General features: G+C 34.1%; 99 protein-coding genes, 1 tRNA gene and 1 riboswitch (1 of these 101 running past the window's edge). Of the genes, 46 read left to right on the top strand and 54 right to left on the bottom strand.

Annotated features, from left to right (window positions below; genetic code table 11):
- The 3 genes from JOD96_RS14130 to pbpC all read left to right on the top strand — a co-directional run.
- Positions 1–5,128 carry the 3' portion of an alpha-2-macroglobulin family protein gene (locus JOD96_RS14130; protein WP_209564887.1) on the top strand. 560 nt of this gene lie to the left of the window's left edge, so 5,128 of the gene's 5,688 nt are visible here — the last part of the coding sequence; the start codon falls outside the window, past its left edge; it ends in the stop codon at positions 5,126–5,128.
- 116 nt (positions 5,129–5,244) lie between these two features.
- Positions 5,245–5,835 (top strand): transposase, encoded by a 591-nt coding sequence (locus tag JOD96_RS14125; RefSeq protein WP_209564886.1) that lies wholly within the window; start codon positions 5,245–5,247, stop codon positions 5,833–5,835.
- Positions 5,836–5,981: 146 nt separating this feature from the next.
- Positions 5,982–8,357: a penicillin-binding protein 1C gene (gene pbpC, locus JOD96_RS14120; protein ID WP_209564885.1), complete on the top strand. Its 2,376-nt coding sequence runs from the start codon at positions 5,982–5,984 to the stop codon at positions 8,355–8,357.
- A gap of 113 nt (positions 8,358–8,470) precedes the next feature.
- Here the strand turns inward: pbpC and JOD96_RS14115 are convergent, their stop codons facing one another.
- Together JOD96_RS14115 and JOD96_RS14110 are read right to left on the bottom strand one after the other, a co-directional pair.
- Positions 8,471–10,015, bottom strand: coding sequence for an Rne/Rng family ribonuclease (locus JOD96_RS14115; protein ID WP_209564884.1), 1,545 nt, complete (start codon positions 10,013–10,015; stop codon positions 8,471–8,473).
- A 432-nt stretch (positions 10,016–10,447) separates the two neighbouring features.
- Positions 10,448–10,738 (bottom strand): HU family DNA-binding protein, encoded by a 291-nt coding sequence (locus JOD96_RS14110; protein WP_193846671.1) that lies wholly within the window; start codon positions 10,736–10,738, stop codon positions 10,448–10,450.
- Positions 10,739–10,878: 140 nt separating this feature from the next.
- On the opposite strand from JOD96_RS14110, the gene mutY reads away from it, so the two are divergent.
- Positions 10,879–11,943 carry an A/G-specific adenine glycosylase gene (gene mutY, locus JOD96_RS14105; RefSeq protein ID WP_209564883.1) on the top strand — a complete coding sequence of 355 codons (1,065 nt, stop codon included), beginning with the start codon at positions 10,879–10,881 and terminating at the stop codon, positions 11,941–11,943.
- 32 nt (positions 11,944–11,975) lie between these two features.
- On the opposite strand, the gene JOD96_RS14100 is transcribed toward mutY, so the two are convergent.
- Entirely contained in the window at positions 11,976–12,215 is a 240-nt protein-coding gene (locus JOD96_RS14100) for a hypothetical protein (RefSeq protein ID WP_209564882.1), read from the bottom strand.
- Positions 12,216–12,237: 22 nt separating this feature from the next.
- The gene (locus JOD96_RS14095; RefSeq protein ID WP_209564881.1) at positions 12,238–12,576 is read right to left on the bottom strand and encodes a DUF2085 domain-containing protein; all 339 of its coding nucleotides are present in this window, start codon (positions 12,574–12,576) and stop codon (positions 12,238–12,240) included.
- A 225-nt stretch (positions 12,577–12,801) separates the two neighbouring features.
- Between JOD96_RS14095 and JOD96_RS14090 the strand changes: the two genes are divergently transcribed.
- Genes JOD96_RS14090 through gldD form a run of 3 tightly spaced genes read left to right on the top strand, consistent with a single transcriptional unit; the run spans position 12,802 to position 15,123 of the window.
- Positions 12,802–13,242 (top strand): single-stranded DNA-binding protein, encoded by a 441-nt coding sequence (locus JOD96_RS14090; RefSeq protein ID WP_209564986.1) that lies wholly within the window; start codon positions 12,802–12,804, stop codon positions 13,240–13,242.
- Positions 13,243–13,265: 23 nt separating this feature from the next.
- A complete protein-coding gene (locus JOD96_RS14085) occupies positions 13,266–14,561 on the top strand; it encodes a gliding motility-associated protein GldE (RefSeq protein ID WP_209564880.1) in 1,296 nt (431 codons plus the stop codon).
- Between the two features lies 1 nt (position 14,562).
- Entirely contained in the window at positions 14,563–15,123 is a 561-nt protein-coding gene (gldD, locus tag JOD96_RS14080; protein WP_209564879.1) for a gliding motility lipoprotein GldD, read from the top strand.
- A 62-nt stretch (positions 15,124–15,185) separates the two neighbouring features.
- Here the strand turns inward: gldD and JOD96_RS14075 are convergent, their stop codons facing one another.
- Positions 15,186–15,563 (bottom strand): heavy-metal-associated domain-containing protein, encoded by a 378-nt coding sequence (locus tag JOD96_RS14075; RefSeq protein WP_209564878.1) that lies wholly within the window; start codon positions 15,561–15,563, stop codon positions 15,186–15,188.
- A 101-nt stretch (positions 15,564–15,664) separates the two neighbouring features.
- On the opposite strand from JOD96_RS14075, the gene JOD96_RS14070 reads away from it, so the two are divergent.
- On the top strand, positions 15,665–16,552 hold the full coding sequence (locus tag JOD96_RS14070; RefSeq protein ID WP_209564877.1) for a DMT family transporter: 888 nt from the start codon (positions 15,665–15,667) through the stop codon (positions 16,550–16,552).
- Positions 16,553–16,606: 54 nt separating this feature from the next.
- On the opposite strand, the gene JOD96_RS14065 is transcribed toward JOD96_RS14070, so the two are convergent.
- A complete protein-coding gene (locus JOD96_RS14065) occupies positions 16,607–18,655 on the bottom strand; it encodes a M16 family metallopeptidase (protein ID WP_209564876.1) in 2,049 nt (682 codons plus the stop codon).
- Positions 18,656–18,665: 10 nt separating this feature from the next.
- Entirely contained in the window at positions 18,666–19,988 is a 1,323-nt protein-coding gene (locus JOD96_RS14060; RefSeq protein ID WP_209564875.1) for a M16 family metallopeptidase, read from the bottom strand.
- A gap of 275 nt (positions 19,989–20,263) precedes the next feature.
- On the opposite strand from JOD96_RS14060, the gene rplU reads away from it, so the two are divergent.
- Positions 20,264–20,707, top strand: coding sequence for a 50S ribosomal protein L21 (gene rplU, locus JOD96_RS14055; RefSeq protein WP_026983809.1), 444 nt, complete (start codon positions 20,264–20,266; stop codon positions 20,705–20,707).
- Positions 20,708–20,731: 24 nt separating this feature from the next.
- Complete coding sequence (rpmA, locus tag JOD96_RS14050; RefSeq protein ID WP_017497241.1) at positions 20,732–20,992, top strand: 50S ribosomal protein L27; 261 nt, start codon at positions 20,732–20,734, stop codon at positions 20,990–20,992.
- A 387-nt stretch (positions 20,993–21,379) separates the two neighbouring features.
- Here rpmA and JOD96_RS14045 read toward each other — a convergent pair whose 3' ends face one another.
- Together JOD96_RS14045 and JOD96_RS14040 are read right to left on the bottom strand one after the other, a co-directional pair.
- Positions 21,380–24,136 (bottom strand): AsmA-like C-terminal region-containing protein, encoded by a 2,757-nt coding sequence (locus JOD96_RS14045; RefSeq protein ID WP_209564874.1) that lies wholly within the window; start codon positions 24,134–24,136, stop codon positions 21,380–21,382.
- Between the two features lie 57 nt (positions 24,137–24,193).
- A complete protein-coding gene (locus JOD96_RS14040) occupies positions 24,194–24,775 on the bottom strand; it encodes a tRNA-(ms[2]io[6]A)-hydroxylase (RefSeq protein ID WP_209564873.1) in 582 nt (193 codons plus the stop codon).
- A gap of 110 nt (positions 24,776–24,885) precedes the next feature.
- On the opposite strand from JOD96_RS14040, the gene JOD96_RS14035 reads away from it, so the two are divergent.
- The gene (locus tag JOD96_RS14035) at positions 24,886–26,130 is read left to right on the top strand and encodes a glycosyltransferase (protein WP_209564872.1); all 1,245 of its coding nucleotides are present in this window, start codon (positions 24,886–24,888) and stop codon (positions 26,128–26,130) included.
- Here JOD96_RS14035 and JOD96_RS14030 read toward each other — a convergent pair.
- From JOD96_RS14030 to porU, 8 genes are all read right to left on the bottom strand, one after another.
- Positions 26,127–27,002 (bottom strand): helix-turn-helix domain-containing protein, encoded by an 876-nt coding sequence (locus tag JOD96_RS14030; protein WP_209564871.1) that lies wholly within the window; start codon positions 27,000–27,002, stop codon positions 26,127–26,129. The genes JOD96_RS14035 and JOD96_RS14030 overlap by 4 nt on opposite strands.
- A gap of 83 nt (positions 27,003–27,085) precedes the next feature.
- Complete coding sequence (locus tag JOD96_RS14025; RefSeq protein WP_209564870.1) at positions 27,086–27,625, bottom strand: carboxymuconolactone decarboxylase family protein; 540 nt, start codon at positions 27,623–27,625, stop codon at positions 27,086–27,088.
- A 380-nt stretch (positions 27,626–28,005) separates the two neighbouring features.
- Complete coding sequence (locus JOD96_RS14020; RefSeq protein ID WP_209564869.1) at positions 28,006–29,853, bottom strand: hydrolase/aminopeptidase; 1,848 nt, start codon at positions 29,851–29,853, stop codon at positions 28,006–28,008.
- 113 nt (positions 29,854–29,966) lie between these two features.
- On the bottom strand, positions 29,967–31,640 hold the full coding sequence (locus tag JOD96_RS14015; protein ID WP_209564868.1) for a pyruvate dehydrogenase complex dihydrolipoamide acetyltransferase: 1,674 nt from the start codon (positions 31,638–31,640) through the stop codon (positions 29,967–29,969).
- Between the two features lie 4 nt (positions 31,641–31,644).
- A complete protein-coding gene (gene pdhA, locus JOD96_RS14010) occupies positions 31,645–32,643 on the bottom strand; it encodes a pyruvate dehydrogenase (acetyl-transferring) E1 component subunit alpha (RefSeq protein ID WP_209564867.1) in 999 nt (332 codons plus the stop codon).
- Between the two features lie 160 nt (positions 32,644–32,803).
- Positions 32,804–33,286: a cytidine deaminase gene (gene cdd / locus JOD96_RS14005; protein WP_209564866.1), complete on the bottom strand. Its 483-nt coding sequence runs from the start codon at positions 33,284–33,286 to the stop codon at positions 32,804–32,806.
- A gap of 74 nt (positions 33,287–33,360) precedes the next feature.
- Complete coding sequence (gene porV / locus JOD96_RS14000) at positions 33,361–34,560, bottom strand: type IX secretion system outer membrane channel protein PorV (RefSeq protein WP_209564865.1); 1,200 nt, start codon at positions 34,558–34,560, stop codon at positions 33,361–33,363.
- A gap of 41 nt (positions 34,561–34,601) precedes the next feature.
- Entirely contained in the window at positions 34,602–38,438 is a 3,837-nt protein-coding gene (gene porU, locus JOD96_RS13995; RefSeq protein ID WP_209564864.1) for a type IX secretion system sortase PorU, read from the bottom strand.
- Between the two features lie 213 nt (positions 38,439–38,651).
- Here porU and gldJ point away from each other — a divergent pair, with 213 nt between their 5' ends.
- Both gldJ and JOD96_RS13985 read left to right on the top strand, forming a co-directional pair.
- Positions 38,652–40,337: a gliding motility lipoprotein GldJ gene (gene gldJ / locus JOD96_RS13990; protein WP_209564863.1), complete on the top strand. Its 1,686-nt coding sequence runs from the start codon at positions 38,652–38,654 to the stop codon at positions 40,335–40,337.
- Between the two features lie 63 nt (positions 40,338–40,400).
- A complete protein-coding gene (locus JOD96_RS13985; protein ID WP_209564862.1) occupies positions 40,401–41,684 on the top strand; it encodes a UDP-N-acetylmuramoyl-tripeptide--D-alanyl-D-alanine ligase in 1,284 nt (427 codons plus the stop codon).
- A gap of 49 nt (positions 41,685–41,733) precedes the next feature.
- On the opposite strand, the gene JOD96_RS13980 is transcribed toward JOD96_RS13985, so the two are convergent.
- Entirely contained in the window at positions 41,734–44,613 is a 2,880-nt protein-coding gene (locus JOD96_RS13980; protein WP_209564861.1) for a triple tyrosine motif-containing protein, read from the bottom strand.
- A gap of 345 nt (positions 44,614–44,958) precedes the next feature.
- On the opposite strand from JOD96_RS13980, the gene JOD96_RS13975 reads away from it, so the two are divergent.
- The 10 genes from JOD96_RS13975 to JOD96_RS13930 all read left to right on the top strand — a co-directional run bounded on the left by JOD96_RS13975 (position 44,959) and on the right by JOD96_RS13930 (position 61,523).
- Positions 44,959–48,066, top strand: coding sequence for a SusC/RagA family TonB-linked outer membrane protein (locus JOD96_RS13975; protein WP_209564860.1), 3,108 nt, complete (start codon positions 44,959–44,961; stop codon positions 48,064–48,066).
- Between the two features lie 14 nt (positions 48,067–48,080).
- Complete coding sequence (locus JOD96_RS13970) at positions 48,081–49,586, top strand: RagB/SusD family nutrient uptake outer membrane protein (RefSeq protein WP_209564859.1); 1,506 nt, start codon at positions 48,081–48,083, stop codon at positions 49,584–49,586.
- Between the two features lie 27 nt (positions 49,587–49,613).
- Complete coding sequence (locus tag JOD96_RS13965; protein ID WP_209564858.1) at positions 49,614–50,483, top strand: hypothetical protein; 870 nt, start codon at positions 49,614–49,616, stop codon at positions 50,481–50,483.
- A 141-nt stretch (positions 50,484–50,624) separates the two neighbouring features.
- Positions 50,625–52,079, top strand: a complete 1,455-nt coding sequence (locus JOD96_RS13960; RefSeq protein ID WP_209564857.1) for a glycoside hydrolase family 30 protein — start codon at positions 50,625–50,627, stop codon at positions 52,077–52,079.
- 90 nt (positions 52,080–52,169) lie between these two features.
- Positions 52,170–53,630: a glycoside hydrolase family 30 protein gene (locus tag JOD96_RS13955; RefSeq protein WP_209564856.1), complete on the top strand. Its 1,461-nt coding sequence runs from the start codon at positions 52,170–52,172 to the stop codon at positions 53,628–53,630.
- 26 nt (positions 53,631–53,656) lie between these two features.
- On the top strand, positions 53,657–55,114 hold the full coding sequence (locus JOD96_RS13950; RefSeq protein ID WP_209564855.1) for a glycoside hydrolase family 30 protein: 1,458 nt from the start codon (positions 53,657–53,659) through the stop codon (positions 55,112–55,114).
- A gap of 31 nt (positions 55,115–55,145) precedes the next feature.
- Positions 55,146–56,891, top strand: a complete 1,746-nt coding sequence (locus JOD96_RS13945) for a cellulase family glycosylhydrolase (protein ID WP_209564854.1) — start codon at positions 55,146–55,148, stop codon at positions 56,889–56,891.
- A gap of 121 nt (positions 56,892–57,012) precedes the next feature.
- Entirely contained in the window at positions 57,013–57,852 is an 840-nt protein-coding gene (locus JOD96_RS13940) for an endonuclease/exonuclease/phosphatase family protein (protein WP_209564853.1), read from the top strand.
- A gap of 1 nt (position 57,853) precedes the next feature.
- The gene (locus JOD96_RS13935) at positions 57,854–59,281 is read left to right on the top strand and encodes a glycoside hydrolase family 30 protein (protein WP_209564852.1); all 1,428 of its coding nucleotides are present in this window, start codon (positions 57,854–57,856) and stop codon (positions 59,279–59,281) included.
- Positions 59,282–59,294: 13 nt separating this feature from the next.
- Complete coding sequence (locus JOD96_RS13930; protein ID WP_209564851.1) at positions 59,295–61,523, top strand: glycoside hydrolase family 3 N-terminal domain-containing protein; 2,229 nt, start codon at positions 59,295–59,297, stop codon at positions 61,521–61,523.
- A 65-nt stretch (positions 61,524–61,588) separates the two neighbouring features.
- On the opposite strand, the gene JOD96_RS13925 is transcribed toward JOD96_RS13930, so the two are convergent.
- The gene (locus JOD96_RS13925) at positions 61,589–61,846 is read right to left on the bottom strand and encodes a hypothetical protein (protein WP_209564850.1); all 258 of its coding nucleotides are present in this window, start codon (positions 61,844–61,846) and stop codon (positions 61,589–61,591) included.
- Positions 61,847–62,161: 315 nt separating this feature from the next.
- On the opposite strand from JOD96_RS13925, the gene JOD96_RS13920 reads away from it, so the two are divergent.
- Both JOD96_RS13920 and JOD96_RS13915 read left to right on the top strand, forming a co-directional pair.
- Positions 62,162–62,917 (top strand): NUDIX hydrolase, encoded by a 756-nt coding sequence (locus JOD96_RS13920; RefSeq protein ID WP_209564849.1) that lies wholly within the window; start codon positions 62,162–62,164, stop codon positions 62,915–62,917.
- Between the two features lie 23 nt (positions 62,918–62,940).
- Positions 62,941–63,261, top strand: coding sequence for an MmcQ/YjbR family DNA-binding protein (locus JOD96_RS13915; protein ID WP_209564848.1), 321 nt, complete (start codon positions 62,941–62,943; stop codon positions 63,259–63,261).
- Between the two features lie 43 nt (positions 63,262–63,304).
- Here JOD96_RS13915 and JOD96_RS13910 read toward each other — a convergent pair whose 3' ends face one another.
- The 8 genes from JOD96_RS13910 to ahcY all read right to left on the bottom strand — a co-directional run bounded on the left by JOD96_RS13910 (position 63,305) and on the right by ahcY (position 69,818).
- Positions 63,305–63,913, bottom strand: a complete 609-nt coding sequence (locus tag JOD96_RS13910; protein WP_209564847.1) for an alpha-ketoglutarate-dependent dioxygenase AlkB family protein — start codon at positions 63,911–63,913, stop codon at positions 63,305–63,307.
- Entirely contained in the window at positions 63,900–64,145 is a 246-nt protein-coding gene (locus tag JOD96_RS13905; protein ID WP_209564846.1) for an Ada metal-binding domain-containing protein, read from the bottom strand. The genes JOD96_RS13910 and JOD96_RS13905 overlap by 14 nt, the downstream gene beginning before the upstream one ends.
- 244 nt (positions 64,146–64,389) lie before the next feature.
- Complete coding sequence (locus JOD96_RS13900; RefSeq protein ID WP_209564845.1) at positions 64,390–65,103, bottom strand: 2OG-Fe(II) oxygenase; 714 nt, start codon at positions 65,101–65,103, stop codon at positions 64,390–64,392.
- A gap of 1 nt (position 65,104) precedes the next feature.
- Positions 65,105–65,827, bottom strand: a complete 723-nt coding sequence (locus JOD96_RS13895) for an alpha/beta fold hydrolase (protein WP_209564844.1) — start codon at positions 65,825–65,827, stop codon at positions 65,105–65,107.
- Positions 65,828–65,898: 71 nt separating this feature from the next.
- Positions 65,899–66,741 (bottom strand): bifunctional helix-turn-helix domain-containing protein/methylated-DNA--[protein]-cysteine S-methyltransferase, encoded by an 843-nt coding sequence (locus JOD96_RS13890; RefSeq protein ID WP_209564843.1) that lies wholly within the window; start codon positions 66,739–66,741, stop codon positions 65,899–65,901.
- A 94-nt stretch (positions 66,742–66,835) separates the two neighbouring features.
- Positions 66,836–67,918, bottom strand: coding sequence for a hypothetical protein (locus JOD96_RS13885; protein WP_209564842.1), 1,083 nt, complete (start codon positions 67,916–67,918; stop codon positions 66,836–66,838).
- Positions 67,919–67,926: 8 nt separating this feature from the next.
- Positions 67,927–68,211 (bottom strand): hypothetical protein, encoded by a 285-nt coding sequence (locus tag JOD96_RS13880; protein WP_209564841.1) that lies wholly within the window; start codon positions 68,209–68,211, stop codon positions 67,927–67,929.
- Between the two features lie 290 nt (positions 68,212–68,501).
- Entirely contained in the window at positions 68,502–69,818 is a 1,317-nt protein-coding gene (gene ahcY / locus JOD96_RS13875) for an adenosylhomocysteinase (protein WP_209564840.1), read from the bottom strand.
- Positions 69,819–70,004: 186 nt separating this feature from the next.
- Between ahcY and JOD96_RS13870 the strand changes: the two genes are divergently transcribed.
- The gene (locus tag JOD96_RS13870; RefSeq protein ID WP_209564839.1) at positions 70,005–70,655 is read left to right on the top strand and encodes a 4'-phosphopantetheinyl transferase family protein; all 651 of its coding nucleotides are present in this window, start codon (positions 70,005–70,007) and stop codon (positions 70,653–70,655) included.
- 39 nt (positions 70,656–70,694) lie between these two features.
- On the opposite strand, the gene JOD96_RS13865 is transcribed toward JOD96_RS13870, so the two are convergent.
- From JOD96_RS13865 to JOD96_RS13855, 3 genes are all read right to left on the bottom strand, one after another.
- Positions 70,695–71,084: a group III truncated hemoglobin gene (locus JOD96_RS13865; protein WP_209564838.1), complete on the bottom strand. Its 390-nt coding sequence runs from the start codon at positions 71,082–71,084 to the stop codon at positions 70,695–70,697.
- Complete coding sequence (locus JOD96_RS13860; protein ID WP_209564837.1) at positions 71,081–71,368, bottom strand: hypothetical protein; 288 nt, start codon at positions 71,366–71,368, stop codon at positions 71,081–71,083. The genes JOD96_RS13865 and JOD96_RS13860 overlap by 4 nt, the downstream gene beginning before the upstream one ends.
- Before the next feature lie 81 nt (positions 71,369–71,449).
- The gene (locus JOD96_RS13855) at positions 71,450–72,046 is read right to left on the bottom strand and encodes a Crp/Fnr family transcriptional regulator (protein ID WP_209564836.1); all 597 of its coding nucleotides are present in this window, start codon (positions 72,044–72,046) and stop codon (positions 71,450–71,452) included.
- 96 nt (positions 72,047–72,142) lie between these two features.
- Between JOD96_RS13855 and JOD96_RS13850 the strand changes: the two genes are divergently transcribed.
- The 5 genes from JOD96_RS13850 to JOD96_RS13830 all read left to right on the top strand — a co-directional run bounded on the left by JOD96_RS13850 (position 72,143) and on the right by JOD96_RS13830 (position 78,430).
- The gene (locus JOD96_RS13850; protein ID WP_209564835.1) at positions 72,143–72,871 is read left to right on the top strand and encodes a geranylgeranylglyceryl/heptaprenylglyceryl phosphate synthase; all 729 of its coding nucleotides are present in this window, start codon (positions 72,143–72,145) and stop codon (positions 72,869–72,871) included.
- Positions 72,872–72,889: 18 nt separating this feature from the next.
- Positions 72,890–73,510, top strand: a complete 621-nt coding sequence (gene pnuC / locus JOD96_RS13845) for a nicotinamide riboside transporter PnuC (RefSeq protein WP_209564834.1) — start codon at positions 72,890–72,892, stop codon at positions 73,508–73,510.
- Positions 73,474–75,588, top strand: coding sequence for a DUF4301 family protein (locus JOD96_RS13840; RefSeq protein WP_209564833.1), 2,115 nt, complete (start codon positions 73,474–73,476; stop codon positions 75,586–75,588). Before pnuC ends, JOD96_RS13840 begins: the two co-directional genes overlap by 37 nt.
- 2 nt (positions 75,589–75,590) lie before the next feature.
- Positions 75,591–75,995: an alternative ribosome rescue aminoacyl-tRNA hydrolase ArfB gene (gene arfB / locus JOD96_RS13835; RefSeq protein WP_209564832.1), complete on the top strand. Its 405-nt coding sequence runs from the start codon at positions 75,591–75,593 to the stop codon at positions 75,993–75,995.
- 272 nt (positions 75,996–76,267) lie between these two features.
- Positions 76,268–78,430, top strand: a complete 2,163-nt coding sequence (locus tag JOD96_RS13830) for a TonB-dependent receptor (protein ID WP_209564831.1) — start codon at positions 76,268–76,270, stop codon at positions 78,428–78,430.
- 56 nt (positions 78,431–78,486) lie between these two features.
- On the opposite strand, the gene JOD96_RS13825 is transcribed toward JOD96_RS13830, so the two are convergent.
- Positions 78,487–78,903 carry a hypothetical protein gene (locus JOD96_RS13825; protein WP_209564830.1) on the bottom strand — a complete coding sequence of 139 codons (417 nt, stop codon included), beginning with the start codon at positions 78,901–78,903 and terminating at the stop codon, positions 78,487–78,489.
- Positions 78,904–79,059: 156 nt separating this feature from the next.
- Here JOD96_RS13825 and greA point away from each other — a divergent pair, with 156 nt between their 5' ends.
- Both greA and JOD96_RS13815 read left to right on the top strand, forming a co-directional pair.
- Positions 79,060–79,536 carry a transcription elongation factor GreA gene (gene greA / locus JOD96_RS13820; protein ID WP_209564829.1) on the top strand — a complete coding sequence of 159 codons (477 nt, stop codon included), beginning with the start codon at positions 79,060–79,062 and terminating at the stop codon, positions 79,534–79,536.
- Positions 79,537–79,585: 49 nt separating this feature from the next.
- Complete coding sequence (locus JOD96_RS13815; RefSeq protein ID WP_209564828.1) at positions 79,586–79,972, top strand: HIT family protein; 387 nt, start codon at positions 79,586–79,588, stop codon at positions 79,970–79,972.
- A 69-nt stretch (positions 79,973–80,041) separates the two neighbouring features.
- Here the strand turns inward: JOD96_RS13815 and JOD96_RS13810 are convergent, their stop codons facing one another.
- Positions 80,042–81,193, bottom strand: coding sequence for a sensor histidine kinase (locus JOD96_RS13810; protein WP_209564827.1), 1,152 nt, complete (start codon positions 81,191–81,193; stop codon positions 80,042–80,044).
- A gap of 160 nt (positions 81,194–81,353) precedes the next feature.
- Between JOD96_RS13810 and JOD96_RS13805 the strand changes: the two genes are divergently transcribed.
- From JOD96_RS13805 to JOD96_RS13790, 4 genes are all read left to right on the top strand, one after another.
- On the top strand, positions 81,354–82,229 hold the full coding sequence (locus tag JOD96_RS13805) for a flavin reductase family protein (RefSeq protein WP_209564826.1): 876 nt from the start codon (positions 81,354–81,356) through the stop codon (positions 82,227–82,229).
- Between the two features lie 31 nt (positions 82,230–82,260).
- Positions 82,261–82,632: a DUF3127 domain-containing protein gene (locus JOD96_RS13800; RefSeq protein WP_116752848.1), complete on the top strand. Its 372-nt coding sequence runs from the start codon at positions 82,261–82,263 to the stop codon at positions 82,630–82,632.
- Between the two features lie 163 nt (positions 82,633–82,795).
- Entirely contained in the window at positions 82,796–83,434 is a 639-nt protein-coding gene (gene aat, locus JOD96_RS13795; protein WP_209564825.1) for a leucyl/phenylalanyl-tRNA--protein transferase, read from the top strand.
- A gap of 1 nt (position 83,435) precedes the next feature.
- Complete coding sequence (locus JOD96_RS13790) at positions 83,436–84,230, top strand: MOSC domain-containing protein (RefSeq protein WP_209564824.1); 795 nt, start codon at positions 83,436–83,438, stop codon at positions 84,228–84,230.
- Here JOD96_RS13790 and JOD96_RS13785 read toward each other — a convergent pair.
- From JOD96_RS13785 to JOD96_RS13730, 12 genes are all read right to left on the bottom strand, one after another.
- Positions 84,227–84,937: a HesA/MoeB/ThiF family protein gene (locus JOD96_RS13785; protein WP_209564823.1), complete on the bottom strand. Its 711-nt coding sequence runs from the start codon at positions 84,935–84,937 to the stop codon at positions 84,227–84,229. The genes JOD96_RS13790 and JOD96_RS13785 overlap by 4 nt on opposite strands.
- Before the next feature lie 74 nt (positions 84,938–85,011).
- Positions 85,012–86,133 (bottom strand): 2-iminoacetate synthase ThiH, encoded by a 1,122-nt coding sequence (gene thiH, locus JOD96_RS13780; protein WP_209564822.1) that lies wholly within the window; start codon positions 86,131–86,133, stop codon positions 85,012–85,014.
- A 40-nt stretch (positions 86,134–86,173) separates the two neighbouring features.
- Positions 86,174–86,551 carry a GxxExxY protein gene (locus JOD96_RS13775; RefSeq protein WP_209564821.1) on the bottom strand — a complete coding sequence of 126 codons (378 nt, stop codon included), beginning with the start codon at positions 86,549–86,551 and terminating at the stop codon, positions 86,174–86,176.
- Between the two features lie 140 nt (positions 86,552–86,691).
- The gene (locus JOD96_RS13770; protein WP_209564820.1) at positions 86,692–87,468 is read right to left on the bottom strand and encodes a thiazole synthase; all 777 of its coding nucleotides are present in this window, start codon (positions 87,466–87,468) and stop codon (positions 86,692–86,694) included.
- Positions 87,449–88,087: a thiamine phosphate synthase gene (locus JOD96_RS13765; RefSeq protein ID WP_209564819.1), complete on the bottom strand. Its 639-nt coding sequence runs from the start codon at positions 88,085–88,087 to the stop codon at positions 87,449–87,451. Before JOD96_RS13765 ends, JOD96_RS13770 begins: the two co-directional genes overlap by 20 nt.
- Positions 88,080–88,832, bottom strand: a complete 753-nt coding sequence (locus tag JOD96_RS13760; RefSeq protein WP_209564818.1) for a hydroxymethylpyrimidine/phosphomethylpyrimidine kinase — start codon at positions 88,830–88,832, stop codon at positions 88,080–88,082. Before JOD96_RS13760 ends, JOD96_RS13765 begins: the two co-directional genes overlap by 8 nt.
- On the bottom strand, positions 88,799–89,401 hold the full coding sequence (locus tag JOD96_RS13755) for a thiamine phosphate synthase (protein WP_209564817.1): 603 nt from the start codon (positions 89,399–89,401) through the stop codon (positions 88,799–88,801). The genes JOD96_RS13760 and JOD96_RS13755 overlap by 34 nt, the downstream gene beginning before the upstream one ends.
- Positions 89,402–89,423: 22 nt before the next feature.
- Positions 89,424–91,250: a phosphomethylpyrimidine synthase ThiC gene (gene thiC, locus JOD96_RS13750; protein ID WP_209564816.1), complete on the bottom strand. Its 1,827-nt coding sequence runs from the start codon at positions 91,248–91,250 to the stop codon at positions 89,424–89,426.
- A 128-nt stretch (positions 91,251–91,378) separates the two neighbouring features.
- Positions 91,379–91,585: a sulfur carrier protein ThiS gene (gene thiS, locus JOD96_RS13745; RefSeq protein WP_209564815.1), complete on the bottom strand. Its 207-nt coding sequence runs from the start codon at positions 91,583–91,585 to the stop codon at positions 91,379–91,381.
- Between the two features lie 67 nt (positions 91,586–91,652).
- Positions 91,653–91,749: riboswitch (TPP riboswitch) on the bottom strand.
- An 88-nt stretch (positions 91,750–91,837) separates the two neighbouring features.
- Positions 91,838–92,401: a DNA-3-methyladenine glycosylase I gene (locus JOD96_RS13740; protein WP_209564814.1), complete on the bottom strand. Its 564-nt coding sequence runs from the start codon at positions 92,399–92,401 to the stop codon at positions 91,838–91,840.
- The gene (locus tag JOD96_RS13735; RefSeq protein ID WP_209564813.1) at positions 92,401–93,027 is read right to left on the bottom strand and encodes a hypothetical protein; all 627 of its coding nucleotides are present in this window, start codon (positions 93,025–93,027) and stop codon (positions 92,401–92,403) included. The genes JOD96_RS13740 and JOD96_RS13735 overlap by 1 nt, the downstream gene beginning before the upstream one ends.
- A 3-nt stretch (positions 93,028–93,030) precedes the next feature.
- A complete protein-coding gene (locus JOD96_RS13730) occupies positions 93,031–93,702 on the bottom strand; it encodes a queuosine precursor transporter (RefSeq protein WP_209564812.1) in 672 nt (223 codons plus the stop codon).
- Positions 93,703–93,851: 149 nt separating this feature from the next.
- On the opposite strand from JOD96_RS13730, the gene JOD96_RS13725 reads away from it, so the two are divergent.
- Positions 93,852–95,948 (top strand): M3 family metallopeptidase, encoded by a 2,097-nt coding sequence (locus JOD96_RS13725; RefSeq protein WP_209564811.1) that lies wholly within the window; start codon positions 93,852–93,854, stop codon positions 95,946–95,948.
- 68 nt (positions 95,949–96,016) lie between these two features.
- Here the strand turns inward: JOD96_RS13725 and tsf are convergent, their stop codons facing one another.
- The 6 genes from tsf to JOD96_RS13695 all read right to left on the bottom strand — a co-directional run bounded on the left by tsf (position 96,017) and on the right by JOD96_RS13695 (position 100,717).
- The gene (tsf, locus tag JOD96_RS13720; protein ID WP_209564810.1) at positions 96,017–96,979 is read right to left on the bottom strand and encodes a translation elongation factor Ts; all 963 of its coding nucleotides are present in this window, start codon (positions 96,977–96,979) and stop codon (positions 96,017–96,019) included.
- Between the two features lie 137 nt (positions 96,980–97,116).
- Positions 97,117–97,914 carry a 30S ribosomal protein S2 gene (gene rpsB / locus JOD96_RS13715; RefSeq protein WP_209564809.1) on the bottom strand — a complete coding sequence of 266 codons (798 nt, stop codon included), beginning with the start codon at positions 97,912–97,914 and terminating at the stop codon, positions 97,117–97,119.
- Between the two features lie 176 nt (positions 97,915–98,090).
- Positions 98,091–98,477 carry a 30S ribosomal protein S9 gene (gene rpsI / locus JOD96_RS13710; RefSeq protein ID WP_209564808.1) on the bottom strand — a complete coding sequence of 129 codons (387 nt, stop codon included), beginning with the start codon at positions 98,475–98,477 and terminating at the stop codon, positions 98,091–98,093.
- Entirely contained in the window at positions 98,477–98,932 is a 456-nt protein-coding gene (rplM, locus tag JOD96_RS13705; RefSeq protein WP_035645324.1) for a 50S ribosomal protein L13, read from the bottom strand. Before rplM ends, rpsI begins: the two co-directional genes overlap by 1 nt.
- A gap of 196 nt (positions 98,933–99,128) precedes the next feature.
- Positions 99,129–99,941, bottom strand: coding sequence for a ferritin-like domain-containing protein (locus tag JOD96_RS13700; RefSeq protein ID WP_209564807.1), 813 nt, complete (start codon positions 99,939–99,941; stop codon positions 99,129–99,131).
- 29 nt (positions 99,942–99,970) lie between these two features.
- Positions 99,971–100,717, bottom strand: coding sequence for a ferritin-like domain-containing protein (locus tag JOD96_RS13695; RefSeq protein WP_209564806.1), 747 nt, complete (start codon positions 100,715–100,717; stop codon positions 99,971–99,973).
- Positions 100,718–100,945: 228 nt separating this feature from the next.
- Between JOD96_RS13695 and JOD96_RS13690 the strand changes: the two genes are divergently transcribed.
- Positions 100,946–101,971: a LacI family DNA-binding transcriptional regulator gene (locus JOD96_RS13690; protein WP_209564805.1), complete on the top strand. Its 1,026-nt coding sequence runs from the start codon at positions 100,946–100,948 to the stop codon at positions 101,969–101,971.
- Between the two features lie 51 nt (positions 101,972–102,022).
- Here JOD96_RS13690 and JOD96_RS13685 read toward each other — a convergent pair whose 3' ends face one another.
- A complete protein-coding gene (locus JOD96_RS13685; protein ID WP_209564804.1) occupies positions 102,023–103,144 on the bottom strand; it encodes a hypothetical protein in 1,122 nt (373 codons plus the stop codon).
- A 7-nt stretch (positions 103,145–103,151) separates the two neighbouring features.
- Positions 103,152–105,995, bottom strand: a complete 2,844-nt coding sequence (polA, locus tag JOD96_RS13680; RefSeq protein WP_209564803.1) for a DNA polymerase I — start codon at positions 105,993–105,995, stop codon at positions 103,152–103,154.
- Between the two features lie 291 nt (positions 105,996–106,286).
- On the opposite strand from polA, the gene JOD96_RS13675 reads away from it, so the two are divergent.
- From JOD96_RS13675 to JOD96_RS13650, 6 genes are all read left to right on the top strand, one after another.
- Entirely contained in the window at positions 106,287–106,478 is a 192-nt protein-coding gene (locus JOD96_RS13675; protein ID WP_209564802.1) for a hypothetical protein, read from the top strand.
- Between the two features lie 188 nt (positions 106,479–106,666).
- Entirely contained in the window at positions 106,667–107,341 is a 675-nt protein-coding gene (locus JOD96_RS13670; RefSeq protein ID WP_209564801.1) for a response regulator transcription factor, read from the top strand.
- 10 nt (positions 107,342–107,351) lie between these two features.
- Positions 107,352–108,686, top strand: coding sequence for a HAMP domain-containing sensor histidine kinase (locus tag JOD96_RS13665; protein ID WP_317195296.1), 1,335 nt, complete (start codon positions 107,352–107,354; stop codon positions 108,684–108,686).
- 111 nt (positions 108,687–108,797) lie between these two features.
- On the top strand, positions 108,798–109,007 hold the full coding sequence (locus tag JOD96_RS13660) for a hypothetical protein (protein WP_209564800.1): 210 nt from the start codon (positions 108,798–108,800) through the stop codon (positions 109,005–109,007).
- 195 nt (positions 109,008–109,202) lie between these two features.
- Complete coding sequence (locus JOD96_RS13655) at positions 109,203–110,438, top strand: metallophosphoesterase (RefSeq protein WP_209564799.1); 1,236 nt, start codon at positions 109,203–109,205, stop codon at positions 110,436–110,438.
- A 72-nt stretch (positions 110,439–110,510) separates the two neighbouring features.
- The gene (locus JOD96_RS13650) at positions 110,511–110,813 is read left to right on the top strand and encodes a thioredoxin family protein (protein ID WP_115843618.1); all 303 of its coding nucleotides are present in this window, start codon (positions 110,511–110,513) and stop codon (positions 110,811–110,813) included.
- Between the two features lie 12 nt (positions 110,814–110,825).
- On the opposite strand, the gene JOD96_RS13645 is transcribed toward JOD96_RS13650, so the two are convergent.
- Both JOD96_RS13645 and JOD96_RS13640 read right to left on the bottom strand, forming a co-directional pair.
- Positions 110,826–111,464, bottom strand: a complete 639-nt coding sequence (locus tag JOD96_RS13645) for a polysaccharide deacetylase family protein (protein ID WP_209564798.1) — start codon at positions 111,462–111,464, stop codon at positions 110,826–110,828.
- Between the two features lie 96 nt (positions 111,465–111,560).
- Positions 111,561–114,842 carry a DUF2723 domain-containing protein gene (locus JOD96_RS13640; protein ID WP_209564797.1) on the bottom strand — a complete coding sequence of 1,094 codons (3,282 nt, stop codon included), beginning with the start codon at positions 114,840–114,842 and terminating at the stop codon, positions 111,561–111,563.
- 245 nt (positions 114,843–115,087) lie between these two features.
- Between JOD96_RS13640 and JOD96_RS13635 the strand changes: the two genes are divergently transcribed.
- Positions 115,088–115,158, top strand: a tRNA-Gln gene (locus JOD96_RS13635).
- Positions 115,159–115,343 lie beyond the last annotated feature (185 nt).

The following is a 115,343-nucleotide window of genomic DNA, read 5'->3' as shown; positions in this document are numbered from 1 at the left end:
TAAATTTGATAGTGGTGCAAAGTCAGGAAAAGAATTTAAGTTTATTATTGATAATATTAAGCGTTATTCTGAGCCAAGTGAGCTTGAAATTTCTTATGATGGAAGTGATTTTGATATAGACCAGAAAGGGAAAATTGATTTTCCAATTACAGCTATAAATGAATTTAAGATTATAAAAGTTGAAGTTCCGGATGAGAATAATCAGTCGGTTTCAATTAATTTTTCAGAGCCTCTGGAAAAAGGACAGGATTTTAAAGGTTTAGTAGCCATTCAAAACACGAACAATCTAAAATTTTCTACACAGGGAAACATACTCAAAGTATATTTTAGTAATGAAAAAGCAGCACCACAAGTTGTTCATGAAGTTGTTGCAGAAGAGCCTGTTGCTGTTGCCACTGTAGATTCGGCAAGTGTTTCGGTTGACAGTGCCGCGGCTGTTGTAGACAGTGCCGCTGCAGTTGTAGAAGAAGAAACAGAGGTAGTTGAGGAAACAGTGCCGGAGCAAACTATAACCGGAGAACTATTATTAGAAGTTTTTCAGGGAATAGAAAGCCAGTATGGACAGAAAATGAAAGAGAATTATACACAGAAAATCTCTTTTGACCAGATAAAACCAAATGTGCGTTTTGTAAAAAACGGAACAATTCTACCAAGTTCAAACAACCTGAAACTAAATTTTGAAACTGCAAATCTGAGTGCTGTAGATGTAAAAGTCTATAAGATTTACAAGAACAATATTCTACAGTTTCTTCAGAACAATGAATTAAACGGATCACAAAATCTAAAACGAGTTTCTCAGCCCGTTGCCAAAACGACCATAAATCTTAAAGAAAACTCCTTGGTTAATTTGAGTAAATGGAACACTTTTGCTTTGGATTTATCTAAAATAATCAAACCCGAACCGGGAGCAATTTACAGAGTCGAATTCTCATACAAAAAGAAATATTCTCTGTATAAATGTGAAACATCAGAAACAGAAACAGATCAAAATGAAGAGGAAGAAGAAGTTGATGAAAACGATGTGAATTACAGTGGCAACTCATACGATGATTATTATTATGATGATTATGAATGGAGAGAAAGCCAGGATCCGTGTACAGGATCTTATTATTATAATGCAAGAATTGCCACCAATATTCTGGCTTCCGATTTGGGTGTAATTGCCAAGAGAGGAGAGAATAAATCGTATTTATTTGCAGTAAATAATATCCTTACAACAGAACCTGTTTCAAACGCAAGGGTAGACTTATACAGCTTTCAACAGCAAAAAATTGCTACAGAAGCCACGAGCAGCGAAGGAATTGCAACATTTCAGATTGATAAGTTTGCCTATTTTGCTATTGTAACTTTGGGAGATCAGTCTACCTATGTAAAGCTTGACGACGGAAATTCATTATCGGTAAGTAATTTTGATGTTTCAGGAGAAACGCTGCAAAAAGGACTAAAGGGTTTCATTTATGGAGAACGTGGTGTTTGGCGTCCGGGAGATAATTTGTATTTATCTTTTATTTTGAATGATGCGTCTAATAAATTGCCAAAAGCACATCCGATAAAATTCAGGTTAACAGATCCAAACGGAAAAGTGACTTATCAGACGGTTCAAAAAACAAATGATTTAAATCATTATTCGTTTATTGTACCAACAGATCAGGATGCACCAACAGGAAGCTGGGAAGCAATGGTAAGTGTTGGTGGTGCAAAATTCTACAAAAACATAAAAATTGAAACGATAAAACCAAATCGTTTAAAGATTAAGAATAGTTTTAAAAATACGATATTATCTTCCTCTTACCCAAATTCAAGTAATTTGGAAGTAACCTGGCTTCATGGAGCAATTGCAAAGAACCTGAATGTTGAAATGCAGGCTAAATTCTCCGAACAGAAAACTACTTTTAAAGGTTATGAAAAATATACTTTTGATGACTTAGTTCGCCGATTTAGTACCGAAGAAGTAAATATTTTTTCAGGAAAACTAGATGCAAATGGAAGAGCTTCGGTAAATATTAATCCAAAATTGCAAGGGCAGGCGTCGGGAATGTTAAGAGCTTCTTTTATAACAAAAGTATACGAAGAAGGAGGAGATTTTAGTATGGATGCCATGGCGTCAACTTATTCACCATACAAAACATATGTCGGAATAAAATCACCTGAGCCAAACAAATACGGTATGCTTGAAACGAGAACAAACAATCGTTTTGATATTGTAACAGTAGATGAGAACGGAAGACCAAGAGCCGTGAGAGATCTTGAAGTAAAAGTATATAAAGTAGAATGGCGCTGGTGGTGGGATGCTTCCAGTGATAATCTCTCGAACTATAATTCATCTGAGGCAACAACATCTTATAAAACATTTAAAGTAAACACAGATTCAAGAGGAAAAGGAAGCGTTCAGTTTGCCTTGGCTGATGAAGAATGGGGTCGCTATTTAATCAGGGTTTCTGATGAAAATGGAGGACATGCAACAGCTTTGACCGTAAATATTGACTGGCCAATATGGTCTGGAAAAACCAGAAATACGGATGCTTCTACCGCAAACATGCTTGTTTTTTCTACTGATAAAAAAGACTATGCAGTTGGAGAGAAAGCTCAGATTTCTTTCCCTTCAAGTGAAGGCGGACGAGCTTTAATTTCAATCGAAAATGGCTCAAAAGTAATTAAGACACTTTGGGTAGAAACCAAAAAAGGAGAAACAAAAGCAGAAGTTCCTATAATAGCAGAGATGGCACCAAATGTTTATTTTAATATTACACTTTTGCAGCCTCATGCCTCGACTAAAAATGATTCTCCAATTCGTATGTACGGAATTGTTCCGATTGGAGTTGTAGATAAAAATACAAAACTCGAGCCAACAATCACAATGTCTGATGTTCTGAGACCTGAACAATCATTTCCTATTAAAGTAAGTGAAAAATCCGGTAAAGAAATGACGTATACTATCGCAATTGTTGATGAAGGGCTATTGGATTTAACACGATTTAAAACGCCAAATGCATGGGATAGTTTTTATGTTCGAGAAGCTTTGGGCGTAAAAACATGGGACGTTTATGATGATGTTATTGGCGCTTACGGCGGAAAAGTAAATCAGATTTTTAGTATAGGTGGAGATCAGGATCTTGGTGGCGGAAAAGCGAAAAAAGCCAATCGTTTTAAACCGGTTGTAATTTATCTTGGGCCATTCAAACTAGAAAAAGGACAAACCAAAACGCATCAGGTTACCTTACCAAAATATATTGGTTCAGTAAGAACTATGGTTGTAGCAGGTGATGCGGCAACCAGTGCCTACGGAAGCGTTGAAAAAGCAACTCCTGTTCGTAGTCCGTTGATGGTTCTGGCTTCATTGCCACGAAAAATTTCTCCGTCAGAAAAAGTAACAATTCCGGTTACGGTATTTGCAACAGAAAAAAACATAAAAAATGTAAAAGTTCAGATAAAAACCAGCAATGGATTGAAGGTAATTGGAAGTGCTGCCCAAAATGTAACATTTACACAGCCAGATGAAAAAATGGCATACTTTAATCTCGCAGTAGGAAATCTTACCGGAATTGCAAAAGTACAGATCGTTGCTACCTCGGGAAGCCAAAAATCTTCTTACGACGTTGAGATTGATATGACGAACCCAAATCCGGTAACAAACACCTATACAGATGTTGTTTTACCACCTAATAGTTCTAAAACTATCTCATGGAAAACTTTTGGAGTATCAGGAAGTAATAAAGCGAAACTTGAGGTTTCTTCTATGCCAACAATTAATTTGAACGGAAGATTACAATATCTGATTCAATATCCGCATGGTTGCGTAGAACAGACCACTTCATCTGTTTTTCCGCAATTGTTCCTAAGCGATGTTGCCGATATAGACGCTACACGTCAGCAGCTTATCCAGAAGAATGTTACTGCGGGAATTACAAGATTAGGAAGTTTTCAATTGCCAAACGGCGGGCTTTCATACTGGCAGGGAAATACAATTGCAGATGATTGGGGAACTTCTTATGCCGGACATTTTATAATTGAAGCAGAGAAAAAAGGATATGTTTTACCAATCAATTTCAAATCAAAATGGATTTCGTACCAGCAAAAAGAAGCCAAAAAATGGCGTTTCGAACCACGTTATGGAAATGATCTTGCACAAGCATATCGTTTGTATACACTGGCATTGGCCGGTTCTCCGGATCTTTCTTCTATGAACAGATTGAGAGAAACAAATGAAATCTCAAACGAAAGTAAACTGCGACTGGCAGCAGCTTATGTTTTGGCAGGTCAGAAAAGTGCCGGCCTAACATTGTTATTACATAGTAAAATCGATGATAATTCAGATGATTACAGTTACTACTATTATGGTTCTGATGACAGAAACAGAGCAATGGCTCTGGAAACTTTACTGCTTTTGAACCAAAAAGAAAATTCGTTTCTTATGGCGGCAAAACTTGCTAAAAATATGGCAAGTGATCAGTGGATGAGTACTCAGACTACGGCTTATTGTTTGTATGCTATGTCAAAATTCTCACTAAACAATGGTCCAAAAGGAATTGATATTCAATTTAGTAAAGATGGGAAATCGCAAAATATAAAAACTAGTAAAACTGTAGCTGACAGAAGTTTGGTCGTGAAGTCCGGAACGAATAGTATTACTTTAAAAAATAATAAAAAGAATACCATTTATGTTCGTGTACTAAACACCGGAATTCTTCCGATAGGTCAGGAAAATGCTATTGAGAATAATCTTTCTGCCGGAATTGTTTTCAGGAACAGAAAAGGCAGTGTAATTGATGTGTCAAGAATTGCACAAGGAACAGAGTTTGTTGCTGAGGTTACTATAAGAAACCAGAAAAATGAACACGTACAAAATGTTGCTTTATCTCAGATTCTGCCATCAGGATTCGAAATTGTAAACACCCGTTTTACTGATTATGGTGAGGCAACAAATAATACAGCGGATTATATCGATATACGCGACGATAGAACAAATTTCTATTTTGGATTAAAAGCCGGAGAAACCAAAACCTTCAAAATTTTACTGAACGCATCATATCTTGGAAATTATTATTTACCTGGATTACAATGTGAAGCAATGTACGATCATACATTCCTGGCCAGAACAAAAGGATTTTGGGTACAGGTTGTGAAGTAATTATCCTAACAGGTTTCCAAAACCTGTTGTATTTTATTAGAATTAAAGAATAAAAAAGCATAAAAAAGATACCTAACAGGTTTTGGAAACCTGTTAGGATAATGAAAAAAATTATAATGAAGAAGGATTTTTTTGAAGAGGGACAATATTATCATATTTACAATAGAGGAAATAATAAAGAGAATATTTTTATAGAAGAAAAAAATTATAATTATTTTCTCGAAAAGATTAAGAAGTATATTTTGCCAATAGCTGAAATTTATGCTTATTGCTTACTTAAAAACCATTTTCATATTGTTTTACGAATAAAGGACAAAAGCAATTTACCGGAAAAATTTAAAGAAAAAGTTCATCTTCCTTTTTCAAATTTATTTAATGCTTATTGTAAAAGTATTAATAAAGCATATAATAGAACAGGGAGTTTGTTTCAGGAACATTTGCAAAGAAATAGAATTGAAAATGAAATGTATTTGAAGCAGTTGATTGTATATGTTCACTTAAATCCTGTAAAGCATAAATTTACAGAACTGGCTGAAACTTATTTGCATTCATCATATCGTGCTTATCTGTCAGATAAACCTACGAATATTAATAGAGAATTTATTCTCGAACTATTTGATGATTTAGAAAACTTTAAATTTTATCATGATGAAAGAAAAATTATCTACAAAGGAGTAGTTAATGATGTAAGTTTAATAGATGACTAAAATTACATTGAAGTCTCCTAACAGGTTTGGAAAACCTGTTAGGTATAGCTTTAGAACACTATTTAACATTTTTTTATTTCACTTTAAAATAATACCTAACAGGTTTTGGAAACCTGTTAGAATACTAAAAAAAATTTCCAATTACTTTGAAAAATAAATTAAAAGCGTTTCTTGAACGCGTTATAAATTGGATAAAAATAAATAAGATAAAATCAGCAATTGCATTTCTGCTTTTGCTGATTTACTATTTTTCATTACCGGGAACTTTGTTTAAAGAGCCATATTCAACTGTTATTGAAAGCAGTGATGGCGAATTACTGGGCGCAAAAATTGCCCGGGACGGCCAATGGCGTTTTCCGGCACAGGATAGCGTTCCGGATAAATTTAAAAAATGTATTGTTTATTTTGAGGACGAGTATTTCTATAAACATCCGGGTTTTAATCCGGTTGCAATGATAAATGCCATAAAGCAGAACAGAAAAGCCGGAAAAGTTGTTCGTGGAGGAAGTACATTAACGCAGCAGGTAATCCGACTTTCCAGAAAAGGAAAAAAGAGAACTTATTTTGAAAAAATCATAGAAGTTATTCTTTCAACAAGACTTGAATTGGGATATTCTAAAAATGAAATTCTGGAATTATATGCTGCGCATGCTCCATTTGGAGGAAATGTTGTCGGACTCGAAATGGCTGCATGGCGATATTTTGGTGTCCAGTCGAACCAATTGTCATGGGCAGAAAGTGCTACCCTGGCGGTTTTGCCAAATGCTCCAAGTTTAATTTATCCCGGAAAAAATCAAATCAAATTATTAGAAAAACGTAATCGGCTTTTATTAAAATTAAATCAGGAAGGTGTAATTGATCAGCAGACTTACGAACTTTCAATAGACGAACAATTACCACAAAAACCATATAATCTGCCTCAGATTGCACCACATTTATTACAGCGTGTAGCAAAAAATGAAGAAGGAAAAAGAATAAAAACAACAATAGATTTTACGCTTCAGAATCGGGTTAATCAAATTGCTAAATATTATTACAATCAGTACAAGCAAAACGAAGTTAATAATCTGGCGATTTTGGTAATTGATGTCAAGACCAGAAACGTAATATCTTATATCGGAAATTCTCCAACAGACAGTGATCACCAAAAAGATGTTGATATTATTGATGCGCCCAGAAGTACAGGAAGTATCCTGAAACCTTTGCTGTATGCAGCCATGCTCGATGATGGCGAATTATTGCCAAATACCTTAGTCGCAGATGTTCCAACTCAAATTGCGGGATATACACCTCAGAATTTTAACCTGACTTTTGATGGAGCAGTACCGGCACATCGGGCGTTGTCACGCTCTTTGAATATTCCGGCGGTTTTGATGCTTCAGGATTTTGGCGTAAATAAATTTTATGAAGAACTGCAAAAATTCGAGCTTAAAGACATTAATAAATCACCCGATCATTATGGATTGTCGCTTATTTTGGGTGGGGCCGAAAGTAATCTGTGGGATTTGTGCAGAACATATTCAAACCTCTCATCAACCGTTAATTACTTTAACAAAAGCCACGGGAAATACAGAACAAATGAATTTGCAGAACTCAATTATAATAATGATTTTGAAGCCGATTTCGGATCAGAAACCGACCAAAAGAATATAATAGGAGCTGGTTCAATTTGGCTTATGTACAATGCAATGGAAGAGGTTAACAGGCCAGAAGGAGATGAAGCCTGGAAATTTTATGATAGTTCACTTAAAATCGCCTGGAAGACAGGAACCAGTTTCGGAAATCGTGATGCATGGGCAATAGGAACAAATTCCAGATATGTAGTGGGTATTTGGGCAGGGAACGCCACAGGTGAAGGAAGACCAACCTTAACCGGAGTTGCGAGTGCTGCGCCAATCTTGTTTGATGTATTTAATTTATTGCCAAGACAGCGATGGTTTGGGATTCCGTACGAAGATTTAAATGAAGTTGAGGTCTGTAGTTTGAGCGGGTATCTGGCAAAAGAAGGTTGCCCAAAAATTAAACAATGGGTCACTAAAAAAGGAAAATCAACTACAGTTTGCCCTTATCATAAAACAATTCATCTGGACAAAACCCAACAATTTCAAGTTAACAGCAGTTGTGAAAGTGTTGAAAATATAGTTACTAAAAACTGGTTTGTATTGCCGCCCGTTATGGCTTGGTATTATAAAGCTAAACACATCGAATATTTACCATTACCGCCATTTAAAGAAGATTGTTTAGGCACACAAACTATTGCTATGGATTTTATTTATCCAAAAACGAATAGTAAAATTTATTTGACAAAGAATTTTAATAGTGAAATACAGCCGGTAATTTTTAAAGTGGCATATTCTCAAAGAGAAAAACAATTATTTTGGTATGTAGATCATGTTTATAAAGGCGTGACTAAGGTTTTTCATGAAAAACCAATTATAATGAATGCAGGATTTCATTATATCACGGTAGTAGATGAATCAGGAAATGAGATTACGAGAAAAGTAGAAATTATAAGAGAGTAATGTTTATTTTAAAATAGTCACTGATTGCAAAATTAATTTGTGAATTCGTGGCTACTGAAATAAAAAAAAAGAACATAAAAAAACCGCCAATCTTTCGAGAGGCGGTTTTTATTTTATTCTGAAATAACATTTCCTTTTTTATCATAGAAATGGTATTCTAAGTACGTGTAAGCGTCACGAGGTATGATTTTCACCCATTTCTTATGTTCAAAAAACCATTTTGAACGTAATGATGGAAAACCTTTACTGAGGTATGCAGCCACAAACGGATGTACATTAAGTACAACTTTATTGTGGGTTTTTAAAATTCTGTCCAGATCAGATGCGATTTTATCAATGATTAAAATTGGCGCTTCAATTTCGCCATGTTCATTGTTAGGATCTTCTTCTCTGGTTTTAATATTAACTTCTGGTCTTACGCGTTGTCTGGTAATTTGGACTAAACCAAATTTACTAGGTGGTAAGATTTTATGTTTTGCTTTATCGTCGCTCATTTCTTCTCGCAAGAAGTCGAACAGGACTTTCCTGTTTTCAGGATTAGACATATCGATAAAATCAACTACGATTATCCCGCCCATATCACGCAAACGAAGTTGTCTGGCAATTTCAGCGGCTGCAATCATATTTACTTCCATGGCGGTATCTTCCTGGTTAGTCGCCTTATTCGAACGGTTTCCGCTATTTACGTCTATAACGTGAAGAGCTTCAGTGTGTTCAATAATAAGATAGGCGCCTTTACTCATGGAAACGGTACGTCCAAATGAAGTTTTGATTTGTCTCTCTATATTGTATTTCTCGAAAATTGGAGTGTCGTTTGATTGATAAAACTTTACAATCGATTGTTTTGAAGGTGCAATTTCTTGCAGATATTCCTTCGTTTGGTGGAACAACTCTTCGTCATCTATCTGAATACCGCTGAAGGTATCATTAAATACATCTCTTAATATTGAGGAAGCTCTGTTAAGTTCTCCTAATACTTTTGATGGATGATGAGCAGTTGGTAATTTTTTACACATTGCAGTCCATCTGCCAAGCAGGTTCTGCAAATCTTTTTCTAATTCGGCTACGTTTTTGCCTTCGGCTACTGTGCGAACAATAACACCAAATCCTTTAGGTTTGATCGATAGAACAAGTTTTTTTAGACGATCCTTTTCCTTTTTGTCTTCTATTTTTTGAGAAATAGAAACACGGTCAGAAAACGGAACGAGAACAATAAATCTTCCTGCCAATGAAAGCTCAGCGCTTATTCTTGGACCCTTGGTCGATATAGGTTCTTTAACAACTTGAACTAAAACAGATTGATTGGCACTTAAAATATCAGTAATGATGCCATCTTTGTCAATCTCTTTTTCAAACTGAAAGGTTTTTAGGGAGAAATCTTTTATTTTACCTGCGCTTACAAGTTTTATGAATTTCAGTTGGGAAGCTAAGTTAGGCCCTAAATCGTGATAATGTAAAAAGGCATCTTTTTCGAAGCCAACATTTACAAAAGCAGCATTAAGTCCGGCAACTGGTTTTCTGATTTTGGCAATAAAAATATCACCAACCTGAAAGTTGCTTTTCTCTTCTTCTTTGTGTAATTCAATTAGTTTTCCATCTTTTAATAAGGCAAAATCTACGGCTTCAGAACTAGATCTAATGATTAATTCTTTATTCACACTGTAAATTTTTATCTGTTTTTTCAGAAAATAGAATATAGAGAATAGAAAAATAGATTAAAAAAATCTAAAAATCTATCCCGATAGCAATCGGGTCTAAGATCTAAAATCTTATCTACAGATGGATTAAACAATATTTTTAACAGGTATTGAACCCGGGAGGGAAAGTTTAAATTTCAATTTTTAAATTCCAAATTCCAATTGAATCAAAATTGTTTCTTAATTTTTGGATTTTGGATTTTATTTTTTGGAATTTTTGAAATTTCCCAAATTTCAATGAACGTTAAAAAGAAAAAAGTAGTTTAAAACTACTTTTTCTTTTTGTGACGGTTAGCTCTCGCTCTTTTCTTTCTTTTGTGAGTAGCTACCTTATGTCTCTTTCTTTTTTTACCACTTGGCATATCGTGTCGATTTTATAATTAATTAATAGTATTATTTTGCTTCGTTGTTTGTTTTAACCCCTTCTACAAATACTTTTGCAGGTTTAAAAGCAGGAATGTTGTGTGCTGGAATTTTGATAGTAGTGTTTTTAGAAATGTTTCTACCTGTTTTTTCAGCTCTTGTTTTTACGATAAAACTACCGAAACCTCTTAGGTAAACATTGTCACCAGTTTCTAATGAAATTTTAACTTCTTCCATGAAACTTTCTACTGTTGCTTGAACGTCTCCTTTTTCAAGACCAAGTTTCTCTGAAATTTTCGCTACGATGTCTGCTTTCGTCATTTTCTTTCCTATTTTATTTTATAAATGATGTACTATTTTTTTGAGTTTGCAAATATAGGAATTAAAAAAATAATTAATCAAGCTAATTCGTTAAATTTTAATTACATAAAGATTTACTTTTGTATTCTAAGAATTTTTCTATGATTTTTCATAACCAATTGATAAAATGGTATTTACAAAACAAACGTGATTTGCCTTGGAGGAATACTACCAATCCGTACCTAATTTGGCTCTCAGAAATTATGTTACAACAGACGCGAGTAGCACAAGGAATGCCCTATTTTTTTTCGTTTACGAAGGAATTTCCTACCGTGTTTGACCTGGCAAATGCCAATGAAGAACAGGTTTTAAAACTTTGGCAGGGATTAGGGTATTATTCCCGTGCCCGAAATTTGCATAAAACAGCCCAATATGTAGCAAATGAGTTAAATGGTGTTTTTCCTCCTACATATAAGGACTTGCTAAAATTAAAAGGAGTAGGGGAATATACAGCTGCTGCTATTGCATCTTTTTCTTATAATGAAGCCGTGCCTGTTGTAGATGGAAATGTATTTCGGGTGCTTTCCCGCTACTTTGATATCGAATCCGATATAACGCTTCCGGCTACAAAAAAAGAATTTACGGAACTTGCATACGAATTAATGCCAAAAGGAACTCGAGGCGGAGCCGAACCGAGCGAGGCTAATCCAGCGATTTTTAATCAGGCTATCATGGAGTTTGGTGCTTTGCAATGCGTGCCTAAAAGTCCTGATTGTAAAATTTGCGTTTTTAATGATAGTTGTGCGGCTCTTCAAAAGAAGAAGGTAAATACTTTGCCGGTAAAATCCAAAAAGACAAAAGTCACAAATAGATTTTTTAATTATTTTGTTTTAGAAGATGTTTTGGGGAATACAGTAGTCCAAAAAAGAGAAGCAAAAGGGATCTGGCATAATCTATACGAATTTCCTCTTTTTGAAACCCAGGAAATTGTTGATTTTGATTTTGTTTCTAAAGCGGTACAAGATGATATTTTTTCTGATTATACTATTATAGGTATAGAAGAGTATAGTCATGCAACAGTAATTCATAAGTTATCCCATCAGCATTTGCATATCCAGTTCTGGAAAATCAGAGTTAAGGAAATAATTAAAGGAGGTATTGATATCAATGATTTAAAAACATTGCCTTTTCCTATTGTGATTTATAATTTTATAGAAAAACTATAAAAAAAGGCTTCTGATAAGAAGCCTTTTGTAATTTATGCACCCATTGTAGCATATTGAATAATTCGAACAACAATACCAACTGCAAAACCTATTAAGGCCATATTACAGGCAGATTTAGCGGCAACAGGCTGATCATTCTTTTTTACAAAGTAAATGATTGCTCCTGCTAATGGGATACAGAATGATAACACTTTTAACCCAGTGCTTAAATCTTCTTGAGAATTGTCATTTCTGTTTTCAAATTCATCAAATTTTGAGTTTTCTTCAGACATAGTTATTATATTTATTTAGTTGTTAATTAAAAATTAGGTATTTGAAAAAAAATACAATCCAGTATGCAATAAAATCTGAGATGCCGGCAAGTCCGTAACCTGCAAGGATACCAGAAGCAAAACGAAGGAGATTATTGCTTTCTCTGTTGCAATAAGCTTGTGTAAGCCCGTCAATTATTGTTGGCAAAACAGCCAACAAAGCCCAATAAATATCAATTTTCATAAACCACAAAAGTGGTATGAAAATAAAATATCCTACATAAATACCAGTACATCTGGCACAAAAAGGAAATTGCTTTCCTTTGTAGAAAAAAGATCTTTCGGGTAGTTTATGACAACTAACAAATTCTATTTTTATCATAAACCAAAAATACATTATTATTTAATTTAACAAAATTTTTCATCAAATTCTATTGTAAAATTTATGTTTCTTTATTTTAAAGTTATGATTAATGAAAAATAAAAAGCAAATATTGACAATGATTTAAAAAACAATCATTTTTACTATATCGATTTATAAATTTTCGAAAAGCAGGAAATAAATTGCTAAAAAAATGTATCTTTGATAGAAATATCACCAAAAACTATGAACGGAACATTAAATAAAGTGATGCTCATTGGCCATTTGGGCGATGATGTAAAAATGCATTATTTTGATGGAGGGAACTGCATCGGACGTTTTCAGTTGGCAACTAATGAAGTTTATATTAACAAAACCACTAATGAAAAAATAACTTCTACAGAATGGCATAACCTTGTTGTGCGAAACAAAGCTGCTGAAATTTGTGAAAAATATCTTTCTAAAGGAGATAAAATCTATGTCGAAGGTAGAATAAAATCCCGCCAATGGCAAGGAGAAGACGGTGTGACAAAATACACAACCGAAATTCAGGTTACGGAATTTACTTTCCTGACCACCAAAAAAGAAACTACAGGTCATAAGCCGAATTCTGAATCAGAATCAGGAAAAAACACTAACTTTGAAACCAATAATGAAGGCTTGCCTATAAACGATTTGCCTTTTTGATTGTTTAACTAATTTTTTTCAGTTTGGACCCGGAGCCCAGTTTACTTTTTAGTACAAATTTAGACATCAATTTACTAATTGGTTTTGTCGGAATATTTATTTTGCTGTTTCTTTCAGCAATTGTGTCTGGTGCAGAAGTAGCACTTTTCTCTTTATCACAAAAAAATATTGATGATACTCTTCACGAAAACAGTTCTAAAGGAAAAATCATTTCTAAACTTTTAGACAGGCCCAAAAAACTTTTAGCGACATTATTGGTAGCCAATAATTTTTTAAACATAGGAGTGGTTATTTTGTTTTCATTTATTGGGCAAAATATTTTTTCTAATGTAAATTCTCCCGCCTTAAAATTTATTCTCGAAGTAAGTGTAGTAACCTTTTTGATTTTATTATTTGGAGAAGTTTTACCAAAAGTATACGCAAGCCGTAACAACATAAAATTTGCAAAATGGGTAGCATATCCAATATCCTTTTTAGATAAATTACTTTCGCCTGTAAGTTTGCCTATGCGCAGTCTTAACCTATATTTGCAAAATAAGCTGGGGAAACAGAAAAATAATTTTTCGATAAATCAGTTGTCACAAGCATTAGAGCTTACCGATTCTGATGGAACATCTACAGACGAGCAAAAAATTCTGGAAGGAATCGTTTCTTTTGGGAACACAGATACCAAACAGGTTATGAGTCCGAGGATTGATATCTTTGCTTTGGAAATTTCAGAATCTTTTGAAGCCATTTGTGTAAAAATTATCGAAAAAGGATTTTCAAGAATTCCGGTATACAAAGACAATATTGACCAGATAGAAGGGGTTTTGTTTGTTAAGGATTTGCTTCCGCACATTGATAAAAAGGAGTTCGAATGGACATCATTAATCAGAGAAGCTTTTTTTGTTCCTGAAAATAAAAAACTTGATAATCTTTTGAAGGATTTTCAGAGCCTTAAAAGTCATTTGGCAATTGTAGTTGATGAATATGGAGGGACATCTGGTTTGGTTTCTCTGGAAGATGTTATAGAAGAGATTGTGGGAGATATAAGTGATGAATTTGATGATGAAAATCTGAATTTTTCTCAAATTGATGAAAAAAACTTTCTGTTTGAAGGCAAAATTAACCTAAAGGATTTTTACAGAATTGTCGAAGTCGATGAGGATATTTTTGAAACACAAAAAGGCGAAGCAGAGACACTGGCTGGTTTTATTTTGGAAATCCTTGGTAATTTTCCCAAAAAAGATCAAAAAATAACTTTTGAAAATTGTGTTTTTACAATTGAGGCAGTGGATAATAAACGTGTAAAACAAATAAAAGTAACATTAGAATAAAATGCTTAAAAAAATAATTTCGACAACCATCGTTTTGCTAATATTTACACTTTTAAGTTGTAAAAAAGATGTTTTGCCTAAGCCGTCAAGTTATCTGCGTTTAGATTATCCGGAAGCAACTTATGTTAACTTTGAAAACAATTGTCCTTTTACTTTTCAAATGAACGAAGGTGCTGTGATTAAAGGGGAAAAAAATTGTGGGTTTGCTATAACCTATCCTAAAATGAAAGCAACAATTTACCTTACCTATAAACCTGTAAACAATAACATTGAAAAATTATTGAAAGATGCTCAAAAACTAACGTATGAGCATGTTATCAAAGCCGATGATATTTTAGAACAGCCTTATTTAAACCCTGAAAAAAAGGTTTACGGCATGTTTTATCAGGTAGATGGAAATGCGGCTACTAACTCACAATTTTATGTGACAGACAGTACAAAGCATTTTATAACAGGATCGGTTTACTTTTATGCTAAACCCAATTTTGATTCTATTATGCCTGCAGCTAGTTACATCAAAAATGATATGCGACAGTTAATGGAAACGTTAAAGTGGAAGTAATTCTCAAATAAATAACATAAAAAAAAGCATCCCGTCGGATGCTTTTTTTTATGTCAGTTTAATTATGATTTCATATTCGAAACCTTATATGTTTTTCCGTCTCCGGTTTTCTGAACTACTTTCGTTAGATTTTCCGGGTTTTGAATCGTTTTATCAAATGTAACTGTTGCCGTTTTTTTATCAAAATCAACAGTTGCCTTATCAACTCCCTCCAGATTTGTTAATTCTTCTTCTATCGTTTTTGCACATCCAACAGCACAAGTCATTCCGTCTATGGTAAAACTTGCAGTTTGAAGATTTTCAGCAGCAATTGGTTTGTGTTCTTTCGGAGTGTTTTTTTCTGCATTTACAACCTGAAGGCTTTTATCTTCTTCTTTTTTGCAGCCAACGAATACTAAGCCAGCGATTGTTGCAGCGATTAAGATTTTTGAAATTTTCATTATATATAAGTTTTAAATTGCTATTAACTTTCTTGCAAAATTAATAAAAAACCAGCGGTCAGTTCATAAAAATAGTACAAATTTGCAGTAAAACAAAGCTCATGGATGCAAAACAGTTAAAATGGATTTATTTATTTGTGCTTTCACTGATTTGGGGAAGTTCATTTATTCTTATAAAAAGAGGATTGGTAGGTTTAACTGCAATCCAGGTTGGTTCTTTCAGGATTATTTTTGCTGCTTTGTTTCTGCTAATCGTAGGTTTTAAAAGTTTAAAAAAAATCTCGCGGCAACAATGGAAATTTGTTGCTCTTACTTCTGTTTTCGGAACCTGTATTCCGGCCTATTTTTTTGCTATCGCAGAGACAGAAGTTGATAGTTCAATTGTGGCGATTTTAAATTCGCTTACTCCTTTAAATACATTAATTTTAGGGATACTCTTTTTTGGACTTCAGTTTCAGAAGAAACAAGTTCTGGGAGTTTTTGTTGGGTTAATAGGCTGCCTGTTGTTAGTCTTAAGCGGAGCATCTGCACATCCCGGACAAAATTACTATTATGTTCTTCTCGTTGTGATTGCTACACTTTGTTATGCTATAAATGTAAATTTAATAAAGAGATATTTATCAGACTTGAATTCGGTTAGTATTACAACAGGAAATTTTACTGTATTGCTTCTTCCCGCCTTAATTATTTTAAGTACAACTGATATTAGTCAGAAAGTGCATTTGGAGACTGCCCAACATTCTGTTTTCTTTGTCATGATCCTGGGGATTCTGGGAACAGGAATTGCAAACATTGTCTTTTTTAAACTAATACAAATGTCATCTCCGGTATTTGCAACATCAGTAACATATTTAATTCCGATAGTAGCATTTTTCTGGGGATTGTTGGATAATGAAATGCTGACGAGAACTCAGTTTTTTGGTGCATTTATAATTTTGATTGGAGTCTATTTATCGGCTAAAAAAGAAAAAGCGCTGCCAAAGTCTTAAACTTTGACAGCGCTTTTAGTCTTGTCTGTTTTCTAAATCCGGGTTAATGAGGATTTAAAGAAAATCACTATCCGAAACTCCTTCGTTTATTTTGATTTCAGACATTTTGATATCGAGTTCAAAACCCGCATTCTGAACAATATTAAAAGGAACTTTTACGCCCTTTACGTCTTTATAATCGTTAAAATAAGTTGTTTGGGTAGTTGATTGCCCACTTTGTTCTTTTACTTTTAACTTAGCTACTTTTAAACCTGATTTTACATCATAATAATAAACTGTTTTACCATCCTTTATAGAATAGGCATCTTTGCCATTTATAGGTTCGATTCCGCTAATTTTCAGATCTGTTCTTTTGCTTAGACGCAATTCTTCAAAAGGAGCAGCACTTGCTTTCATTTCTGCTAAATCATCCCCTTCCAGGTTTTTACGTTGGCCTTGCTGCTCAATGTATGCACCCTTGTCATTAACAACCTGTTTCATCAAAGGCATCGTCCCCATATTAAGTGAAACCATCATTTTTCCTTTTGAATCTAATTTTGATGTAAAGCTCAGTGGAGAAGGAGCCTGAGGAATTGTTGTTGATCCTGCCATGGCCAGTGTTTTTACCGCTGCAACTGCTTTTTCGCCGCCAATTGCTTTAAGATAGTTTTCAAAAACATTTTGTGCTGTAATTCCGGCCGGAGCTTCTTTTTTTGTAACTGGTTTCTCAATTGGATTTCCATATTTATCATAATAAAAAATTGGAATCTTGAGTTTTTCTAATCCTTCAATCACTTCAGAACCTTTTCCTACAACTACGATACGCATGTTGTCCAAAGGAAAATATTTATTCGAGACACGGTAAATGTCGTCAGCCGTAACATTGTTAATTGTCTGAATGTATTTTTCGTAGAAATCAGCAGGAAGTTTCTCGGTCTCAATATTTAACGCATAACGGGCAACAGCCTGAGGTTTCTCGACCTGCATTACAAATCTTCCGATATAACCGGCTTTTACGTTTTTCAACACATCATCAGAAACTTTTTCGGTTCTGATTCTTTTTATTTCTTTTACAAATTCAGCTACAGCGCTATCAGTAACAGCATTTCTAACTGCAGATGACGCTTTAAATTTGGTAACATATTTTCCGCTTCCAATATTTGAGTTTGCTCCATAAGTCCAGGCGTGTTGTTCGCGCAGATTCATGTTTAAATAACTGTTAAAATCACCTCCCAAAATTTGATTGGCAATTACAGCAGGAAAAAAATCAGGATCACTCATTTTTAAGTTTACTGTATTTACTAATGAAATTTCAGATTGAACGGCATTCGGAACATCAACAAAATCAATCTGAAGTTTAGAAACATTTACAGGATCAGGATATGAGTTTTTTGGAGCTGCCTGTTTTTTCCAGCCTCCAAAAAGTTTTTCAACAGCTGCTTTTGTTTCTTTAAACTTGATGTCTCCGATAATAACTAAATAAGCATTTTCTGGAACAAAATAAGTTGCATAATTTGCCTGAACATCTGCAAGGGTTACATTTTTCACTGTTTCTTCAGAAATATATTCTCCCGAAGGGTGATTTTTTCCAAATGTCAAAACATCTACAACACGGTTTGCAATAGCAGGAACACTTTTTTCATCGGCTTTGAGTCCTTCTAATAATTTTGCTTTTTCCTTATCAAACTCAGTTTGTGTAAAATTTGGCTTTAGAGCACCTTCTGCGAGAAGCTCTAAGACACGGCCTGAATATTTTGAAAGTGAGCTGGCATAAGCTCCTTGCGAAGTGAAGTTGATCTGGGCTCCGTAAAAATCAATTTCTTCATTAAAGGCTTCTTTTGTTGTTTTTTTAGTGCCGTTTCCGATCAGGCTGCTGGTCAGTTCGTCAACACCTTTTTTGTTTCCTTCAATAAAAGGAGCGTTGTCCAGAGTAAGGTTGAAGCTTACTCTTGGTAATTTATGATTTTCAACTACCAAAACTTTCATACCATTTGACAAAACAAAAGTTTGTGGTTTTTTGATGTTGACTACTGGTGAGTTTCCTGGTTTTGGTTGTGGACGATCTTGTGCTTGCATAATTCCGGTAAGGAATAAAAGGATTAAAACTGTATGTATTTTTTTCATGATTCGATTCTTAGTTTTGAACTTTTGTTGAAGGAACATAATCTAAAATTAAACGCTGATTTGGGTTTAAATACTTTTTGGCAACCTCTCTGATTTCTTCTCTTGTGATAGAATGATAAAGATCGATTTCTGTATTGATAAGATTTACGTCTCCGTAAAGTAAATAATAAGAGGCTAAATTTTCTGCAATTCCTTCAACACTTGCATTTGCATTGACAAAATTATTATCGAATTTGTTTTGTAATTTTTCATAATCTTTTTCAGAAATCAGATCAGTTTGGATTTTTACAATTTCCTCATCCATTTCCTTTAAGATATCTGCTGTTGTGTAATTTCCCATTGGTAAACCATACAAAATATATGTCCCATAATCTTCCTGACTAAAACCTACTGCGCCAATCTGAAGGGCCATTTTTTTGTCATCAACAATTTTCTTGTATAATTTTGAACTTTTCCCATCACTCAGGTAAGAAGAAATCAAATCTAAAACTCTTGCATCCCTGGTTTTCATAGAAGGAGTTCTGTACGAGGCAACAATCATCGGGATCTGGATGTTTGGATCTTCGTAAGTTGCTTTTATGGTTTGTGTAATTGGTTCTTCTGTGTACGTTTGTTTTTTTACAACCTCTCCTTTAGGAATTGGTCCAAAATATTTCTGAATCCATTCTTTTGCTTTTGTTTTATCAAAATCTCCGGCAACAACCAATACGGCATTATTTGGTGTGTAGAATTTTTTATTAAAAGCCTGAAACTCTTCAAGGGTTGCCGCATCCAGATCTTTCATAGAACCGATAGTTGTCCAGCGATAAGGATGATTTTTGAACATGTTTTTCTTTACCTCTGGCAGAATGTTCCCGTAAGGCTGATTGTCATAACGCATTCTTTTTTCTTCCTTTACAACTTCATTTTGTGTGTCAACACCAATCTTATTAATAATAGGATGCATTAGTCGCTCAGACTCCATCCATAACCCAAGTTCCAGGCTGTTCGATGGAAATACTTCATAATAATATGTTCTGTCATCAGAAGTATTGGCGTTGTTCACACCGCCATTTGCAGTGACGATTTTCATCCATTCACCACGTTTTATGTTTTGGGTTCCCTCAAATAATAAATGTTCAAAAAAGTGCGCAAATCCTGTTCGGTCAGGACGTTCGTCTTTAGATCCTACATGATACATTACAGAAGTAATCACTACGGGGGCAGAAGGGTCGTTGTGCAGGATAACATGCATGCCGTTATCTAAATTGTATTCTTCAAAAACTACTTTTTGAGCATGAGCTATTCCGCCAAGCATTAGTGCTGCGCTTACTATCATTATAGAATTTTTCATAAAGATTAATAATTTATATATACCTAATAGAGTAGGTAACCAAGAATTGATTTTAGTTACATCAAAAATAACTTTTTTTTAATTATCAATTTAAGATTAGCTTTTTATTTTGAGGATACTTTAACAGCCAGTAAGGCTTTGTTGTTGATTTGAAATCGGTTAAAAGCTTTGAAAAACAGGATTTAAGGCCATATAAATATTTTTAAAATTAGACATTGCACAGTAAATTATTAATTGTATATTTGCAACCTTAAAAATCAATAAATCAATTTGGTATGTATGCAATCGTAGAGATAGCAGGGCAACAATTTAAAGTAAGCAAAGACTTAAAGGTTTATGTTAACCGTTTGGCTAACGAAGAAGGTTCAAGTATTTCATTTGACAAAGTTCTTTTATTAGACGATAACGGAAGCGTAACTTTAGGCGCCCCAGCTATAGAAGGTGCTTCAGTAGAAGCTAAAGTGTTACAACACTTAAAAGGAGATAAAGTAATCGTTTTCAAAAAGAAAAGAAGAAAAGGTTACAAAAAGAGAAATGGTCATAGACAATATCTTACTCAAATTGTAATTGAAGGTATTACTGCAGCAGGCGGAACTAAAAAAGCAGCAGCTAAAAAAGCGGTTGTAGCAGAAGATGCTCCGGCAACTGAAGTTGAAGCAGCTCCAAAAGCAAAAAAAGCAGCAGCTCCAAAAGCAAAAAAAGAAGCTACTAAAGAATAATAACAATATTTAAACTCATACGTCATGGCTCACAAGAAAGGTGTCGGTAGTTCGAAGAATGGTAGAGAATCAGAATCAAAACGTCTAGGCGTTAAGATTTTTGGTGGACAAGCTGCTATTGCTGGGAACATCATCGTTAGACAAAGAGGTTCAAAACATAATCCAGGTGAAAATGTTTACATCAGTAAAGATCACACACTACACGCAAGAGTAGCTGGAGTTGTTAAGTTCCAAAAGAAAAAAGATAACAAATCTTATGTATCTATTCTTCCATTCGAAGCATAATCATTAGACTACTTATTATAAAACCCGTTCGCCTTGGCGAACGGGTTTTTTGTTTTCTATAGAAAATTTTGAATTTGATTATCGGCGTATATAATACAATAAACGGTAAAATTCACTATTTTATTATAGCAGCAAAATATAATCCAATACAATTTTATCTGTTTGAGAATACCAGTAGGGTTTATTGTAAGCTTTTGAAGTGATAATAATTACTAAAGGAAGATCATTGAAAATTATAAATTGATTTCCTCCATTCCTGCACAATAATAAGTTTTATAAAATAAAAAACCTGCTCATTATGAACAGGTTTCTAATGTTTAATAGGAATGTTTTTTCTTATTCCAAAAAGTAGAGATTGGAATTTGGAATTTAAGATATTGAGTTTTATTACTCAGTATCTTTTGTTTCCTCAAGATCTTCAGATTTTCTTCCAACTTTTATTTTCGGATTATCCTGAGTTCCTGTCACAGTCAGCGGAATTCCGAAAATGCCTAAAGGAGGAAGCCCCAGACGCATTTTTAAATTTAATTTTCCGTCCAGACTTGTGGTTCCTTCAATTCTTGGTCTAAAGCCTGCAAATTTAAATTTGAAGCGTTCTACCGTCATAATATTATTCTTTATAGTAGTTTTTATATCTACTTTAGAAAGATCCGGATTTTTTATAGCCTCAGAACTTGTTTGTTTACTCACAGCATTGAACATTTTTAAACCTCTTACTTTTACATTCTTTACAGAGAGTGTTCCGCCACCTGTAAGAGATGGATAAACAGGTTCCATTTTTCCGTTTAATCTCCCTTTTAGTTGATAATCCAGAGAAACAATTCCTTGTGCTTTTTCTGCTGCGCTGGCCATTTTTCTAAAGACCTCAATTTCGTTATAAGCCCTTTTTATATCAAAATCAGAAGCTTTTATTGCATAATCAAAATTTGCTTTTTGAGATGTTACCGCCTGATAATTGGCATTCATTGCAACATTACAGCCAATTAAGTTAAAACCGGTATTTTGCATGCTTAGCTTTCCATTTTTCATTTTTAAGTATCCGGAAGCATTTTGCATATTCATTTTTTCAAAACTTACTTTCTGTGCATTTGCCAGCAATTGTAAATTCAGATTTGTCGGAATTATAATAACACCAGTTTGTGTTGGCTTTGTTTCAGGCATTTGAGTTTTTGCCGGTGCTTCGTTTACAGCAGTATTTTCCGGAACATTTGACATGAATTCGTCTATATTTATATAACGGGAAGTAACTTTAAAAGAACCTTTTAAAATACCGGTTTTGCTTGTAGCATAATTAAAAACATTTTGTAAATAGCCATTCATCGTAAAATCAGATTGTCCATAAGCGGCCAAAAAGTTTTTGAATGTCATTTTATCCTGATTGATCTTAAAAACACCTTCTTTAATGATAAATTTTTGAGGCAGGTATTCAGAAACAATTCCGATGTTCCTAAGTTCAAGAGTTCCTTTGTTGTTTAGTTTGCTGTAGTTTCCTTTTTCGGCATCACTTTGTTTTCCTTTCAAAGCCAGATCGGCTTTTACAAAACCATCCAAATCAAGCCCTTTTTGAGAAAAAACTTTGTAAATTTTGTTTACATCAAGTTCGCCTTTTGCCTTCACATCATAATTTAAATCATTAAAATTACTTAAATCAGCCTGTACAAAAACAGGTTTTCCTTCAAAAGTAAATTGCGCTGGCTTTAGATTAACTTTTAAGTCCTGAAAAGTTCCTTTTTGATTTTCAATTCTTGTTTTTACAATGATATTAGTAATCGGATTTGGGTAATATTTTGTTTTTAAATAACCATTTGTCAGGCTAATATTTCCATTTGTAACCGGAAAAAGTTTATTCTTTTGGTCAAATTTTCCTTTTGCAGTAACATCTCCAATTAGGCTTCCTTTTAAAGTCAAATCAGGGATTCCAAGCCCCTTGTTTAGTTTCTCAAGATTAATTTTAGCTTTAAAATCAGCATTAATATCCGGAGAAGTAAGGCCTCGCATGTAAAATTTTGATTTTAAGTAATCCTGGTTGATATTTAGAGATAAGTTTTTGGCATCAACAGTTAAAAGCTCAGGATTTAAGGAAGGCACAGTTGTTTTAATTTCGAAATTTAAATTCGAAACCGGAAAAGCACTCTTATTATAATTTACAAAACCATTTTCCAGTTTTAAGTCCAAATTCAAATCCGGTGCAATGTGTTGTGAGGCAATATAATTTCCTTTTAAAGTTAAAAAGAGATTCGTTTTTCCTTTTAATTCGGTTTTAGAAAGCCAGGTAATATATTTTGGAGGAAATGCAGTAAAAACATCGTACAAATCACTGTTGTCAGATTTTAAAACAAGATCCATATTATAACCCTCTTTCAGAAAATCAAATTTTCCTTTAAAATCGACCAAAAGCTGATTAATTTTTAAGTTGTTTTGTTGAAAAACAAAAGACAAGGAGTTAACGTTAATTTTTGTAATTAAGTCAGCATCAATCTGTTTGTTCATTAAATAGGGTTCACCATCATAAACAATATTTAATTTTTCAATTTTGGCTTTAGAGTACAAATCAAAAATTGCTTTGTCCAGGTTTCCTTTTCCCAGATAATTAAAGCTAAAAGCATCAAAATGAACTTTTGTAGATTTGTCATCATAAACAATTTTACTGTTTATAATTTCGATTCTCTCCAGTTTTAGAGCAGTATCTGTACTGTCTTTGGATTTTGGTGTTTGTGCAGATGATTTGTAAACGTTATAATTAGCTTCTCCTTTTTCATTTACTTTTACATTAATAGACGAGTCGGAAAGGTAAATCTGGTCAATTTTTACAGATTTACTAAAAATTAAACTAGCGACATTTATTCCAAAAGAAACTTCTTTTGCAGTGATAAAATGTTCGTTTGTATAAGGTGCAGAACCGTTAAGTTTTAAGTCATTTAAGGTTAAAGTCAACGACGGAAAATGATGAAAAAAAGAAACCGAAACATCAGAATAATTTAGTTCGGCGCTTAATCTTTCGTTAGCAGTTTTTTTAATCTGCTCTTTAATCTGGTCTGCAAAAACGATTGGGGTTAAAAACAATAATCCTAAAATAACGGCGAACGTTATCCCGACGTATTTGGCAATTTTAAATACAATCGATCTGGATTTATTTTTTGACATAACAAGTTTGTTAAAATTGAATTTTATAAAGTAATGACAGTAAATGGTATAAAAAAATTATCCGTGAACGGTTTCACTTTTTCCATAATTAGTAATAATCGAACCTTCGTATTCAATCCACTCTTTCCAGCGTTTATCAATGTCTATATTGTCTGTATATTTTCTGGCAAATCCTAAAAATGTAGTATAGTGCCCGGCTTCGGAAATCATTAAATCGCGATAAAATTTTGCCAGTTCTTGGTCTTTTATGTTTTCAGAAAGAACTTTAAAACGCTCACAGCTTCTTGCTTCTATCATGGCAGAAAAAAGTAAACGATCACAAAGAGCATCTTTACGGCTTCCGTCTTTTTTCATAAATTTAAAAAGCTCATTTACATAATGATCTTTTCTTTCTCGTCCCAAAGCCAAGCCTCTTTTTTTAATTATGTCGTGCACCATTTGCAGATGCTCTAATTCTTCTCGGGCAATTATAAGCATTTCAGTTACTAATTCCTCTAATTCAGAGTTATATGTAACTAAGCTGATAGCGTTCGAAGCTGCTTTTTGCTCACACCAGGCATGGTCCGTTAAAATTTCTTCGATATTTGATTCGACTATATTTACCCAACGCGGATCCGTAGCTAATTTTAATCCTAACATAATTATTGCAGATTTATATTTTGCAAAATTAGTCTTTTTATCAGCTAAAATCAGGAAATATCATGTAATTAAGCGTAAAAATGCATTATTTTGTAGTTCAAAGAATTAAAATGAATCAAACGAAAAAACTTTTAATAATTGGTTTTGTCTGGCCCGAACCAAATTCGTCTGCGGCAGGCGGAAGAATGATGCAGTTAATATCTGTTTTTAAGGAAAATGGATTTGAAATTACATTTGCAAGCCCGGCTTTGGACAGTGATTTTATGGTTGATTTAGCTGAGTTTGGAGTGGGGAAAAAATCAATTGAACTGAATAATTCAAGTTTTGATGATTTCATAATTGAATTAAATCCTGATGTTGTTTTGTTTGACCGCTTTATGATTGAAGAACAATTTGGATGGCGTGTTGCAGAAAACTGTCCAAAAGCAATCAGAATATTAGATACCGAGGATTTACATTGTTTAAGAACGGCCAGGCAAAAAGCTTTTAAGGAAAAAAGAACTTTTGAGTTATTCGATTTATTGTCGGAAGAAGTGGCAAAACGTGAAATTGCAAGTATTTTGAGGTGTGATTTGTCTTTGATTATTTCGAAATTTGAAATGAAAATCCTAAATGATATTTTTAAAATCAATACAACTCTGCTGTTTTATCTTCCTTTTTTGACAGATGAAATGAAGGAAAGCGATCTTTTAAAATTGCCTTTATTTGAAGAGCGTGAGCATTTTGTTTTTATTGGAAATTTTCTACATGAACCCAATTGGAACACTGTCCAGTATCTTAAAGAATCTGTTTGGGCTTTTGTCAGGAAAGATTTTCCGGAAGCCGTCTTGCACGTCTATGGTGCTTATCCTTCGCAAAAAGTATTACAGTTGCATCAGCCTAAAGACGGATTTTTTATTATGGGAAGAGCTGCTGATGCTAACGAAATTGTTAAAAAAGCAAAAGTTGTTTTGGCGCCAATTCGTTTTGGTGCAGGTTTAAAAGGAAAACTTTTGGAAGCCATACAATGCGGTACACCAAGCGTAACAACAGAAATAGGTGCAGAAGCAATGCATGAAGATCTGCCCTGGGGCGGTTTTATTATCGATGATCCGGAGCTTTTTGCTAAACAGGCTGTTGCCTTATATCAGGATAAAAATCTTTGGGAGCAATCTCAGAAAAATGGAGTTGCTATTGTAAATACGTGTTTTCAAAAAAATAAATTTGCTTCCGTTTTGATAAACACAGTAAATGATTTAATGAATGATTCTGAAAATCATCGCCTTCATAATTTTATGGGAAGCCTGCTTCAGCACCATACTTTAAAAAGCACCAAATACATGTCAAAATGGATTGAAGCTAAAAATAGAAATTAAACCATTTTACCAAATCCTACAGTTTCCCGGTACAATTGAGGCGAAACATCTGCATTGGTTTTAAAGAACCTGCTGAAATAATGTTCGTCTTCATAACCCAGCTCGTATGCAATTTCTTTTACCGTTTTATTGGTCATGTACAATTCTCTTTTTGCTTCAATAATAATTCTTTCGGCAATAAGACCCGTAAGCGTTTTGTTGAAATAATTCTTTGATAATTTAGCTAAAGCTTTGGGCGAAATATTAAGCAATTCGGCATAATTTCCGGCGGAATGTTTGGTTTTAAAATGATTTTCAATAGCGTCTTTTAGATTTTGTAAAATATAAGGTTCTTTAGAATCCGGAGCCGATTTTAGTTCTTCCAGCTGCTCATTTTTTAATCTTGAAGCTGTGATTAAAAATATTTTCAGATACGAAATTAATAGTTCGTATTGCGCCAGTTCTGCATTTTGTATTTCAGTTCTCATTTGGTCAATAACCATCTGAAATGTGGCTTTTGCCTGATCTGTAATTCGCGTAAATGGCGGTTGGTAAACATTATTAAACAAAACACCGTTGCAGGAAACCTCTTTTTGATGCATGTGAATACAGTAAAAATCGGGGTGAAAATGGATTGCAATTCCCTTCAGGTCTTCTTTTGTGCAAATCATAAAAGGCTGATAGGGAGAAAAGGCGAGGAGCGAACCTTCTTCAAATTGATGTTCTGCAAAATCAGCTTTCACCTTTCCGTTTCCTTTGGTAACCCAAATTAGAGAAAAATAATTATTACGCTGAATATGATCAAAATGGCTATTGTCTTCAAATGAAAGGAGCTTAAAAGCTAGATTTCCATTTTGTGGATTTATTAAGGTAAAAGCGTTTTGATTGCTCATAATCAGAAATGTTTTGATAAAGATAAAGATAGTTACAAAATGAATCATAACTATCTTTAGTCGCGTTGTGTTGTTGTTTAGAGTTATACAGTCTGAACTGCAGGAAAATCAATTTCTGTATTTGCCGTATTGTTAAAATAATTTGTAAATACATTTAAGCCTACGTGTGCAATAATTTCTGAAATTTCTGCATCTGATGCACCCGCATTTCTAACTGCCGCAACATCCTGATCATTTACCAATCCGTTTTTGCTGATTAATATTTTTGCAAATTGTAAAATTCCTGCTGTTTTTTCATCTGCAGAATTCCCTGTTCTTGCATTGTGTAATACTTCCGGATCTGCTTTTACTAATTTCTCTCCAATAAAAGTATGGGCAGCTAAACAGTAATCACAAGAATTGCTTTCAGAAACTGCAAGGGCAATTAATTCTCCTGTTTTTGCGCTCAATTTTCCGTGGCTTAGGGCACCGCTTAAATTTAAATATCCTTCAAGAACTGCAGGAGAATTTCCCATTGTTCTCATCATATTCGGAACTACCCCTAATTTTGCCTGTACAGCGTTGAATAAATCTTTAGTTTTTCCTGTTACTTCTTCTGGGTTTAATGCTGTTAATCGTGTCATTTTTATTTAATTTTTAGTGTTATTATTTGTTATTGTCTTTTGACATTACAAAGGTGCGACGATTAGAGATTTCAGAACATGGAGAATTTACGCTATGTGATGGACAATTTTCTCTTCTTTATTTTCAGCGCAATCTTTTCATTTGGATTTCTATAATTAAGGCATTTTTCAGGAGCCAATCCCGCTATCCGTTGCAATCTTTTGTGGCGAACCCCGCCACAAAAGGATTTTCACTTCTATCGGGGCTAGGAACTTGTTTTCATAAGAGTGTATTTTCGTTTGTTTTGTCATTTCGACGAAAGAGAAATGACAAATACTTCATAAAAAAAAAGAGGCTATTCCTTTAGGAACAGCCTCTTGTAAATTATATTCTTAAAATTTTATTTCAAAACACCTTCAACAGCCTGAATAGTCGTTGCGTGATAACCGGATTTAGCTTTTTCAAAAATTTGTTTTGCCCACGTTTTTCCTTCGGGAGTTTTAACCATTTCTTTATACAGCATCATTACTGACCCTGTTCTGCTAATTGAGATTAAAAATTGTTCAATCGCTGGATTTGCAGCTTTGTACTGATGTCGAATTGCCTGAACAAACCATTGACGTTTGATGATAAAATTCCCTCCTTTTGTAAAGTTGAATTCATTATCAATTGCTTCCATTTCTTTTACGGTAATGTCAGATGGAAGATGGTCAATAAAATGCTGCTTTTCTGCAGTTGTCGTGATTTTTTTGCTTAAACCGGCAACACCTGTTTCTCTCCAGCTTTTTTGAATAGCATCAATAGCATCAAAATCGGCTGAACTTACTGCGGTAATGTTTGATGGAATTCCAGGTTTGTAAATCCATTCTTCTAATTTTATTTTATCTGCTAAAGCTTTATCACCTTTAATTAGATTGTCATTTAAATATTTAACGAAATCTTCTGTTGTGATCGATTTGAAAGCATGTGAATCGAAATAATTTTTAATAAACGGATCAAACTTCTCGCGTCCAACAGCGTTTTCAATAACTCTTAAAAAAGCATATCCTTTTACATACGGAATTAAACTTATACCATCATCCGGATTTCTACCTGTAAGACTTACTTTTAATCTGGTATCTGGATTTGTATCTCCATATTCAGCAACGTTGTCAACTAACTCTTTGTTAGTGATTACATTCTGCATTTCAAACTCTTTCTTTCCAAAGATTGCTTCTCCAATACGGTGTTCTACATAAGTTGTAAAACCTTCGTTTAGCCAGATATCATCCCAGGTTGCATTTGTAACTAAGTTTCCGCTCCAGCTGTGGCCCAATTCGTGAGCTAGTAAACTTGTTAATGAGCGATCTCCAGCAATAACTCCCGGAGTTAAAAAAGTCAGGTTTGGATTTTCCATTCCGCCATAAGGAAAACTTGGAGGTAAAACCAGTACATCATAGCGCCCCCAACGGTAAGGCCCATATAATTTTTCAGCAGCAACCACCATTTTGCCAAGTTCAGCAAATTCCCATGCTGATTTTTTTAGCATTGAGGGTTCTGCATAAACTCCGGTCCTGTTATCAATTGACTGAAATTCGATATCTCCAACAGCAATAGCCATTAAGTAAGATGGAATTGCTTTGTCTTGCTTAAAGGTATAAACTCCCGTATCGTTTTTCTTTTGAGGATTTACAGCACTCATTACAGCCAATAAATCTTTGGGAACAGTAACTTTTGCATTATAAGTAAAACGTACTCCCGGTGAATCCTGACAAGGGATCCAAGTACGGGACCAGACACTTTCTCCCTGAGAAAAAACGAAAGGTTTCTTTTTATCAGCAGTTTGTGCAGGAGTAAGCCATTGTAATGCAACGGCATCTTTAGTTGTGCTGTAGTAAATGTTTACTTTAGTTGTATTGGGTTCGATTGTAATATGAAGTGGTTTTCCATGAAATTCAACATTTTTACCAAGCTCGAATTTGGTTTCTTTTTCTTCATCGCCTAAAGTTACTTTGGTGATATTAAGCGTGTTTTCATCAAAAATAATTTCATTTCCTTTACTGATATTGTCAATTAGCCAGGAAGCTTTTCCCGAAATAGTTTGTGTATCAAAATCAACTTTGATATCTAAATCAAGATGTTTGACAACGGCAAGTTCTGGTTTAGAGTAGCTGTGCTCGTCAATAATAGCTCCTTTTTTTTCGGTCTGCTCTTTTTTCTGGCAGGCAATTGCTGTCAGAAAAAAAGCTGCAAGAATTAGTTTTTTCATTTTATGAATTATTGAATTTTGGATGAAAATTAAACAAAAAATCCCGTTTTGAATAAACAAAACGGGATTTAATTATAAAAAATGACCTTCGGCCTGCTTAGGCTGACAAAAAATTATGCCAACATTGTAACTGGGCTTTCAATGTATTGTTTTAATGTTTGTAAGAACTGAGCACCAGTTGCACCGTCAATTGTTCTGTGGTCACAAGCTAATGATAACATCATTGTGTTTCCAACTACAATCTGACCGTTTTTAACTACTGGTTTCTCAACAATCGCACCTACAGACAGGATTGCAGAGTTTGGCTGGTTGATAATAGAATTAAATTCAGTAATACCAAACATTCCAAGGTTCGACACTGTAAAAGTGCTTCCTTCCATTTCTTGTGGTCCCAGTTTTTTGTTTTTAGCTCTTCCGGCAAGATCTCTTACAGAAGCACCAATTTGAGATAAACTCATGGCATCTGTAAATTTCAATACAGGAACTACTAATCCGTCTTCAACAGCTACGGCAACTCCAATATTTACGTGGTGGTTGATGATGATAGCATCTTCTTTCCACTGAGAGTTGATTTTTGGATGTTTTTTTAAAGCTAATGCACAAGCTTTGATCACCATATCGTTGAAAGATACTTTTGTGTCAGGGACTGTATTTATAGTTGTTCTTGCCTGCATCGCTTCGTCCATACTTACTTCGATCACTAAGTTGTAGTGAGGAGCTGTAAATAATGATTCAGCAAGACGTTTTGCTATAATTTTACGCATTTGAGAATTTTTGATCTCTTCTGTGTAAACTTCTCCGGCAGGAACGAATACTTTTGGAGCTTCTGCTTTAGCTTCATCAGCTTTTGCTGCAGGAGCAGCATTTGTAGCAGTTTGTGCAGAGGGAGTAAAGTTTTCGATATCGCTTTTTACGATACGTCCGTTTTCTCCTGATCCTTTAACTTGTGATAATTGAATTCCTTTGTCAGAAGCTATTTTTTTAGCTAATGGTGAAGCTAAAACTCTTCCGTTTGAATTATCAGCTACAGCTTCCGGCGCTTTTTCAGCAGCAGGAGCAGCGGCTTTTTCTTCAGTTGCAGGTCCAGAAGCTTCGGGAGCAGTTGCAGCACCTCCGGCAGTATAGTTATCAGCAATTCCTGAAATATCAGTTCCTGCAGGTCCAATAATAGCTAATAAACTATCAACAGGAGCAGTGTTTCCTTCCTGAATTCCGATATATAATAATGTTCCGGCATTGAAAGACTCAAACTCCATAGTAGCTTTGTCAGTTTCAATTTCTGCTAAAATATCTCCTTCAGCAACAGCATCGCCTTCTTTTTTCAACCAGCTTGCTACTGTTCCTTCAGTCATAGTATCACTTAAACGTGGCATAGTTACTACTACAACACCTTTTGGTAATTCTGTTGCTTGTCCCGAAGCTTTGGGAGCAGGAGCAGCAGTTTCTGTTTTAGTTTCTGCAGCAGCAGGAGCATCCGCTTTTGGTTCCGAAGCTTCGGAACTAGCAGCAGGGGCATCAGCACTGGCTAAAAGGGCAGAAATATCTTCTCCTTCTTTACCAATGATTGCTAATAAAGAATCAACAGGAGCAGTTTCTCCAGCCTGAATTCCGATATGTAAAAGAGTTCCTTCGTTAAAAGATTCAAACTCCATTGTTGCTTTGTCTGTTTCAATTTCAGCTAAGATATCTCCTTCACTGATTTTGTCGCCTACTTTTTTTAACCAAGTCGCTACCGTTCCTTCTGTCATGGTATCGCTCAAACGAGGCATTGTTACTTTAATCGCCATGATGTTATAGTTTATGAGGTGTAAATGGATAGTCTTCTTGTGCGTATACTACATCGTATAATTGTTGTAAGTCCGGATATGGAGATTCTTCTGCGAATTTCTGACATTCCTCAACTAAGTCCTTAACTCTTTGATCAATTACTTCAATTTCTTCTTCTGTAGCATACTTTTGATCCATAATTACATCAAGAACCTGAGTAATAGGGTCGATTTTTCTGTACTCTTCAACCTCTTCTTTAGAACGGTATAATTGTGCATCAGACATTGAGTGTCCTCTGTAACGGTACGTTTTCATTTCAAGGAAAGTTGGTCCGTCTCCACGACGGGCTCTTTCAATAGCTTCATGCATTGCTTCAGCAACTTTTACAGGATTCATTCCGTCCACAGGTCCGCAAGGCATTTCATAACCTAAACCTAATTTCCAGATGTCAGTGTGATTTGCAGTTCTTTCTACAGAAGTTCCCATAGCATAACCGTTGTTTTCAACAATAAATACAACTGGTAATTTCCATAACATAGCCATGTTGAAGGCTTCGTGTAAAGATCCTTGTCTTGCAGCTCCGTCACCAAAGTAAGTCATAGTAACCCCGCCAGTATTGAAATACTTATCAGCAAAAGCTAAACCAGCTCCTACAGGGATTTGTCCACCTACGATTCCGTGACCTCCGTAAAAACGGTGCTCTTTAGAAAAAATGTGCATAGAACCTCCCATACCTTTAGAAGTTCCGGTAACTTTTCCTAAAAGTTCGGCCATTACGTTTCTGGGATCAACTCCCATACCAATTGGCTGAACGTGGTTTCTGTAAGCAGTAATCATTTTATCTTTGGTCAAATCCATAGCATGCAATGCGCCTGCTAATACAGCTTCCTGACCATTATATAAGTGTAGAAAACCTCTAACTTTTTGTTGGATGTATAATGCTGCAAGTTTGTCTTCAAACTTTCTCCAAAGTAGCATGTCCTCATACCACTTTAAATATACCTCTTTTGTAACTTCTTTCATCTGAATTCTTTCTTTTGCTAAAGTTGTTTGTGTTATCGATTATTGTTGCCTGTAAACGCAAAATAGTTTCCTCCCACAAATTTGCGCCCGAAAGGTCGGGATGCAAAAATAAGACATTAGATTTAAGAACTAAAATTTAAACGCTACTTTTTGGCTTTTTTTACAAGAACTTTTTATCAAACATGAAAGGCAGTAAGTTTTTGAGGGATTCAGACTTATAAATTTCACCTATTTCACCCATGAAATAGATTTCTATGGGGGTGTCCTGTTTAATTTCATATTCTGCAATCGACTGGCGGCAAGATCCACACGGAGGAATAGGAGCTTTGGTCTGATTAATGTCGGAAGCTGCGGTAATAGCCATTTTTAAAATTTTGGCTTCCGGATAAATGCTTCCGGCATGAAAGATAGCAACACGTTCAGCGCATAATCCAGACGGATAAGCGGCGTTTTCCTGATTTGAACCTAAAACTATTTTTCCATTATCCAATAATAAAGCGGCCCCAACTCTAAATTGTGAATAAGGAGCATAGGCTTTTTTACGGACTTCGACTGCTTCATTCATTAGCGTCTGAATATCGTTTGGTAATTCTTCTAATGAGTTATAGGATAAAAATGATGATGTAAAGCTTATTTCTTTCATTCTTTATAAGGGAAAAAAAATCCAAATTCCCTAAAGTGGAAATTTGGATTGTAATTATTGTTTATTTTTTTAGTTTAGTACTCTTCATATTTATCGCCAAAGTTAAACGTTAAAGAAAAACGCAGCGTATTTTCTAACGGATTTTTAACTTTTGATGCTGAAAATAAATAAGAAACATCAACTTTTACTACATTATATTTGAAACCGGCTCCCAAAGAGAAAAACTTACGAGCTCCTTTTTCAGGGCTTTCGTGAAAATAACCTGCTCTAACTGCGAATGAATCCTGATACATGTATTCACCTGCAAGGCTATAAGTGATTTCTTTTAATTCTTCGCTAAAACCACCTGGCGCATCTCCAAAAGATTTAAACATCCCGGCAACCCATCCTGTGTCATTATACTCGTTGTAGTTTATAGCATTTGCTTCGCCCTGAGTAATATCTTCCGGATCTAAGGTGTCTCCATCTCCGTTTGTGTCAACGGGTGTTCCTGGTCCTGGAGGAGTTGGTACCATAAGTTTTGCAAATTCAACGCTAACACTTACTTTGTTGTAATCGTCCAGTATAAAATCGAATCCCCCGCCTAATCTTAAGTTGGCTGGCAAAAAGTTGGCACTAATGTCATCATTATCATAACTTATTTTTGGACCCATATTTTGCATGTTAAAACCTGCTCTCCATCTTCCGTTGAAGCTGTTGTAGGCAATTTCTTCTGATTGATAAAATCCTGCAACATCAACTGCAAAAGAACTTGCTGCAGATGCATCTACATCCTCTGATGCAATTTTTAAATTCGATCTGATATATCTTGCGCCAATTGCCATTGAGAATTTGTCGCTCAGTTTTAAAGAGTAAGAACCATCTAATGCAAATTCGTTTGGAGAAACAACATTTGGAGTGTCATTAGGATCTTTTCTTAATTCTATATCACCAAATCCAAAATAACGTAAGCTTCCTGCAAAAGCACTTCGCTCGTTGATTCTGTTATAATAGGTTGCCTGGCCAAGAGAAATATCATTGGCTAAATCTGTTAAATAAGGAGTATAACTTATAGAAAAACCTTGTTTATCAACAGCAAAAGCATATTTGGCTGGATTCCACTGTTGGGAAAAAGCATCTGCTGAAGTGGCCACACCCTGATCTGCCATACCAGCTGCTCTTGCATCTGCTGCGACTAATAAAAAGGGAACTCCGGTTGTAATTGGGACTATATCCTGTGCTTTTGTGGCTGATATTACTAAAAAACAAATTAATAGGAGTGATATTTTTTTCATTTATGGGGCTAAATATGTTTTAGGTAAAAATATATATATTATTATAAGATTACAAGTTTTTCGTATTTTTCTGCTTTTTTATTTGTTAAATTAGATTTTACTGTAAGTTTATAGATATAAACTCCCTTTCCAATTCGGTCTCCAAAATCATCTCTTCCGTCCCATGTTATTTCTCTTGACAAAAAACCCTCGGTTGTAACAATCTGATTTTTTGTCCAGACTACTTTTCCTGTAATTGTCATTACCTGAACCTGAACATCTAAAGGTTCGTAAGGTCTGTTATGCGAAAACCAAAACTGAGTGTAGGTTGAAAATGGATTCGGATAATTAAGAACGTGTGACAGAGTCAGGGATTCATCTCCTACAACTATAAATTGTATTTCGCTTGTCACGGGATTATTATAAACATCCCATGCTGTAAAGCTTATTGTATGCAATCCTGCTTCTAAATTTCTTAACGGGAAACGTAAGTTTCCATTTGTGTAATCGTCTAACTTAGTCTGGTAGTAATCGTTTAAAATGAAAGGATTACTAACATCGCCATCTAAAACGGCTACAATATCATGACCAATTCCGCTAGCTGTATTAATACCATTTTCATCTTCCAAAAAAGCCAATAAGAAAGGGGAGCTATTTGTAATGCCTCCCGAAACAAATGTTTCGTCGTTCATATATAACTTCACTTTTGGATTTATATTGTCCTGAGGTGCACTTTCGTTTATACCTCCTATTTTAATGGTAGTATTGTAACCAGATTGATTTTCAAGATTGCCTTCTTTTTTAGAATAAAAACTAATTTTTCCATTATCAACAGGAATACGTATGTCTCTGGGTACAACAAAACTAAATTCAAACTGCCCGTTTTTTACAGAAGCATTCCCCCTAAAGATTGTCTCTCCAAGAGTTTTGAATGACATTGCAGGGCTATATCCATCATTGTTTAATGTTGAAGCTGTAATTATTTTATCGAAAATTGAAGTTGATAATTCGCCATTATAATTGCTTAAAAGTGTATTATTTTCATCTGTAATTTCACCTGTAATCTTAATTTTTGCCAATGATTTAAAATCAGGAACAGGCTGTGAAATAACAACATCGTTAACTTTTGTTAAATTAATTCGTGGCTTTGGAATGGCTAACATCAATGCAGGGTCTCCGATGTAAAAAACGACATTACTGGCAGAACTCGGATTTTCATTTTTTGAAATACGTAAAGCTTCAGCAATAGTTGTATATTGATTGCTTCCGTATGCAAGTAAGTTTTTGCTTAGGCTGTCATTGAAATTTTCTGCATTAAACTGACCTATTTCACGAATAGTGGTAAGCATTGAAATGGCACCTCCTCTTGGATTCCAAAAAGTATATTCGCCGGCCGTTGGTCTCGTAGGATCATCAAAGCGCGAAAATTCGCAGGTAATAGTTATGAATAAAGGATATTTGTATTGGTTGTTTAGATTTTGCCCATCTGATTTTTCCCAAATACGCTCACTTGCCAGGCCGTCCTCTCCTCCGTGTCCTAAATAATTAAATACCAGAGCACCTTTTTCGAAAGCATTAAAAATATCTGTTCTCGCCTTTGGATATCTTGAACCGCCTGCAGATGCTTCCTGAGTATAAGAATCAAGAAATATTTTTTCAACGTTAAAAAAAGGTTTTTCTGTGGTTATAAGGTCTGCCAGCGTATTTTGTCTTGACTGCAAACTTGCATCTGAACTTTGATCGGCATCATCACTAATTAAAACAAAATTATTTCGCCAGTTTCCGTAAGATTTTGCATTATGATATTCCAAAACCTTATTGACCATTTCCTGAGCCTGAGAATTATCAGAAACCAGCATTCTTCCTACCGCAATATCAATTCCTTTGGCATATGAGGTTAGATTTCCTTCGTCAGGATCCATCAACCCAAAAAAGTCGTCAGATGCAAAAGATCCTTCTCCAAGAGTATTGCTGGTTAAGGATTGATAGGTTGGTACAATGTTATTATTGTTTTGAATGCGGTCTTTATAATCATAAGAAGCATCACCAAATAGGTTTATATATTTTAATCTTTTTTCCGGTGAAGATGCATTGTCATAAATATATCTGATGCAATTTCTGATTGCGGCAACATCTTGCTTGCCGGATGAAAACTCCTGATAGATGTTTTCCAGTGTTATAACTTTTACATTCAGATTCGAATTGCTTCGGTGAAAGCTGGCCAGATTTTCAGCCTGAGAAGCTAGATTTTTTGGTGTAATGATTATGTAGTCAATATCCTGAAACGAGTTTTGATTGTTTTTAAAAAGAGTTCCTTTCAGGTTCTGATTGGCAATTTTTGTTTGATTATCTTTTAAAGGTGTAAAATAATCAGCCGGATCAATGGCGATGTATTTTCGTACTTCTCCCAGTGCAGCTTTGAAGCTAAAACTTGCCTGATTGGTGTTTTCAATTTTAGATACATTATATAGGTCTGTAATATCCCATATTTGAGAAATCCCAGAGGCATTCCCGATGGTGTAATTTACTGTTCCGGCAGTTGAACCGGCCAAGTCATATTGAAACCTAAATTGTTTACCCGTTCCCAGTAATTTTCTTTTGGCGATCAGATTAATATAATCAAGATAGCCTTTTGATCCCGGAACTCCATTATTATTGTATGTGAGTTTGATTTTTATATTTTCTGCACCTGTGAATATGGTGTTGGGAGGGAGTTTTTTTGAATCAAACTTTACATTCGAATTAGAAATTAACGTCTGAAAGTTTAATGTTCCTATAGTTTGTCCATTAGAAGAAACTAAAAATGAAGTAGGAGTAAAGGCTGCTGAAATTGCGTTTAATTCTATTTTTACAGGAACAGAGGTGTCAATATTTTGAAAATTAAACTCAAACTCTTGCTCGGTATTGATGTCGAACGCTTCCCCAAACCATTGGCGCCCGGTGTGTGCTATATTTATTTTGTCAATTTCATGATATTGATAGTCGTCGTAAGTGTTTAACTCCAGTGTACTGTTATTTGTTGGCTGGTTTAAGACTGGAATTCGTTTTCCGTCTCCGCCTGAAATCGTAATATAATAGTAAGACTTTGTGTCAAATGCATTAATGTTGGTTTGGCTTTCTGTATTCCAGTTGTCAATGCCTTCAGCATAAAACAAGATGTAGTCATCATTGTCAAAAGTGCCGTCACTTTCGCCGAAAATCTGAATGGCATTTTCGGTTAGATCATCCGGGTAATAAATGTTATTTGCCAAAGGAAGCATTTTTCCTCCGTTTCCATATATTTTGATTCTTCTCGGGTCAGATTTCCCTGCATCCAATCCTAAGCTTTGCAAAAAAGACTTTGAAATTTTATAAACCCCTGATTTTTCGACATAAAACCTATACCAGTCACCTGATGCCAAAACGGAATTAGAAATAGCACTCGATTTTTGATAAGCAGAAGAATTGCTGCTTTTTGATGTGTTATTGTTTATGGAATATGAGAATGATTTTATACGTTTAAAACTGTTTCCTTCCTTAATAATAGGATCAAGAGAAATAAAAGCTTGTCTTTTATCCCTTGCTACAGCAATTTTTAACGTTTCATTTGGTTTGTTTGGTATGTTTTGAAGTGTTAAATCGCCCAATTCGATAATCGAAATTGTTTCATATAAAATGTCGCTTAGCAGAAGAAAACTGCCGTTCGAATAGTCAGATTCGCCTGTGTTGAGCAGTAAGCTTATGCTTTTTTTGCTGGTATCGAACCGAAAAGTGCTTCCTGAAAAATAAGGAATAACAATTTTATGGTCGCCAAAAGCCATCTCTTTTTTGCTTTTCCAATCCAGCGTCAGGCTGCCATTTATCTGGGAAAATGAAGCGAAAGGGATCAAAAACAGGTATAGAAATAAAGCTTGTTTCATAGGCTTAATATACGAAATTATTTTTAAATTATTTTAGTAAGTAAAAATATAGTATTTCATGTTATAGTAAATAATAAAAAGTATATTTTTGCGTTCGTAACTATAGGTTATTTTCTGGTAAAAAACAGCTAAATAAAATTATTAGAACAGATGTTGCTAATTAAATGTTAATTGTTATATTGCAGCACCTAAATTTATCACCTAAGAATGAGTATGAAAGTAAACAAAATTGTAGTCTTGCAATTAATGATGTCAATGGTATTGATGTTGGGCACGGCTAGTTGTAGCAAAAAATCGAGTTCCTCTCACGCTTCAAGAGCCACTGGTTGGGATGTAGATAGTCAGAATGGAACTTCTGCTAGAAATGCAGGGAAAAAACAACAGGCTGGCCCTGGTTTAGTTTTTGTTGAAGGAGGTACGTTTACTATGGGTAAAGTACAGGATGATGTTATGCATGATTGGAATAATACTCCAACTCAACAACACGTTCAATCTTTCTACATGGATGAAACTGAAGTTACTAATGGTATGTATCTGGAATACCTTGAGTGGTTAAAGAAAGTTTTTCCTCCAACAGAAGAAAACTACAAAAATATATATGAAGGAGCATCTCCTGATACTCTTGTATGGAGAAATCGTTTAGGATATAACGAAACGATGACCAATAACTATTTAAGACATCCATCTTATGCTAACTATCCTGTAGTTGGTGTTAACTGGATTCAGGCAGTTGAATTTAGTAAATGGAGAACTGACCGTGTAAACGAAGCTGTTCTTGAAAAAGAAGGATACATTAAAAAAGGTGCTAAAACACAAGATGTAAGTGCTGAAAGTTTATTTAATACAGAAGCTTATCTTGCTTCTCCATCTACTTCTTACGGAGGAAGTGAAGAAATTGTATTAAAGAAAAATCCAAACGGAAAAAGACCTAAAGCAGGTAAAGATGGTGTAGTTCCAGATGAAAAAAATGTTTACGCACAACGTTCTTCAGGTGTAATCTTACCTGAATACAGACTTCCTACTGAGGCAGAATGGGAATATGCAGCTGCTGCAGATGTTGGACAAAGAGAATACAATATATATAAAGGACAAAAGAAATATCCTTGGTCCGGAGATTATACACGTTCTTCTAAACGTAAAAACAAAGGAGATCAATTGGCTAACTTTAAACAAGGAAACGGTGATTACGGTGGAATTGCTGGTTGGTCTGATGATGGTGCGGATATTACAAACGCTGTAAAAAGCTATGCTCCAAATGATTTCGGATTGTATGATATGGCAGGTAACGTTGCAGAATGGGTAGCGGACGTTTACAGACCTATAATTGATAATGAAGCTAATGATTTTAACTACTACAGAGGAAATCAATATGCTAAAAATAAAATTGGTAAAGACGGTAAACTTGAAATTATCACTAAAGACAATATCAAATATGATACTCTAAGTAATGGTAAAGTTGTAGCAAGAAACCTTCCGGGTGAAATTGCTCAGGTTCCTGTTGATGAGCAAGAAACATATTTGAGAACAAATTTCAGTACAAGCGACAACATCAACTACAGAGATGGGGATAAACAATCATCTAAATATTTTGACTTTGGAGATTCAGAATCTGGAACAAAAGCAGATCAAAATATGTACAATGCTCCTAAACATAATATCACTACTGATAGTTTAGGCAAGATGATCAGAAAATACGACAACTCAAGCAAACGTACAACTCTAATCGATGATAACGTAAGAGTATACAAAGGTGGTTCTTGGAGAGACAGAGCTTACTGGTTAGATCCTGCTCAAAGAAGATATTTCCCTCAGGATATGGCAACAGACTACATCGGATTTAGATGTGCTATGTCTAGAGTAGGTGCGAAAACAGAAAGAAAAAAATCGCCTAGAAACTAATAAAATATTTAATTACAATAAAAGCCCTTTAGTTAGGGCTTTTATTTTTTAAAAAAGTTAATAATGAATATTCAGAACATTCATACTCAGTTTTTGAAATGTAAATCTGTTTCGATTGATACCCGTAAAATTGAAGCAGGCTCTATGTTTTTTGCTATTAAAGGAGAAAACTTTGATGCAAATACTTTTGCTCAGCAGGCACTTGATTTGGGGGCTTTATTTGTTGTTATTGACAATGAATCGTACATGGTTGATGAAAGAACCATATTAGTAGAAAATAGTCTTGAAGCATTGCAGGAATTAGCAAAATTTCATCGTACATATTTAAATCTGCCTATTATTGCCTTAACAGGCAGTAATGGTAAAACAACTACAAAAGAACTTATCAATGTAGTTTTGTCGAAAAAATTTAATACCAGGGCAACAATAGGAAATTTAAACAATCATATTGGAGTTCCTTTGACCTTGTTATCTTTTACTAAAGAGACTGAAATTGGAATTGTTGAAATGGGGGCAAATCATAAAAAAGAAATTGAATTTTTGTGCGAAATTGCCCAGCCTGATTACGGATATATTACAAATTTTGGTAAAGCACATTTAGAGGGTTTTGGCGGAGTTGAAGGTGTGATTGAAGGTAAAAGCGAAATGTATAGTTATCTTTTAAAGAATAATAAAACAGCTTTTGTAAATCTTGAAGATCCCATTCAGATTGAAAAATCCAATAATATAAAATCCTTTACTTTCGGGATTCTAAAAGACGGGGCAGATCTTACAATTTCAAATATACAGGCTAATCCTTTTGTTTCTATTGATTATAGCGGCTTTAGTGTGAAGTCAAATTTGATTGGACTTTATAATGCAAACAATATTAATGCTGCAGTAGCTATTGGTACTTATTTTCAGGTTAATAATGCTGATATAAAAGCAGCAATAGAAGGGTATGTACCTGAAAATAACAGATCACAGTTGCTCAAAAAAGGTTCAAATGATATTATATTAGACGCTTATAATGCAAATCCGAGTAGTATGGCTGTTGCAATTGCAAATTTCATGCAATTGGATAATCTGAATAAAATAATGATTTTGGGGGATATGTTCGAACTTGGAAATGAAAGTAAACATGAACATAAAATTATTGTTGATTCTGTTTTAAATCAAACCGAATCGGTTTGTTATTTAATTGGAAAAGCTTTTTATGAGCATAAAGTATCAAATGAGAATGTTTATTTTTTTGAAACTTTTGATGCATACGCAGAATATATAAAGACTATTAAATTTAATGACAACACCATCCTGATAAAGGGATCAAGAGGAATGGCATTAGAACGCACTCTGGATTATATCTAATATCAAAAACAAAGAAAGCGCCATCATTATGATGGCGCTTTTCTTTAGGCTATACACTCATTAAAAAGCCAATAAGATTTTCCTTTTTATTTAATCCCAGTTTTTTTCTTAGGCGGTATCTCGCTAATTCTACGCCACCTGTCGAAATATTCATGATTTCGGCAATTTCTTTGGTAGACATATTCATTAACAGATAGGTTGATAAATCGAGCTCTCGGGGCGAAATTGTTGGATATTTTTCTTTTAATCTTTTTAGAAACTCAAAATGTACGTTTTTGATGTGTTTTTCTAGGTCTTTCCAGCTTTTATCCGTGTTAACTTCCTTGACAATGCTTTTGTTTAATTTACTGACCTGGAATTTTGTTGAGTCATCCAAAGCTTCAACATCAATCTCTTTTAGTTTATGAATTATACCGTTTAAAATTTTATTCTTTTTTACTACCTGTAGAGAATTGTTTACCAATTCCTTGTCTTTTGCAAGGATTTTTATCTGAAGTTTATCATTTTTTAATTTCTCAATTTCTTTTTCAAGATCATATTGTTCCTGTCTTATTTTTGATTCTTTTTCGAGATAAAGTCTCCTTTGTTCAATTGTTTCGTAATATTTATTTTTTCGAATCTTCATTTTTATTCTGTCTGAAACAAAATAGATTCCGATAATAATTAAAACGAAATAAAGCATAAAAGCTAAAAAATGCCTATACCATGGTGGTGAAACAGTAAAGAAAAGTGTAGATGGCTCCGATTGAATTCCATAACTGTTTCTAACCTTAACTTTCATAGTATAATCTCCTTCACGAAGATTAGTATACTCTTTAATCGAGATAGTAGACCAATTACTCCATTTATCGTCAAAGGGTTCTAATTGATAAGAGAATTCAACATTCTCAAGATTTTCATAAGTAGGTGATGAAAATGTAAACCGAACATGATTTGATGAATAAGGAATTCGAATATTTTCAATTTTATTCTGACTATTGCCTAAAACAATTGTGTCGCCGGGGAATGAAAAACTACGAATAAATGCTTTTGGTTTAGTAACAAAATTGTTTAAAAGTTCAGAATCATAATGTGCTAATCCGTCAGTAAGTCCAATAAATATATTTTTAGGATCTATGGTATTTACAGATAAATAATTGTTCACCAAATTTCCGGTCAAATTAGAAAAGGGAGCAACAATATTTGTATACTTTTTATTTTTATTCATTAATACCCCCAGAGACTCATCAAAAGCATACCATAGATTTGATTGTGAATCTTGACTTAGACTGTTTATTACAGGAATATTTTTGAATAAATTGGATAAATTTTTGTCTTCATAAAACAAATCCTGTTCTTTAGAATATTTATAAAAATGATTATTGGTTTGAAAATATACTTTGCCGTCAATTTTCTGCAGACTGCCAATGTTCTTATATTCAGAAGATAATTGGTCTATCTTTTTAATTGATGAAAATCTTGTCAAATCATTATTAAGTGACATTCTGTAGATAGATTCATCTTTTTTAAGCCACAAATAAGCATCGTCCAGTTCAAAACTATTGGAGGATTTGTCAAAACCGATAATTTGATTTTTAAATTTAAAACCGTTTCCTGTTTTTTGAAAAATGGCAAACCCATCATAATTTGAACCTATAAGATAACCAGGTTTGTTTGGGATTTTTTTGAACCCAAAATATCCTTTAGAATCTATAATATCCACAACTTTATTGCCTTTTATAATTAGTGCACCTCTATTGTTTGCACATATAAGTTGATTGTCAATAACCTGTACATTCCATGATTGTGCAGTTGTTCCTTCTACAAGTTTAAAAACATCTTCTTTAAAACTATTTGTACTGTTGTTCCATGCGTGATAAAACACACCCTGATTTGTGGCAACATATAGATTGCCTTCGTAGATTACAGATGCGTAAACGGTACTAATATCATAGCTAAATCCAAAATAAGTAAAAGGAGAAGATTCGTTAACAAAAGCAATACCGTTATCGAGACCCAACCAAAGATTGTTTTTGTTGTCAATGAAAGAAGTCAGAACAGTATTATTTTGTAAGCCTTTTTTTCTGTTGATATGCTGAATTATATTTCCATTAAAATCACAAATAGCAATACCGTCCAGTACTGAATTTAAAACTATAAAACTGTCCTTAATCACAACAGCACCTAAGGAATTATTTTTTTTGACAAAATTGTTCGCTTCCGTATTCCATGGCTTTATAGTATTCTGGTCGTATATGAAAAGTCCTCTGTCAAGGGTTACAATTAATATTTTGTTTGTTCCTAAAGAATACATTGCCCATATTTCAGTATTATTTAACTCCTTAGTATTTGGCAAGCTATATAATTTTCCATTACGGTACTCTAAGATACCTTTTCCGATATCCTGAAAATACAATTTGTTATTTACAGTAAATGAAAATTGAAATCGCTTAGGTGCTTTTAAAATAAAAAGTTTCCCTTTTTTGAAAATATAAGCTCTTGCAAAAGATTGAAAGACGGTTAAATCGTTAACTGAATGAATCTTCCAAATAAAATCAATAATCTTAATCTTATTTTTATCAACCTTTTTAGCTAATGATGTATACTCGAGTTTTCCCTTTTCATTACTTTTAAAATACCCAAATTCATTATAGCCCCCTACATAAATTTTTCCGGTTTTATCGATTTTTATACATCGTACGGAAGTAAGATTCGGAAGAGGGTACTTTCTCCATGAAGCACCATCAAATTGTAAAAGGCCATTATTATTCGCAAAATATAAATTTCCATTGCTATCCTGATCAATATTCCAATTTTGAGTTCCTCCTTTGTATTCATTTCGCTTGTAATTTCTTACATCCGGAAGTCCTATGCTTTTAACTTGCCCAAAAAAGCTTATTGTGAATAATGTAAAAAAAATAATAATAAAATATGATTTTCTTATTTTCATGAATTTTAGTTAATTTTTTAAATATTTAATTTTAAACACCTGTTATACAGTTGTTTGTGATTGATTCAGCAAAGCTATTTCGTTGTAGTTTTTAGATTATTACATAAAAATAACCATTTCAATACAATTGTAGTGTTTATTTTGGCAATTAACATTTTGATAACATTATTAATTATGAAATTAAATCATTATAAATCAATTAATTAAAAAAAATATGATGTGTTTTTGTAATGTACAAAAATTTGCTTTGATGTGTTTTTGTAATGAATTTTAAATATCGATACTAAAAATAATGACTTATTATTGCATCAAATTACTAATTAATTAACCAAAATTTTTAGAAAAATGAAATTAACAAAATTACTTATTTTTTGTGTTTCGTCTTTGTTATTCTCGGTTATAGCTGTGGCTCAGGATGTCACAGTAAACGGTGTGATAAATGATGAAAGTGGAATGCCGGTTCCGGGTGCTACTGTTTTATTAAAAGGAACAACTAAATCGTCAGCATCCGATTTTGATGGAAAATTCCAAATACAAGTACCATCAAATGGTACACTGGTAGTTACATTTATTGGTTATGCTACAGTGAATGAAGCTGTAAATGGAAGAACAAAAATTGCAATACAATTAAAACCGGAATCACAAACCTTAAATGAAGTTGTTGTGGTTGGATACGGTACTCAAAAGAAATCGGTAGTAACAGGAGCAATTTCCAGCGTTAAAGCTGCTGATCTTGAAAAAGTACCAAACGGTCGTGTTGAACAGTCATTACAAGGTAGAGTAGCCGGTGTATCTATTGCAGCTACATCAGGGCAGCCTGGCGCTAGTTCAAAAGTACGTATTAGAGGTATAACTACATTTAGAGAAGGAGGAAATGATCCTCTTTGGGTTATTGACGGAATTGCTGTAGATGCTAATGCAATTGGATTTATCAATCAAAGTGATATTGAATCTATTGAGGTTCTTAAAGATGCCGCATCAGCAGCTATTTATGGTACCCGAGCAGCAACAGGGGTTATTTTAGTTACAACTAAAAAAGGAAAATCTGGAAAAATTTCTGTGAATTACAATGGTTTTGCAGGAATATCGGGACCAGCTAAAAAATTAAATATGTTAAATGCTACCCAGTATGCTTCAATTATGAATGAGAAGTCTTATGCAGATGGCGGCGGTATTAAATATAATAATCCTTCTGCATTAGGAAAAGGTACAGATTGGCAGGATGCAATCTTTAATGATTCTGCTTTCAGATATACGCATGAGTTAAGCATTAGCGGAGGTGGAGAAAAATCTACTTTCTATGCTTCTTTCGGGATACAAGATCAGGAAGGTATTGTTGCTACTGATATTTCAAACTATACAAAGAAAAATTTCCGTTTAAATTCAACGCATAAAATTTCTAACTATTTTACTTTTGGACAAACTTTTGGTTACACACACCAAAAATCTACGGGTATTGGAAATGTAAACAGTGAGTTTGGTGGACCATTAAGTTCTGCAATTAACTTAGACCCACTTACTCCATTAGTTGCAGATCCATCTGTAGTTGGTACTGGGTTTTATACAAGCCCTAACATTGTTAGAGATGCAAATGGAAATCCATACGGAATTTCTTCTTTAGTACAACAAGAGATGACAAATCCTTTAGGTTATATCCAGACAAGATTAGGAGGATTTAACTGGTCAGATGATTTCGTAGGAAATGCTTACTTGGAAGCTAATATTACACCTCACTTAAAATTCAGAACAACACTTGGCGGTAAATTAGCTTATTGGGGAGACCAAGGTTTCACTCCGGTTTTTTACCTAAATCCAAATATGAAAGCTGAAAGAAATAATTTTAGCCAAAATAACAATAAATCATTTGCATGGACTCTTGAAAATATTTTGACTTATTCAAATAAATTTGGAGATCATAGTTTAAATGTTTTGGCAGGGCAAGGAGCATATGTTGAAAATATCGGTGGATCAATAGGAGTTACTATGTTCGGATTACCTATTGACAGTTATAAAGACGCTTCTTTCAATTTTGAAGTTCCTCAAACTGATCGTGTAAACAGATCAAGTGATTTTACAGAACATAAATTAGCTTCATTATTTTTACGTGCTAATTATGATTATTTAGAAAAATATCTTTTTACAGGAATCGTTCGTCGTGATGGATCCACTCGTTTTGGTGAAAATAAAAAATGGGGAGTTTTTCCATCGTTCTCTTTAGGATGGGTACTTTCAAAAGAGGGGTTCTGGAAAGAAAACAATGTAGTTAATACTTTAAAACTTCGTGGAGGTTATGGAGTTGTTGGTAACGATAATATTGATGATTTTAAATACAGAGGTCTGGTTGTAGGAGGTTACAATTATTCTACTGGCAATACAGGTGATATTACAACAGGTTACGGAAACTCAACGTTACCAAATGCAGATTTAGGATGGGAAGAAACATCTCAAACTACAATAGGCCTTGATGCAAAATTATTTAATGACTTTACTCTTGTTCTTGATTATTATAAAAAAAGAACCACAGGAATTTTAAGAAATGTTGTTATTCCCGGATATGTAGGTGTTGTTGATCCGCCGTCTGCAAATATTGCAGATATGGACAATAGTGGTTTTGAGGTAGAATTAGGTTACAAGAAAAGACTTGGAGACTTTAATCTAGGGGTTAATGCAAATGTTGCTTATTTAAAAAATGAAATTACGTATGTTGGTTCAAACACAAATTTCATACAAGGTGATGCAACATTCCAATCTATGGGCCCTGTAACAAGAACGCAGGTTGGTCATTCATTCAACGAATTTTATGGGTTTAAAACAGCAGGAATTTTCCAAAATGAAGGAGAAGTAGCAGCTTATAAAAATGCTGCAGGAGGTTTGATTCAGCCAAATGCTAAGCCAGGGGATTTCCGTTGGGTAGATGCAAATGGTGATGGTTCTATTTCTGATGATGATAAGCAATACTTAGGAACCAATATACCTAAATATACTTTTGGTTTTACTGTAAATTTAGATTATAAGAACTTTGACTTTATGGCATTTACTCAAGGCTCTGCAGGAAGTAAAATCTTCCAGGGATTAAGAAGGCTTGATGTTCTTAATGCAAACTATCAGACAAAAGCTTTAGAGCGTTGGACAGGAGAGGGAACATCAAATGATTATCCTAGACTAACGAACAATGATCCTAATAAAAACTTTACCAATATGTCTGATTTTTATCTTGAAAACGGAAATTACTTACGTTTAAAAATTGTTCAGATTGGATACACTATGCCGACAAACTTATCATCTAAAATTGGAGCAGATAAAATTCGTTTTTATGTAACAGGAGAGAACCTAGTGACTTTTACAAAATATACTGGATATGATCCGGAGATTGGGGGTCAGGTATTTGGTGTAGATAAAGGAGTTTATCCACAGGCAAGATCAATTCTGTTTGGAGCAAACGTTCAATTTTAAAAAATTAAAGAATTATGAAAACTATAAAATTTAAATATATATATATTGCTGCAGCACTCGCTGTCTTCGGATCATGTTCTGAAGATTTTGTAACAATTAATCCAGAGGGTAAATTTGATACCGGCACTTACTTTTCTAATGAGCAACAATGTTTTGCTGCCTTAATTGGAGTTTATGACCCGTTGAGAAAAAATACTGGTGGTTTCGAAAATATGGTGGCGATGCTAAATGCAGGTTCAGATGATTTTTATGCTGGCGGAGGAAGTTCTACAGATGGAACCGGAATTCAAAATTTCTCTACTCACTCGCTTACTTCAATCAGTATTCCCGGAAGTTACTGGAACGATCATTATCAAGGTGTTTCACGAGCTAATCTTTTATTAGCAAAACTGCCGGCAGCATCAATGGATGATAATGTAAGAGCCAGATTTGCAGCAGAAGCTAAAACTCTTCGTGCACTTTATTATTTTAATTTGGTAAGAATGTTTAAAAACATTCCTTTAGTTTTAGATCCTTTAAATACTCAGACTATTTACGATCCGGAGCAAGTTGCACCAGAAGTAATTTATGCACAGATAGAAAAAGATTTAGTAGAGGCAATTCCTCATTTACCTGGCACTGTTGTAGCCAAAACTGAAGCTGGAAGAATCAATAAAGGTGCTGCACAGGCAATTTTAGGAAAAGTATATTTATTTGAAGGTAAAAAAAGTGAAGCTGCTGCTGTATTAGCTGAAGTAAATGGTACTCCTGGGCAGACAAATCAATATGGAAATAAATTATTGACTTCTTTCAGTGACTTATGGGTTACTACAAATAAATTTAATGCAGAGTCAATTTTAGAAGTATCACATACAAGTGCAGGTAATTCTGACTGGACATTTTGGGGATCAGGTAAAGACGAAGGAAACTCTTTAAATATTATGGTTGGACCAAGAGGATATGCTAAGAAAGATGCTTCTGCACCAGATCTTCCATCAGGATGGGCTTTTAACGTTATAACACAAAAATTATATGATGTAATGAAAAATGATCCAAGATTTGCAGCTACTATTCTTGATCTTAAAGCTTTAAAGGCAGATGGTGCTGCAGACTACATTCCGGCTTATCAGGATACAGGTTATTTCCTGAATAAATATTTGCCTAGACAATCAGATGTTAGTACAGGCGGAGGTAATTCAGAGTTAAATTATAAGCAAAATTCTTATGTTATAAGACTTGCTGACACTTATTTAATGGAAGCAGAGGCACTAGGATCCGGACCAAGAGCACAAGCTTTACTTGATGCAGTAAGAAACAGAGTTGGATTAACACCAGTTCCTGTAACACTTGCAGCTATTAAAAATGAGAGAAGAATGGAATTAGCAGGTGAAGGCCATAGATTTTTTGATTTAGTAAGATGGGGAGATGCAGCTGCTGCATTGTCTGATAGGGGCTTTGATGCTGGTACAGATGAAATTCTTCCAATACCATTTACAGAACTTAATGGCACTAAGTTGAAGCAAAATCCAAATTATCAATAATAAGTGTTAACCATAAAACAAAAAGAAATGAACTTAAATATATATTTAAAAAGAGGTGTTCTGATGTTGGCCCTGGCCTTAGGGACACTACATAGTTGTGATGATGATGTTAATGAAAATGAATTAATAGCAACAGATTTTGATCCGGCATTTACTATAACTCCTGTTGCAGGAAAAATGAACACTTATGTTTTAACATCACAATCTAATAATTATATTTCATCAAAATGGGATATTGGTTATGGACCTTACATGGGTAAAATGACTGAAGAAATATCATTACCTGATGCAGGAACCTACACAGTTACACATATAGCAGTGGGTGCTGGGGGTGCTACAAAAGAAGTTTCGCATGAGATTGTTGTTGCTCAATCAGATCCTTCTAAACCAAACCTTGTAAAAGGAGGTTTCTTTAATGACGCTGCTGATGTTGCTCAATGGACATCATTAAATCTTAGTCCAACTGGAGCTGCTTTCTGGTCTTTTGACACAGGTAGCGCAACAATTCATGCTGCAGGATGGGCACAAGAGGGAATTTATCAGGCAATTGATGTTGTAAAAGATAAAGAATATACTATTGACATGCTTGTTACCTCTGCTAGTGGTTCTGATGAAAGCTGGTTAGAAGTTTATGCCGGAAAATCTTTTCCACAACCCGGAGTTGAATATAAAGACAACAAAGTAATGGGATTGAGTACTTGGGACGGATGTGCTAAGTCTGCCTTTAAAGGAAGATTGTCGATTGTTGGTTGTGTTAAAAACGATGGTACAGCGTCAGTTTCTAATGTTGTAAAATTTGATACTACAGGGAAAATCTATTTATTGATCAGATCTGGTGGAAACAAGTTTACAAAAGACGGAATCACAATCGGAAGAGTAGAGATGAGAGCAAAATAAAATAAAGTTAAGTTTAAGTTTGGTTGTAAATAGCCCATAATCATTATGAGTATGGGCTATTTTTTAAATCCCCAGACGGGCAGATAACTTTACCGTTAAACTGAAAAAAACTTAATCCAGGATTATAATAATAAAGGAAGAATGAAAAAAAATAGTTTTAAAATTCTATGTTTATTGTTTTCGTTGACAGCTTTTGCTCAACAGCCAAAAACAAAAAATGAATTTACAACCAAAGGCAAAAAAGTAAGCGTTTATACAACTGCTGAAAATTCAGATTTAAGATTAACATCTACTGATAATCTTGTTTTTTCACAAGCAAAACAACCCCTGGAAACTGAGATTTCTGTTTTTGTAGAACCATCTAAAAAATTTCAGACTTTTATGGGAATTGGTGGTGCAGTTACAGATGCGAGTGCCGAAATATTTGCTAAACTTTCAAAAGAAAAACAGGCAGAATTTTTAAATGCCTACTATGATAAACAAAAAGGTATAGGCTATTCTTTGCTAAGAACAACGATACAGAGTTCTGATTTTAGCAGTGGAAGCTATTCTTATATCGAAGAAGGAGATAAAGATTTGAAAACTTTTTCTATTGATCACGATAGACAATATCGCATTCCATTAATTAAGCAGGCCATCCAGACTGCAGGAGGTAAGCTTCTTACTTATGCTGCTCCATGGTCGCCAAATGCTTTTATGAAAAGTAATAAAAATGTATTGAAAGGCGGAACATTATTGCCGGAGTACTACCAAACGTGGGCAAATTTCTATGTGAAATTTATAAAAGCGTATGAAAAAGAAGGAATTCCAATTTGGGGAACTTCAACGCAAAATGAACCAATGGCAGTACAAACATGGGAATCATGCATTTACACTGCTGAAGCTGAAAGAGATTTTATTAAAAATTTCCTGGGGCCGACTTTGAAAAAAGAGAAATTGAGCAATGTGAAAATTATTGCATGGGATCACAATCGTGATTTAATGAATCAAAGAGCAAACGTAATCTATTCTGATCCGGAAGCTTCAAAGTATGTTTGGGGAATGGGTTTTCATTGGTATGAAAGCTGGTCAGGCGGTGCTTCTATGTTTGAGAATGTTGCAAAAGTAAAAGAAGCTTATCCTGATAAAGGTCTTTTGTTTACAGAAGGATGTGTTGAAAAATTTGATGCCAAAAAATATCAGTTTTGGGGTAATGGAGAGCGATATGGTATTTCTATGATTAATGATTTTAATAATGGAACTGCCGGATGGACAGACTGGAATATTCTTTTGGATCAGAATGGAGGTCCCAATCATGTTGGAAATTTCTGTTTTGCACCCATTCATGCCGATACTACAACCGGAGAGTTAATATATACTCCTTCATATTACTATATCGGACATTTTTCAAAATTCATTCGCCTAAATGCAAAGAGAGTTAGTTCTGCAGTAAGCAGAAGTTCTTTGTTAAGTACTTCATTTTTGAATACTGACGGAACAATGGCAACTATTGTCATGAATCAGAGTGATAAAGAGGTTACTTATAATTTGATTATAGCAGCAGAGAAGACAGTTGTTAAGATTCCTGCTCATGCTATACAAACGCTTGTATATTAATATTTTGTGAGTTAGTAAGAGAGGGTTAATCTGATCATCCGGTTTAACCCTCAATTTACTTTAATTAAATAAAATTGTCTTGAAAGTGTAATGAAACATATAAATAGAATCTTAATAGTTCCAATATTAATTTTACAATTAAGTTGTTCTTCATCTAAAATTGTAGATACGACTGTCTCTGCATCTAAATCAAAAAAACTTACTGTATACACTACTGCAGAAAATACCAATTTACGTTTATCATTATCCAACAATTCAATTTTAAATTCAGCTTCACAAACAATTTCAACAGTTTCTATTAGTGTTGACAGTCAAAAAACAGATCAGACTTTTCTGGGAATTGGCGGGGCAATTACCGATGCAAGTGCTGAAGTATTTGCAAAATTATCACCCCAAAAAAAACAGGAATTTCTAACAGCTTATTACGATAAAAATAAAGGTATTGGCTATTCTTTGGCCAGAACAAATATTCATAGCTGTGATTTTAGCAGTGATAGTTATACTTACATCGAGGAAGGTGACAAAGACTTAAAAACATTCAATATTGATCACGATAGAAAATATAGAATCCCATTATTAAAAAGAGCAATTGAAACAGCCGGCGGCAAATTAACTTTATACGTTAGTCCGTGGAGTCCCCCAGCTTTCATGAAAGACAATAATGATATTTTGCATGGCGGCGTTTTATTGCCTGAATTTTCACAATCCTGGGCCAATTACTATGTTAAATTTATTAAGGCATACGAAAAAGAAGGCATTCCTGTATGGGGATTGACGATTCAAAACGAACCAATGGCCAGGCAAAGGTGGGAGTCTTGCATTTATACGCCTGAAGCAGAAAGAGACTTTCTTAAGAATTTTCTTGGGCCAACTTTAGAAAAAGAAGGACTTGGCACCAAAAAAGTTATCATTTGGGATCATAACCGGGGAGATATGTTAACTAAAAGAGCCAATCTCATTTTCTCGGATCCCGAAGTTTCAAAATATGCATGGGGAATTGGATTTCATTGGTATGAAACCTGGAACGGTGGAACTCCGAAATTTGAATCAGTAGGCGAGGTGCACAAAACTTTCCCCAATAAAAACTTACTTTTTACAGAAGGCTGCATTGAAAAATTTGACGCTTCAAAATTTCAGTTTTGGGGAAATGCAGAACGTTATGGTCTTAACATGATAAATGATTTCAACAACGGAACTGTAGGCTGGACAGACTGGAATATCCTTCTCGATCAAAACGGAGGACCTAACCATGTCGGCAATTTTTGTTTTGCTCCGATTCACGCAGATATCACAAAAGACGAATTGATTTATACACCAATGTATTATTATATCGGACATTTTTCAAAATTCATTCAGCCAAATGCAAAAAGAATACACGAAACTGTAAGTGATAAAATACTAATAAGCACTTCATTTAAAAACCCTGATAAAACAATTACCACCATTGTTATGAATCAGTCAGAAAAGGAAGTTGTGTATAATTTATCACTAGACGCTCAAAATACAACTATAACTATTCCCGCACATGCTATACAAACTATTGTATACTAAGGCGCAATTAACTAAAAACCATAAAAATGAAATTTAAAGATACAATAAAGCCATTATTCTTTGCAGCAATACTATTTGCTCAGACAAGCTGTTCCACATCGAATGATGCTGTTGAACAGGATCCTCCTGTAACACCTCCAGTTGTCGTAACTAATGATGTAGATTTTTGGCTCACAAAATCAGACCAAAGTGTTTTACTAAAGAAACAAGCAGGAAACTTAGGATTTACTACAACAAGCAATGGATATACTAACATCGAAGTCAATGAATCTCAGAAATATCAAACAATTGATGGGTTTGGATACACTTTGACTGGCGGAAGTGCAGAAGTAATAAATCAATTATCAGCTTCCAAAAAAAGTGCTCTTTTGCAGGAATTATTTGGTTCCGGAACCAATGGTATTAGTATAAGTTATCTAAGAATAAGTGTTGGTGCATCAGATTTAAATGCTGCACCTTTTACATATGATGACATTCCTACCGGCGATACCGATCTAAGTTTAGCAAAATTTAGTTTAGATAAAGATAAGAATGGGGTCATCGCTCTTTTAAAAGAAATTTTGGTAATCAATCCCAACATAAAAATTTTAGCAACCCCATGGTCAGCTCCGCTTTGGATGAAAGACAAAAATGATTTTATCGGAGGGCATTTGCAAACACAATATTATGATGTTTATGCAAAATATTTTGTAAAATATATTCAGCAAATGAAAGCTGAGGGAATTACTATAGATGCTATTACACCTCAAAATGAACCGTTGCACGGAGGAAATAACCCAAGTATGGAAATGTCTGCCGTCGAACAAACCAATTTTATAAAAAATAATTTAGGCCCTGCATTTGCTGCTGCAAATATTACGACAAAAATTATTGCATATGATCATAATTGTGATAATCCAAATTATCCAAAAGCTATTTTGGCAGACGCAGACGCTTTTCCTTTTGTAGATGGTTCAGCATTTCACTTATATGCAGGAGACATCAGCGCACTTTCAAATGTTTATAATTCCTACCCAACAAAAAATGTATACTTCACAGAGCAATGGACTTCTTCAGAAGGAGATTTTGGCGGAGATTTAAAATGGCATGTTCGTAATGTAGTTATTGGCTCTATGCGTAATTGGAGCAAAAATGCATTAGAATGGAACGTGGCCAACAACGCTGCTTTTGGACCTCATACTACTGGAGGCTGTACTATGTGCAAGGGAGCAATTACAATAACATCAAGTGAAAATTTTCAGCGAAATGTAGCATATTATATTATTGCTCACGCGTCAAAATTTGTTCCAATGGGTTCTATTAGAATTGGCAGTAATTCAGGCGGAGATTTACAAAATGTTGCCTTTATTACTCCAACAGGAACTAAAGTATTAATTGCTGTAAATGACGGATCGAGCACACAGAATTTTAATATTAAATACAATGGTAAGTGGGTAACAACTTCTTTAGAGGCTGGTTCTGTAGGGACTTATACCTGGAAGTAATACAAATTAATTATTTAAAAGTTTTATTAAAATGAAGAAGATCATCATAATAGTGCAGCTTTTGGTTTCGATAGCTTCTTTCGGGCAGGGGTTTTTACACAGAGATGGACAAAAAATTGTTGACGCAAATGGAAACAACATCATATTACGCGGGTTAGGACTTGGCGGATGGATGGTGCAGGAAGGATATATGATGCAGACTCAGTCATTTGCAAGTCCGCAATACCAGATTAAACAAAAAATTCAGGATGTTATTGGGGAACAGGGAACAAAAGAATTTTATGCGGAATACAAAGCAAACGGAATTACAAAAAGAGACGTTGACTCATTAGCGGCCTGGGGATTTAACTCAATTCGTTTGCCAATGCATTATAATTTATATACGCCACCAATTGAAGCAGAAAAAAATAATGAAATAACCTGGATTGAGGAAGGTTTTACCATGACAGACAACCTTTTAAAATGGTGTGAAGAAAATAAAATTTACCTTATTTTAGATTTACATGCTGCCCCGGGCGGACAGGGAAATGATGCTGCGATTTCGGACTATGACACTACAAAGCCCTCTCTTTGGGAAAGCGAAGCCAATCAGAAAAAAATGATTGCTCTATGGAAAAAACTGGCTGCACGTTACAGAGATAATCCATGGATTGGGGGATACGATATCATCAATGAGCCAAACTGGAATTTTACCGGAACAAATAAGAATGGCTGCGATGAAAACTCAAACGGACCTTTGAGAGATTTAATGGTAGCCGTTACAAAAGCAATTCGTGAAGTTGACACAAACCATTTAGTTATAATTGAAGGAAATTGCTGGGGAAATAACTACAACGGAATTTTCCCGTTATGGGACGAAAATATAGCATTAAGTTTTCATAAATATTGGAACTACAATGACAAAGAATCAATACAAAAGATGCTGGATTACAGAACACAATATAATGTTCCGATCTGGTTGGGAGAAAGCGGCGAAAACTCTAATGTTTGGTTTAAAGATGCACTGACACTTGTTGAAACTAACAACATAGGATGGGCTTTTTGGCCAATGAAAAAAATCGAAAACATTGCAGGTGTTACTTCTGTTACCAAAATTCCAGAGTATGATGTATTGCTAAAATACTGGAAGGATGGCGGGCAAAAACCATCTCAGGATTTTGCTAAAAAAGCTTTGATGAAAATGGCGGACAATTATAAAATGGAAAACGTGACCGTAAAACCAGACGTAATTGATGCCATGTTTAGACAAGTACAGACAAATGATACTAAACCATACAAAAAACATACAATTCCCGGAAAAATTTCTGCAACACATTATGATTTAGGAACAAACGGTTATGCATATTCAGATAAGGATTTTGTAAACTACAAAGTTGCAACAGGAACTTTTGACCAATGGAATAAAGGAAATACCATGAGAAATGATGGTGTTGATATTTTACCATGCAAAGATGCAGGATCAAATGGATATCAGGTTTCATTTATTGAAGATGGAGAATGGCTTCAATATACTGTACAAGTTCCTAAGAAAAATAATTACGATTTGACAATTCGATATGCTGCAGAAAATGAAGGAAAACTTCATTTAGAAACCAATGATTTAAAAACCGATAGTATTGCACTTCCGGCAACAGGAGGAACTGATTCATGGAAAACAGTTATTCTATCCGGAGTTCTATTAAATAAAGGATCGAACAAAATCAAAATTGTTTTTGATAAAGGAGGATTCAATCTGAATTATTTTCAATTTAAAGAAAGTAAAAAAAGCAAAAAATAAATTAGAGCAATTAACACAAACGTTAAAGTAAGTTTAAACTTATAATTAACATTTTTTTAAAAGATGAGCTTTCTTCAAAGGAACATTTAAATACTAGCTTTGAGGAATAAATTTTTTAAACATGAAAAAAATAAAAATTATTGTTTCGGTACTCATGCTGCTTTTTGCAAGCTACTCATTCTATGGTCAGAATTTAAAAATGATGACCTATAATATTCGTTTGGATGTAGCTTCAGACGGAGAAAATGCATGGCCAAACCGGAAGGACTTTTTTACCAGCCAAATTCAATTTTACAGCCCGGATATCTTTGGAGTTCAGGAAGCAACACCAAATCAGGTACTAGACATCGCATCGGTTTTATCAGATTACAACAGATTTGGAATAGGGAGAGAAGAAGGCGGAACCGGGGAAGCCTGTACGATTTATTACAAAAAAGATCGTTTTAAAGTTCTTGAATCAAATACATTTTGGTTATCAGAAACACCTAATCTGGTTTCCCGAGGCTGGGACGCTGCCTGCAATAGGGTGTGTACATACGGTCTTTTTAAAGATTTGAAAACAAAACAAACATTTTGGGTTTTCAACATTCATCTCGATCATGTTGGTGAGCAGGCAAGAATAAAAGGAGTGCAGCTCGTGTTATCGAAAATCAAAGAATTAAACACTAAAAAATATCCTGCTTTTTTAATGGGTGATTTCAATTCAGAACCAGACACACCACAGATTTTAGAAATAAAAAAAGTAATGGATGATACAAGAGATATATCTCAGGAAAAGCCATTCGGACCAGCAGGAACATTCAATAATTTCAACCATAATCAACCCGTTAACTTGCTTATAGACTATATTTTCATTTCAAAAGATAGCAGGCTAAGGGTTAAAAAACATGCAGTTTTAAGTGATTCTAAAGATTTAAAATATCCTTCAGATCATTTACCTGTTTTAATAGAAATAGATTAAAATGAAAAAAAACATCAACAAAAAACTCCAAATTTTACTTTTACTGCCTCTAATCGCAGTGCAGATAAAATGCGGATCTTCAAAAACGACAGCATCCGTTTCCGGAAAGGCAGAAGCATGGGTTACGACCACAGATGAGTCTTCTAAACTTCAAAAACAAACCGATTTGGTTTTTAATGCTGACCCGAATTCTAACCAGACTATTGAAGTAAACCCATCTCAAAAATTTCAAACAATTGAGGGTTTCGGTTTTTCATTAACGGGCGGAAGCGCTCAGGCAATTTTGAAACTCGAAAAATCAAAAAGAGAAGCCTTACTTCAGGAGTTGTTTTCCAGAAAAGAAAATGCAATCGGATTAAGTTATTTACGTATCAGTATTGGTGCTTCTGATTTGAATGAAAAAGTTTTTTCGTATGATGATATGCCAGAAGGTCAAACAGATTTAAAACTCGAGCACTTTAATCTTGGACCCGATTTAAATGATGTTATACCTGTTTTAAAAGAAATTTTGGCAATAAATCCAAATATAAAAATAATGGGATCGCCATGGTCACCTCCCGTTTGGATGAAAGATAACGGAAGTTCAAAAGGAGGAAGCCTACAACCAAAATACCATCAGGTGTACGCAGAATATTTTGTAAAATATATTCAGGCAATGAAATCACATGGCATTACTATTGATGCAATTACACCTCAAAATGAACCATTGCACCCGGGAAATAACCCGAGTTTATTGATGTTGGCTGAACAGCAGGCAGAATTTATCAAGATTAATTTAGGACCCGCTTTCGCGAAAGCCAATATCAAAACCAAAATTATTGTATACGATCATAATTGTAACAAACCAGAATATCCTTTGACAATTTTAAATGACCCAAAAGCATTACCTTTTGTTGCTGGTTCTGCCTTTCATTTATACGAAGGAGATATTAGCGCTTTGAGTAAAGTTCACGACGCTTACCCAAACAAAGATTTATACTTTACAGAACAATATACAGGATCAGGAAGCAGTTTTGAGTCGGATTTAAAATGGAGTGTAAAAAATGTTGTGATCGGTTCAATGCGTAACTGGAGCAAAAATGCACTTTCATGGGGATTAGCAAATGATGAATTCTACAAACCATTTACACCAGGAGGATGTTCGACTTGTAAAGGAGCTTTGATGATTGATCAAAATCAGAATATAAAAAGAGAAGTCGGTTATTATATAATTGGGCATGCTTCAAAATTTGTTCCGGAAGGATCAGTTAGAATAGGAAGTAATATTAGCGGGAATTTATATAATGTAGCATTTAAAACTCCAAAAGGAAAAATTGTTCTTATTGTAGAGAACGATGGAAATGCCACAGAAACATTCAATATAAAATACAATCAAAAACAAGTTTTAACATCATTAAATGCAGGTTCTGTAGCAACTTACGTTTGGTAATCAAAATTAAAATATGAAGAAAATAACAACAATTACCCTGTTGATGGTTTCCTTATTTTCGGTAGCGCAACAACAAACGATAGATCAAAAAGTAAATGATTTATTGAAGAAAATGACGCTTGAAGAAAAAATTGGTCAGCTTAATCAGTACACAGGAGATAATTCTGCAACGGGACCAATAACCATAAACCCAAACAAGCAAGCCGAAATAAAGTCAGGATTAATAGGTTCTATGCTTAATATTATCGGAACAAAATATACCAGACAATATCAGGAACTGGCAATGCAGTCACGACTTAAAATTCCGTTGTTATTTGGTCAGGACGTTATTCACGGATACAAAACAACCTTTCCAATTCCGTTAGCAGAAGCGGCAAGCTGGGACTTAGCTGCAATTGAATTAGCAGCAAGAGTTGCAGCAACAGAAGCTGCAGCAAGCGGTATTCACTGGACATTTGCACCTATGGTAGATATTGGCCGTGATCCGCGTTGGGGCAGAGTGATGGAAGGCGCCGGTGAAGATACTTATCTGGGATCTAAAATTGCTTATGCAAGAGTAAAAGGATTTCAGGGCAATAAATTAGGAGATTTAAATTCTGTTATGGCTTGTGTAAAACACTTTGCAGCATACGGAGCCGCTACAGGCGGAAGAGATTATAACTCTGTTGACATGAGCGAAAGAATGTTGTTTGAAACCTATTTACCTCCGTTTAAAGCAGCTCTTGATGCTGGCGCTGCAACGTTTATGAATTCATTTAATGATCTGAACGGAATACCGGCAACAGGAAATGTGCATTTGCAAAGAGATATCTTAAAAGGAAAATGGAACTTTCAGGGGTTTGTAGTTTCAGACTGGGGGTCTATTGGAGAAATGGTAGCACACGGTTACTCAAAAGACCTTAAAGCCGCTGCATATTCTGCCATAACTGCAGGGAGCGACATGGATATGGAAAGTAATGCTTACCGATATAATCTGGCCGAATTGGTCAAAGAAGGAAAAGTTTCTGTTGATTTAATTGATGATGCAGTAAAACGTATCCTGCGCAAGAAATTTGAATTAGGATTATTTGAAAATCCATATAAATATTCAGATGAAAAAAGAGCTGAAAAAGTACTTAATAATCCGGAAAACAGAAAAGCAGCACTGGAAGTAGCCGAAAAAAGTATTGTATTATTAAAGAATGATAACCAGACATTACCACTTTCTAAAAATCTAAAAACAATTGCCTTTATCGGGCCAATGGTAAAAGAATATAAAGCCAATATGGGATTCTGGTCAGTAGAATTACCAGATGTGGATTATGATAAATGGGTCGTTTCACAATGGGATGGTTTACAAAACAAAGTAGGAAAAAACACAAAATTACTTTATGCCAAAGGCTGTGAAGTTGACGGAGATAATAAAGATGGCTTTGCCGAAGCGGTTGCAACAGCAAAACAGGCAGACGTTGTTATTTTGAGTATTGGAGAGAGACGCGACATGAGCGGAGAAGCAAAAAGCAGAAGTGATTTGCATTTACCGGGCGTACAGGAAGACTTGGTAAAAGCAATTCAGGCAACAGGAAAACCAGTTGTAGTTTTGGTAAACGCAGGAAGGCCGCTTATTTTTAACTGGACAGCAGATAATGTTCCTGCAATTGTATATACATGGTGGTTAGGAACCGAAGCAGGAAATGCTATTGCTAATGTCTTATTCGGAGATTATAACCCTTCTGGGAAATTACCAATGACTTTCCCGAGAGAAGTAGGGCAGATACCAATTTATTACAATCATTTTAGCACCGGCAGACCAGCTCCCGACGATAATGCCAAAGGATATGTTTCTTCTTATATCGATTTAAAAAACTCACCAAAATTTCCTTTTGGTTACGGATTGAGTTACACAAAATTTGATTATTCAGGATTGAAATTATCTTCAGTAAAAATTAAAAGTAACGAAACTATAAAAGTATCATTTCAATTATCTAATGTTGGAAAAGTAGCCGGAGAAGAAGTAGTTCAATTGTATCTGAAAGACAAATTTGGCTCTGTAGTGAGACCAGTTTTAGAATTAAGAGACTTCCAGAAAGTAAAATTAAACGCAGGAGAATCTAAAACTATTGAGTTTACGATCGATAAAGAAAAACTTTCTTTCTATAATGATAAGTTGGAATGGAACGCTGAACCGGGAGATTTTGAGCTAATGATCGGAGCTTCATCAGCAGATATAAAATTAAAATCGGACTTTGAGCTAGTGCAATAATTTGAGTTAATGCAATAATAGAATGTCGATTAGATTGGCGTTGTGGATTTTATAAAAGTTTTGAATTATTTCAATACCGTATTTATAAAATCCATAGCGCCAATTCCTTTATATGACGCATACAAAGCCTTGTCAAAAGCTTCTCGTTTTGCTTTTTTGTTTTTAGCTTCAGTTTCAATAATCATTTGATTAAAAATCCTTTCCTGTTCTTCACTGTATTTTAAGGAAGCTTCTAAAAGATACGTTTTTGAAACAAATCCGAAGGAAGCCCAGATCTTAGTTCGGATTTTTTCATTAATATTTTTTAATGGATTGGGAATCATAATTTAAGAGATTAATTTCTATTTTTTTTCGCTCGTTGAATCAAATACAAAAAATCAATATATTTTGTAATGTTATTCTTTTTTTTTATTCATTTCTAACAATTAAATTGTTAAATGTGTTATTATGACGCAATGTACTTATTTTTTTCAAACATGCTTTTAATTTTTAGTTAAAATTGTAAACATTACACTTTTAAGGTATTAGAACTAAACGTAGTAAAGAAGTACTTCTTAGAAATTTTTCCCCATATAATAAAAATGGAGTAAATTGCGAAACATATTAGTATGAGTGTTTTGTACAAAAAATAAAAGTAAATGTTAAAAGACATTGTAGAAAATAACCATAGATTTCAACCAGGTCTCTCGATAGATTGTGTCATTTTTGGATTTCATGATAATCAGCTGAAGGTTTTATTAATTAAAGTTTCTGATAGTGGAAAATGGTCATTACCAGGAGGATTTATTCCTGTTGATCAGGATATTGACACAGCAGCTGTTACAGTGCTGAATGAAAGAACGGGGTTAGAAGGTGTCTTTTTAAGGCAATTTGCCACTTTCGGAAAGATTAAACGAAATGACAGGCATTTTAATAAAGCTATTTTGGATTATTTTGAAATTGATGAAGAAAAAGGAAAATGGCTTACACAGCGTTTTGTAACCATTGGATATTATGCATTGGTAGATTTTTCTAAGATAGTGCCAAATCCCGTGAATACTAATGAAATTGTAGAATGGGTTGATCATAAAGAAGTTCCCGAACTTATTCTGGATCATAAAGAGATTTTGGATAAGGCTCTGAATACCTTGCGAATAGAATTGAATTTAATGCCGGTTGGTTATAATTTATTACCTGAAAAATTTACGATTCCCGAGCTTCAGAAACTATATGAAACGATTTTGGACAAAAAACTTGACAGGCGTAATTTTTTAAGGAAAATTACCAATATCGGAATCCTGACCAAACTTGACGAAAAGAAAAATAACGTAGCTCATAAAGCGCCCAACTTATATTCTTTTGATAAAGAAAAATATGATGAGGTGTTAAAAAATGGGCTGAATCAGGGGTGGTAAAAATATAATTAATTATCAAAACTATGGTCTCAGTTGAAATATTTAGAAAACTAGCATTGTCATTTCCGGATGCAACAGAAGAACCTCATTTTGAGAAATCCTCTTTTCGAATTAAGAAAAAGATTTTTGCCACTTTTGATGAAAAAAATAATCATGCAGTTTTAAAGTTAAACGAAATCGATCAGTCTGTTTTTTGTGCATCAGGCGAAAAGATTTTTTACCCAATCCCGAATAAATGGGGAAAACATGGCTGGACAATTGTTGAACTTTCTAAAGTAAGACCTGAGATGTTTGAAGATGCTTTGATCCGATCTTATGAAAATGTAATTTCGAAAAAGAAATAATATGGCAAACCTAACAGGTTTTAAACCTGTTAGGTTTCGTTTTTTATCCCACTATAGTTCTAAACGTCAAATTTACTCTTGGTTTTTGAGTTGTTTTGGTTGGCGGCAAACGATGAAGCCAATGGGTCTGCGTCTCATCTTTCATAACCAATAAACTGCCATGTTCTAAAATTAAGGAAACGGTTTCTTTGGTTTCTTTATGTTTAAAAGCAAATTTTCGTTCCGCTCCAAAACTAACCGAACCAATAGCACCATTTTTCTTTAAATCTTTTTCTGCATCGCTGTGCCATGCCATTCCTTCCTCACCGGAATGATATAAATTAAGCAAACAGGAATTGAAAGTTTCGCCTGTTTTTTCTTCAATAATTTTCTTTAGTTCCAAAAGCTCCTTTGTCCACGGCAGAGCTTTTTTAGTCGTATTAGAATACGTGTATTCAAATTCCTGGTCGCCATACCAGGCAACCTTTCTTTTCGTTAAAATCAATTTTCCAAAAATAATCGCTTCATCATTTTTCCATTCAATTGTATTCAATAATACATCACGGTAAAAATCAGCTTCAGATCTCGAAAACAATTTCCCGAAATAGTTCACCGTTCCGTTTTTCGGCAGCAAATTGGTAGTTTCGTTTATTTCGGGATTAAATAAGTCCATTTTTCCAGTTTTGATATTCGGTTTTCATACAATGTCCACATGGCCTGAAGCCCTTTTTCCTGGCTTCGTTTTCAGACAAAAAGAAAACCCGGTTTTCGCGTTTCATTCTTTTTCCAGAAGCACATTTTAGTGTTCCGTAAATTTTTAGTTTTCGGTTTCCACCAAGGCAAATTTCTGCATTTTTAATTTTATTTCGTAAAGTGCAGTTCGAAATTTCATCATGATAGATCATAGTTTTGTCATTTTTTATCGTAGAGGTGCATAGTAGTTCGTCTCCCTCAACATATATTTTGCCACAGATTATTAGATTAAATGATTTAAACCTGCATGCTGATAATTAATCTCGCAAAGTCACAGAGACGCAAAGTTTTTATTTAGATCGTGCTAAGAATTAGTAAGATTATAAATTGAATTGCTTTGAAAACTTAAAACGATAAGATGCATATTATTCTTTGCGACTTTGCGAGATTAAAAAATTACGATAACGCATCATGAAAAATAATTCCTAAGGTATATCTCTCTCCCGAATGAATTTCGCTTACGCCATGTTTCATATTGACCCGATAATATCCTTTTGTGCCTTTTACAGGTTTGAAATTCGTTGTAAAAACCAAAATGTCCCCTTTTTTAGGTTTCAACACTATTGCCTTTGATTGCGCTCTGGGTATTTGTTGCGTTAAGACAAATTCGCCACCAGTGAAATCTTTGTCAGGTTCATTAAGAAAAAGTACTATTTGAATAGGAAAATAAATATCTCCATATAAATCCTGATGCAAAGTATTAAAACCACTCTTACCATATTTTAAAATTAAAACAGTTGCTTTTAGCTGATTATTAGCGTGACATTGTTTCAGTAATTTTTCGTGTGTTTCAGGAAAAACAGTATTGATGTTTAAGACTTTCATCCATGCATTTGCAATTGGTGCCAATTTTGGATAAATCGATGAGCGAATGTTTTGAATTAAATCAGGCAGCGGATAGTTGAAATATTTATATTCACCCAAACCAAAACGATAACGTTCCATTACGACTGTTTTTCGATATAAATTTGGATTATCATAATCGAATTTTAAATCTTCGCATTGTTCATTATTCAGCATATTTGAAATAATGGTATAACCATTTTCGTGCATAGACTCGGTGATGCTGTCCCAGTTAAGAGAGGCAATTTTTGATTGTATATTTTGCATTTTAAAAAGTTGCTATTTCGCATAAAATAGAAGATAACTCTTCAGGTTGACTAAAAAAGGGAGAGTGACTTGTTTTCATTTGATATACTTTCTGACAAAAAGTTTCTGTATACATTTTTCTTTGAATAAAAGGAGTTACGGCTTTATCTTCAGTACATTCTATATAAAACCTTGGAACACTTCCATATTTTTCTTCCGATAATTCTAAGGGTGTATTTGCAGATTCTACAGATTCGTGACTTAGTAGTAATTTTGCGAGTTCCGTAATTGTTTCATCACAATCATGATAAAGACCTTCCTTATAAATTTCAGGTTGCAAGGTATGTGCATTTAATTCAGGATATCTGGTTACAAATGGTTTTAAAACACCATTAAGATCCTGAGCAGAATATTCACTTTGAGTCTTACCATCCGGAATTAAATAGGCAGCTAAGTAAATTAATTTTTCAATTTTATCCGAACGATATTCTGCAGCCTGAGAAATCATAATTCCATTTTTGCTATGACCAACAAGTATAACTTTAGAATCTAAACTATCAATTAATTCGCAAATTGATGCAACCGATTTTTGAAACCTTACTTCATTAATTGGAGTTTTGTCTCTTCCCATTCCCGGTAAATCAAGTGCAATTGCTCTATGCCCTTTACGTTCTAAAATTGGAATTACTCTGTGCCAATTCCATGAACTGTGCCATGAGCCGTGAATCAAAATGAATGTTTTCATGTCTTAAATGTTTAAATTATAAGACAAAATTACTTTTGAAGTCAGCAAAATAAAATCCGTTTCTTGCTCAATTATAAATTGATTTTAGCACCTTCCCAGCCAATAATGGCTGTTTTTCGGGTATTTCCCCACATATAGCCCCCAAAAGTCCCTGAAGACTGAATTACACGGTGACACGGAATTAAAAAAGCTACCGGATTGCTCCCAATGGCAGTTCCAACGGCGCGTGAAGCATTTGGTTTTTCTATTTGCTGTGCGATAGTACCGTAAGTAGATAGTTGTCCCATTGGGATTTTAAGCAGGGTTTCCCAAACCTTCAATTGAAAATCTGTTCCTTTTAAATGCAGTTTGATTTCAGATAATTTACTCCAGTCATTTTGAAAAATAAATAAGGCATTTTGTTGTACCAGATCCAGCTTTCTTGAAAATGCAGCATTAGGAAATTTATGTTTTAAATCTTCAAATCCAATAAATTCATTTTCAGCGAAAGCCATAAAACAAACGCCTTTTTCGGTAGAAGCCACTATAATATTGCCAAACGGACTTTCGGCAAAACTATAATTTATGAAAAGATTTTTACCACCATTTTTATATTCTGCCGGAGTCATCCCTTCAATATTTACAAATAAATCATGCAAACGGCTTGTGCCCGAAAGCCCGGTTTCATATGCCGTTTCAGAAATTGTAGCCTGATTTTCCTTGAGTATTTTTTTTGCATATTGCAAACTGGTATACTGCAAAAATTTCTTTGGACTTGTTCCTGCCCACTCACTAAAAAGTCTCTGAAAGTGAAACGGACTCAAATGCACTTTCTCGGCAACCTCATCAAGATTGGGCTGCTCTTTAAAATTGGCTTTGATATAATCTATAGCTTCAGCGATACGATTATAATTGATGTTTTCCTGTGTGTTCATTTCATTCAATTTTATAATACAAATATCGTTTGGTTTATACAGGTATAAAATCCGAAACTTGCGGAGTTCTCTTTGAAAAGATCCAGCTATAACTTTATTTAAGTTCTTCTTTTCTTGATGAAACACTTATAAGTTTATAACCGTTTTCGGTTCTTAAAAACTGAATATGGTCCTGCCCAAAATCTGCTTTATTTTTTGGGTTGATGACTATATTTTTAACTGGATATATCCAATCCTTAGATTCATTACAATTGTTGAAATAAAGATCATATTCACTCGATTCAAAAATAAATTGATTTAGTCCGTCAGTCGATATGAAATAATCAGTTTTTGAATTCTTAAGATCCTGTAATTTTAATTTTAAATAAGTATAATTTTGATTGATAAACTTATTTTTGGGTGCATTTATCCAACCGTCAGGTTCTTTCCAATACGTGATTTTGTCAAAAGAATGTTTTTCTAAATTGGCTTTGGATAAATCTTTCAGCAAAATATTTTTTAGCCAATATTTAAATTCCTTATCAAAATTGATAAATGAATAATATAAGCCGTCAACTCCACGAGAACTATCTCTGGTTTCGTCTTTAGAAGGTTCCTTAGATTTTTCTAAAGAGTAGAAATTTAAATCATCATTGTAAGCAAAGTTTTCAATTAAGATTTTATTATTGAGGTCAACAAGAAATTCTTTGCCTCCGTCCCAGCCAAAATGTTCATCATCTATTTTTGTTCTTATAGCTCCTTTTAAAGCAATAAACATTCCGTTTTTCATCTTGGTTACAGCACTATATTCGGCAGGAATTATAATTTTTCCTTTCCCATTAAAGAAGCCCATTTTGTCTGTTTTTGAATCTCTAAACCGAATAAAACCTTCGTTTTCACAATCTGGACCATTATCAAAAGAATACAGACTGTCACGACCGACTATTTTTCCGCTTTTGGTTAAATAATAGCTTTCCCATTTGCTGTTTTTTTCTTCGCTAACGGCAATTATATCTTCAAACTTACGTGCGATTGTAAAGCCCGTAAATTTTGGTTCGATTTTAATTATACCGTTTTTGTCTTTAAATCCGGTATGTATAGTGTCTTTGTCATAAAATGCAAACCAGATATCATTGCTTTGGGCAAAGACAGAACAATTAATAAAGCATACTATATAAAATGTAATAAACTTTTTCATGAAACTATTTATCTGATATGGATCTCTAATTCATTATTTTTTGCTTCTTCAAAACAATCGGAACATAACATTTTAAAATCGGCCAATGCTTGAAAAGCATCCGTCCATTCTTCTCCATTATCCAAAAGATATTGCTCGCATTCTGCGCACCAGGCAATTTGTGGAAGGTCTTCTTCAGCTTCTGAATAGAAAAAGCCTGTTTTTTCTTTGGAGTCTATTGCTATTGCAATATGTATGCAGGAAAAAGACATGTCTTTGGAACCATGTGTTTCACATAAAATTTTCTCGATCATTTGATGTTTTGAAATTTAAAATGGACAATGTTTACAATATTTAAATTAACTGAAAATAAAATGTGTTATTGCCAAATTCTATATAAAGTTAACCCAGTTTCTCAATTTTTTTAAACTCAAATGTATACTTATATTTTATAAACTTTTAAAATATCGGGTTAATTTTATATTCTGACTTTAGATTAAAAACAAAAACCCGACAGGTTTTAAAAACTGTCGGGTTTTAAATATGTAGTAATTAAGAATCCGGATTTAGAATCTAAAATCTAAACTCAAAAATCTAAAATTATTTAGTATCTGTAGTATTCTGGTTTGAATGGACCTTCAACCGGAACACCAATATAAGCAGCCTGATCGTCACGTAACGTTTCTAATTCAACGCCTAATTTAGCTAAGTGCAAAGCAGCCACTTTTTCATCTAAATGTTTTGGTAACATATAAACGTCATTGTTGTAAGCAGCACTGTTTTTCCATAATTCGATTTGAGCCAAAGTTTGGTTTGTAAATGAGTTACTCATTACAAAACTTGGGTGACCTGTAGCACAACCAAGATTTACTAAACGACCTTCAGCAAGAATAATGATATCTTTTCCGTTGATTGTATATTTGTCAACCTGAGGTTTGATTTCGATTTTAGATGCACCGTGGTTTTTGTTTAACCAGGCCATGTCAATTTCGTTATCAAAGTGTCCGATGTTACAAACAACAGTTTTGTCTTTCATTTGCTCGAAGTGCTCTCCAAGAACGATATCTTTGTTTCCTGTAGTTGTAATGATGATATCAGCATTTGCAATTACAGTATTTAATTTTTTAACTTCATAACCGTCCATTGCAGCTTGTAAAGCACAAATTGGATCGATTTCAGTAACTGTTACAATAGATCCTGCACCTCTGAAAGAAGCAGCAGTTCCTTTTCCAACATCACCGTATCCGCAAACCACAACTCTTTTTCCAGCTAACATTAAGTCAGTTGCACGACGTACAGCATCTACAGCAGATTCTTTACAACCATATTTGTTATCAAATTTAGATTTAGTAACAGAGTCGTTAATGTTAATCGCAGGCATTGGTAAAGTTCCGGCTTTTACTCTTTCGTAAAGTCTGTGAACACCAGTTGTAGTTTCTTCAGACAATCCTTTAATTCCAGGAACCAATTCCGGGTAACGATCAATAACCATATTTGTTAAATCTCCACCATCATCAAGAATCATGTTCAATGGTTTTCTGTCTTCACCAAAAAATAAAGTCTGCTCAATACACCAGTCAAATGATTCTTCGTCAAGACCTTTCCACGCGTAAACCTGAATTCCGGCAGCAGCAATAGCCGCAGCAGCCTGATCCTGAGTAGAGAAAATATTACAAGAAGACCAAGTAACTTCAGCGCCAAGAGCAATTAAAGTTTCGATCAAAACAGCAGTTTGAATCGTCATGTGCAAACATCCGGCGATACGAGCACCTTTAAGAGGCTGTTCGTCTTTATATTCAGCGCGAAGTGCCATTAAACCTGGCATTTCAGCTTCAGCTAGTTCAATTTCTTTTCTTCCCCAAGCCGCTAGAGAAATGTCTTTTACTTTGAAAGCCACAAAAGGCGTAGTTGTAGTACTCATTTATAGTATATTTGTATATTGTAAAATTTTTGCAAATTTACGGAATACCTTTTGAATTTTGACTAATTTCTGTAAGATTTGTGAAATGTTTAATTTCTTAATCTTTAGAATATTAGTAGATTAATAAAATTTTTGACTTCAAAAACTCAACCCATAACTTTTAACTTATAACTCAAAACATAAGTAATGCCTTTATTTCAAACCATAGAATGTAATGAAAACACCCGAATCTTAATTTGGGAAATAACGGAATCTTTTGATGAACTAAGAAGCAAGATTGTCTTAAAAGAGAAAACACAATTGCGATTGAATGGAATGAAATCTGAAATGCATCAGCGTGCTTTTTTGAGTGTGCGTATGCTGATTCAGGAAATGGGTTTTACGGATAAGGATTTGCATTATGATGAGTTTGGAAAACCCTATTTTGATTGTGATAATTATATTTCAATAACACATTCCTATCATTTTGCTGCGATAATTATCAGCAATGAAACGGTTGGGATTGACATGGAATTGCAACGTGAAAAAATAATAAGGATTGGCGATAAATTTACGGATTATGAATGCAAATATTTAAAGCCTGATTTTTCTGAAGAATACATTAAAAAATTAACTGTGATTTGGGGTGCCAAAGAAGCAATTTTTAAAATCAGAAACGAAAAAGGGATTAGTTTTAAAGATCACATTCAGATTGAGCCTTTTTCTTTAGATGAGTCGAAAACTCAGGCAAGTCTTCATTTTGATAATCTCGTTAAAGATTTTGAAGTGCATTATAAGGAAATACAGTCAAAAAACTCAGAAGATAAATTTACGCTGGTTTTTGCTTTTGAGAGATGACAGACTAATGGCTATACTGTAAATTTGGATTAATATCCGTCAATTTTTTTTTCGATGTTCAAACACACTCAGGTACAGAAAAGTGCTCATCTTTCGGGCGCGGCGTTTAAGTGTGTCGGCGTTTTCGCCTTCAAAATGCTCATCGATGGTTTGAAACCAATGATTCAGCCAGATTCCGAATTCGTTTGAAGTAATTTTTCCTCCAAAATGGGCATCCACTTCATTGTGCACTTCCTGTGGGTTGCCTTTGTATTTTTTGACTGCAAATAAATTGGTTTCCCAAAAATCAGTCAGTTTTTCCAGATGAGTGTCCCAGTCTTTTATCATAGTATTAAAATAAGAGCCGATTTCCTTATCGGCTCTTATTTTAGTATAAAAGGCATGAACCAGAACTTCAATATCTGCTCTGTTTTCTATTTGCTTTTTCATAGTACAAAACTATTCAGAAATATAAATAAAACACTTATTAAGGTACTTAAAATAATAAGATTAAAAACCACTTTATGTTTCATTTGCGCTAAAATTGAAGTGTTGGCAAAAACACAAGCTAAAACAATAATTGCCAATTGTATCATTTGTCCAAGAGAAGTTCCGTTTGCCAAAACGTACATTGCAGCAGCTCCGCCTAAACAGCTTTGACCAATTACAGCCATTGCAGCAGAACCCATGTAATTTTTATTGAAATTTTCGAATGTTGTTTGATATAGTGTCATGATATTGAGATTTTTATGCTGCAAAGGTACATGCACTATAGTGTTGCATTTTATGACTTTAATCATAAAACAAGAATTATTTTATCTGTATACTTTCCTGTTTATAATCTTCAAAAAGCCTTTTTTTTCCAACGCTTTTATGGTTCTGATGACGGTTTCAACCCGTAAACCTGTCAGATCACCAATCTGCTGTCTGGTAAAATTGATGAGGTAACCATTTTCATCTTTTTTAAAATTGAAATAGGCAATTCCGTGATCAATCAATTTTAATACTCTATGCTCCGGTTCCTGAGTAGACATTTCTGCCGCCATGACCGATTTATAATACAAACGCTGGGCTAAATTTTCGATTATTTTAATGCTTACAGAAGAATTTTCTTCGAGCAATTTCATGAAATTTGATTTTGGAAGAGATAGAATTTGAGCATCTTCTACCGAAACCGCACTCGCAGGATATTTTTGATTTAAGAATAATGGAGGCTCGCCAAAAGACTGATCTTTATAAAAAATTCCCTGAATAAATTCCCGACCGTCATCATTATAATTATTCATTTTTACTTCGCCTGAAATAATCTGATAGTAATGCGTAGGGAGATTTCCTTCTTCGAAAATAACATCATTTTTAGGGAAATATTTTTTGACTGCACCGTATTTTTCAAGCAGATCAATTGTAATCATAATTTGTCTTTTTTGGTTATCAAAAGCCTTTACACAAATATAATTCATTCCACATAGTTCTTCTGCATTAAAAAACTTTTACTTTTACGGCCGATTATGAGACCAAAAATACCGCATATATATCAGCAGATTGTCGAAGCTAAAAGCGAAAATAAAAAGCTTCTGGCCATTCTTTTGGACCCGGATAAAATTGTTTGGGAGAATTTAGAAAATCTTTTACTCAAAATAAACCAATCGCCGGCAACTCATATTTTTGTCGGTGGAAGCATTGTTAAAACTGATATCTTAGAAGAATTACTGACCGAATTAAAACAAAAAACCAATTTACCAGTTATCATATTTCCGGGAGATCCTTCGCAGATTTCACCACAGGCAGATGCTATTTTGTTCTTAGCGCTGTTGTCCGGACGTAATCCTGATTATTTGATAGAGTATCAGGTACAGGCAGCACCAATTTTAAGAAAAACAAATCTGGAGATTATTTCGACAGGATATATTTTAATAGAAAGTGGTAATGAAACAGCAGTAGCAAGAGTCAGTAAAACAGAGCCATTAAACCGAAAAAATCTTGATTTGGCGCTGGCAACCGCACAAGCTGGAGAAATGTTGGGAAATAAATTAATTTATTTGGAAGCCGGAAGCGGGGCCAGAAAAGCAGTTCCTGTAGAAATGATTCGGCTAATTGCGCAAAATGTTGCCATTCCGGTAATTGTTGGAGGAGGAATTGTAGATTTGCAAGGTATTGAGGATGCTTATAAAGCAGGAGCTGACCTGGTGGTGATAGGAACAGCATTTGAAAATAACAGCCAATTTTTTGAATCTTAAATTTTTAAAGCCAGTTCGATGATTGATTTTTTTCTGGAAAGTTATAAAAACGCCCCTCTTTGGCATATTGCTTTGGAATTTTTAGTATTTGTATGCGGGATTTTGAGTGTCTGGTTTGCCAAAAAAGAGAATATTTGGGTATACCCAACTGGTTTAATCGCAACGGTTATTTCAGTTTATCTTTTGTATGTCGCTGGTTATATTGGAGATATGATTATTAATGGGTATTTCTCTATTATGAGTATTTATGGCTGGTATGTTTGGGCAAAAGGAGGAACAGTTGAAGACAACCTGCCAATTACAAGAACGAATTTTAATGAAAAAATAATCGGAATTCTACTTTTCTTTGTGACCATTTTTGTAGTTTTCGGGATTTATAAATATTTTGGTTATGAAATCAAAAACGACAATTATGTCGATATGATTTCGTCAGGAATATTTTTTGCAGGAATGTGGTACATGGCCAGAAAAAAAATAGAAAACTGGACACTTTGGATTATTGGTGATATTATTGTTGTGCCTCTTTATGCCTATCGCGGCTTAGGGATGTTGTCGCTTCAATATTTAATTTTTACAATTTTGGCTGTTTCAGCTTATTTAGAATGGAGAAAAATCTTAGACAACAAAAAACATCAATAATAAAAATTGCCTTATTTGGACCTGAAAGCACAGGAAAAACCACTCTGGCAAAACAGCTTGCAGACTATTATCAAACTGAATGGGTTCCTGAGTTTGCACGCGATTATCTGCAGGAAAAATGGGAAGAAAATCAGCATATTTGTATAGCTGATGACATGATGCCTATTGCCTTTGGTCAGACCGCACTTGAAAACGAAAAACTTAGTAAGGCAAAAAAATATCTGTTTTGTGATACCAACTTAATGGTTACCAAAGTTTTCTCTGAAATATATTACGGGTTTTGTGATCCGCTTTTAGATGAAGCTGCACTACAACATGAATATGACCTTGTTTTTCTGACTGATATTGATGTGCCCTGGGAAAAAGATGATATTAGGGATACTCCAGATGGACGTGAAACGGTATTTTCTACCTTTAAACAAACTTTAATAAACACTCACAAACCTTTTATAACTCTTTCGGGAAATAAAGAAAGCCGTTTGGCACAGGCTGTATCTATTATTAATAATCTGACAATTGCTAAAGATAAAGGTTTTACATCTGCTGATTTTGTTGAAATCTACAAACACGGAGTAGCTTTTGAAAATATTTTACGACAATTAAAAGCTTTTAAAAAAGGAATAGCAAAAAGTAATTTAGTGAGCCCGGCTACTATAAATAACGGAATTTTAAGCTTGTCTGAATCTGAGTTTAAGGAGAAAGCAGCCTTTTATGATCAGGAAAAATCAAAATTTAAACTGAAAAAATTCGTTCCCGCTTCTGGAGCAGCAAGCAGAATGTTTAAGTTCCTGACTACTTTTTTGAAGGATTTTAATATCAATAAAGAAACAATAAACGCTTACAGAAATAGAAAGCAAGACAGTGAACTTCCTATTTTTATAGTGGCAATGGAGAAATTCCCGTTCTTTAAAGCAGTAGATAAAAAACTAAGAGAGATTTATCCTGATTTTGAATCTTTGGACAGAGATTACAAAAATTATTATTTTATAAAACTGTTGTTGTCTGAAGAATATTTTGACTTTGCCAATAAGCCAAAAGCAGTTTTGCCATTTCATGAATATAAAACTCATATTGCTAATCCGATAGAAGAGCATTTAAATGAGTGTGTGCATTATGCAACTGCAAATCAGGTTTCGAATTTGCATTTTACGGTCTCAGAGGCTCATCAGGTTTTGTTTGAAGAGTCCGTTACAGAACTTAAAGAGAAAATCGAAAAAGCATCGAAAACGCAGATTAATACCACTTATTCTTATCAAAGTAAAAAGACAGATTCTATAACTGTTGATGCCAAAAATAAAATTGTTCGGGACAAAAACGATACAATAGTTTTTAGACCCGGAGGGCATGGAGCCTTAATTGACAATTTGAATGCACTTGATGCCGATATGATTTTTATAAAAAATATCGACAATGTAATTCAAAACCATATCGATCAGATTACGCTGTACAAAAAAGCATTGGCGGGAATTTTAATTACAATACAACAAAAAGTTTTTGGGTATTTAAAAGCTATTGAGAAAGAAGAAATTGAATCTGAAAAAATTTCGGAAATCGTTTTATTTTTAAAAGAACACTTAAATACAGAAGTTACAAACGATTTTAATAAATTTACGATAGAGAATAAAATAATTAAACTTAAAGAATTATTAGACAGACCAATTCGCGTTTGCGGAATGGTGAAAAATGAAGGAGAACCTGGTGGAGGACCATTCTGGGTAATGAATAATAAAGGAGAAGTGTCACTTCAGATAGTAGAAACATCTCAGGTTGATTTATCCAATCAGAAACAACAGCAGATTTTAGCAGAGGCAACTCATTTTAATCCTGTTGATTTGGTTTGCGGTATAAAAAATTATAAAAATGAAAAATTTGATTTACAGCAATTTGTAGATCAAAAAGCCGGATTCATTGTAGAGAAGAGTGTTGATGGAAAAACAGTCAGAAGTTACGAATTACCGGGTTTGTGGAACGGATCTATGGCAAATTGGCTAACCATTTTTGTTGCTGTTCCGTTAATAACATTTAATCCAGTTAAAACGGTTAACGATTTATTAAAACCGGCGCATCAGCCACAATAATAATGGATGTCGAAAAAATCATATCAGAATTAAATTTTAAAGCTGTGCGCAGTAGTGGCGCTGGCGGACAAAATGTAAACAAAGTATCCTCAAAGGTAGTTTTGTCTTTTGATTTGAATACTTCTCAAGCTTTATCTGAAGATGAAAAAGTACTTCTGAAAACCAATCTCGCAACACGTTTTACTTCGGATGATATTTTGATTTTAAATTGTGATGAAGACAGAAGCCAGCTTAAGAACAAGGAAATTGTTACGAAGAGATTTTGGGAACTAATCAAAAAAGGACTGCATGTTTCTAAAGTTAGAAAGGCAACTAAAATTCCAAAATCGGTTATAAAAAAGAGAATTAAAGACAAAAAGAATATTTCTGAAATAAAGCAATCCAGAAAGAAACCAAACCTAGATTAAATCCCTAAAATTAAATTCCAAATTCCAAAAATACTCACTTCTTTAAGTTTTTAATTGGAATTTGATTTTTGAAATTTTTAAGTTTATATTTGCACTGTCTCAAAGGGGTGCTCTAAATAACGAGCTGAGATCATACCCAAAGAACCTGAGCGAGTAATGTTGCTAAGGGAAAAAACGACAATAATCAGTGTGTACACTATATTTTGTCGTAAGAAACACATTTATTAATTTAACAAAGAATAATTCCCCCTTTTATTCGTAATCTTTTACGAATGAAAACATTTTTCAAAGGTGCTGAGGTACTAGTTTACAAAGGTTCTAGGTTTTTTAAAATGAGAAAAACCAAATCTATTTTCTTTACTCTATTCTCTATTTTCTTTACTTTATCTTCTTTTGCACAGGAGCAGGATTCTACCAAAGTGAATCAGCTTGATGATGTGTTGGTTTCAGCAGTTCGTGTTACGACTAAAACTCCGGTTACGTTTAGTAATATGGATAAAAAAGAAATTAAATTTAGGAACCTTGGCCAGGATATTCCCGTTTTAATGAACTACCTGCCTTCAGTTGTGACAACTTCTGACGCGGGAGGCGGAATAGGATACACCGGAATCAGAGTCCGCGGGAGTGATGCAACAAGAGTAAACGTAACCATAAACGGAATTCCGTATAATGATGCAGAAAGCCAGGGAACTTTTTGGGTAAATATGCCCGATTTTGCTTCTTCTGTAGAAAGCTTACAGTTGCAGCGTGGTGTTGGAACTTCTACAAACGGATCCGGAGCTTTTGGAGCAAGTTTGAATATGCTTACAGATAATTACGCAACTAAAGCAAATGGAGAAATTTCGAATTCTTTCGGGAGTTTTAATTCCCATAAGCATACCGTAAAATTTAGTACAGGCTTACTAAACGATCATTTTGAATTGGCAGGACGTTTGTCAGTTATAAAGTCGGATGGATATGTAGACCGCGCGAGTTCTGATTTAAATTCGTATTTTCTGCAAGGAACTTATGTTGGAAAAACGACTTTAATAAAGGCATTGGTTTTTGGCGGAACTGAAAAAACGTATCAATCATGGAACGGTATTGACGCAAAAACTTTAAATGAAAACCGAACTTTCAACTCTGCAGGAATGTATACTGATGAAGAAGGAAATACACGTTTTTATGACAATGAAACAGATAACTACCAACAAGACCACTATCAGTTGCACTGGAGTGAGTCGATTTCTGATAATTGGAGCACAAACTTAGCTTTTCATTATACGAAAGGAAAAGGGTATTACGAAAATTATAAGGAAGATGCTGAAATGAGCGATTACGGACTTCTTCCTGTTGGAGTAATAACTACGACAGATTTAGTTCGTCAGAAATGGTTAGATAATGATTTTTACGGAACAACTTTTTCTGTAAAATACAAAGACGAAAAACTGGATGTTATTTTTGGCGGAGGCTGGAACAAATATGAAGGTGATCATTTCGGAAAAGTAATCTGGGCAAAATATTCTTCCCAGTCAGAATTGGGTGATCGTTATTATGATGACTATTCAGCGAAGACTGATGGAAATATTTTCGCGAAAGCAAATTATCAGATATCAGATAAATTAAGTTTTTACGGAGACTTACAATATAGAAGAGTAACCTATAAAGCAAATAGCATCGAAACGGGGCTGGTAGACGATGACTTTAATTTCTTTAATCCAAAAGCAGGTTTAAATTTTGAAGTTAATCAAAAAAACACTTTGTATTTCTCATATGCAAGAGCCAACCGCGAGCCAAACAGAACCGACTATGAAGGCGGAAATGTAAAGCCCGAAAAACTAAATGATTTTGAATTGGGATGGAGATTTAATTCAGAGAAATTTCAATTAAATTCTAACTTCTATTATATGGGTTACAAAGACCAATTAATTTTAACCGGAAGATTAGATGATGTTGGAGCACCAATTCGTTCAAACAGTGAAAAAAGCCATCGTTTAGGATTTGAAGTTGATGCTACAATTGCGCTTTCAGAGAAGTTTATTCTACGTCCGAACTTTACATTGAGCAGCAATAAAAATGTTGATCTGGCTGTTGAAGGAGAGAATTACGGAACAAAAGATATTGCTTTTTCTCCGTCTGTTATTGCAGGAAATATTATTGTATATAGTCCGGTTCAGAATTTACATCTTTCATTATTGCAGAAATTTGTAGGAGAGCAATACATGAATAATATCGAATTGCCAGAAGCAAAATTGGCAGATTACTTTGTAAACGATTTGAATGTTTCTTATGAAATAAAACCAAAATCGGTATTTAAATCAATTATGATTACCGGTTTGGTCAATAATATTTTAGACAAAAAATATGTTTCAAATGGAGCAATGTGGGATGTTTACCCATACTATTATCCACAGGCTGGAATAAATTTCCTGGCGGGATTGACATTGAAGTTTTAAGATATAACCACAAAAATAAAAAGCCTGAAAAGTTAATTTTTCAGGCTTTCTGTTTTTTAGTTGTAGACATGAATCACACTTCCGCTTGCTTCAACACGATATTGTTTCATTGGATACTCCTTATTACCAAGTCCGGTATATAAACTATAAGTACTTTTGTCACAGGAACACACAGCATTAATATCTTCAATAGTCATCGCAGTGCAGGAATTTAAGGGTTGATTTGGGCAGGCAGCATCAAAGGCCGTATAAGTTCCTGGTCCGGTCATCATTACAATTAGGCCTTTTGCCCCATAATTTGGCACAAAAACAGGATTGCTTACATACAAAAGATTGTTATAAGCCGGCAGGTTTGTATTAAGATAAGCACTTACAGAATAATTTGGTATATTCGGATTCTTATTACTATTGTCACTATCGCTACAAGATAAAAGTGTAAAAAGAAACAGGGTTAAGAGCCAGATTTTTTTCATTATTTTGATATAAATTAGTTAAACAAAATTAAATTATTTACATTTCAATTCTATATGATTAACATATAATTATGTACTATAAAAAAATATAGTATATTTGTGGTAAGAAAATCCCGTCGCGATGGGATTTTTTGTATTTATATAAACGATGAAGTTATGAGTAAAGTATCTTATTATACAGCAGAAGGATTAAAAAAGCTAAAAGATGAATTAGATCACTTAAAAAGTGTAATGCGTCCAAAGGCATCTCAGGATATAGCAGAGGCAAGGGACAAAGGAGATCTGTCTGAAAATGCAGAGTATGATGCCGCTAAGGAAGCACAGGGATTATTAGAAATGAGAATTGCTAAATTAGAAGAAGTATATTCAAATGCGAGATTAATTGACGAATCACAACTTGATGTTTCTAAAGTTTTGGTACTTTCTAATGTGAAAATTAAGAACCAAGGCAACGGAATGGAAATGAAATATACATTGGTTGCAGAAAGTGAAGCTGATCTTAAAACCGGAAAAATTTCGGTAACCTCTCCTATTGGAAAAGGATTACTGGGAAAATCTGTTGGAGAAGTAGCAGAAATTACTGTTCCAAACGGTGTTTTGAAATTTGAAATTCTTGAAATCTCAAGAGACTAAGTCATTGAGAGAAACGAAGCAATCTCACTATTATTTTAAAAATTAAAAAATGAGCATTTTCACTAAAATAGTCAACGGAGAAATTCCGGCTTACAAAATTGCTGAAGACGATAAGTATTTGGCTTTTTTGGATGTAAATCCAAATGCAAAAGGACATACACTTTGTATTCCAAAACAAGAAATCGATAAGATTTTTGATATGGATGACGAACTGTATTTAGGATTAATGAAGTTTTCTAAGAAAATTGCAGCTGCTCTGGAAAAAACAGTTCTCTGCAAAAGAATTGGAATGGCTGTTGTAGGCCTAGAAGTTCCTCATGCACACGTACATTTAATTCCATTAAATGAAATGGATGAAATGCGTTTTCAGAATAAAGTTTCACTTTCTAAAGAAGAATTTGAGGCTTTGGCAAAAAGTATTCAGGCAAATTTGTAAATAGTAATAAAGTCATGTCAGCCTGACAAAAAAAATCAACAGATGCAATAAAAAGTGCAGTAAATAATTTTACTGCACTTTTTTATTTAACTGAATCTGAAAAGTCGTTCCTTTTCCCAATTCAGAATGCAAAACTTTTATTTTTCCGTAATGATATTCCTCGACAATTCTTTTAGTTAAAGAAAGTCCCAATCCCCATCCGCGTTTTTTGGTCGTAAAACCAGGTTCAAAAATAGTTTTGAATTGATTCTTCGGGATTCCGGTACCGGAGTCTTTTACTGTGATTTTCACGTGATTAGAATCCTGTTCAATTTTAAGTTCCAAAGTCCCTTTTCCTTTCATGGCATCAATTGCATTTTTAACCAAATTTTCTATAGTCCAACTGTATAATGTCGGATTTATATAAGCCAAAACCGGGTCTTTTGGTGCAAGATAAGAAAAGGCAACTTGTTTGGAAAACCGGGATTGCAGGTACTCATAGGTATTGTATGTCTCAGCAATAACATCATGGGCTTCCAGAACAGGAACAGATCCTATTTTTGAAAAACGATCCGTAATAGTCTGCAGGCGATCAACATCTTTTTCGATTTCTACTGTAATGGACTGATCAATTTCTTCGGTTTTTAAAATTTCAATCCAGCCTATTAATGATGACAATGGCGTACCTATCTGATGTGCAGTTTCTTTGGCCATTCCGGCCCAAAGTTTATTTTGCGTTGCCATTTTGGTGCTTTTGTAAAAATTATAAATCAAAGCGCCAAACAAGAAAATAATCAGCAATAAAGCAATAGGATAATATTTGAGTTTATTAAGCAATGCCGAATTTCCATAATACAGTTTTTGGTATTTTCCGGGAGAATATTCAAAAACAATAGGCTCATTTTCATTTTGCAGTTTTCTCAAAAAAGCCATTGACTTTTTTTCGTCCTGTAAAATTGATTCCGGCACATTTCTGGTGGTAAGAATCTTATCATACATCGTCAGGATTACCGGAATAGAAGTATTATTGCTTGAAATCTGAAGAGGCAGTTCAAGATCTGTATTTTCATCAGCATTGATTAATGCGATTTGTGCATTTGCCAAAAGTTTCATTTTTATCCGCTCCTCATTCTTAAAGATCTGGAAAAATGTATACGTGTTCCAGAGAATTAGGGAGATGATTAAAAAGGAGATGCTGATGATGATCCAACGTGTAGTATTTCTTCTTTCAGAAAAAAACATATATTTATTTTTGAGGTATAAATATAACGAAATAAACACATTTAATATTTTGTAATACTCTAAAGATTTTTTGTTTTTAAATCTAAAACTATTTCTTTCGCTTCATCGATTTCTATACTTTTGTAGTTGCCAAAATGAGATTTGGTTAAAAAGAAGAACTATGATTAGCATTAACCCTAAAGAAATACCAACAGCAAAACTACATGGCTATTTGCAAAGTGCTGTCGGGCCACGGCCTATCGCTTTTGCCAGTACAATTAGTGAAAAAGGAATTCCCAATTTGTCACCATTTAGTTTTTTTAATGTTTTTAGCGCTAATCCGCCAATTTTGGTTTTTTCACCTGCAAGGCGTGTACGCGACAACACAGTAAAGCATACATTGATTAATGCTCAGGCAACCGGTGAAGTGGTAATAAATGTTGTCAATTACGATTTGGTTCAACAAACATCATTGGCAAGTACAGAATATGGAGAAGGAGTAAACGAATTTATAAAAGCCGGTCTGACACAAATTCCTTCAGATTTGGTAAAACCATATCGTGTAAAAGAATCTCCGGTACAATTTGAGTGCAAAATCACACAAATTATTCCGTTGGGAACAGAAGGAGGAGCAGGAAACCTGATTCTTTGTGAAGTAGTAAAAATGCATATACACGAATCAGTTTTAGATGAAAACGGAGCAATCGACCAGCACAAAATAGATTTGGTCTCAAGATTAGGAAGTAACTGGTATTCAAGATCAAACGAAGGACTTTTTGAAGTGCCCAAACCGCTTACAACATTGGGTGTTGGAGTAGATGTAATTCCGAATTTTATCAGGGAAAGCCCCGTTTTTAACGGAAATGACCTCGGAAAATTAGGTAACATAGAAGCCTTGCCCACAACAGAAGAAGTTAGTATATTTGTGAAAGAAAACTTTTCTGTAAAAGGAGTTTTAAGTTCCGATGATCAGGAAAAAATACATCTTGAAGCCAAAAAATATCTTAATAACGATGATGTTGAGTCGGCCTGGAAAGTGCTTTTAGCTAAAAAATAAGAATAGAACAAATAATTAATATAGAAAGAAGATGGAAGTTATAGGAAAAGTAAAAGTGGTTAACCCTGAGCAACAAGTTAGTGCCTCATTCAAAAAAAGAGAATTAGTTGTTACTACAGATGAGCAGTACCCACAACACATTTTAATCGAATTTACACAAGATAAATGCGATTTATTGAGTAGCTATAAGCAAGGAGAGGCAGTAAAAGTTTCTATCAATTTAAGAGGAAGAGAATGGGTTAATCCACAAGGAGAAACAAGATATTTTAATAGTATTCAAGGTTGGAGAATCGAAAGAGTAGGTAACGAAGCACCTTCACAAACACCTCCAATGCCAGCAGCAGAAGCTTTTGCTCCGGCAACAAACTTAAACGAAGACGAACCGGACGATTTACCGTTCTAAGAGTTTAAATTCTAAAATATAAATTCCAAATTCCAATTCATTCTCGTGAATTTGGGATTTGGAATTTTTTGTATTGTGTAGGCCTTTGCCAAAGTTTTAAATTTTGAAAAAGGTTTTGCAGGCAGTTGGAATCTGGAATTTCTCTATTGTAATTTAAAAAAAAATGCATTATTTATCAAAAGACTTATTTTTTCCACCAGTTTCAGAAGCCGATGAAGACGGAATTCTTGCCATTGGAGGCGATTTAAGTTCTGAACGTTTACAACTGGCATACAAAAGCGGAATTTTTCCATGGTTTAATGAAGGAGAGCCCATTCTTTGGTGGTCACCGGATCCGAGAATGGTTTTGTTTTTGGATGAATTGATTATCTCAAAAAGTATGCGCGCAGTTTTGAATAAAAATATGTTTAAAGTAACTTTTAATAAAAACTTTAAAGATGTAATTTCGAATTGTCAAAAAATAAAACGGGAAGGCCAGAACGGAACATGGATTTCAAACGAAATGATTGATGCGTATTGCAATCTTCACGAACAAGGAATTGCAAAATCTGTTGAGGTTTGGCAGGATGAGGTTTTGGTAGGCGGTTTATACGGGATTGATTTAGGAGATGTTTTTTGCGGAGAAAGCATGTTTTCTAAAGTTTCGAATGCATCCAAAGTTGCTTTTATTGCTTTGGTTCAATATTTAAAAAAAGAAAATTATAAACTTTTGGATTGTCAGGTTTATAATCCTCATTTAGAGAGTTTGGGATGTTGCGAAATTGACCGCCAGGAATTTATGTCTATTTTAAAAAGTAAATAAAATGAGTACCATTCATGTTGTAAAAGAAATTTATATCTATCCGATAAAAAGTCTGGCGGGAATAAGCTGCCAAACAGCTTTAGCCGAAGAAATGGGGTTTGAAAATGATCGCCGATGGATGTTAATCGATGCCGAAAATAAACATGTTACCCAAAGGGAATATCCAATAATGAGCCAGTTCTATCCGCAGATTTCAGATGGAAAAATCAGTATAAGTTTTGAAGATCATCAATATGAATTTTCTATAAATGAAGATTTGAATATTCCGATAAAAAGTCATGTCTGGGAGGATGAAACAGAAGTTACAGAGGTGAGTAAATCAACTTCAGAATGGTTTAGCAAACATTTAGGTTTTGAATGTAAATTGGTCAGAATCAATAAAATTGGCGATCGTAAACATGAAAGTTCAAGACTAAAAGAAACATTCAATGTAAGCCTTGCCGATGGTTATCCGTATTTATTAATCGGGTCAGAAAGTTTAGATTTCCTCAACGAAAAACTCGAAGAAAAAATCACCATTAAGAGATTTCGTCCCAACATTGTGGTTAGTACTACAAATGCTCACGAAGAAGATGAGTATGATACTTTTAAAATTGGCGAAGTACAATTTAAAAATATAAAACCCTGTGGCAGATGTATTATGGTTAATAATGATCCGCAGAAAGGAATCATAAAAAAAGAACCTTTAAAAACATTAAGCAAATACAGGAATGTAAATAATTCAGTTTTATTCGGGACTAATATTGTCAGTTTAAATTCTGGTATTGTAAAAGTTGGGGATACCGTAGCTTTCTAATAATTCAATTTTGTAAAACTCCAGTTTAAAGTATCAAAAAGAATTAATTCATTTTTTAAAGTTGGCAATCCTATTATAAGTTTTAAAGTTTCATGTCCCATCATATTGCCGATAATTCCGGGTAAAGTTCCTAAAACACCGTTCAGGTTACAATTTGGTACATCCTTAGGATCAGGCATTTCCGGAAACAAGTCACGCAGGTTTTTACTTCCGTTGTGGTTAAAAACAGCAATTTGACCTTCAAATTTCAGAATACTTCCGTAAATCAGTGTTTTGTTTAAATCTACACAGCTATCATTGACCAAATAACGGGTTTTGAAATTATCTGAACCATCTACAATTATGTCAAAATCCTCAATTATCAGAGAGGCATTTTCTACAGTTAATTTTTCTTCAAAAGCAACTATGTTTATTAACGGATTTAACTTTGCAAGAGCTTTTTTAGCTGTTGAAGCTTTAGAAAATCCAACCTGATTTTCTGTATATAATATCTGGCGATGAAGATTATGGATTTCGATAGTATCAAAATCAACAATACCAATAGTCCCAACCCCGGCAGTTGACAAATATTGTAAAACCGGACAACCCAAACCTCCGGCGCCAATAACCAGTACTTTTGAATTTTTGATTTTTTCCTGACCCTCATCTCCAATCTCAGGAAGTATGGTCTGTCTGTTATAACGCAGAAATTCTTTTATAATAGTCATTTTGAAATTTAGATTTTAGATTGTTATTTTAGATTGAGGCTGGAATTTGGAATTTCTCCCAATAGCTATCAGGATTAGGATTTTAAGCTGAAACTTTTATCCCAGTCTTTCCAAACAGGTTCATAGCCTGCATGCTTTATGACTGCTGAAATTGCTGCTGCTGAACGTTCATCACTTATTTCAAATTGTTCTAAGGATTGTGGGTCAACAACATAACCGCCCGGATTTGTCTTTGAGCCAGCACTCATGCTCGTAACACCAATAGGAATAATATTGTTTCTGAATTTTTCATTTTCGCGGGTAGAAATCGAAATCTCCAAATCTTCATTCCACAAACGATAGGCACAAATGAGCTGTGTCAAATCTTTATCATCCATAATAAAATTCGGTTCGATAATGCCTTCGGCAGGACGTAATCTGGGAAAAGAAACTGAGTATTTTGTTCTCCAGTATTTCTTTTGAAGATAATCAATATGAAGTGCATTAAAGAAACTGTCTGTACGCCAGTCTTCTAAACCTAATAAAACACCTAATCCTATTTTATGAATTCCTGCAGTTCCAATTCTGTCTGGCGTTTCCAGACGATAATCAAAATTTGACTTTTTGCCTTTAGTATGATATTTTTTGTAAACTTCCTGATGATAGGTTTCCTGATAAACCAAAACCGAATAAACCCCGGCTTCATGTAAACGCTGATATTCTTCGGCAGAAAGTGGCTGCACTTCGACAGAAATAATCGAGAATTGATTTTTGAGAAGCTCAATGGCGTTTATAAAATAATTGATATTTACAGTATAATTGGCTTCGCCTGTCACCAATAAAACATGATCAAAACCAGTGTTTTTTAATGCCTCAGCTTCCTGTTTTATTTCAGCATCAGAAAGTGTTTTCCGTTTAATTTTATTGTCTAGGCTAAAGCCACAATAGGTACAGATATTTTGGCATTCATTGCTTAAATACAAGGGCGCATACATTTGAATCGTCTTGCCAAAACGTTTCATTGTGAGTTCGTGACATTGCTGCGCCATCTGCTCTAAATAGGGTTGTGCAGTAGGCGAAATCAAGGCCAAAAAATCATCAAGATTTCTTTTGGTTCTAGTCAGGGCCTGTTCAACGTCTTTTGTTGTTGTCTGGTATATTCTCGATTGAATAGCATCCCAATTATATTGCTCAAAAATAGATTTGAATGTTTTCATTTTATTTTTTGTTTCACGCAGATTTAGCTGATTGTGCAGATTAAATTTTATTAACGACCCGATTAATGTTGTCCAGAATATTTGTACAGTTGAAATTGACTAATAGACCAAGTTTTTTATTGGTTAATTTTAAATAGGTTGTTAATTGTTTGTAATGAACAGGTTTTAATTCTTCTACAGATTTTAATTCAACAATAACTTTGTCTTCAACCAATAAGTCCAGTTTAAATGTAATATCCAGATAAGTATCATTATATTTTACCGGAATCTCAAGTTGTTTTTGGACTTTAAGATTGTCCTTTTGCAATTGATAATATAAAGCGCTTTCATAAATAGATTCAAGTAAACCGGGACCTAATGTGTTATAAACTTTAAATATTGCCCCTCTTACTTTATATGAAATTTCATTTTCTAACATAATGTTTTTATTTCAAAAATAACGAAATTTCTTACTTTCGTAATGGTGTTTTTTCACGCAGATTTCAGATAATGAATATTATTTTTCTTTAAGATTATTTATGAATCTCCAAAATCTCCAAAATCTGCGTGAAAAAAAAATTAGTCATAAAGAAAAGAAGTCAAAGGACTGGAAGCTACAGCATAATTATGCTGATTGGCAATTTTCGCTTCAAAAGCTTTTCTTCCCGCAATTACAGCTTCTCTAAAAGCTTCAGCCATAAGTTCCGGATTTCCTGCAGCAGCAATGGCTGTATTTACAAGAACAGCATCGGCACCAATTTCCATAGCTTTAGCAGCATCTGAAGGAGAGCCGATTCCCGCATCTATAATTACAGGAACATTGCTTTGTTCTATAATAATTTCTAAAAAATCAATCGTTTTTAAGCCCTTATTACTTCCAATTGGCGACCCCAAAGGCATTACAGCAGCGGTTCCAGCGTCTTCCAGATGTTTACACAAAACAGGATCGGCATGAATATAAGGTAGAACGATAAATCCCAATTTTGCCAATTCCTCTGTTGCTTTTAAAGTTTCGATCGGATCTGGCATTAAATATTTAGGATCAGGATGAATTTCCAGTTTTAGCCAGTTTGTTTCTAACGCTTCACGCGAAAGCTGAGCTGCAAACACAGCTTCTTTTGCATTTCTTGCACCCGAAGTATTAGGTAATAAATTAATTCGGGGATGATTTAAATGTGACAAAATAACATCTGTTTCAGTTTCCAAGTCAATTCGTTTTAAGGCAACAGTGACCAGTTCACTTCCTGAAGCCAGGATTGCTTTTTCCATTTCCTGATTTGAACCAAATTTCCCGGTACCCAAAAACAAGCGGGATTCAAATGTTTTATCTCCGATATTAAATGGTGACGTTTGCATAGAGTTTTTCTTTAAGTTGTGTAATTAATTTTTCTTTCTCTAAACTATTGGTAATTAAACCTGAAACTGCGATTCCATGAATTCCCGTTTCCATTAACGGACTTATATCATTTAATGTAATTCCTCCAATAGCATAAACAGGAATATCGATTTTATTTTTTTTTAGTTTTTGAAGAATTTCAAAATATCCTGATAATCCTAAAATCGGACTTAATTTTTCTTTTGTAGCAGTATATCTAAATGGCCCTAAGCCAATATAATCACATCCATTTTTGACATGATAGGCAATGTTTTCATACGTATTCGCAGTTGCTCCGATGATTTTTGTATCGCCTAAAATTGCTCTTGCTTCATCAATTTTCATATCAGTAAGACCCAAATGCACACCATCTGAGCCAAGTTGCTGAGCGAGATACAGATTGTCATTAACAATAAAATTGGCTAAGTATTTTTCGCATAAAATTTTTACAGCTTCCGCTAAAGCAAATGTATCTTTATCTGTTTGGTTTTTAAATCGCATCTGAATCCAGTTGCATCCATTATCAAGTGCCCCATGAATGTTGTACAATTGTGATTCGACAGTATTTCCTTGAGAAATATATTGCAGTTTGTTATACATAATGATATCCGATTAAGTTTGAAGTTGAACTCAGGTATTTTTCGATGTAATTTTTAGCATTCATACAAGCTTCTGTCATAGATTGATTTAGGGCTAAATTGGCAGTAATTGCAGACGATAACACACAACCGGAACCATGTTTTTCAAAACAGGTTTTTTCAGAAGGAAGCAAATTGATGATTTCATTTTGTAGAAATAACTGATCCTTGCCCGGATCAGCTATGTTGTGCCCGCCTTTTAAAAGAATTGTTGTGCTGATTTCATTTTCTATCCAGAGATTTTCTGATATAAAACCCGGAAACAATTGTTCGATTTCATTGTAGTTGGGTGTAATTAAATCAATTTTTGAAATAACTTTATTTAAGTCTAATCTGTCTTCTATGGTTAAAAATTCAAAATTTGTAGTCGATTTTAAAACCGGGTCCCAAACAATTTTTGTGTTTGGAGATTCTAATTTAATCGTAGAAAGAATTCGGTTGAGATAATGCAAAGAAGGAACAATTCCGATTTTAACAGCCTTGATTTTATAGTTTTGAAATAAAGTTTCAATGGATCTGATAACAAAACTCAAATTTGTCCATTCCATTTCAAAAAACGCATTTTCAGTCTGGATAGTGTTTGCGGTTATAATGGCAAAACCATTCGTGAGATGCTGCTCAAATGTTTTTGCATCAGCGAGAACACCGGCCCCTCCAGAAGGATCTAAACCGGCTATAGAGAGTACGTATGGGCGATTTTTTGACATAATTTGAATTGTTTTACTGGGTTTTCATTATTCCATATGGCTCCTAAAAGAGCGATGTCATCGAAGCCATTTTCGAGTGTTTGTGCAATATTTTCCGAGTCAATTCCGCCCAAAGCGATAACTTTTGTATTGAAATTTGTTCTGAATTTTAAGGCTTCAAAGAGATTTGTTGCCGGATGATAATTCTCTTTGGAAATGCTTTTAAAAACAGGGCTCAAAAAGGCATATTCAAAATCAATTGGGAGTGAGTTAAACTCATTTATTGAGTGTGTTGACGTTGAATTATGTCTACAAGGTTTTAAAAACCTTGTAGACATAGGAATTACACTAATTCTTTGTTTTTCAGAAAAATGAAACCGGTTAATACCAAAATCGTCTGCCAAAATATGATGATTGTGCAGGACAAGTTTACTTCTGTATTCTAAATCTATCTGATGAATGAATGATGCCATTTCCAATTCAGAAAAATCAGGTTTCCGAATATGAAGTAAAGACAGCCCTTCTTCAAATAAAGATTCAATAATGCTGATTTCATTAGCAACCGCAGAAGGATTTGTAATTACGATCATATCTTTTCTGTTCTAAACTCTTTTAAATATAAATCTCTTTTCCTTGTTCAATAAACTCTTCTGATTTCTCCTGCATTCCTTTTTCAGCTGCTGCTACATCCCTGATTTCCTGAGATATTTTCATAGAACAGAATTTAGGCCCGCACATTGAACAGAAATGCGCAACCTTTGCACCATCAGCAGGAAGCGTTTCATCATGAAATTCTCTGGCAGTATCCGGGTCAAGAGCCAGGTTGAACTGATCCTCCCAACGAAACTCAAAACGAGCTTTGCTTAATGCGTTATCGCGATATTGTGCTCCCGGGTGACCTTTTGCCAGATCTGCAGCATGTGCCGAAATTTTATAGGTGATTACACCATCTTTTACATCTTTTTTATTCGGAAGTCCCAAATGTTCTTTTGGTGTTACATAACACAACATTGCACAGCCATACCAGCCAATCATTGCAGCACCAATTGCCGATGTAATATGATCGTAACCCGGTGCAATATCAGTAGTTAATGGACCTAAAGTGTAAAACGGAGCTTCATGGCAATGCTCCAGTTGTTTGTCCATATTTTCTTTAATCATGTGCATTGGTACATGCCCAGGGCCTTCAATAAAAACCTGAACATCATGTTTCCAGGCTATTTTGGTTAATTCTCCAAGTGTTTCCAATTCGGCAAACTGTGCAGCATCATTTGCATCGGCTATGGAACCCGGACGCAAGCCATCACCCAAAGAAAAGGCAACATCATACTGTTTCATGATTTCGCAGATTTCTTCAAAATGAGTGTATAAAAAGTTCTCCTTATGATGAAACAAACACCATTTTGCCATAATCGATCCGCCACGGGAAACAATTCCGGTAACACGATTTGCAGTAAGATGGATATATCTCAATAAAACTCCGGCATGAATAGTAAAGTACGAAACACCTTGCTCTGCCTGCTCAATAAGAGTATCACGAAAAATCTCCCAGGTTAAGTCTTCTGCGATTCCTTTTACTTTTTCTAATGCCTGATAAATAGGAACTGTACCAATTGGAACAGGCGAATTTCGAATAATCCATTCTCTGGTTTCATGAATGTTTTTTCCTGTCGAAAGATCCATAATAGTATCTGCTCCCCAACGACAGGCCCAAACGGCTTTTTCTACTTCTTCTTCTATACTGGAAGTTACTGCGCTGTTGCCAATATTTGCATTAATTTTTACAAGGAAATTGCGTCCGACTATCATCGGTTCGCTTTCGGGATGATTAATATTGTTCGGAATAATGGCTCGTCCGCAGGCGACTTCAGAGCGAACAAATTCTGCAGTAATTTTGGTTTTTGGCGTATTGGCTCCAAAACTATGGCCGGCATGCTGGCATTGCATCGCTTTAGTTTGTTCATTCAAAAGATCAATACGCTGATTTTCACGAATAGCAATATATTCCATTTCAGGAGTAATAATGCCTTGTTTAGCATAATATAACTGCGTTACATTGGCTCCCTTTTTTGCTCTTTTTGGCTGGTGCAGATATTCGAATCGAAGATGGTTTAAACTTTCGTCTTTCAATCGGGTTTGTCCATAACTAGAAGTTATTTCATCTAAGATTTCGACATCATTTCTATCGAGGATCCAACTTTCGCGTAAGCGTGGCAATCCTTTTCGAATATCGATTTCAATATTAGGATCTGTATAAGCTCCGGAAGTGTCATAAACTGTTACTGGCGGATTTTTTTCAATTCCTCCGTTTGATAGCTTAGTGTCACTTAATTTGATTTGGCGCATAGCCACTTTAATAGGATGAATTTCTCCATCAACATATATTTTTTCCGAATTAGGAAATGGGGTTCTTGAGATTTCTTTTTCTTCTGTAGCCATAGTTTTTGTTTTTAGTTTCAGGTTTGATTCTAATGAAAATATTTCGTAAAGTTTTGCAGAGACACACTGTAGTCCGTCTTTAGCGATTAATAGGAATTTAGAATTTTTGTATTGGGGTCTTAAATTGATTAACCTCCTTGTGTAGCGGAAATGATTAGAATTTCATCGGTTTCTTTTAGAAACTGCTGGTTCCAGTTAGATTTTGGAATAACGGTATTATTTATTGCAACAGCGATTCCGTTTTGTTTATTCGGAATTTCGAGATCGAGCAATGACTGAACGCTAAGTGATTCAGCATTGAATTGTTTTACTTGTTGGTTGATTTTTAGTTCCATTCCTTTTTAAGTTTAGTGTATAGTTACACGTTAGGAATGGCTGCAAAATACGCGCAGACGCGCACATAGAAGTCATCTTACTTTTCCCTACGCTAGTATTAACCAGATCAGGTTCAGAGGGTAAAATCTCAGCCTGCATGTTGCAGACACCCCTAAAGTGTGAAGCAAATGTAATGAATTTTTGTTGGTTGTTTAAAAAAAATTCAATTTTCAAGTTTCTGGCTGTTTCTGAAAACTGAAAACTGAGACTGTTTACTTCATTTTTGTCCAGCAATCTTCGATATGGTCATTAACCATTCCGGTTGCCTGCATATGAGCGTAAACTACTGTAGAACCGACAAATTTAAAGCCTCTTTTTTTTAAATCCTTGCTAATTTCATCAGAAAGTGGAGTAGTGGCAGGAACATCTTTTGACGTTTTTGGATTGTTTACAATAGGTTTTCCACCAGTAAATTTCCAGATATAATCTGAAAAACTGCCAAATTCTTCCTGTACTTTTATGAATGCCTGTGCGTTTGTAACAGCTGCTCGTATTTTTAATTTATTTCTGATAATACCAGCGTTTTCTAATAATTCTTCGATTTTTTCTTCAGGATAATTGGCAATTTTTTTATAATCGAAATAATCAAAAGCAGCTCTGAAATTTTCTCTTTTGTTTAAAATAGTAATCCAGCTTAGTCCTGCCTGGAAAGTTTCGAGAATTAAAAATTCAAATAACGATGCATCATCATAGATTGGTATGCCCCATTCTTCATCATGATATTTTTTGTATAAATCGCTGGAAGAACACCAGCTGCATCGTATTTTATTTTCCATTATTTTCCAATTTTCCAGTGATAGCCTTTTACTGACGGGATATATGCTTTATTTCCGATAATTATTAAGTCGGTATAAATTTTCTTATTGTATTTAATACCAATTGCTTTACCGGAAGTATACATCTTATTGGCTTCAAATTTGAGTTTCATTTTGGCATCAGTAAATTTAGCATCAGAAATTCTTTCTACAAACCAGGTTGATTTCCATTTCACTTCAATTTCGTCCTCGGCTGTCTTAGTGATGCTTTTTATTATTTTTATTCCATCTGCAGGAATATTGTGATCTTCAATGAGTTGTTCTTGTGTTAAAGTTTCTCCGGTTTTGCAATCAGACAGTATTTTTTTGAAATAAGTAATTCCCAAAAATTTTTCATTCACGGTTTCTTTTTCTATAATACTGTCACTTTTGGTTTCTTCATTTTCAGAAACAATTTCTGTCTTAGTAATTTTATCTACAACGGAGTTTTTATAGGCCGTTACAGTTTCAACTGTACTTTTTGAGATGGTTTCTATTTTGTTTGAAATCCCATCTTTCACCTCTATTATTTGTTTTTTAGCATTTTTAGAACAGCTTACAAAAAAGAATAGTAAGAGAGTAGAAAAATAATTCTTGTATTTTTTCATTATTTAATCCTCTTTATCTGCATGAAGATTATCTTTTTCAAGATATTTTTTTATTAAATGATGTCCTGCATAAATCAGCGGTGTCAATAAAACCGCAACCGAAAGTTTGAAAACATATCCTGTTAAACCCGATGAAATATAAGTATCAAAATCGATTTTCCCTGGTAGGTAAAAAGCAATTCCAAGCACAATAAAAGAATCAAATAGTTGCGAGATTATGGTCGAACCAGTTGTTCTGAGCCATATTTTTTTTTCGCCAGTACGTCTTTTAAAAAACCAAAATATCCAGACATCAATTAATTGTGATGCTATAAATGCGATTAGACTTCCAACAATAATCCACATACTTTGACCAAAAACAGCCTGAAATTGTTCGTCATTTACAGGACTAATTCCTTTTGCAGCCGGAATTACGATTGCCATAAAAAGAATAAGAAATGCGTAAGCGATCAGACAAGCTGTAATAAAAGAAAGTTTTTTGACCCCCTTTTCGCCAAAATACTCATTGATTAAATCTGTTGTCAGAAAAACGATTGGCCAGGGCAAAATTCCGATACTCATTACAAAAGGGCCAATCTGGATTAATTTTCCGCCTATTAACTCTGCAACTACTGCGTTGGTAATAAAAATTCCTGCAAGAATAACAAAAACAATTTCTCTTTTGGTTTTAAACATATTTCTTTTGGTAAATGAAGTTTCAAATTTAAGTTATTTCTTTTTAAGTTAAAGATTCGCTATATAAATAAAGTGTTTTGAAAATAATAAAATGGTAAATTTGAGTTTAGATAATTAGATGTCAATTAGAATAAATAAAAATATTTATAATGAATGCTATAGCTTCCAGTAGTCCACAATCGGATTCTCAATCACGTTCCCAAAATCCATTGCTTCAAAATTGGGCAGGGCCTTACGGGGGAGTTCCGTCCTTTGATGAATACAAAGTTTCAGATTTCAAACCTGCAATAGAAATTGCTATTCAGGAAAAATTAGAAGAATTAGAAGGGATTGCAGATAATAATCAATTACCCACTTTTGATAATACGATTGCAGCTTTAGAACTTTCAGGCAAAACCATTACAAGAATCCGGGAAATATACGAAATCTTTAGTTCGAATATTTTTACTCCGGAATTCGGAATTGTAGAAACAGAAATGTCCCCAAAGTTATCTGAGCTGAATGATAAAATGTATCAAAATCATAAACTCTTTTCGAGAATAGAGAGAATATATAATTCAGAAGAATATAAAAATCTTAATAGCGAACAACAACGGCTGGTCTGGTGGTATTATACCAATTTTGTTCGCGAGGGCGCAAAATTAAATAATGCAGACAAGGAAAAAGTTGGGAAAATCAATCAGGAATTGGCGCTTCTTTTTACCAGATTTAGTCAGAATTTATTAGCCGAAGAGCAAAACCAGTTTATCGAACTAAAATCAGAGAATGATTTTGATGGTTTGCCTGAAGAAATTAAAAATGCTGCTATTGCTGAGGCTAAACTCAGAAAAATTGATGCTTTGGGCTGTATTATAAATACACGTTCATCTATTGAGCCATTTTTGACGTTTTCTAATCGTAGGGATTTAAGACAAAAAGCTTTTGATATTTTTGTGAAACGAGGTGATAATGGTAATGAAAACGATAATAATGAGTTACTAGTTTCTATTTTAAAATTGCGAAGCGAAAAAGCATTATTATTGGGTTATGCTTCATTTGCAGAATGGAGCCTGTCTAATAAAATGGCAAAAAGTCCAGCTGAAACATTGGCTTTAATGGAATCTGTCTGGAAACCTGCAGTTGATAAAGTACATCAGGATGTAGCCGAAATGCAAAAGATAGTTGATGCCGAAGGAGGCAATTTTAAAATTCAGCCTTGGGATTATCGTTATTATGCTGAAAAAGTAAGGAAATCAAAGTACGACTTAGATCAGAATGAAGTAAAACAATATTTGCAGTTAGAGAATTTACGCGAAAGTATGTTTTGGGTTGCAGGTCAATTATTTAATTTAAGTTTTAAGCAAGTTGATACTATTCCTGTATTTCATAAAGATGTACGTGTTTGGGAAGTAAATAATGATGCAACGGGAAAAACAATTGGATTGTGGTATTTTGATCCTTATGCAAGACCAGGCAAGCGTTCTGGTGCATGGATGAGTTCTTACAGGGATCAGCAAAAGTTATTAGATACAATCCCGATTGTATCTAATAATTGTAATTTTATAAAAGGAAATGCAAACGAACCTGTTTTGATTTCCTGGGATGATGCTACTACCTTGTTTCATGAATTCGGACATGCGCTTCATGGATTATGTTCTAATGTAACGTATCCGAGTTTGTCAGGAACGGCTGTGGCCAGAGATTATGTTGAATTCCCATCTCAGTTATTAGAGCATTGGCTGGCAACTCCTGAGGTACTGAATAAATTTGCTTTACATTATAAAACAAATGAACCATTGCCTCAATCGTTAGTCGACAGGATTGAAAAAGCGGCAAACTTTAATGAAGGTTTTGCAACCGTAGAAACAATATCAAGTTCTTTTGTAGATATGAAACTTCATTTAAGAACAGATAATATTGATCCTCATGAATTTGAAAAAGAGACTTTAAAAGCGTTAAATATGCCTGAGGAGATTGTTATGCGCCATAGAATTCCACAGTTTGCTCATATTTTTTCGGGTGATGGATATGCCGCTGGATATTATAGTTATTTGTGGTCTGATGTTATAAATGCCGATGCTTATGAAGCTTTTTCAGAAGGAGAGGGGCCTTTTGATAAAAAGGTTGCTAAAAGGCTTTATGATACAGTTTTTAGTATAGGAAATACGATTGATGCCGATAAATCATATCAAAATTTCAGAGGGAGAGCCTTTAAATCTGATGCATTAATGCGAGCGAGAAATTTTCCAATTACAGAAAAGATTTAATAAACTTGCTAAATAAAAAAGCCCGAATAAATTAATATTCGGGCTTTTTATATTGAAATAATAATATATTAACCTAAAGTAACTCTTTTGAAACCTGTAATTTCAACGTTGAATCCTTTAACATAATCACCAACTTTTTTACTATCATCTTTGATGAAGTTTTGATCAAGTAAAGCTTTCTCTTGATCCAAAGTAGTATTGTCAGAGATGAAACGTTGAACTTTTCCTGGAATAATTTTATCCCAAATTTGTTCTGGTTTACCTTCAGCTTTTAATTCAGCTTTAGCATCTTCTTCAGCTTGTTTGATAACTTCTTCAGTTAATTGAGAGTAAGAAATATATTTAGGAACATTTTTTAAAGTTTTTCCTAAACGTTTTGCCTCTTCATTTTCTTTTTCGATTACAGCAATACGAGCAGCAAGTTCAGAAGCAACGAAAGCAGGATCAAAATCTTTGTAAGATAATGTATCAGCTCCCATAGAAGCAACTTGCATAGAAACATCTTTAGTTAAAACGTCAGCGTTAGGAATTGCAGCAGAAATCGCAGTTAATGCAGCAATTTTGTTAACGTGAACATAAGATCCAACGAAAGCACCTTCTAAAATTTCAAAACCACCGATTTCGATTTTTTCACCGATAACACCAGTTTGCTCGATTAATTTTTCAGCAACAGTAATTCCGTTGAAATCAGAAGCTAAAAATTCTTCTTTAGAAGAGAAGTTGATAGCTCTTTCTACTAATTCTTTAGCCAAAGTTACGAAAGCCTCATTTTTACCTACGAAATCTGTTTCGCAGTTTAAAGTGATGATAGCTCCTTTAGTTTTGTCAGCATTAACAAAAGAAACAGCAGCTCCTTCAGAAGACTCACGGTCAGAACGGTTAGCGGCAACTTTTTGTCCTTTTTCTCTAAGGTTTTGTATAGCTTTATCGAAATCTCCATCAGCTTCAACTAAAGCTTTTTTACAGTCCATCATTCCGGCACCTGTAGTTTGTCTTAATTTATTTACGTCTGCAGCAGTAATTGTTGCCATAATATTTTGAATTTTAATGTTAAAAGTAAAAATTCCATCTTTTAAATTCTAAACTCCAATTTTATTAAATTATCAACATAAAGTTTTTAATTTGTGTTTGGATTTTAGAATTTAAAATTTGGAATTTAAATGTTTATTTATTCTTCAGTTGCAGGAGCCTCAACAGCTGGTGCAGCTTCTACAGCAGGAGCAGCAGCTTCAGCAGCAGGAGCTTCTTCTGTGAAAACTTCAGTTTCTTTGTCAGAACCTCTGTCAGAAAGACCTTCGATTACAGCAGCAGTTACTAAAGATAAAATTTTGTCAATTGATTTAGAAGCATCATCATTTGCAGGAATAACGTAATCAACCTCTCTCGGGTCAGAATTCGTATCAACCATTGCGAAAACTGGAATGTTTAATTTTTGTGCTTCTTTTATTGCGATGTGTTCAGCTTTGATATCTACTACGAACAATGCAGCTGGTAGTCTAGACATATCAGCAATTGAACCTAAGTTTTTCTCCAATTTAGCACGTAGACGATCAACTTGCAAACGCTCTTTTTTAGATAACGTCATGAAAGTACCATCTTTCTTCATTTTATCAATAGAAGACATTTTTTTAACTGCCTTTCTGATAGTTACGAAGTTAGTCAGCATTCCACCAGGCCATCTTTCAGTGATGTAAGGCATGTTTGCAGCTTTTGCTTTATCAGCAACGATGTCTTTTGCTTGTTTTTTGGTAGCTACGAATAAGATTTTTCTACCTGATGCAGCGATTTTTTTCAAAGCTTCGTTAGCTTCTTCAATTTTAGCTGCAGTTTTATATAGATTGATAATGTGAATACCATTACGTTCCATATAAATGTAAGGAGCCATGTTTGGATCCCATTTTCTAGTCATGTGTCCGAAGTGAACACCTGCTTCTAGTAAGTCTTTTACTTCTATTTTGTTTGCCATTTTTGTACTAGTTTACGTTCTGTTGATTAGCAATGTATAAATGGCGGTTTCCCAGGCTTTATACATTTAGATGCTAAACTATTTCCTACCTCGATAGGAGAGCAACAATAACTGTGTTTTTTAATTTCAATAAATAATTGATAATGTCTTGTCCCATCTGAACAAGACAGGTAATATTAACGTTTAGAGAATTGGAATCTCTTACGAGCTTTCTTCTGACCGAATTTCTTACGTTCAACCATTCTTGGGTCTCTTGTTAATAAACCTTCTGGTTTAAGGATAGCTCTGTTTTCAATGTTCACTTCACACATTGCACGTGCTAATGCCATTCTTACAGCTTCTGCCTGACCAGTTGAACCACCTCCGTAAACGTTTACTTTTACATCAAAGTTACCAGCGTTTTCTGTCATAGACATTGGCTGTAATACTTTGTATTGTAAAGTTGCAGTTGGAAAGTAAGTTGCGAATTCTTTTTTGTTTACAGTGATTTTTCCTGTTCCTTCAGAAACATATACACGTGCAACAGCGGTTTTTCTTCTACCGATTTTGTGAATAACTCCCATTACTTAAGATCGTTTAGGTTAACAGTTCTAGGTTTTTGAGCTCCGTGAGTATGCTCAGCACCTACAACAACATTTAGATTTCTAAAAAGTTCAGCTCCTAATTTGTTTTTAGGTAACATTCCTTTTACAGCTTTTTCTACTAATAATGCAGGGTTTTTAGATTGCAATACTTTAGCAGTTAAAGTTCTTTGTCCTCCTGGGTAACCTGTATGACGCATGTAAATTTTGTCATTCATCTTTGTACCTGTAAGGTTAATTTTTTCTGAGTTGATAACAATTACGTTATCTCCACAGTCAACGTGCGGTGTATAACTTGGCTTGTACTTACCTCTTAAGATCATTGCAACCTTTGAAGCAAGACGTCCTAAGTTATGACCTTCAGCGTCAACAACAATCCACTCTTTAGTTACAGTGGCTTTGCTAGCTGAAACTGTTTTGTAGCTTAATGCGTCCATAATATTATTTTAATTAAACATTCCATCCCCAATAAAGGGGATGCAAAAGTACAATTAATTATTTTAAAACCAAATACCTTAAAAGATTATTTTAACTGCTGATTTTCAGGTGTTAATTTTTCATCGAAAACAATAAAAAAACCATCTTTACAAAATTAAGTAAAGATGGTTAGTAATTGGCTTATAAAAAAACAATTTATACTATAAATATATTTGCTATATCTACAACTTGCTGTGTAGTAAGTGGTTCGTCATATGCTTCTGATCCTGCCGCTGCACCAAATAAGGTTGCAGTGTTGTAACCTGCCTGCATGGTAACGCCTTCTCCATTATAAACAGCCTGTGTAGCTTCTGGCATTCCGGCGCCTCTTTCGCTGTTAGAAATCCATCCTTTTAAACCACGTAGTCGTCGCACTTCTGATGCATGTCGTGCTTCAACAGAATGTATTTGTAATGCGGCAGTTAATAAATCGGGAGTAGAAATAAGATTTGCTGCCTGACCTTTATAGGCTCTTACACCAGTGTCTTCAAACGCTTGCGCTAATGCTAAAAAAGTCGGGTAATCACCAAAGGGATCAAACGCGCCGCCAACAGTAAAATCAAAAGTTGGTTTTGGGACAAAATTAGCACTCATTGTTCCTCCGAGTCCTGCAATCAAGAATTTTACATGATCTGCTTCATGATCTGCTATTTGTTGAAATACTTTTAAATCACGTCCTCCATTTTCTGATGCCGGAATAACTCCTGAATCTAATGCCATGGCGTAGAATTCATTCTCAAGATATTCTAAGGTCAAAGCAAATTGCAAAGCTCCGATTGGAGTAGCGGGAGTTGCAGTGATGTCTTGTGCCATTGCCTTATTTGCCAAAGCAGATAAACCAAATGGTATAGATGCAAATGCTAAATTTTTTCCAAGATTTCCAAATTGTGTAAAACTGTCTCTTCTTGAACCTGTGGCAGTCATAAGACCTTCGTTGGTAAATGACTCTATAAATTTTAAGATATTCATAATTTCTAGTTTTTAAAAATGGATTAATATTAAGGTAGATATTTAGCTGTAAATTCTGTTGTAATAAAACCGCCTGCAATGGCTAATATTTTAGAAGGATCTTTTGCATCATCCAGTCCTGTACTCATATTTACAATATCGTCTCCTGCAAAATCTTTAGAATTTGGATTAATCAAACTTCTGATTGCTGATGCATGTCTTGCTTCAACAGAAACAATTTTCCCGGCCAATAATAAATAGTCAGCATTTTTTATCAATTTTCCTGCACCATTATAAGCAGCAACACCCGTATCTTCAAGAGCTTTAGCAGTTGCAAGAACATCTGCACGGCTGTTAAAGTTCAATGATCCATAATTAAAAGCCAATGTTGGCAATAATTGAGACCCCGGGTCCGGAAGTCCTCCGCTTAATGCGGCTTTAAAGAAATCTCTGTGAACAACTTCGTGATGATATAAATCGGTAAGTACCTGTTTTTCTATTTCATTAAAAGTAGCATTAAAGCCTGATGCATTTACAACTTTAGTATAAAAATCAGCTTCTAATTGCTCTAATGCGTACGCATATGTGAGCACACCAAAATCTCCTGCGCCCAAATCAAATTTTCCGTTTTTAATTCCTGGCAGCATATTGTCTACAACAGGATCATCATTGTCATTATCACTGCAGCCGGCCATGATTAATCCTGCTCCAACGAGAGTTAGTCCGCTTAGTTTGAGAAAATTCCTTCTGTTGTTCAGCGAAGCGTCTACTTCCTGAACCTTTACTTCGTTTTTCATAATTAATAATTTTTACGTGGTTATTAATAGTATTTACATTTTCATGTATTAGTTTACTTACGAAGTTTTATTAGAAGCGGTTTTCAGAATTAGTTTAATTTTTTATTTTCTTTATAATTCTCTTAACAACAAATGAAACATGATAAAATTTTAATGTAGTCTTCGATGTATTTTGTTGTAATTTCACTAATTCTACTATATTTGTACTAATTCCATAAATATGATAGAATGAAAGCTAAAGCAACTTTAAAACAAATCGCGAAAGAACTTAATGTTTCTGTATCAACAGTTTCTAAAGCGCTTAATGATAGCCCTGAAATCAGTGAGCAGACTAAGATCAAAATTAAGGAGTATGCTAAACTGAAGAATTACAAACCAAATGTGATTGGTCTGAATTTAAAGAATCGTAAGACAAAAACTATTGGAGTTATTATACCTAATATATTGAACTCGTTTTTTGCAAAGGTTTTTAGCGGAATCGAAAAAGTAGCGGATAAAAAGGGATACAATGTAATTACCTGTATTTCTAATGAATCTTTAGAAAAAGAAATCCATACACTGGAGATGCTTAGTAACGGAACTATTGACGGTTTTATATTATCAGTTTCTGAAGAAGCGCAAAAGCTGCAGGAATACAATCATTTTTCGGCTATTATAAACGATGGAACTCCAATTGTAATGTTTGACAGAATTGCTGATGAAGTAGAATGTGATAAGGTAGTAGTGGATGATTTTGATTCGGCTTTAAACTCAACTCAGCATTTAATTAACCTGGGATGTAAAAACATTGCTCTGATTTCTTCTGTAGATAATCTAAGTGTGGGAAAATTGAGAGCCGATGGATATTTAAAAGCATTAAAAGACAATAATATACCGGTAAACGAAAAAATTATTCTTCGTACGGATTCTGAAGATGATATGAAGGCTAAAATCGATGCAATTTTTGATCATAAAATTGACGCAATTTTTGCTTTGGATGAAAATGATTCAGTTGCCGCTTTAAGAGTAAGTCTGAAAAAAGGATTTAGAGTTCCGGAAGATATTTCGATAATAGGTTTTGCTGACGGAATTTTGGCTTCAAGACGTTTATCACCAAGTTTAACCACAGTAAGCCAGCACGGAATCGAAATCGGAGAGGTTGCTGCCAAAAGGTTAATCAAAAGACTCGAAGAAAACGAAGAAGAAACATCAGATTATGAAACAATTGTTATCAAAACAGTATTGAAGGAACGAGAATCTACAAGAAAAGTTTAAAGTATAAAAAAACCATCCGACGCGGATGGTTTTTTTATAAGTGAATTCTTTCTATTTCAAATCATAAGGAAACTTAGGGTTTTTAAATTTCTTTAATTTTTCAAATGGTACAAGGAATGATTCTTCGCAGGATCTTGCTGCTCTGTAAAAAATTGGCGTGAACTCAATTCCTTTTTCGGTATAACTCCAGGAAGGAAAATCCCAATATTCTTCATTAGTATAGTCACACGGATCATCATCAGTATTTTTTGGTTTTTCAAAATGTTCCTGAGAGTTAAGTACAGCAAGTAGTTTGGGAGCAAAATAGGTACTTCTATACTTAGAAAACGCTGAAAAATCACTTTCTTTTTCGGTAGTTGCGCTTTTATCAAAAGCAATTATATCATCAATCTCATAATTTTTTCCACTATTTAGATCAATCAGATAGCCACTGCCTCCAAAATCAGGGTGTGCACCGCCACAGTAATAAGACGAAAAGATTTCGAAACCTAATAAGTTTGCATTTAAAAATTTTATACTTGTGCTGCCCTCAATTCCCTGACCATTACTATATTCAAAACTTGAGGAGCAACTTAGCTGATTCAATGTGTTCTGAATATGTATTTCTTCTAAAACAGGATTAATTACAGCTTTGTTTTTCTCTGAAAAATTATTTCCAAGTCTAAAAAAATCAGAACTGCAATGTTTCTCAGAATACCAGATAATTTCTTTGTTGTTGTAAATTGTGGTTTTCTGTTTTTTAAATTCAAGAAATTTATATTTTACCAGATTTAAACGCTCATCATCAAACCTAATGGTAATATTTGATTTGTAATTATCAAAATTTACAGGCTCAAGATGCACGGCCAGTTGCTTTTCTTTAGCATCATACCAAAAACCGTCAAAATTATTACCTGATTTTTTCAGGTAAAATTTTTCAGTAATAATATCGCCGGGCTTAAAATAGAAGGTAAAATTATTACCGTCTTTTAACTTTCCTTCCAGTTTAATATCTTTTAATGAATTTCTATAGAAATAGACGGCATTGAGACTCGTCTCATTATCTGATTTATAAACCTGAACAGTCATAAAAATTTTGCTTTTATCTAAAGTTCCTTCCAGATAATAAGTCTTATCCTGACATACAGCAAGAAGAGAATAAAAAAGAAAAAAGAATACAATAAGTTTTCTCATCTTGTTCTTAATGCGCTTCTAACCAGTCTTTACCCAAACCAAGTTCTACTTCCAATGGAACCGCCATTTTAAAAGCATTTTCCATTTCATGTTTAATCATGGGCTGAATTTTTTCCAGTTCGTCATTATGCACATCAAACACAAGCTCATCATGCACCTGAAGCAGCATTCTTGATTTCCAGTTTTCTTCTTTTAATTTTTTATGAATGTTGATCATCGCGATCTTAATTACATCGGCAGCACTTCCCTGAATTGGTGCATTGACAGCATTTCGTTCGGCAGCACTTCTAACAACAGCATTTGCAGAATTGATGTCTTTTAAATAACGGCGACGTCCTAAAATAGTCTGTACGTACCCTTTTTCTCGTGCAAATTCTATTTGTTCATTAATATAAGATCGTAATCTTGGGTACGTTTTATAGTATGCTTCGATCAGTGCAGCACTTTCGCTTCTTGACAATGAAGTCTGATTGCTTAATCCAAAAGCAGAAACACCGTAAATAATACCAAAGTTTACTGTTTTTGCATTGCTTCTTTGCTCACGGCTAACATCTTCTAAGGCAACATCAAATACTTTTGAAGCAGTTGCTCTGTGAATATCTTCTCCGTTTCGAAAAGCGGCAATCATATTTTCTTCTCCGCTTAAGGCGGCAATAATTCTTAATTCTATCTGAGAGTAATCGGCAGATATTAAAGTGTGGTTTTCATCGCGTGCCACAAAAGCTTTACGAATCTGACGGCCTCTTTCTGTACGAATCGGAATATTCTGCAAGTTTGGATTGTTTGAACTCAAACGCCCTGTTGCTGCAACCGTCTGCATATAATCGGTATGAACACGCAAAGTCTTTTTGTCTACTTGCTCCGGCAAGGCCAGAATATAAGTGCTTTGCAGCTTTACCATCTGGCGCCAGTCCAAAATTTGTTTTACAATTGGGTTGTCATTAGCCAGGTAAGTCAAAACTTCTTCTCCTGTTGCATATTGGCCCGTTTTTGTTTTCTTTTGTTTTACTCCTCCGATTTTAAGTTTATCAAATAAAATGTCTCCTAATTGTTTTGGAGAAGCAAGGTTAAATTTCTCGCCGGCCGTTTCGTATATTTTTTCTTCTAAAGATTTGATTTCAACATCCATTTCTTTAGACATTGCGCTTAAAAACTCAACATCAAGGCGAATTCCTTCTGTTTCCATATCAGCTAAAACACTTACTAACGGAATTTCAATTTCGTCAAATAATTTTTTAGTTTCTGTTTTGTCTAATTCTGATGTAAAAACTTCTTTTAACTGTAAAGTAATATCGGCATCTTCTGCGGCATATTCCTTAATTTCTTCAAGGGCAACCTCACGCATTGAGATTTGGTTTTTACCTTTTTTACCAATTAAAGTTTCAATAGATTTTGGCGAATATTTCAGATATGTTTCAGCCAGAATATCCATATTGTGGCGCATATCAGGATTAAGCAGATAATGCGCAATCATAGTATCAAAAAGTTTTCCTTTTACAGTAACTCCGTATTTCGATAAAATCTTCAGGTCATATTTTAAGTTCTGACCAATTTTCTCAATGCTTTCATTTTCAAAAAACGGAATAAATTTTTCAATTAAAGTCTGAGCTGCTTCCCGACTTTCCGGAAACGGTACATAATACCCTTTTCCTTTCTCGTAAGAAAATGAAATTCCGACCAATTCTGCATTCAAAGCATCCAAACCTGTAGTTTCAGTATCAAAACATACTGAAGTTTGTTTTTGCAGATTTTGCAAAAGCAATTTTATTCCCAAATCGCCTTCAACAGCCTGATAGGAGTGAGTTGTAGTTTCTAATGTTTCATAAAACGAAGTTCTGGTATGTTCCGGATTTTCGCTGTCTGTGGTTCCGCCACCAAAAAGATCAAATTGGTCTTCGTTTTTAGGTTGTGGTTTTTTGTACAATTTGGCTTCAGAAGCTGCACTTTGGGTTTCAGTTGCTCCTCCAAATTTGAACAGGTTGTCAAACTGTTCTGCCATTCTCCTGAATTCCAGTTCCTGAAAGATAGCATCTGTTTTTTCAATATCAGGGCGGGTTAATTCATAATCTTTTTCATTAAAAGTAACATCGCAGTCTATAATAATTGTCGCCAGTTTTTTAGAAAGCAGACCTTTCTCTTTATTGGCTTCAATATTTTCTTTCATTTTTCCTTTTAGCAAATGCGTGTTTGCCAAAAGATTTTCCATTGATCCAAACTCTTTCAGGAATTTTTTGGCCGTAACCTCACCAACGCCAGGCAATCCTGGGATATTATCGACAGCATCACCCATCATTCCAAGAAAATCGATTACCTGTTCCGGTCTTTCAATTTCGAATTTGGCTAAAACTTCAGGAACCCCCCAGATTTCAATTCCATTACCCATTCGGGCAGGTTTGTACATGAAGATATTTTCAGAAACCAATTGTGCAAAATCTTTATCCGGCGTCACCATATAGACTTTGTAATTTTGTTTTTCTGCTTGTTTGGCAATCGTACCAATTAAATCATCAGCTTCACAGCCGTTAGCTTCAATAATCGGGATATGCATTGCATTTAGCAAATCCTGAATATAAGGAATTGCAAGCCTGATCGCTTCAGGAGTTTCATCGCGATTTGCTTTATATTCGGTATACATTTCTGTTCTTACGTGACTTCCACCTTTATCAAAAGCAACTGCCAAATGATCCGGTTTCTCTCTTTTGATTACGTCCAGGAGTGAGTTCATAAAACCCATAATGGCAGATGTATCCATTCCTTTAGAATTAATTCTTGGGTTCTTTATGAAGGCATAATATCCGCGAAAAATTAATGCATAAGCATCCAGAAGAAAAAGACGTTTTTGAGTTGACATAGAAAAATTTTTAGTCTGTAAAAATAAACAATTGGGTTTTAAAAAGATTCTGTTTTTTAAATTAAAATTGTTAAGTTTTATAACAAAAAAAAATCTACCGTATATATTATATCAGTTTGATATAACGATTTATGTGCAAAATATTTTAAAGGAATTTGTATAGGTTTTATCGGCTTTTGTTAATATCTGGTTAAAATTTTTAGTATAAGTGGTTTCTTCATTTTGTCTTCATTTTACGAAGGTAATTTTGATCTGTAAAATAAAGAGATGTTAATTTAAACAATAGAAATCATGAGAAATTTTTTGATGGTACTCGTAGCAGTTTTAGGAACAGGTGCAATGGTTCAGGCATTTCCTCCTGTAAAAAATACTCCGGCAAAAGAAGTAAAAGCAACAAAAGAACCTAAAGCGAAAACGGATAAAAAAGCCAAAGGCGATAAAAAACAGGCTTCAAAAACTGAAACTGCAAAAGTGAAAAAATAAGTATCGTTTTTTATTTTGTTTTCGATGGATTGTAAGGAGACAAAAACAGAAAAAGGTAATTATAAAAAGCAGAAGGGAAAAAGCTGATAAAGTAATTTATCGGCTTTTTTGATTCGTTAAATTTTTAATAACAGGCAACAGGAGCTTTATAATTGCTTAATTTTAGTTGCTCTTAGAATTTTATTGCTATGAATATTTTAATTGTTGAAGATACTAAAGAACTTGCTGCAGAAGTCAATGACTTTTTGTGCAATACAGGCTATGTGTGCAAAAGTGTACACAACTGTGAAGAGGCTTTAGAAGAAGTTGCCAGTAATGATTATGATGCAATGTTACTTGATCTTGGTTTACCCGACGGAGATGGTTTTGAGGTGTTGAAAGCTGTTCGTAAAACCAAATCAAAAATGGCCGTAATTGTAATTACCGCGCGTGGGGAGCTGGACGACAGAATAAACGGTTTGCATCTTGGTGCCGATGATTATCTGACGAAACCTTTTGCATTGACCGAACTCAGTGCGCGTTTGTTTGCCGTTATCCGAAGAATGCATGGTTTTACTATGAATGATTTATTAATACATGGTTTTTCATTGCAATTGCAGGATTACAGAGTAAGTTATAGTGATGTCCCTGTTAATTTGACTAAAAAGGAATTTGATATTTTTCAATATTTAGTATTAAATAAAAACCGGGTTATTACAAGATTACAGTTAACAGAGCATATTTGGGGAGATATTCTGGAAGTAAATTCAGACTCGAACTTTATTGATGTTCATGTTAGGAATCTCAGAAAAAAATTAGACAAACATACCGATATTAGCTGGTTTGAAACTGTTCGGAATGTCGGATACCGAATTAATGAATAAATAATTATTTGTGAAAATAAAACACCAATTAGCTATTTTTAATGCACTGACAAGATTGTTAGTAATTTTAATATTATGGCTGACACTTCCCATTTTGGTCGAAAATGTGGTTTACAGGCATATTAATAATAGTTTATTTGAAAAGAAGAAAAAGTTTATTGATCATCTGAATCAAAATGAAATTAATGATTTTATTGAAAATTCTAATGATTCAACAGATACCTATTCTCAGTTTTCGACCCTTCATAGCGAGTTTTTGGTGCTTTCAAAAGTTTCTTCCAAATCTCATCAGAAAAAAACAACTTTTAGTAATGACTACAGAATTATTGAAGGGGAACAAAATGAGTACCGTATTTTGCAGCACCATTTTACCTACGAAAATCAGGATTATCAACTCGAAATAGGCAGTAACCTTAGTGAGGTAAAAGACCTCACTTTTATCATTCGGTTTTTTATTCTTATTGTTTTTGGAGTCATACTTTTAATTACTTTTTTGGCTGATACATTTTTTATAGAATATCTCCTGAAACCTTTTTATAAAATAATTGACACTAAGATTCGACGTGTTAACCAGCCCGAAGCGTTTGACCATACTCCAATAAACGCAAAATCACGTGATTTCAGGGAACTTGATTTGGTTTTAAATCAAATGATGGATCGTATTGCCGAACTTTTTAAAAAAGAAAAGCAATTTATTTCGAATGTTTCCCACGAACTTCTTACACCAATTTCATTGCTCAAAAATAAGTTAGAAAACTTACTACAGAATAATTCTCTGGATGATAATGCTATTGACAAAATAGCAAGCTCTCTTAAGACATTAGACATGCTAAAAAAAATCATTAATAATTTATTATTGATTTCCAGAATAGAAAATAATCAATACTCGACTGATGAGGATATTCATTTTTATGAAATCATAACAGATATGCAGGAGGATCTTCAGGATAGAATAGAAGACAGGGAAATTACTTTTTCAAACATCATGAAGCATGATTTTAGTTTTAAAGGCAACAAGACCCTTGTTCATATTCTGATTTATAACCTAATTACAAATGCTATAAAATATAATAAGCAAGGTGGAAGAATTACAGTTGCTGACGGATTCTCAGATGGGATGTATTTTATATGTATTGAAGATTCTGGAATTGGAATGGATCCTTCTCAAATTGAAAAAATATTCAACAGGTTTACCCGAATAAATTCTGATCAGGACGGGCAGGGGTTAGGGCTGGCTATTGCTGATAGTATAGCATCTCTTCATCATATAGAAATTAAGGTTACTTCAAGAAATCTTGAAGGCACAAAATTTACTCTTTTGTTCCCGAAAACAGAAAAGGCATAATTAAAAGTTAATTTTTTTTAACAATACTAATCTTCATTTTATCTTCATTTGGCGATTATATCTTTGACTTATAAATAATGAAAATAATAAAAATTTATAAAATTCAAAGTCATGAAAAAATTAGTAATGTTAGCAGTAGCAATTTTAGGAACTACAGCAATGGTAAATGCTCAAACAACACCAGCTCAGGCAGCTCCGGCAAAAGAAGTTAAAGCAACTAAACACAACAAAAAAGAGGCTCACAAAAAAGCAAAAGCAGAGAAAAAAGAAGCTGCAAAAACAGAATCAGCTAAACCGGAAACAGCAAAAGCTAAAAAATAAATTGATTTTTTGTTTTAGTTTCATAAATTATTGTTTTGGGTTTATGAGATGATCAATAGAAAATAATTTTGGGTAGAGTAAAAAAGGCTGATAAAGAAACTTATCAGCCTTTTTGAATTATATTTGAGTTAAATTTTTTATAATAAAAAGCGATAAAAATTTCATTCTTTGTTACTTTGCTTAAAACTAAAACTAATGATCCTTCGTTTTGCCATTCTATGTGCTCTTTTTTTGTTTATTGAGTTCTATTCTTACCAAGCCTTTCGTACATTAATTAAACTGAGATGGGTTCTGGTTAGTTACCAAATTATAAGTGTACTGCTTTTAATTTTTATCATATATTCTTTTTCTCAAGTGGACAGATCCGTTGGCCAGACCAAACAATTTATGTTTACAACAGGCTTAATGCTGCTTGTATATGTTCCAAAAATTGTACTGACTTTGGTTTTATTTGGTGAAGATATTTTTAGAATAGGAGCTAGCATCCTAAACTATTTTGTCTATAATGCGCCAAGAAAAGAGATGATGCCTGATCGAAGAAAGTTTGTCAGTCAGATTGCTTTAGGATTGGCAGCTGTTCCTTTTTTATCATTGATTTACGGAATTTTTGAAGGAAAATATAATTACAAAGTAATTAAGCAGGCTGTCTTTTTTCCCGATCTTCCAGATGCTTTTGATGGTTTCAAAATAACTCAGATTTCTGATGTTCACAGCGGAAGTTTTGATAATCCTGAGAAAATCAATTACGCGATTGATTTAATAAACGAGCAGGAATCCGATATGATATTGTTTACAGGAGACATAGTTAATACTCATGCGACAGAAATGCATCCGTGGCTGAATGCTTTCAATCGTATTAAAGATTATAAATACGGTAAATTTTCAGTTTTAGGAAATCATGATTATGGTGAATATGTAATCTGGCCATCTGAAAAACAAAAGGATGAAAATTTTCAGGAGATCAAAAAACTATATGGTGATATAGGATTTAAATTGATGTTAAACGAACATATTTATATCCAGAAAGGTGATGATAAAATTGCTTTGATCGGAGTAGAGAATTGGGGAGTTAATTTTAAAAAAGTCGGAGATTTAAATAAAGCTTCTCAAAATGTAGCCCAGGAGGATTTTAAAATCCTGATGAGCCACGATCCAAGTCACTGGGATGCTGAAATTAAGAACCATCCTAAAAACTTTCATTTAACATTATCAGGACATACACACGGTATGCAGTTTGGCATCGAAATACCAGGATATTTTAAATGGAGCCTGGCACAATACATATATAGACAATGGGCAGGATTGTATGAAGAGGCCAGTAAATATATCTATGTCAACCGTGGCTTTGGTTTTCATGCTTATCCGGGAAGAGTTGGAATTATGCCCGAAATAACCGTTATTGAACTAAAAAAGGGTAAGAATGTGGCGTAATTCGTTAAAAATGCTACATTTGTATTAAATTATATCTTTTTAATAGATTAAAAGAATTAAATTTTTGGTTTTATGTCAAAATTTGGAGAACTTATAAATGCTCAGGTTCCGGTGTTAATTGATTTTTACACAGACTGGAACGAATCATCTGTATCAATGCATCCGGTTATTAAGGATGTGGCAGCTGCACTTGGCGATAAGGCCAAAGTTATTAAAATTGATGTAGATAAAAATCAGGAACTCGCTGAAGCGTTGCGTATAAAAGGACTTCCTACTTTAATGATTTATAAAGAAGGACAAATGATCTGGAGACAATCCGGAGAACTTGATGCCAATACAATAATAGGAATTGTTCAGGATCAGTTTAATGTATAATTTTGATTTTATTTAATGAATAATATCAAAAGCAAATCCGTTTTCTTTTAAAAAATGAAGTGTTTTAGGTAATGCAAATTTTAAATTTTGTGAAGCCTTTACACTATCGTGAAAAACAATTACACTTCCTGACTTTACATTTTTTGTAACATTCTCAAGACATTTTTCAGGAGTAATACTCTGATCAAAATCAGCACTTAATACATCCCACATTACAATTTTGTAGCCTAAATTTCGTAAGATTTTAGATTGTTCTTTTTTGATCTTTCCATAAGGAGGACGAAATATCAGAGCATTTAAGTTTTTTTCTTCAGAAAGAATTGCGGCGCAGTTTTTTACATTCTCTATATAATCATTCGTTTTGCTTTTCCAGCCATTAATATGGTTCATGGTATGATTTCCTATAGAATGCCCTTCAGCTATCAGTTTTTCAAATAGAGAAGCATTGGCTTTAATGTTTTTTCCAATACAAAAGAAAGTAGCTTTAGCTTCAAATTTTTTTAATTCGGATAAAACCCAATCAGTAACTTCAGGCGTAGGGCCGTCATCAAAAGTCAGGTATATTTTCTTTTCATTGTTTGGGATATCCCAGCAATATTTAGAAAACACCTTTTTTATAAATGCGTTAGTTTTTACCCAATAGAAGCTCATTTTTTATGATAGATATTTGTTATATGTAAAAATAAAAAATGTAACGCTATTTATCAAACAGCGCTACATTTTTTTAATTGCTATATTTTTCGTATATTATTCTTTCTCTCTTCCGAAACGTTCAAATACATTTACATATGTATTGAAGGTTGTTTTGTGTTTTTCGTAAAAGGCATTGTCCTTATTTGCTTTCATTACATCCAGTAAACTTCTGTAGCGCTCAATATCAGTAATAATATCAATAGCTAAGTCTGTTTGGTCTGAACTGCTTAGTGTCGCATAATAATTTAAATCCTCCTTATACTTACCAACAAGTTTATTAAGCAAATCTTGTGCTTTGGCAGTTTCGCCTACTTTGTAGTATCCATCTGCAAAAGGTTCTACCAATGAGTAATATCCAAATTTATCCAAAGGCATTTTTTTAACCGCTAAGTCAATTACATTTTTAGCCTTGTCAATTTTACCTTCTTCAATAAGCTGGTTCATTAAACGCGATAAATTTGTACGGTAAGTGATACTGTTTCTTCTTGTTTCAGGATCGTGATATATTTTATCGCTTTCACTGTTGCCCCAGTCCCATTTCATTACAATGTCGTACATTTTATCACCGTCAATTTGTCCCATATCCATTGGGCCGCCATCTTTTGATGGAGTATTTTTTACAGGCACCAATTTGTAGACCATCCCATCCAATTGTAAATAGTCTTTTAACCATAAATAATCTTCATCATCAAAAGCACCACCGCTAAAATAAATTGGTCTTTTCCAGTTATTGTTAGCCAAAATATCTAACATCATCAGGCGGTTTTTATACAAGGCGCTTCCTTTTATATCAATATCAAGATAAGGAACTATAGAATCATTGTATTTTGAGTTAACAACCTTGTTTTTAAGGATTAAATTTTTGTCAACCGGAACTCTGATTTTATTGGTCGGATAAAAGTGAATTGTTTGTCCGTTTTGTAATGCTACTGTTGATTTTGGATTTTTAATAAAATTAAGGAATCCTTTAATATCCCAGCGCGCTTCTGTTTTTGGTATATGTGCTACATAATCAAGCTTATCTCCAACATATTCAGAATGTGTAAAAGAGATAGGAAGCGCTTCAGATTCATATGATTTTGCTTTCATCTGGTCAATGTACCAATCTGTCATGAAAAGGCTCGTATTTACGATTTTTACGTCTCTACGGATACCTTCAATTTCCTGTGCATACCATAATGGGAAAGTATCATTATCTCCTATTGTAAACAAGATACCATTTTTATCACAAGAATTTAGATACGCTTTTGCCATTGCTACCGCAGTATATTTTCCGGATCTGTCGTGGTCATCCCAGTTTTGAGAAGCCATTAAAATAGGAGCAGCCAGTAAACTTCCTGCAATAATCACAGGCCCTGCAATTTTTGGAGCAAGATAATTCTTTATGGTCTCGTATAATGAATATACACCAAAGCCTATCCAGATTGCAAATACATAAAAAGATCCAACAAGAGCATAATCTCTTTCACGAGGTTCAAAAGGTCTTTCGTTTAGGTAAATTTTTAATGCTATTCCGGTAAACAAGAATAAGGCTAAAAGAACATAAAAACTTTTAAGATCTTTATTGGCATGATACATAAGCCCGATAAGGCCTAATATAAAAGGCAGGAAGTAATATACATTTCTTCCTTTATTGTTTACAACATCCGAAGGTAATTTATCCTGAGAACCAAGATGTAATGAATCAAAATACTTGATTCCGCTGATCCAGTTTCCATCCAGATTGTCATATTTTCCCTGAACATCATTTTGGCGGCCAACAAAATTCCACATTAGATATCTCCAGTACATATATCCAAATTGATATTCAAACATAAAACTGAAATTATCGACAGTCGTTGGTTTTTCGATAATTAAATAATCGCCATAACTTTTCAGGAATTTTACATATCCTTCATTGTCAATTTGCTTTTGCGCATACGCTCTTCTAAATTCAGAAACGGTTTTTTCAACCTCGTTGCGTAATTGAGCAGTCGCTTTATTATATTCATCTTCTGATAACTGGCTTGCGTCAATTCCGTATTTTGCTAAATCATCTTCATAAGGATATTCCGGATTTATTCTAAAACCAGGAGGATTGGTAAAGTTGATGTAATTCTGGATATGACCTGTTTCAGTACTCCACATTCTTGGAAGAATAGTTTTCTGATTGTCATCAGAATTTTGCTCTGCATTTTTATAATTGTTGGTAATGATGTATTTACCAGTTTTATAATCTCTTTCGTAGTTAGGTTTTTTGTCTAAGTAAGGAGTTTTTGCATCAAGACCGGCAAAAACTTCTGTGTATTGAGGGCCATAAAATAATGGGTTAACACCATATTGCTCACGGTTATAATAAGCTAAAACCTCAGTAGCATCAGATGGCTTATTCTCGTTTATAACTGTATTGGCATTTGCACGAACAGGTAACATAATCCAGGTAGAGAAACCTATTAGGATAAAGAGAATACAAAGGATGATAGTGTTATAGAAAATTAGCCCTTTTTGTCTGGTATATTTTAATCCAAAATAAAAGAAAGCAATAAAAAGTAACCCGACGAAAATAGTTCCCGAATTAAAAGGTAATCCTAAACTGTTTACCATGAAAATTTCGGTTTTACCAAAAAAAGCCATCGTCAGCGGAAGAAGCAATTTGAAAATAAAAAGCAATATACCTATAACTACAGCATTGGCAATAAGAAAGTTTTTTATAGTTACTTTTTCGTAATGCTTAAAATAATATAAGAATCCTATTGATGGAATAGTCAATAAAGCCATAAAGTGAACTCCAAAAGACAAACCAATAACAAGTGATATAATCAATAGCCATTTGTTCCCTCTAGGTTCGTCCATGTCCTGTTCCCAGCGCAGGCCCAGCCAAAATAATAAAGCAATTAATAAAGATGCCATTGCATAAACTTCCGCTTCCACTGCATTAAACCAAAAACTGTCTGAGAAAGTATAAGCCATAGCTCCCACAAAAGAGCTTCCTAAAATAACGATTGAATTATTTTGATCGACTTCTGTAAAGCGTGCTATAATTTTTTTCAAAATCATAGAAGAAGACCAGAACATAAAGAGAATAGTAAATGCACTCGAGAAAACAGACATCATATTTACCATTACTGCAACATGTTGTGCGTCTATAGCAAACATGGCAAAGAAAGCGCCCATCATTTGGAACAAAGGTGCTCCGGGTGGGTGACCAACTTGCAATTTAGCAGCTGTTGCAATGTATTCCCCACAATCCCAAAAGCTCATTGTAGGTTCAACAGTTAGTGTATAGGTGATTAAAGCGATTGCAAATGCAAACCAACCAATAATTGTATTCCATTTATTGAAATTGAATTGTGCCATATTTAGGTGTTATAATTTTGAATGTTTTCTATCCTACAAAGAAAATGTTTTTTTGTGTAAAGAATAGAGCATTAACAAAAAATTCTACAAAACTATTTGATAAAAGTAACCTATTGTTTCTGAAATACTTGTACAAGCATTAGCGATTTTGGAGAAAAAAAAATGAAAAAAAATGAAAATTTTTGCTCAAAAAGTTTGCACAAACTAAATAAAGCTTTAAATTTGCACTCGCTTAACCGCACTGCTGGTCTATGGTGTAATGGTAACACAACTGTTTTTGGTGCAGTCTTTCTAGGTTCGAGTCCTAGTAGACCAACATAAAAGCCTCTCAATTGAGAGGCTTTTTTTATGCAATGAATTTTCTAAAACCCAATTATTTTAAGTGTTTGCTAAAATTGGAATTTACGGATCAACACGAAAACCTGTGGATTTTGAAAATTTAAGCATAAATATTAGTTAGCCTAAAAAGAAAAAATTCAATATTCCTTACTCCTCTGAATT

The sequence above is a fragment of the Flavobacterium sp. 1355 genome (genome assembly GCF_017833415.1).
Classification (GTDB): domain Bacteria; phylum Bacteroidota; class Bacteroidia; order Flavobacteriales; family Flavobacteriaceae; genus Flavobacterium.
The sequence above is the reverse complement of the archived record's forward strand: the minus strand, read 5'-3'. Positions and strand labels throughout refer to the sequence as shown.

Bases quoted from the DNA above. Each gene is read 5' to 3' on its own strand.
- JOD96_RS14125 (WP_209564886.1), top strand. From the start codon at position 5,245: ATGAAGAAGGATTTTTTTGAAGAGGGACAATATTATCATATTTACAAT.
- JOD96_RS14110 (WP_193846671.1), bottom strand. From the start codon at position 10,738: ATGACGAAAGCAGACATCGTAGCGAAAATTTCAGAGAAACTTGGTCTT.
- mutY (WP_209564883.1), top strand. From the start codon at position 10,879: ATGATTTTTCATAACCAATTGATAAAATGGTATTTACAAAACAAACGT.
- JOD96_RS14100 (WP_209564882.1), bottom strand. From the start codon at position 12,215: ATGTCTGAAGAAAACTCAAAATTTGATGAATTTGAAAACAGAAATGAC.
- JOD96_RS14095 (WP_209564881.1), bottom strand. From the start codon at position 12,576: ATGATAAAAATAGAATTTGTTAGTTGTCATAAACTACCCGAAAGATCT.
- JOD96_RS14090 (WP_209564986.1), top strand. From the start codon at position 12,802: ATGAACGGAACATTAAATAAAGTGATGCTCATTGGCCATTTGGGCGAT.
- gldD (WP_209564879.1), top strand. From the start codon at position 14,563: ATGCTTAAAAAAATAATTTCGACAACCATCGTTTTGCTAATATTTACA.
- JOD96_RS14075 (WP_209564878.1), bottom strand. From the start codon at position 15,563: ATGAAAATTTCAAAAATCTTAATCGCTGCAACAATCGCTGGCTTAGTA.
- JOD96_RS14070 (WP_209564877.1), top strand. From the start codon at position 15,665: ATGGATGCAAAACAGTTAAAATGGATTTATTTATTTGTGCTTTCACTG.
- JOD96_RS14065 (WP_209564876.1), bottom strand. From the start codon at position 18,655: ATGAAAAAAATACATACAGTTTTAATCCTTTTATTCCTTACCGGAATT.
- JOD96_RS14060 (WP_209564875.1), bottom strand. From the start codon at position 19,988: ATGAAAAATTCTATAATGATAGTAAGCGCAGCACTAATGCTTGGCGGA.
- rplU (WP_026983809.1), top strand. From the start codon at position 20,264: ATGTATGCAATCGTAGAGATAGCAGGGCAACAATTTAAAGTAAGCAAA.
- rpmA (WP_017497241.1), top strand. From the start codon at position 20,732: ATGGCTCACAAGAAAGGTGTCGGTAGTTCGAAGAATGGTAGAGAATCA.
- JOD96_RS14045 (WP_209564874.1), bottom strand. From the start codon at position 24,136: ATGTCAAAAAATAAATCCAGATCGATTGTATTTAAAATTGCCAAATAC.
- JOD96_RS14040 (WP_209564873.1), bottom strand. From the start codon at position 24,775: ATGTTAGGATTAAAATTAGCTACGGATCCGCGTTGGGTAAATATAGTC.
- JOD96_RS14035 (WP_209564872.1), top strand. From the start codon at position 24,886: ATGAATCAAACGAAAAAACTTTTAATAATTGGTTTTGTCTGGCCCGAA.
- JOD96_RS14030 (WP_209564871.1), bottom strand. From the start codon at position 27,002: ATGAGCAATCAAAACGCTTTTACCTTAATAAATCCACAAAATGGAAAT.
- JOD96_RS14025 (WP_209564870.1), bottom strand. From the start codon at position 27,625: ATGACACGATTAACAGCATTAAACCCAGAAGAAGTAACAGGAAAAACT.
- JOD96_RS14020 (WP_209564869.1), bottom strand. From the start codon at position 29,853: ATGAAAAAACTAATTCTTGCAGCTTTTTTTCTGACAGCAATTGCCTGC.
- JOD96_RS14015 (WP_209564868.1), bottom strand. From the start codon at position 31,640: ATGGCGATTAAAGTAACAATGCCTCGTTTGAGCGATACCATGACAGAA.
- pdhA (WP_209564867.1), bottom strand. From the start codon at position 32,643: ATGAAAGAAGTTACAAAAGAGGTATATTTAAAGTGGTATGAGGACATG.
- cdd (WP_209564866.1), bottom strand. From the start codon at position 33,286: ATGAAAGAAATAAGCTTTACATCATCATTTTTATCCTATAACTCATTA.
- porV (WP_209564865.1), bottom strand. From the start codon at position 34,560: ATGAAAAAAATATCACTCCTATTAATTTGTTTTTTAGTAATATCAGCC.
- porU (WP_209564864.1), bottom strand. From the start codon at position 38,438: ATGAAACAAGCTTTATTTCTATACCTGTTTTTGATCCCTTTCGCTTCA.
- gldJ (WP_209564863.1), top strand. From the start codon at position 38,652: ATGAAAGTAAACAAAATTGTAGTCTTGCAATTAATGATGTCAATGGTA.
- JOD96_RS13985 (WP_209564862.1), top strand. From the start codon at position 40,401: ATGAATATTCAGAACATTCATACTCAGTTTTTGAAATGTAAATCTGTT.
- JOD96_RS13980 (WP_209564861.1), bottom strand. From the start codon at position 44,613: ATGAAAATAAGAAAATCATATTTTATTATTATTTTTTTTACATTATTC.
- JOD96_RS13975 (WP_209564860.1), top strand. From the start codon at position 44,959: ATGAAATTAACAAAATTACTTATTTTTTGTGTTTCGTCTTTGTTATTC.
- JOD96_RS13970 (WP_209564859.1), top strand. From the start codon at position 48,081: ATGAAAACTATAAAATTTAAATATATATATATTGCTGCAGCACTCGCT.
- JOD96_RS13965 (WP_209564858.1), top strand. From the start codon at position 49,614: ATGAACTTAAATATATATTTAAAAAGAGGTGTTCTGATGTTGGCCCTG.
- JOD96_RS13960 (WP_209564857.1), top strand. From the start codon at position 50,625: ATGAAAAAAAATAGTTTTAAAATTCTATGTTTATTGTTTTCGTTGACA.
- JOD96_RS13955 (WP_209564856.1), top strand. From the start codon at position 52,170: ATGAAACATATAAATAGAATCTTAATAGTTCCAATATTAATTTTACAA.
- JOD96_RS13950 (WP_209564855.1), top strand. From the start codon at position 53,657: ATGAAATTTAAAGATACAATAAAGCCATTATTCTTTGCAGCAATACTA.
- JOD96_RS13945 (WP_209564854.1), top strand. From the start codon at position 55,146: ATGAAGAAGATCATCATAATAGTGCAGCTTTTGGTTTCGATAGCTTCT.
- JOD96_RS13940 (WP_209564853.1), top strand. From the start codon at position 57,013: ATGAAAAAAATAAAAATTATTGTTTCGGTACTCATGCTGCTTTTTGCA.
- JOD96_RS13935 (WP_209564852.1), top strand. From the start codon at position 57,854: ATGAAAAAAAACATCAACAAAAAACTCCAAATTTTACTTTTACTGCCT.
- JOD96_RS13930 (WP_209564851.1), top strand. From the start codon at position 59,295: ATGAAGAAAATAACAACAATTACCCTGTTGATGGTTTCCTTATTTTCG.
- JOD96_RS13925 (WP_209564850.1), bottom strand. From the start codon at position 61,846: ATGATTCCCAATCCATTAAAAAATATTAATGAAAAAATCCGAACTAAG.
- JOD96_RS13920 (WP_209564849.1), top strand. From the start codon at position 62,162: ATGTTAAAAGACATTGTAGAAAATAACCATAGATTTCAACCAGGTCTC.
- JOD96_RS13915 (WP_209564848.1), top strand. From the start codon at position 62,941: ATGGTCTCAGTTGAAATATTTAGAAAACTAGCATTGTCATTTCCGGAT.
- JOD96_RS13910 (WP_209564847.1), bottom strand. From the start codon at position 63,913: ATGGACTTATTTAATCCCGAAATAAACGAAACTACCAATTTGCTGCCG.
- JOD96_RS13905 (WP_209564846.1), bottom strand. From the start codon at position 64,145: ATGATCTATCATGATGAAATTTCGAACTGCACTTTACGAAATAAAATT.
- JOD96_RS13900 (WP_209564845.1), bottom strand. From the start codon at position 65,103: ATGCAAAATATACAATCAAAAATTGCCTCTCTTAACTGGGACAGCATC.
- JOD96_RS13895 (WP_209564844.1), bottom strand. From the start codon at position 65,827: ATGAAAACATTCATTTTGATTCACGGCTCATGGCACAGTTCATGGAAT.
- JOD96_RS13890 (WP_209564843.1), bottom strand. From the start codon at position 66,741: ATGAACACACAGGAAAACATCAATTATAATCGTATCGCTGAAGCTATA.
- JOD96_RS13885 (WP_209564842.1), bottom strand. From the start codon at position 67,918: ATGAAAAAGTTTATTACATTTTATATAGTATGCTTTATTAATTGTTCT.
- JOD96_RS13880 (WP_209564841.1), bottom strand. From the start codon at position 68,211: ATGATCGAGAAAATTTTATGTGAAACACATGGTTCCAAAGACATGTCT.
- ahcY (WP_209564840.1), bottom strand. From the start codon at position 69,818: ATGAGTACTACAACTACGCCTTTTGTGGCTTTCAAAGTAAAAGACATT.
- JOD96_RS13870 (WP_209564839.1), top strand. From the start codon at position 70,005: ATGCCTTTATTTCAAACCATAGAATGTAATGAAAACACCCGAATCTTA.
- JOD96_RS13865 (WP_209564838.1), bottom strand. From the start codon at position 71,084: ATGAAAAAGCAAATAGAAAACAGAGCAGATATTGAAGTTCTGGTTCAT.
- JOD96_RS13860 (WP_209564837.1), bottom strand. From the start codon at position 71,368: ATGACACTATATCAAACAACATTCGAAAATTTCAATAAAAATTACATG.
- JOD96_RS13855 (WP_209564836.1), bottom strand. From the start codon at position 72,046: ATGATTACAATTGATCTGCTTGAAAAATACGGTGCAGTCAAAAAATAT.
- JOD96_RS13850 (WP_209564835.1), top strand. From the start codon at position 72,143: ATGAGACCAAAAATACCGCATATATATCAGCAGATTGTCGAAGCTAAA.
- pnuC (WP_209564834.1), top strand. From the start codon at position 72,890: ATGATTGATTTTTTTCTGGAAAGTTATAAAAACGCCCCTCTTTGGCAT.
- JOD96_RS13840 (WP_209564833.1), top strand. From the start codon at position 73,474: ATGGAGAAAAATCTTAGACAACAAAAAACATCAATAATAAAAATTGCC.
- arfB (WP_209564832.1), top strand. From the start codon at position 75,591: ATGGATGTCGAAAAAATCATATCAGAATTAAATTTTAAAGCTGTGCGC.
- JOD96_RS13830 (WP_209564831.1), top strand. From the start codon at position 76,268: ATGAAAACATTTTTCAAAGGTGCTGAGGTACTAGTTTACAAAGGTTCT.
- JOD96_RS13825 (WP_209564830.1), bottom strand. From the start codon at position 78,903: ATGAAAAAAATCTGGCTCTTAACCCTGTTTCTTTTTACACTTTTATCT.
- greA (WP_209564829.1), top strand. From the start codon at position 79,060: ATGAGTAAAGTATCTTATTATACAGCAGAAGGATTAAAAAAGCTAAAA.
- JOD96_RS13815 (WP_209564828.1), top strand. From the start codon at position 79,586: ATGAGCATTTTCACTAAAATAGTCAACGGAGAAATTCCGGCTTACAAA.
- JOD96_RS13810 (WP_209564827.1), bottom strand. From the start codon at position 81,193: ATGTTTTTTTCTGAAAGAAGAAATACTACACGTTGGATCATCATCAGC.
- JOD96_RS13805 (WP_209564826.1), top strand. From the start codon at position 81,354: ATGATTAGCATTAACCCTAAAGAAATACCAACAGCAAAACTACATGGC.
- JOD96_RS13800 (WP_116752848.1), top strand. From the start codon at position 82,261: ATGGAAGTTATAGGAAAAGTAAAAGTGGTTAACCCTGAGCAACAAGTT.
- aat (WP_209564825.1), top strand. From the start codon at position 82,796: ATGCATTATTTATCAAAAGACTTATTTTTTCCACCAGTTTCAGAAGCC.
- JOD96_RS13790 (WP_209564824.1), top strand. From the start codon at position 83,436: ATGAGTACCATTCATGTTGTAAAAGAAATTTATATCTATCCGATAAAA.
- JOD96_RS13785 (WP_209564823.1), bottom strand. From the start codon at position 84,937: ATGACTATTATAAAAGAATTTCTGCGTTATAACAGACAGACCATACTT.
- thiH (WP_209564822.1), bottom strand. From the start codon at position 86,133: ATGAAAACATTCAAATCTATTTTTGAGCAATATAATTGGGATGCTATT.
- JOD96_RS13775 (WP_209564821.1), bottom strand. From the start codon at position 86,551: ATGTTAGAAAATGAAATTTCATATAAAGTAAGAGGGGCAATATTTAAA.
- JOD96_RS13770 (WP_209564820.1), bottom strand. From the start codon at position 87,468: ATGCAAACGTCACCATTTAATATCGGAGATAAAACATTTGAATCCCGC.
- JOD96_RS13765 (WP_209564819.1), bottom strand. From the start codon at position 88,087: ATGTATAACAAACTGCAATATATTTCTCAAGGAAATACTGTCGAATCA.
- JOD96_RS13760 (WP_209564818.1), bottom strand. From the start codon at position 88,832: ATGTCAAAAAATCGCCCATACGTACTCTCTATAGCCGGTTTAGATCCT.
- JOD96_RS13755 (WP_209564817.1), bottom strand. From the start codon at position 89,401: ATGATCGTAATTACAAATCCTTCTGCGGTTGCTAATGAAATCAGCATT.
- thiC (WP_209564816.1), bottom strand. From the start codon at position 91,250: ATGGCTACAGAAGAAAAAGAAATCTCAAGAACCCCATTTCCTAATTCG.
- thiS (WP_209564815.1), bottom strand. From the start codon at position 91,585: ATGGAACTAAAAATCAACCAACAAGTAAAACAATTCAATGCTGAATCA.
- JOD96_RS13740 (WP_209564814.1), bottom strand. From the start codon at position 92,401: ATGGAAAATAAAATACGATGCAGCTGGTGTTCTTCCAGCGATTTATAC.
- JOD96_RS13735 (WP_209564813.1), bottom strand. From the start codon at position 93,027: ATGAAAAAATACAAGAATTATTTTTCTACTCTCTTACTATTCTTTTTT.
- JOD96_RS13730 (WP_209564812.1), bottom strand. From the start codon at position 93,702: ATGTTTAAAACCAAAAGAGAAATTGTTTTTGTTATTCTTGCAGGAATT.
- JOD96_RS13725 (WP_209564811.1), top strand. From the start codon at position 93,852: ATGAATGCTATAGCTTCCAGTAGTCCACAATCGGATTCTCAATCACGT.
- tsf (WP_209564810.1), bottom strand. From the start codon at position 96,979: ATGGCAACAATTACTGCTGCAGACGTAAATAAATTAAGACAAACTACA.
- rpsB (WP_209564809.1), bottom strand. From the start codon at position 97,914: ATGGCAAACAAAATAGAAGTAAAAGACTTACTAGAAGCAGGTGTTCAC.
- rpsI (WP_209564808.1), bottom strand. From the start codon at position 98,477: ATGGGAGTTATTCACAAAATCGGTAGAAGAAAAACCGCTGTTGCACGT.
- rplM (WP_035645324.1), bottom strand. From the start codon at position 98,932: ATGGACGCATTAAGCTACAAAACAGTTTCAGCTAGCAAAGCCACTGTA.
- JOD96_RS13700 (WP_209564807.1), bottom strand. From the start codon at position 99,941: ATGAATATCTTAAAATTTATAGAGTCATTTACCAACGAAGGTCTTATG.
- JOD96_RS13695 (WP_209564806.1), bottom strand. From the start codon at position 100,717: ATGAAAAACGAAGTAAAGGTTCAGGAAGTAGACGCTTCGCTGAACAAC.
- JOD96_RS13690 (WP_209564805.1), top strand. From the start codon at position 100,946: ATGAAAGCTAAAGCAACTTTAAAACAAATCGCGAAAGAACTTAATGTT.
- JOD96_RS13685 (WP_209564804.1), bottom strand. From the start codon at position 103,144: ATGAGAAAACTTATTGTATTCTTTTTTCTTTTTTATTCTCTTCTTGCT.
- polA (WP_209564803.1), bottom strand. From the start codon at position 105,995: ATGTCAACTCAAAAACGTCTTTTTCTTCTGGATGCTTATGCATTAATT.
- JOD96_RS13675 (WP_209564802.1), top strand. From the start codon at position 106,287: ATGAGAAATTTTTTGATGGTACTCGTAGCAGTTTTAGGAACAGGTGCA.
- JOD96_RS13670 (WP_209564801.1), top strand. From the start codon at position 106,667: ATGAATATTTTAATTGTTGAAGATACTAAAGAACTTGCTGCAGAAGTC.
- JOD96_RS13660 (WP_209564800.1), top strand. From the start codon at position 108,798: ATGAAAAAATTAGTAATGTTAGCAGTAGCAATTTTAGGAACTACAGCA.
- JOD96_RS13655 (WP_209564799.1), top strand. From the start codon at position 109,203: ATGATCCTTCGTTTTGCCATTCTATGTGCTCTTTTTTTGTTTATTGAG.
- JOD96_RS13650 (WP_115843618.1), top strand. From the start codon at position 110,511: ATGTCAAAATTTGGAGAACTTATAAATGCTCAGGTTCCGGTGTTAATT.
- JOD96_RS13645 (WP_209564798.1), bottom strand. From the start codon at position 111,464: ATGAGCTTCTATTGGGTAAAAACTAACGCATTTATAAAAAAGGTGTTT.
- JOD96_RS13640 (WP_209564797.1), bottom strand. From the start codon at position 114,842: ATGGCACAATTCAATTTCAATAAATGGAATACAATTATTGGTTGGTTT.